Origin of the sequence: Streptomyces sp. NRRL S-455, from assembly GCF_000717875.1 — a bacterium.
In the GTDB taxonomy this organism is placed as follows: Bacteria; Actinomycetota; Actinomycetes; order Streptomycetales; family Streptomycetaceae; genus Streptomyces.
Window position 1 is genome coordinate 170,583 of sequence record NZ_JOCT01000001.1, and the last position, 114,214, is coordinate 284,796.

97 protein-coding genes and 4 pseudogenes (2 of these 101 only partly in view) are annotated in these 114,214 nt (G+C 70.7%); 53 read left to right on the top strand and 48 right to left on the bottom strand.

The window, feature by feature from the left end; all coding sequences use genetic code 11:
- The 5 genes from IE97_RS0100750 to IE97_RS0100770 all read right to left on the bottom strand — a co-directional run.
- Positions 1-137, bottom strand: partial view of a hypothetical protein gene (locus tag IE97_RS0100750; RefSeq protein WP_030147183.1) — the beginning only. It extends 139 nt beyond the left edge of the window; only the first 137 of its 276 coding nucleotides appear in the window; the start codon lies at positions 135-137; the stop codon falls past the left edge of the window.
- Between the two features lie 166 nt (positions 138-303).
- A complete protein-coding gene (locus tag IE97_RS0100755) occupies positions 304-2,697 on the bottom strand; it encodes an ATP-binding cassette domain-containing protein (protein ID WP_030147184.1) in 2,394 nt (797 codons plus the stop codon).
- A 162-nt stretch (positions 2,698-2,859) separates the two neighbouring features.
- Positions 2,860-3,276: a VOC family protein gene (locus tag IE97_RS0100760; RefSeq protein ID WP_030147185.1), complete on the bottom strand. Its 417-nt coding sequence runs from the start codon at positions 3,274-3,276 to the stop codon at positions 2,860-2,862.
- Between the two features lie 10 nt (positions 3,277-3,286).
- Entirely contained in the window at positions 3,287-3,760 is a 474-nt protein-coding gene (locus IE97_RS0100765; protein ID WP_420706030.1) for a helix-turn-helix transcriptional regulator, read from the bottom strand.
- 121 nt (positions 3,761-3,881) lie between these two features.
- Positions 3,882-4,838 (bottom strand): ROK family protein, encoded by a 957-nt coding sequence (locus IE97_RS0100770; RefSeq protein ID WP_030147187.1) that lies wholly within the window; start codon positions 4,836-4,838, stop codon positions 3,882-3,884.
- A gap of 237 nt (positions 4,839-5,075) precedes the next feature.
- Here IE97_RS0100770 and IE97_RS0100775 point away from each other — a divergent pair, with 237 nt between their 5' ends.
- Positions 5,076-6,062 (top strand): LacI family DNA-binding transcriptional regulator, encoded by a 987-nt coding sequence (locus IE97_RS0100775; protein WP_420706036.1) that lies wholly within the window; start codon positions 5,076-5,078, stop codon positions 6,060-6,062.
- Positions 6,063-6,069: 7 nt separating this feature from the next.
- The gene (locus tag IE97_RS0100780; protein WP_051704781.1) at positions 6,070-6,927 is read left to right on the top strand and encodes a hypothetical protein; all 858 of its coding nucleotides are present in this window, start codon (positions 6,070-6,072) and stop codon (positions 6,925-6,927) included.
- Positions 6,928-6,943: 16 nt separating this feature from the next.
- On the opposite strand, the gene IE97_RS0100785 is transcribed toward IE97_RS0100780, so the two are convergent.
- Positions 6,944-8,245, bottom strand: a complete 1,302-nt coding sequence (locus IE97_RS0100785; protein WP_030147190.1) for a DUF6986 family protein — start codon at positions 8,243-8,245, stop codon at positions 6,944-6,946.
- Between the two features lie 190 nt (positions 8,246-8,435).
- On the opposite strand from IE97_RS0100785, the gene IE97_RS0100790 reads away from it, so the two are divergent.
- The gene (locus IE97_RS0100790; RefSeq protein WP_030147191.1) at positions 8,436-9,341 is read left to right on the top strand and encodes an endonuclease/exonuclease/phosphatase family protein; all 906 of its coding nucleotides are present in this window, start codon (positions 8,436-8,438) and stop codon (positions 9,339-9,341) included.
- A gap of 69 nt (positions 9,342-9,410) precedes the next feature.
- On the opposite strand, the gene IE97_RS0100795 is transcribed toward IE97_RS0100790, so the two are convergent.
- The 4 genes from IE97_RS0100795 to IE97_RS0100810 all read right to left on the bottom strand — a co-directional run bounded on the left by IE97_RS0100795 (position 9,411) and on the right by IE97_RS0100810 (position 12,423).
- Positions 9,411-10,373 (bottom strand): electron transfer flavoprotein subunit alpha/FixB family protein, encoded by a 963-nt coding sequence (locus IE97_RS0100795; RefSeq protein WP_030147192.1) that lies wholly within the window; start codon positions 10,371-10,373, stop codon positions 9,411-9,413.
- A gap of 55 nt (positions 10,374-10,428) precedes the next feature.
- Complete coding sequence (locus IE97_RS0100800; RefSeq protein WP_010037573.1) at positions 10,429-11,217, bottom strand: electron transfer flavoprotein subunit beta/FixA family protein; 789 nt, start codon at positions 11,215-11,217, stop codon at positions 10,429-10,431.
- A gap of 217 nt (positions 11,218-11,434) precedes the next feature.
- Positions 11,435-11,926: a flavin reductase family protein gene (locus IE97_RS0100805; RefSeq protein ID WP_030147193.1), complete on the bottom strand. Its 492-nt coding sequence runs from the start codon at positions 11,924-11,926 to the stop codon at positions 11,435-11,437.
- A gap of 83 nt (positions 11,927-12,009) precedes the next feature.
- Positions 12,010-12,423, bottom strand: coding sequence for a TlpA family protein disulfide reductase (locus tag IE97_RS0100810; RefSeq protein ID WP_030147194.1), 414 nt, complete (start codon positions 12,421-12,423; stop codon positions 12,010-12,012).
- Between the two features lie 77 nt (positions 12,424-12,500).
- On the opposite strand from IE97_RS0100810, the gene IE97_RS0100815 reads away from it, so the two are divergent.
- A complete protein-coding gene (locus IE97_RS0100815) occupies positions 12,501-12,917 on the top strand; it encodes a DUF4395 domain-containing protein (protein ID WP_030147195.1) in 417 nt (138 codons plus the stop codon).
- Between the two features lie 189 nt (positions 12,918-13,106).
- Positions 13,107-13,835 carry a lysophospholipid acyltransferase family protein gene (locus tag IE97_RS0100820; protein WP_030147196.1) on the top strand — a complete coding sequence of 243 codons (729 nt, stop codon included), beginning with the start codon at positions 13,107-13,109 and terminating at the stop codon, positions 13,833-13,835.
- An 18-nt stretch (positions 13,836-13,853) separates the two neighbouring features.
- Here the strand turns inward: IE97_RS0100820 and IE97_RS0100825 are convergent, their stop codons facing one another.
- The 4 genes from IE97_RS0100825 to IE97_RS0100840 form a co-directional block, all read right to left on the bottom strand.
- On the bottom strand, positions 13,854-14,426 hold the full coding sequence (locus tag IE97_RS0100825; RefSeq protein ID WP_030147197.1) for a transglutaminase-like domain-containing protein: 573 nt from the start codon (positions 14,424-14,426) through the stop codon (positions 13,854-13,856).
- A gap of 151 nt (positions 14,427-14,577) precedes the next feature.
- Complete coding sequence (locus IE97_RS0100830; RefSeq protein ID WP_030147198.1) at positions 14,578-15,648, bottom strand: threonine aldolase family protein; 1,071 nt, start codon at positions 15,646-15,648, stop codon at positions 14,578-14,580.
- Positions 15,645-16,394, bottom strand: coding sequence for an SDR family NAD(P)-dependent oxidoreductase (locus tag IE97_RS0100835; RefSeq protein ID WP_030147199.1), 750 nt, complete (start codon positions 16,392-16,394; stop codon positions 15,645-15,647). The genes IE97_RS0100830 and IE97_RS0100835 overlap by 4 nt, the downstream gene beginning before the upstream one ends.
- A gap of 50 nt (positions 16,395-16,444) precedes the next feature.
- Entirely contained in the window at positions 16,445-17,842 is a 1,398-nt protein-coding gene (locus IE97_RS0100840) for a DUF6421 family protein (protein WP_030147200.1), read from the bottom strand.
- Between the two features lie 250 nt (positions 17,843-18,092).
- Between IE97_RS0100840 and IE97_RS0100845 the strand changes: the two genes are divergently transcribed.
- Positions 18,093-18,776 carry a glycerophosphodiester phosphodiesterase gene (locus tag IE97_RS0100845; protein WP_030147201.1) on the top strand — a complete coding sequence of 228 codons (684 nt, stop codon included), beginning with the start codon at positions 18,093-18,095 and terminating at the stop codon, positions 18,774-18,776.
- A 3-nt stretch (positions 18,777-18,779) separates the two neighbouring features.
- On the opposite strand, the gene IE97_RS0100850 is transcribed toward IE97_RS0100845, so the two are convergent.
- On the bottom strand, positions 18,780-19,319 hold the full coding sequence (locus IE97_RS0100850) for a GNAT family N-acetyltransferase (RefSeq protein WP_030147202.1): 540 nt from the start codon (positions 19,317-19,319) through the stop codon (positions 18,780-18,782).
- A gap of 68 nt (positions 19,320-19,387) precedes the next feature.
- On the opposite strand from IE97_RS0100850, the gene IE97_RS0100855 reads away from it, so the two are divergent.
- A complete protein-coding gene (locus tag IE97_RS0100855; RefSeq protein ID WP_030147203.1) occupies positions 19,388-19,780 on the top strand; it encodes a VOC family protein in 393 nt (130 codons plus the stop codon).
- 2 nt (positions 19,781-19,782) lie between these two features.
- Here IE97_RS0100855 and IE97_RS0100860 read toward each other — a convergent pair whose 3' ends face one another.
- Positions 19,783-20,697: a GNAT family N-acetyltransferase gene (locus IE97_RS0100860; RefSeq protein ID WP_030147204.1), complete on the bottom strand. Its 915-nt coding sequence runs from the start codon at positions 20,695-20,697 to the stop codon at positions 19,783-19,785.
- 209 nt (positions 20,698-20,906) lie between these two features.
- Between IE97_RS0100860 and IE97_RS0100865 the strand changes: the two genes are divergently transcribed.
- Positions 20,907-21,668, top strand: a complete 762-nt coding sequence (locus IE97_RS0100865) for a VOC family protein (RefSeq protein ID WP_030147205.1) — start codon at positions 20,907-20,909, stop codon at positions 21,666-21,668.
- A 34-nt stretch (positions 21,669-21,702) separates the two neighbouring features.
- Here the strand turns inward: IE97_RS0100865 and IE97_RS0100870 are convergent, their stop codons facing one another.
- Together IE97_RS0100870 and IE97_RS0100875 are read right to left on the bottom strand one after the other, a co-directional pair.
- Positions 21,703-22,290, bottom strand: coding sequence for a MarR family winged helix-turn-helix transcriptional regulator (locus IE97_RS0100870; RefSeq protein WP_030147206.1), 588 nt, complete (start codon positions 22,288-22,290; stop codon positions 21,703-21,705).
- Positions 22,287-23,963: an FUSC family protein gene (locus IE97_RS0100875; RefSeq protein ID WP_030147207.1), complete on the bottom strand. Its 1,677-nt coding sequence runs from the start codon at positions 23,961-23,963 to the stop codon at positions 22,287-22,289. Before IE97_RS0100875 ends, IE97_RS0100870 begins: the two co-directional genes overlap by 4 nt.
- A 150-nt stretch (positions 23,964-24,113) precedes the next feature.
- Between IE97_RS0100875 and IE97_RS0100880 the strand changes: the two genes are divergently transcribed.
- From IE97_RS0100880 to IE97_RS0100900, 5 genes are all read left to right on the top strand, one after another.
- On the top strand, positions 24,114-24,671 hold the full coding sequence (locus IE97_RS0100880) for a DUF5134 domain-containing protein (RefSeq protein WP_030147208.1): 558 nt from the start codon (positions 24,114-24,116) through the stop codon (positions 24,669-24,671).
- A gap of 99 nt (positions 24,672-24,770) precedes the next feature.
- Positions 24,771-25,706, top strand: a complete 936-nt coding sequence (locus IE97_RS0100885; RefSeq protein ID WP_030147209.1) for a M56 family metallopeptidase — start codon at positions 24,771-24,773, stop codon at positions 25,704-25,706.
- 129 nt (positions 25,707-25,835) lie between these two features.
- Positions 25,836-26,531: a phosphatase PAP2 family protein gene (locus IE97_RS0100890; RefSeq protein ID WP_030147210.1), complete on the top strand. Its 696-nt coding sequence runs from the start codon at positions 25,836-25,838 to the stop codon at positions 26,529-26,531.
- Positions 26,532-26,540: 9 nt separating this feature from the next.
- On the top strand, positions 26,541-27,230 hold the full coding sequence (locus IE97_RS0100895) for an HAD family hydrolase (RefSeq protein WP_030147211.1): 690 nt from the start codon (positions 26,541-26,543) through the stop codon (positions 27,228-27,230).
- 159 nt (positions 27,231-27,389) lie between these two features.
- Complete coding sequence (locus tag IE97_RS0100900) at positions 27,390-28,076, top strand: TetR/AcrR family transcriptional regulator (RefSeq protein ID WP_030147212.1); 687 nt, start codon at positions 27,390-27,392, stop codon at positions 28,074-28,076.
- On the opposite strand, the pseudogene IE97_RS39695 reads toward IE97_RS0100900, so the two are convergent.
- Together IE97_RS39695 and IE97_RS0100910 are read right to left on the bottom strand one after the other, a co-directional pair.
- Positions 28,067-28,297, bottom strand: a pseudogene (locus IE97_RS39695) (hypothetical protein); the annotation flags it as partial. The gene IE97_RS0100900 and the pseudogene IE97_RS39695 sit on opposite strands and share 10 nt — an antisense overlap.
- Positions 28,298-28,469: 172 nt before the next feature.
- The gene (locus IE97_RS0100910) at positions 28,470-28,928 is read right to left on the bottom strand and encodes a DUF6214 family protein (RefSeq protein ID WP_030147213.1); all 459 of its coding nucleotides are present in this window, start codon (positions 28,926-28,928) and stop codon (positions 28,470-28,472) included.
- Between the two features lie 210 nt (positions 28,929-29,138).
- Here IE97_RS0100910 and IE97_RS0100915 point away from each other — a divergent pair, with 210 nt between their 5' ends.
- Positions 29,139-30,482, top strand: coding sequence for an FAD-dependent oxidoreductase (locus IE97_RS0100915; RefSeq protein ID WP_030147214.1), 1,344 nt, complete (start codon positions 29,139-29,141; stop codon positions 30,480-30,482).
- Positions 30,483-30,533: 51 nt separating this feature from the next.
- Here IE97_RS0100915 and IE97_RS0100920 read toward each other — a convergent pair whose 3' ends face one another.
- Positions 30,534-30,884 carry an ArsR/SmtB family transcription factor gene (locus IE97_RS0100920; RefSeq protein ID WP_030147215.1) on the bottom strand — a complete coding sequence of 117 codons (351 nt, stop codon included), beginning with the start codon at positions 30,882-30,884 and terminating at the stop codon, positions 30,534-30,536.
- 121 nt (positions 30,885-31,005) lie between these two features.
- Here IE97_RS0100920 and IE97_RS0100925 point away from each other — a divergent pair, with 121 nt between their 5' ends.
- Positions 31,006-32,085 (top strand): NADH:flavin oxidoreductase/NADH oxidase, encoded by a 1,080-nt coding sequence (locus tag IE97_RS0100925; RefSeq protein WP_030147216.1) that lies wholly within the window; start codon positions 31,006-31,008, stop codon positions 32,083-32,085.
- Positions 32,086-32,104: 19 nt separating this feature from the next.
- On the opposite strand, the gene IE97_RS0100930 is transcribed toward IE97_RS0100925, so the two are convergent.
- Entirely contained in the window at positions 32,105-33,433 is a 1,329-nt protein-coding gene (locus IE97_RS0100930) for a PHB depolymerase family esterase (RefSeq protein WP_234323996.1), read from the bottom strand.
- Between the two features lie 395 nt (positions 33,434-33,828).
- Between IE97_RS0100930 and IE97_RS0100935 the strand changes: the two genes are divergently transcribed.
- From IE97_RS0100935 to IE97_RS0100945, 3 genes are all read left to right on the top strand, one after another.
- Positions 33,829-34,809: a pectate lyase family protein gene (locus IE97_RS0100935; RefSeq protein ID WP_030147218.1), complete on the top strand. Its 981-nt coding sequence runs from the start codon at positions 33,829-33,831 to the stop codon at positions 34,807-34,809.
- A gap of 55 nt (positions 34,810-34,864) precedes the next feature.
- Positions 34,865-35,653 carry a pectate lyase gene (locus IE97_RS0100940; RefSeq protein ID WP_030147219.1) on the top strand — a complete coding sequence of 263 codons (789 nt, stop codon included), beginning with the start codon at positions 34,865-34,867 and terminating at the stop codon, positions 35,651-35,653.
- Between the two features lie 411 nt (positions 35,654-36,064).
- Complete coding sequence (locus tag IE97_RS0100945; protein ID WP_030147220.1) at positions 36,065-38,092, top strand: hypothetical protein; 2,028 nt, start codon at positions 36,065-36,067, stop codon at positions 38,090-38,092.
- 432 nt (positions 38,093-38,524) lie between these two features.
- On the opposite strand, the gene IE97_RS0100950 is transcribed toward IE97_RS0100945, so the two are convergent.
- A complete protein-coding gene (locus IE97_RS0100950) occupies positions 38,525-39,109 on the bottom strand; it encodes a hypothetical protein (RefSeq protein WP_030147221.1) in 585 nt (194 codons plus the stop codon).
- A 272-nt stretch (positions 39,110-39,381) separates the two neighbouring features.
- Between IE97_RS0100950 and IE97_RS0100955 the strand changes: the two genes are divergently transcribed.
- The 4 genes from IE97_RS0100955 to IE97_RS0100970 all read left to right on the top strand — a co-directional run bounded on the left by IE97_RS0100955 (position 39,382) and on the right by IE97_RS0100970 (position 44,732).
- A complete protein-coding gene (locus IE97_RS0100955; RefSeq protein WP_106975260.1) occupies positions 39,382-40,479 on the top strand; it encodes a WD40/YVTN/BNR-like repeat-containing protein in 1,098 nt (365 codons plus the stop codon).
- 129 nt (positions 40,480-40,608) lie between these two features.
- On the top strand, positions 40,609-43,008 hold the full coding sequence (locus IE97_RS0100960) for a glycosyltransferase (protein WP_051704783.1): 2,400 nt from the start codon (positions 40,609-40,611) through the stop codon (positions 43,006-43,008).
- 145 nt (positions 43,009-43,153) lie between these two features.
- Entirely contained in the window at positions 43,154-43,582 is a 429-nt protein-coding gene (locus tag IE97_RS0100965; protein WP_030147224.1) for a hypothetical protein, read from the top strand.
- A gap of 181 nt (positions 43,583-43,763) precedes the next feature.
- A complete protein-coding gene (locus IE97_RS0100970) occupies positions 43,764-44,732 on the top strand; it encodes a glycosyltransferase family 2 protein (protein ID WP_234331769.1) in 969 nt (322 codons plus the stop codon).
- A gap of 45 nt (positions 44,733-44,777) precedes the next feature.
- Here the strand turns inward: IE97_RS0100970 and IE97_RS0100975 are convergent, their stop codons facing one another.
- Positions 44,778-45,455 (bottom strand): uracil-DNA glycosylase, encoded by a 678-nt coding sequence (locus IE97_RS0100975; RefSeq protein WP_030147226.1) that lies wholly within the window; start codon positions 45,453-45,455, stop codon positions 44,778-44,780.
- A 233-nt stretch (positions 45,456-45,688) separates the two neighbouring features.
- Here IE97_RS0100975 and IE97_RS0100980 point away from each other — a divergent pair, with 233 nt between their 5' ends.
- From IE97_RS0100980 to IE97_RS0100995, 4 genes are all read left to right on the top strand, one after another.
- Positions 45,689-46,675: an N-acetylglucosamine kinase gene (locus tag IE97_RS0100980; protein WP_030147227.1), complete on the top strand. Its 987-nt coding sequence runs from the start codon at positions 45,689-45,691 to the stop codon at positions 46,673-46,675.
- Positions 46,676-46,785: 110 nt separating this feature from the next.
- Positions 46,786-47,709: a sirohydrochlorin chelatase gene (locus IE97_RS0100985; protein ID WP_030147228.1), complete on the top strand. Its 924-nt coding sequence runs from the start codon at positions 46,786-46,788 to the stop codon at positions 47,707-47,709.
- Between the two features lie 152 nt (positions 47,710-47,861).
- Positions 47,862-48,479, top strand: a complete 618-nt coding sequence (locus tag IE97_RS0100990; protein WP_030147229.1) for a ScbR family autoregulator-binding transcription factor — start codon at positions 47,862-47,864, stop codon at positions 48,477-48,479.
- Between the two features lie 263 nt (positions 48,480-48,742).
- Positions 48,743-49,948 (top strand): transposase, encoded by a 1,206-nt coding sequence (locus tag IE97_RS0100995; RefSeq protein WP_030147230.1) that lies wholly within the window; start codon positions 48,743-48,745, stop codon positions 49,946-49,948.
- 124 nt (positions 49,949-50,072) lie between these two features.
- Here the strand turns inward: IE97_RS0100995 and IE97_RS0101000 are convergent, their stop codons facing one another.
- From IE97_RS0101000 to IE97_RS0101010, 3 genes are all read right to left on the bottom strand, one after another.
- The gene (locus IE97_RS0101000; protein WP_030147231.1) at positions 50,073-50,897 is read right to left on the bottom strand and encodes an alpha/beta fold hydrolase; all 825 of its coding nucleotides are present in this window, start codon (positions 50,895-50,897) and stop codon (positions 50,073-50,075) included.
- 21 nt (positions 50,898-50,918) lie between these two features.
- Positions 50,919-51,206: a DUF4287 domain-containing protein gene (locus tag IE97_RS0101005; protein WP_030147232.1), complete on the bottom strand. Its 288-nt coding sequence runs from the start codon at positions 51,204-51,206 to the stop codon at positions 50,919-50,921.
- Positions 51,207-51,374: 168 nt separating this feature from the next.
- The gene (locus IE97_RS0101010; protein WP_030147233.1) at positions 51,375-52,886 is read right to left on the bottom strand and encodes an FUSC family protein; all 1,512 of its coding nucleotides are present in this window, start codon (positions 52,884-52,886) and stop codon (positions 51,375-51,377) included.
- 197 nt (positions 52,887-53,083) lie between these two features.
- Here IE97_RS0101010 and IE97_RS0101015 point away from each other — a divergent pair, with 197 nt between their 5' ends.
- From IE97_RS0101015 to IE97_RS0101030, 4 genes are all read left to right on the top strand, one after another.
- Positions 53,084-53,560, top strand: a complete 477-nt coding sequence (locus IE97_RS0101015) for an Lrp/AsnC family transcriptional regulator (protein ID WP_030147234.1) — start codon at positions 53,084-53,086, stop codon at positions 53,558-53,560.
- 43 nt (positions 53,561-53,603) lie between these two features.
- Entirely contained in the window at positions 53,604-54,299 is a 696-nt protein-coding gene (locus IE97_RS0101020; protein WP_030147235.1) for an HAD family hydrolase, read from the top strand.
- A 108-nt stretch (positions 54,300-54,407) separates the two neighbouring features.
- Entirely contained in the window at positions 54,408-57,230 is a 2,823-nt protein-coding gene (locus IE97_RS0101025) for a beta-L-arabinofuranosidase domain-containing protein (protein WP_030147236.1), read from the top strand.
- A 137-nt stretch (positions 57,231-57,367) separates the two neighbouring features.
- On the top strand, positions 57,368-58,132 hold the full coding sequence (locus IE97_RS0101030; protein WP_030147237.1) for a DUF4142 domain-containing protein: 765 nt from the start codon (positions 57,368-57,370) through the stop codon (positions 58,130-58,132).
- A 134-nt stretch (positions 58,133-58,266) separates the two neighbouring features.
- Here IE97_RS0101030 and IE97_RS0101035 read toward each other — a convergent pair whose 3' ends face one another.
- Positions 58,267-59,037, bottom strand: coding sequence for a LysR family substrate-binding domain-containing protein (locus IE97_RS0101035; RefSeq protein ID WP_030147238.1), 771 nt, complete (start codon positions 59,035-59,037; stop codon positions 58,267-58,269).
- Positions 59,038-59,095: 58 nt separating this feature from the next.
- Between IE97_RS0101035 and IE97_RS0101040 the strand changes: the two genes are divergently transcribed.
- From IE97_RS0101040 to IE97_RS0101060, 5 genes are all read left to right on the top strand, one after another.
- The gene (locus IE97_RS0101040; RefSeq protein ID WP_030147239.1) at positions 59,096-59,479 is read left to right on the top strand and encodes a DUF5997 family protein; all 384 of its coding nucleotides are present in this window, start codon (positions 59,096-59,098) and stop codon (positions 59,477-59,479) included.
- A gap of 197 nt (positions 59,480-59,676) precedes the next feature.
- The gene (locus IE97_RS0101045; RefSeq protein WP_030147240.1) at positions 59,677-59,970 is read left to right on the top strand and encodes a hypothetical protein; all 294 of its coding nucleotides are present in this window, start codon (positions 59,677-59,679) and stop codon (positions 59,968-59,970) included.
- A 28-nt stretch (positions 59,971-59,998) separates the two neighbouring features.
- Positions 59,999-60,907, top strand: a complete 909-nt coding sequence (locus IE97_RS0101050; RefSeq protein ID WP_030147241.1) for a 5-dehydro-4-deoxyglucarate dehydratase — start codon at positions 59,999-60,001, stop codon at positions 60,905-60,907.
- A complete protein-coding gene (locus tag IE97_RS0101055) occupies positions 60,904-62,154 on the top strand; it encodes a glucarate dehydratase family protein (RefSeq protein ID WP_030147242.1) in 1,251 nt (416 codons plus the stop codon). Before IE97_RS0101050 ends, IE97_RS0101055 begins: the two co-directional genes overlap by 4 nt.
- A 163-nt stretch (positions 62,155-62,317) precedes the next feature.
- A complete protein-coding gene (locus IE97_RS0101060; RefSeq protein WP_030147243.1) occupies positions 62,318-62,806 on the top strand; it encodes a hypothetical protein in 489 nt (162 codons plus the stop codon).
- On the opposite strand, the gene IE97_RS39140 is transcribed toward IE97_RS0101060, so the two are convergent.
- On the bottom strand, positions 62,772-63,074 hold the full coding sequence (locus tag IE97_RS39140) for a hypothetical protein (protein ID WP_051704791.1): 303 nt from the start codon (positions 63,072-63,074) through the stop codon (positions 62,772-62,774). The genes IE97_RS0101060 and IE97_RS39140 overlap by 35 nt on opposite strands.
- Before the next feature lie 343 nt (positions 63,075-63,417).
- Here IE97_RS39140 and IE97_RS0101070 point away from each other — a divergent pair, with 343 nt between their 5' ends.
- A complete protein-coding gene (locus IE97_RS0101070; protein WP_030147245.1) occupies positions 63,418-64,635 on the top strand; it encodes a helix-turn-helix domain-containing protein in 1,218 nt (405 codons plus the stop codon).
- Positions 64,636-64,759: 124 nt separating this feature from the next.
- Entirely contained in the window at positions 64,760-66,277 is a 1,518-nt protein-coding gene (gene adh / locus IE97_RS0101075) for an aldehyde dehydrogenase (RefSeq protein ID WP_030147246.1), read from the top strand.
- Between the two features lie 66 nt (positions 66,278-66,343).
- On the opposite strand, the gene IE97_RS0101080 is transcribed toward adh, so the two are convergent.
- Positions 66,344-67,645: an RICIN domain-containing protein gene (locus IE97_RS0101080; RefSeq protein WP_030147247.1), complete on the bottom strand. Its 1,302-nt coding sequence runs from the start codon at positions 67,643-67,645 to the stop codon at positions 66,344-66,346.
- A gap of 100 nt (positions 67,646-67,745) precedes the next feature.
- Complete coding sequence (locus tag IE97_RS0101085) at positions 67,746-69,173, bottom strand: endo-1,4-beta-xylanase (protein ID WP_030147248.1); 1,428 nt, start codon at positions 69,171-69,173, stop codon at positions 67,746-67,748.
- Positions 69,174-69,952: 779 nt separating this feature from the next.
- On the opposite strand from IE97_RS0101085, the gene IE97_RS0101090 reads away from it, so the two are divergent.
- Complete coding sequence (locus tag IE97_RS0101090; RefSeq protein ID WP_030147249.1) at positions 69,953-71,419, top strand: non-reducing end alpha-L-arabinofuranosidase family hydrolase; 1,467 nt, start codon at positions 69,953-69,955, stop codon at positions 71,417-71,419.
- Between the two features lie 107 nt (positions 71,420-71,526).
- Here IE97_RS0101090 and IE97_RS0101095 read toward each other — a convergent pair whose 3' ends face one another.
- Together IE97_RS0101095 and IE97_RS0101100 are read right to left on the bottom strand one after the other, a co-directional pair.
- Entirely contained in the window at positions 71,527-72,858 is a 1,332-nt protein-coding gene (locus IE97_RS0101095) for a Gfo/Idh/MocA family protein (RefSeq protein ID WP_030147250.1), read from the bottom strand.
- Positions 72,859-73,119: 261 nt separating this feature from the next.
- The gene (locus IE97_RS0101100; protein ID WP_030147251.1) at positions 73,120-75,552 is read right to left on the bottom strand and encodes a SpoIIE family protein phosphatase; all 2,433 of its coding nucleotides are present in this window, start codon (positions 75,550-75,552) and stop codon (positions 73,120-73,122) included.
- Between the two features lie 242 nt (positions 75,553-75,794).
- Here IE97_RS0101100 and IE97_RS0101105 point away from each other — a divergent pair, with 242 nt between their 5' ends.
- A complete protein-coding gene (locus IE97_RS0101105; protein WP_030147252.1) occupies positions 75,795-76,928 on the top strand; it encodes a GH12 family glycosyl hydrolase domain-containing protein in 1,134 nt (377 codons plus the stop codon).
- Between the two features lie 219 nt (positions 76,929-77,147).
- On the opposite strand, the gene IE97_RS0101110 is transcribed toward IE97_RS0101105, so the two are convergent.
- Complete coding sequence (locus IE97_RS0101110; protein WP_030147253.1) at positions 77,148-78,794, bottom strand: glycoside hydrolase family 27 protein; 1,647 nt, start codon at positions 78,792-78,794, stop codon at positions 77,148-77,150.
- A gap of 448 nt (positions 78,795-79,242) precedes the next feature.
- Here IE97_RS0101110 and IE97_RS0101115 point away from each other — a divergent pair, with 448 nt between their 5' ends.
- Complete coding sequence (locus IE97_RS0101115) at positions 79,243-81,696, top strand: SpoIIE family protein phosphatase (RefSeq protein ID WP_030147254.1); 2,454 nt, start codon at positions 79,243-79,245, stop codon at positions 81,694-81,696.
- Between the two features lie 119 nt (positions 81,697-81,815).
- On the opposite strand, the pseudogene IE97_RS0101120 reads toward IE97_RS0101115, so the two are convergent.
- Together IE97_RS0101120 and IE97_RS0101125 are read right to left on the bottom strand one after the other, a co-directional pair.
- Positions 81,816-82,253 (bottom strand): annotated as a pseudogene (locus IE97_RS0101120) (TetR family transcriptional regulator C-terminal domain-containing protein); the annotation flags it as partial.
- A 276-nt stretch (positions 82,254-82,529) separates the two neighbouring features.
- Positions 82,530-83,627: a LacI family DNA-binding transcriptional regulator gene (locus IE97_RS0101125; protein ID WP_051704795.1), complete on the bottom strand. Its 1,098-nt coding sequence runs from the start codon at positions 83,625-83,627 to the stop codon at positions 82,530-82,532.
- 245 nt (positions 83,628-83,872) lie between these two features.
- On the opposite strand from IE97_RS0101125, the gene IE97_RS0101130 reads away from it, so the two are divergent.
- From IE97_RS0101130 to IE97_RS0101150, 5 genes are all read left to right on the top strand, one after another.
- On the top strand, positions 83,873-84,790 hold the full coding sequence (locus IE97_RS0101130; RefSeq protein ID WP_030147257.1) for a carbohydrate ABC transporter permease: 918 nt from the start codon (positions 83,873-83,875) through the stop codon (positions 84,788-84,790).
- 2 nt (positions 84,791-84,792) lie between these two features.
- Positions 84,793-85,740 (top strand): carbohydrate ABC transporter permease, encoded by a 948-nt coding sequence (locus IE97_RS0101135; protein ID WP_030147258.1) that lies wholly within the window; start codon positions 84,793-84,795, stop codon positions 85,738-85,740.
- A gap of 56 nt (positions 85,741-85,796) precedes the next feature.
- Entirely contained in the window at positions 85,797-87,140 is a 1,344-nt protein-coding gene (locus tag IE97_RS0101140) for an ABC transporter substrate-binding protein (RefSeq protein ID WP_030147259.1), read from the top strand.
- 675 nt (positions 87,141-87,815) lie between these two features.
- Positions 87,816-89,336 carry a ricin-type beta-trefoil lectin domain protein gene (locus IE97_RS0101145; protein ID WP_030147260.1) on the top strand — a complete coding sequence of 507 codons (1,521 nt, stop codon included), beginning with the start codon at positions 87,816-87,818 and terminating at the stop codon, positions 89,334-89,336.
- A 164-nt stretch (positions 89,337-89,500) separates the two neighbouring features.
- The gene (locus IE97_RS0101150; RefSeq protein ID WP_063752179.1) at positions 89,501-90,916 is read left to right on the top strand and encodes a GH1 family beta-glucosidase; all 1,416 of its coding nucleotides are present in this window, start codon (positions 89,501-89,503) and stop codon (positions 90,914-90,916) included.
- A gap of 675 nt (positions 90,917-91,591) precedes the next feature.
- On the opposite strand, the gene IE97_RS0101155 is transcribed toward IE97_RS0101150, so the two are convergent.
- Entirely contained in the window at positions 91,592-92,017 is a 426-nt protein-coding gene (locus IE97_RS0101155; RefSeq protein ID WP_030147262.1) for a DUF6003 family protein, read from the bottom strand.
- Positions 92,018-92,273: 256 nt separating this feature from the next.
- Here IE97_RS0101155 and IE97_RS0101160 point away from each other — a divergent pair, with 256 nt between their 5' ends.
- Together IE97_RS0101160 and IE97_RS0101165 are read left to right on the top strand one after the other, a co-directional pair.
- Positions 92,274-96,545 carry a HAMP domain-containing protein gene (locus IE97_RS0101160; protein ID WP_030147263.1) on the top strand — a complete coding sequence of 1,424 codons (4,272 nt, stop codon included), beginning with the start codon at positions 92,274-92,276 and terminating at the stop codon, positions 96,543-96,545.
- A gap of 403 nt (positions 96,546-96,948) precedes the next feature.
- Positions 96,949-99,339, top strand: coding sequence for a SpoIIE family protein phosphatase (locus IE97_RS0101165; RefSeq protein ID WP_078603033.1), 2,391 nt, complete (start codon positions 96,949-96,951; stop codon positions 99,337-99,339).
- A gap of 350 nt (positions 99,340-99,689) precedes the next feature.
- Here the strand turns inward: IE97_RS0101165 and IE97_RS0101170 are convergent, their stop codons facing one another.
- Genes IE97_RS0101170 through IE97_RS0101180 form a run of 3 tightly spaced genes read right to left on the bottom strand, consistent with a single transcriptional unit; the run spans position 99,690 to position 102,276 of the window.
- Complete coding sequence (locus IE97_RS0101170) at positions 99,690-100,382, bottom strand: 3-oxoacid CoA-transferase subunit B (RefSeq protein WP_030147265.1); 693 nt, start codon at positions 100,380-100,382, stop codon at positions 99,690-99,692.
- The gene (locus IE97_RS0101175) at positions 100,379-101,074 is read right to left on the bottom strand and encodes a 3-oxoacid CoA-transferase subunit A (RefSeq protein ID WP_030147266.1); all 696 of its coding nucleotides are present in this window, start codon (positions 101,072-101,074) and stop codon (positions 100,379-100,381) included. Before IE97_RS0101175 ends, IE97_RS0101170 begins: the two co-directional genes overlap by 4 nt.
- Positions 101,071-102,276 carry a thiolase family protein gene (locus IE97_RS0101180; RefSeq protein ID WP_030147267.1) on the bottom strand — a complete coding sequence of 402 codons (1,206 nt, stop codon included), beginning with the start codon at positions 102,274-102,276 and terminating at the stop codon, positions 101,071-101,073. The genes IE97_RS0101175 and IE97_RS0101180 overlap by 4 nt, the downstream gene beginning before the upstream one ends.
- 71 nt (positions 102,277-102,347) lie before the next feature.
- Here IE97_RS0101180 and IE97_RS0101185 point away from each other — a divergent pair, with 71 nt between their 5' ends.
- Positions 102,348-103,229, top strand: coding sequence for a LysR family transcriptional regulator (locus IE97_RS0101185; protein ID WP_030147268.1), 882 nt, complete (start codon positions 102,348-102,350; stop codon positions 103,227-103,229).
- Positions 103,230-103,358: 129 nt separating this feature from the next.
- Here IE97_RS0101185 and IE97_RS38080 read toward each other — a convergent pair whose 3' ends face one another.
- Positions 103,359-103,670, bottom strand: coding sequence for a hypothetical protein (locus IE97_RS38080; RefSeq protein ID WP_234331770.1), 312 nt, complete (start codon positions 103,668-103,670; stop codon positions 103,359-103,361).
- Positions 103,648-103,704 (bottom strand): annotated as a pseudogene (locus IE97_RS43675) (hypothetical protein); the annotation flags it as partial. The gene IE97_RS38080 and the pseudogene IE97_RS43675, both read right to left, overlap by 23 nt.
- Positions 103,705-103,845: 141 nt before the next feature.
- On the opposite strand from IE97_RS43675, the gene IE97_RS0101195 reads away from it, so the two are divergent.
- Positions 103,846-104,343 carry a hemerythrin domain-containing protein gene (locus IE97_RS0101195; protein ID WP_030147269.1) on the top strand — a complete coding sequence of 166 codons (498 nt, stop codon included), beginning with the start codon at positions 103,846-103,848 and terminating at the stop codon, positions 104,341-104,343.
- Between the two features lie 39 nt (positions 104,344-104,382).
- Positions 104,383-105,600, top strand: a complete 1,218-nt coding sequence (locus tag IE97_RS0101200; protein ID WP_030147270.1) for a phospholipase D-like domain-containing protein — start codon at positions 104,383-104,385, stop codon at positions 105,598-105,600.
- A 77-nt stretch (positions 105,601-105,677) separates the two neighbouring features.
- On the opposite strand, the gene IE97_RS0101205 is transcribed toward IE97_RS0101200, so the two are convergent.
- Genes IE97_RS0101205 through IE97_RS0101220 form a run of 4 tightly spaced genes read right to left on the bottom strand, consistent with a single transcriptional unit; the run spans position 105,678 to position 111,414 of the window.
- On the bottom strand, positions 105,678-108,242 hold the full coding sequence (locus tag IE97_RS0101205; RefSeq protein ID WP_030147271.1) for a beta-galactosidase: 2,565 nt from the start codon (positions 108,240-108,242) through the stop codon (positions 105,678-105,680).
- Positions 108,239-109,174, bottom strand: coding sequence for a carbohydrate ABC transporter permease (locus IE97_RS0101210; protein ID WP_030147272.1), 936 nt, complete (start codon positions 109,172-109,174; stop codon positions 108,239-108,241). Before IE97_RS0101210 ends, IE97_RS0101205 begins: the two co-directional genes overlap by 4 nt.
- Positions 109,174-110,124 (bottom strand): carbohydrate ABC transporter permease, encoded by a 951-nt coding sequence (locus tag IE97_RS0101215; protein WP_078603034.1) that lies wholly within the window; start codon positions 110,122-110,124, stop codon positions 109,174-109,176. The genes IE97_RS0101210 and IE97_RS0101215 overlap by 1 nt, the downstream gene beginning before the upstream one ends.
- A 6-nt stretch (positions 110,125-110,130) precedes the next feature.
- Complete coding sequence (locus IE97_RS0101220; protein WP_030147274.1) at positions 110,131-111,414, bottom strand: ABC transporter substrate-binding protein; 1,284 nt, start codon at positions 111,412-111,414, stop codon at positions 110,131-110,133.
- A 175-nt stretch (positions 111,415-111,589) separates the two neighbouring features.
- Between IE97_RS0101220 and IE97_RS0101225 the strand changes: the two genes are divergently transcribed.
- Complete coding sequence (locus IE97_RS0101225; RefSeq protein WP_030147275.1) at positions 111,590-111,922, top strand: DUF952 domain-containing protein; 333 nt, start codon at positions 111,590-111,592, stop codon at positions 111,920-111,922.
- A 29-nt stretch (positions 111,923-111,951) separates the two neighbouring features.
- Complete coding sequence (locus IE97_RS0101230) at positions 111,952-112,146, top strand: hypothetical protein (protein WP_030953482.1); 195 nt, start codon at positions 111,952-111,954, stop codon at positions 112,144-112,146.
- A gap of 76 nt (positions 112,147-112,222) precedes the next feature.
- Here the strand turns inward: IE97_RS0101230 and IE97_RS0101235 are convergent.
- Both IE97_RS0101235 and IE97_RS0101240 read right to left on the bottom strand, forming a co-directional pair.
- Positions 112,223-112,588: pseudogene (locus IE97_RS0101235) on the bottom strand (TraR/DksA family transcriptional regulator); the annotation flags it as partial.
- A gap of 46 nt (positions 112,589-112,634) precedes the next feature.
- Entirely contained in the window at positions 112,635-112,946 is a 312-nt protein-coding gene (locus tag IE97_RS0101240; protein WP_030147278.1) for a TraR/DksA family transcriptional regulator, read from the bottom strand.
- 348 nt (positions 112,947-113,294) lie between these two features.
- On the opposite strand from IE97_RS0101240, the gene IE97_RS0101245 reads away from it, so the two are divergent.
- Positions 113,295-114,214 carry the 5' portion of a sensor histidine kinase gene (locus tag IE97_RS0101245; RefSeq protein ID WP_030147279.1) on the top strand. The gene runs 43 nt beyond the window's last position, so 920 of the gene's 963 nt are visible here — the first part of the coding sequence; it begins with the start codon at positions 113,295-113,297; its stop codon lies off the right edge, out of view.

Sequence of the window (114,214 nt, forward strand, 5' to 3'; positions counted from 1 at the left end):
GCCCGGGCGAGGCCGGTGCCGTGCTCGATCTTCAACGAGCCCACCCAGGCGACGACGCTGAGGCCGACGGAGGCCATGGCGGCCATGTAGGCGTGCTCGCTGCGGACGCCCATGTCGTGCATCTTCTTGATGATCATCAGCAGCTCCGTTCTCTGTGGGGTTCCAGGGGACGGAGTGCCCCTCGAGGCGTCCCGCTATTCACCGCTTTGGTGTGCTATGTCCTAAATTGACTGTTCGGCGGGCGGCCGTGAGGCGAGTGCCGAGTGCCGCCGCACATGCCCCACGGCCGCCCCGAGGTCCCGGTCAGGCGCCGACGTAGGCCGCGAGGTGCTCCCCGGTCAGGGTCGAGCGGGCCTTGACCAGGTCGGCCGGTGTGCCCTCGAAGACGACCCGGCCGCCATCGTGTCCGGCGCCGGGGCCGAGATCGATGATCCAGTCGGCGTGCGCCATGACCGCCTGGTGGTGCTCGATGACGATGACCGACTTGCCCGAGGCGACGAGCCGGTCGAGCAGCCCGAGCAGTTGCTCCACGTCCGCCAGGTGGAGGCCGGTGGTGGGCTCGTCGAGGATGTAGACGCCGCCCTTGTCGGCCATGTGCGTGGCCAGCTTGAGCCGCTGCCGCTCGCCGCCGGACAGCGTGGTGAGCGGCTGGCCGAGAGTGAGGTAGCCGAGCCCCACGTCGGCGAGCCGCTCCAGGATCCGGTGTGCGGCCGGGGTGCGGGCCTCGCCGCCGCCGAAGAAGTCCTCGGCCTCGGTCACCGACATCCCGAGCACCTCGCTGATGTCGCGGCCGCCGAGGCGGTACTCCAGCACCGATGCCTGGAACCGCTTGCCCTCGCAGTCCTCACAGGGGGTGTCGACGCCGGCCATCATGCCCAGGTCGACGTAGACGACGCCGGCGCCGTTGCACGTCGGGCAGGCGCCCTCGGAGTTCGCGCTGAACAGGGCCGGCTTCACGCCGTTGGCCTTCGCGAACGCCTTGCGGATCGGTTCGAGCAGCCCGGTGTACGTCGCGGGGTTGCTCCGCCGCGAGCCCTTGATCGGGCTCTGGTCCACCGAGACCACCCCCGCGTCCGTCGGGAGGGAGCCGTGCAGGAGAGAGCTCTTGCCGGAGCCGGCGACACCCGTGACGACGGTGAGCACCCCGAGAGGGATGTCCACGTCGACGTTTCGGAGGTTGTTCGCCGACGCGCCGCGGATCCGCAGCGCACCGTCCGGAACGCGGACCGCCTCCTTGAGGGCGGCCCGGTCGTCGAGATGACGGCCGGTGACGGTGTCCGCCGCCCGCAGCCCCTCGACCGTGCCCTCGAAGCAGACGGTGCCGCCGTCCGTACCGGCGCCGGGACCGAGGTCGACGACGTGGTCGGCGACCGCGATCGCCTCCGGCTTGTGCTCCACGACGAGCACGGTGTTGCCCTTGTCCCGCAGGCGCAGCAGCAGGTTGTTCATCCGCTGGACGTCGTGCGGGTGCAGTCCGATGGTGGGCTCGTCGAAGACGTAGGTGACGTCCGTGAGCGAGGAGCCGAGGTGGCGGATCATCTTGACGCGCTGTGCCTCGCCGCCCGACAGCGTGCCGGCCGACCGGTCGAGCGAGAGGTAGCCGAGGCCGATCTCCACGAACGAGTCCAGCGTCCCCTGCAAGGCGGTGAGCAGGGGCGCCACCGAAGGCTCGTCGAGGCCACGGACCCATTCGGCCAGGTCCCGGATCTCCATCGCGCACGCGTCGGCGATGGAGATCTTCTTGATCTTGGAGGATCTGGCGCCCTCGCTCAGCCGGGTGCCGTCACACTCGGGGCAGACGGTGAAGGTGACCGCTCGCTCCACGAACGCCCGGATGTGCGGCTGCATCGCCTCCTTGTCCTTGGACAGGAACGACTTCTGGATCTTGGGGATCAGCCCCTCGTAGGTGAGGTTGACGCCGTTGACCTTGACCTTGGTCGGCTCGCGGTAGAGGAAGTCGTGCATCTCCTTCTTGGTGAAACTGCGGATCGGCTTGTTCGGGTCGAGGAAGCCCGACTCGGCGTAGAGCCCCACGGTCCACACGTTGTCCGACTTCCAGCCGGGGATGGTGAACGCGCCCTCGGCGATCGACTTGGAGTCGTCGTAGAGCTGGGTGAGGTCGATGTCGGAGACCTTGCCGCGGCCCTCGCAGCGGGTGCACATCCCGCCGGTGCGCTCGAAGGTCGCCTTCTGGGCCTTGGTCTTGTCGCCGCGTTCGACGGTGATCGCGCCGCTCGCCCGGACCGAGGCGGTGTTGAAGGAGTACGCGCTGGGCGGGCCGATGTGCGGCGTGCCGAGGCGGCTGAAGAGGATGCGCAGCATCGCGTTGGCGTCGGTGGCGGTGCCGACCGTGGAGCGCGGGTCGCCACCCATCCGCTGCTGGTCGACGGCGATCGCGGTCGTCAGCCCGTCGAGGACGTCGACCTCGGGCCGGGCCCGGTTCGGCATGAAGCCCTGAAGGAAGGCGGGGTAGGTCTCGTTGATCAGCCGCTGCGACTCCGCGGCGATCGTGTCGAACACGAGCGAGCTCTTGCCCGAGCCGGAGACGCCGGTGAACACCGTCAGCCGCCGCTTGGGGATCTCGATGCTGACGTCCTTGAGGTTGTTCTCGCGCGCGCCGTGTACGCGGATCACGTCGTGGCTGTCGGCGACGTGCGGCCCAGACGACTTGGTGTTCGTCCTCGTGGCCATGCTCATCGGTCTCCATCTCTCGGGCGGGACTGTGCCGCGGTCGGACGATTCGTGCGCCCCGCGCCGACTCCTGGGGGGCGGCGCGGGGGGAGGGCGGGGTCCCGGCGGTGCTGCGTGGCCGTACGTACGAGGTCCCGCCGGGGCGGTGCGTCGGTCAGTGGGCCGCTGCTAAGCGGGCTTGCGCTCCTGGATGCGGATCATGTTGCCCGCGGGATCGCGGAAGGCGCAGTCGCGCACACCGTAGGGCTGGTCCATGGGCTCCTGGACCACCTCGGCGTCGCCCGCCTGCACCCGTTCGAAGGTGCCGTCGACGTCGGGCGTGGCGAGGACGAGGCTGGCGTAGGTGCCCTTGGCCATCATCTCGGCGATGGTCTTGCGCTCGTCCTCGGTGACACCGGGGTCGGCGGCCGGTGGATGCAGGACGATGCTGGTCTCCGGCTGGCCGACGGGGCCGACGGTGATCCAGCGCATTCCCTTGAACCCGACATCGTTTCGGACTTCGAAGCCGAGGGTGTCGCGGTAGAACGCCAGGGCGGCGTCCGGGTCGTCGTGCGGAAGGAAACTGGCGTGAATGGTGAGGTCCATGGCCATCACGCTAGTTTCGGCCCGGGACCGGCGCTTCTCGATTCCTGACCGGTCTCGTCACCTGCTTCGACACGCACGACGGGATCCCCGCCGTGGCCTCGTTCGCCGCGCGCCGGTAGGCACTGGGCGGCATACCGACCAGCTCGGTGAAATGCGTGCTGAACGTGCCCAGGGAAGAGCAGCCGACCTCGAAGCACACCTCGGTGACGCTGAGGTCACCACGGCGCAGCAGCGCCATCGCGCGCTCGATGCGCCGGGTCATGAGATAGCTGTAGGGCGACTCCCCGTAGGCGAGCTTGAACTCGCGGCTGAGATGCCCGGCCGACATGTGCGCCCCCCGGGCCAGCGCCTCCACGTCCAGGGGCTGCGCGTACTCCCGGTCGATCCGGTCCTTGACCCGGCGCAGGCGGGCGAGATCGTGCAGGCGCTGCGCCGGAGCGGCTCTGCTGCTCACATGCGCGATCGTGCCACATCGCACGGACATTCGGCCGGTTTCCGAGGGGAAACCCGGTATCTCGGACCTGCGTCGCCTGGGAACGGTTCGTTCCGCCTCAGGAGGTGGGAGCGAGCCACGGCGCCCACCGCCTGAACGTTCCTGCCCGGCTTCAGACCCCCGCCGCGGCCGCGTCCGTCCGTCGTCGGTCCATCGCGGCCGCCGCCGCGCCCACCAGACCCGCGTCGGTGCCCATCTGGGCCGGTGCCACCGTCAGGTGCCGGACGAAGGACAGGGTCGCGTAGGCGCTCAGGGCCTTGCGCAGGGGTGCGAAGAGGACGTCGCCCGCTTTGCCCACTCCCCCGCCGATCACGGCGATGTCGATCTCCACCAGCGTGGCGGTCGCGGCGATCCCGGCGGCCAGGGCCTGGGCGGCCCGCTCGAAGGAGGCCACGGCGACCGGGTCGCCGGCCCGGGCGGCGGCGGCCACCGCCGCGGCGGACGTGTCGCCGTCGGGGCCGGGCCGCCAGCCGTTCTCCAGCGCCCGCCGGGCGATGTTGGGGCCGCTGGCGATGCGCTCCACGCAGCCGCGCGAGCCGCACGGGCACGGATCGCCGTCGAGGTCCACGCTGATGTGGCCGATGTGACCGGCGTTGCCGGTGGGTCCTGCGTGCAGCCGGCCGCCGAGCACCAGGCCGCCACCGACGCCCGTGGAGACGACCATGCACAGCGCGTTGTCGTGGCCCCGGGCGGCGCCCTGCCAGTGTTCGGCCGCCGTGATCGCCACCCCGTCCCCGATCAGCTCGACGGGCAGTCCCCCGGCCGCGGCCCGGACGCGTCCGACGAGGGGGTAGTCACGCCAGCCGGGCACGTTCACCGGGCTCACCGTGCCCGCCGGCCGGTCCACCGGCCCGGCGCTGCCTATGCCCACGGCGGTGGCGCGCTGCCACAACGGCGACACGGTGAGCTCGCCGAGCACCTCCTCGACGGCCCGCATCACGGTGTCGCCGTCCTCCTGGGCGGGCGTCGGCCGCTGGGCACGGACCAGGATCCGGCCGTGGCCGTCCACCAGAGCGCCGGCGATCTTGGTGCCGCCTATGTCCAGCGCGGCCACGAGGTCGGTGTGCATCGGTGCGGATCTCCCCGTCGACGGTGAAAAGGACTGGCCGGCCGGCGGTGGGGCGCGGTCCGGAGATGGTGGCGGTCAGTCTCCCCGAGCCTGACAACGTTGTCCAGGCTCTATGCTCGACGCCACATCCTCATACGAACCCGGGACCGACGCACCCCCGTGGACGACAGGACAGGACAGCGCACCGTGCCCCAGACCCACCTCCGCTCCGCAGCGCGCTACGGCACCCGGCCGACCATGAAGGACGTCGCGGCACGCGCCGGGGTCGGGCTCAAGACGGTCTCCCGGGTCGTGAACGGGGAGCCGGGCGTCACCCCGGAGACGGAGCGCCGGGTCCAGGAGGCGATCGACGCCCTGGGGTTCCGCCGCAACGACAGCGCGCGGGTGCTGCGCAAGGGCCGCACCGCGAGCATCGGGCTGGTCCTGGAGGATCTCGCGGACCCGTTCTACGGGCCGCTGAGCCGGTCGGTCGAGGAGGTGGCCCGCGCGCACGGCGCCCTGCTGATCAACGGCTCCAGCGCGGAGGACCCGGACCGTGAGCAGGAGCTGGTGCTTGCGTTGTGCGCACGGCGGGTGGACGGGCTGGTGGTGATCCCGGCCGGTGACGACCACCGGTACCTGGAGCCGGAGCTCAAGGCGGGTGTCGCCACGGTGTTCGTGGACCGCCCGGCCGGGCACATCGACGCCGACGTGGTCCTGTCGGACAACTTCGGCGGTGCCCGGGACGGCGTCGCCCACCTCATCGCGCACGGGCACCGCCGGATCGGCTTCATCGGGGACATGCCCCGGATCCACACCGCCGCGGAGCGGCTGCGCGGCTACCGGGCCGCGATGGAGGACGCGGGCATACCCGTGGCGGACTCCTGGATGTCCCTCGGCGTCACCGACCCCGAGCGAGTGCGCGGGGCCGCCGTGGAGATGCTGTCCGGCCCGGAGCCGGTCACCGCGGTCTTCGCAGGCAACAACCGGGTGACCGTCACCGTGATCCGGGTGCTCGCCGAGCAGACCCGCCGTGTCGCCCTGGTCGGCTTCGACGACATAGAGCTCGCCGACCTGCTCCAGCCGGGCGTCACGGTCGTCACCCAGGACGCGGCGGCCATCGGCCGTACCGCCGCGGAGCGCCTCTTCCGGCAGCTGGACGGCACACTGGTCACACCGGAGCGCATCGAGCTGCCCACCCGGTTGATCACTCGCGGCTCGGGCGAGCTTCCCCCGGTGGACTGAGCGGCCCATGGAGCACCACGTCGATCGCACGCTGCGGGCACTCGGCCTGGCCGAGGCGCCGCGCGAGCATCCCCTGCTCTATCCGGGCGCGTGGCCCGCCGGCTCCGGGCTGCTCGACGGGGACCGCTTCCTGCCGCTGGACCGGACGTCGTACGCGGACCGCACACCGGTGCTCGCCATCGGCTCGAACGCCTGCCCGGCCCAGTTGCGGCACAAGATGCTGGAGTTCGGGATCATGTCGCCGGTCCCGATGGTGAGGGCCCTGGTGACCGGCGTCGACGCCGGTGTCTCGGCGCATGTGAGCCGCATGGGATACGTGTCGGCCTCGCCGGTCAGCGCCCCGGAGACCGTGCGGGAGCTGTTCGTCATCTGGCTCGACGACGAGCAGCTCGCGGTGATCGACGCCAGCGAGGGCGCGCCGGTGCCGGGCGGGAACTTCGACCGGGCCTGGCTGCCCTCGCCCGACATACGGATCGACCTCGCGGACGGCACCCGCCTGCCGGGCGCGTACGCCTACGTGAACCGGCACGGTGTCCTGCACGACGGCACCGGCAGGCCGCGCACTCACCCGGGGCAGCGGGAGATCCTCAGCGAACTGCTCGTCGGCCTGCCGCGCTTCCGGGAGCTCTTCGGCGTCGTGCCCGAGGAGTTCTGTGAGCGGGCGCGCGCCGACCGCCGGTTGTGCGAGCGCGGCACCCGGCTTTTCATCGAGGAGAAGCTGGTGACGGCCTCCGGGCTGGAACGGTACGTGGCCGCCTCGGCGCGGGCTCGGCACAACGGGAGCCACGGGACGGCCGCGCCGTTGGCGCCGCCCTTGACGGAGACACCGCTGCGGCGGCCCGGCCCGGGTTCTGCCCGCGAGTGAAGTGGGCGGCGGCGTGTCAGGCGGAAGCCGTCAGATCACCCCGCCGGGGCACCGCGAAGCTCTCCAGGTCGGCCCGGGTCAGGCCGGCGAGCCGAGCGACCTCGCCGATGTCGAGGGCGCCGCAGTCCAGGCCGCGCAGCAGGTAACCGCTGAGTGCCTTGGCGGTGGCGGGTTCGTCCATGACGTCACCGGCGGTGCGGTGGGCGTAGCGGGCCAGGCGGGCGGCGGCCTGCTCGAAGCCCTCCCGGTAGAAGGCGAACACGGCCGCGTAGCGGGTGGGGATGTGGCCGGGATGCATGTCCCAGCCCTGGTAGTAGGCGCGGGCCAGGGCGCGCCGGGTGAGGCCGTAGTGCAGCCGCCAGGCCGCGTGCACCTTCTCGGTGGGGCCGACCGGGAGGACGTTCGTCGAGCCGTCCGAGACACGGACGCCCGTACCGGCCGCTGCGACCTGCATGACCGCCTTGGCGTGGTCGGCGGCGGGGTGGTCGGAGGCCTGGTGGGCGGCGGAGACGCCCAGGCAGGCGCTGTAGTCGAAGGTGCCGTAGTGCAGGCCGGTGGCACGGCCCTCGGCGGCCTGGATCATGCGGGCGACGGTGGCGGTGCCGTCGGCGGCGAGGATGGACTGGCTGGTCTCGATCTGGATCTCGAAGCCGATCCGGCCGGGCTCGAGGCCGTGTGTCTTCTCGAAGGCGTCCAGCAGCCGTGCCATGGCGGTGACCTGCTCGGGGTACGTCACCTTCGGCAGGGTGAGCACCAGTCCGGCGGGCAGGCCGCCGGCCTCCATCAGGCCGGTGAGGAAGATGTCGAGGGTGCGGATGCCCCGGTCGCGGACGGGCGCCTCCATGCACTTCATCCGGATCCCCATGTACGGGGCCGCGGTGCCGTCCTCGTACGCCTCGGCGATGATCCGGGCGGTGCGCGCGGCTGCCTCGTCCTCCTCGGCGTCGGGGCGAACGCCGTAGCCGTCCTCGAAGTCCACGCGCAGGTCCTCGATCGGTTCGCGTTCCAGCTTGGCGCGGACCCGGTCGTACACGGGCGCCGCCAGCTCGTCCGCCAGGCCCAGGACGGCGGCGAAGGACTCGGCGTCGGGAGCGTGCTCGTCGAGGGTGGCCAGGGCCCGGTCGCCCCAGGTGCGGACGGTGTCGGCGGCGAAGACGTCTCCGGGGACGTAGACGGTGTGCACGGGCTGACGGGTGCCGGGGTCTCCCGGGTAGCGGCGCTCCAGTTCCGCGTCGACGGGGGCGAGGGAGGCGCTGATCTCCTCGCTGATGGCACCCGCGAGACTCGTCGCCACGTTCTCCTGTCGGCCCTGCCCCATCCCAGACCCTCCATTTTCCGTAAAGCGGAATCAACACTCCGCAAAACGAAGCTAACGGCCGATCTTCACCCTGGTCAACACCGGCTTGAGTGCGATTCCCCATGCTTCACCATCAGCCACTGCAGACCCGCCGTCTTCTTCCGTATTCAGTAGGCAAGCTTCATCCTGACTGCAAGGGGAGGGAGATCACGTGCCGAACGAGGTCGGAGTGACGCGCCGTCACGGGCTCAAGGCAGCGGCGGCCGCCGCCGTCGCGGGACCGCTGCTCACCACCGCGGGTCCCACACGGCCCGCTTCCGCCGGCGAGCACCCGGGCGCCCTGAACGTCATGACGTTCAACGTGCGCTTCGCGACCGTCGTCGACAAGACACCGCGCTGGACCGTGCGCCGACCGGTGATGCGAGAACTGCTGCGCCGCGAGCGACCTCACGTCATCGGCACGCAGGAAGGGCTCTACCGGCAAGTGCGCATGATCGAGAAGGATCTCGGCGAGCACTACGACTGGATCGGCACCGGACGCGGGGGCGGCAGCAAGGACGAGTTCATGGCGGTCTTCTACGACACGCGCAGACTCGAGCCGGTCGAGTTCGACCACTTCTGGCTGTCCGACACCCCGTACACGATCGCCTCGAACACCTGGGACGCGGACTGGCTGCGCATGGTGACGTGGGTCCGTTTCGCCGACCTCGCCGACCGGGGACGGGAGTTCTACGTCCTGAACACCCATCTGGACAGCGTCAGCCAGTACGCCCGGGAACGCTCGGCGGGGCTCATCGGCGAGACGATCGCCGGGTGGGACCGGTCGTTACCGGTCATCGTCACCGGCGACTTCAACGCGGCCGCCCACGACAACCGGGTGTACGAGCTCATGCTGGACATCGGACTGGTGGACACCTGGGACGCGGCGGCCTCGCGGAGTCCGGCGTACGGGACGTACCACCGCTACCAGGTGCCCAGACCCGGCGGGCGGCGCATCGACTGGATCCTCACCACGCCCGGGGTGACCACGCACTGGGCCGGGATGAACACCTTCAGCGTGGACGGGACGTACCCGAGCGACCACCTGCCGGTGCAGGCCACGATGACCCTGGGATGAGAAGAGGCCCCCGTGACCGTTCGCCAGAACTCAAGGCGCGGTCACGGGGGCCTTCCACATCCCGGTCGATCAGCCCTTGCGGGTCTTGATCTCCTCGGTCAGGGCCGGGACGACGTCGAAGAGGTCGCCGACGACGCCGTAGTCGACCAGGTCGAAGATCGGGGCCTCGGCGTCCTTGTTGATCGCCACGATCGTCTTCGAGGTCTGCATACCGGCACGGTGCTGGATCGCACCCGAGATGCCGGAGGCGATGTACAGCTGCGGCGAGACCGACTTGCCCGTCTGGCCGACCTGGTTGGTGTGCGGGTACCAGCCGGCGTCCACCGCGGCACGCGAGGCACCGACGGCCGCGCCGAGGGAGTCGGCGAGCGCCTCGATGATCGCGAAGTTCTCCGCGCCGTTGACGCCACGGCCACCGGAGACCACGATCGCGGCCTCGGTCAGCTCCGGGCGGCCCGTCGACTCACGCGGCGTACGGCCGGTGACCTTCGTGCCGGTGGCCTGAGCGGAGAAGGTCACGGACAGGGCCTCCACCGCACCGGCGGCCGGGGCCGGCTCGACGGCGGCGCTGTTGGGCTTGACCGTGATGACCGGGGTGCCCTTGGAGACGCGGGACTTGGTGGTGAAGGAGGCGGCGAACACCGACTGGGTGGCCACCGGGCCCTCGTCGCCGGCCTCCAGGTCGACGGCGTCGGTGATGATGCCGGAGCCCAGACGCAGCGCCAGACGGGCGGCGATCTCCTTGCCCTCGGCGGAGGACGGCACCAGCACGGCGGCCGGGGATACGGCCTCGTGCGCGGCCTGGAGGGCGTCCACCTTGGGTACGACCAGGTAGTCGGCGTACTCGGCGGCCTCGTGGGTGAGGACCTTGACCGCGCCGTGCTCGGCGAGCGTGGCGGCGGTGTCACCGGCGCCGTTGCCCAGTGCGACGGCGACCGGCTCGCCGATGCGGCGGGCCAGGGTCAGCAGCTCCAGAGTGGGCTTGCGGACGGCACCGTCCACGTGGTCGACGTAGACGAGAACTTCAGCCATGGGACTTCTTCTCTCCTGCTTGCGAAAGATGAGGGGCGGTCAGCGAATGCCGGGCTCAGATGAACTTCTGGCCCGCGAGGAACTCAGCGAGCTGCTTGCCGCCCTCGCCCTCGTCCTTGACGATCGTGCCCGCCGTACGGGCTGGGCGCTCGGCCGCGTTGTCGACCGTGGTGTAGGCGCCCTCCAGGCCGACCTCCTCGGCCTCGATGTCGAGGTCGGACAGGTCCCAGGACTCCACCGGCTTCTTCTTGGCCGCCATGATGCCCTTGAAGGACGGGTAGCGCGCCTCGCCGGACTGGTCGGTCACCGACACGACCGCCGGCAGGGACGCCTCGAGGTTCTCGGAGGCGGCGTCGCCGTCGCGACGGCCCTTGACCGTGCCGTCCTCGACCGACACCTCGGACAGCAGCGTCACCTGCGGCACGCCCAGGCGCTCGGCCAGCAGGGCCGGGACGACGCCCATGGTGCCGTCGGTGGAGGCCATGCCGGAGATCACCAGGTCGTAACCGGCCTTCTCGATCGCCTTGGCCAGGACCAGGGAGGTGCCGATGGCGTCGGTGCCGTGGATGTCGTCGTCCTCGACGTGGATGGCCTTGTCGGCACCCATGGACAGCGCCTTGCGCAGCGCGTCCTTGGCGTCCTCCGGGCCCACCGTCAGGACGGTGATCTCCACGTCGTCGTCCGAGTTCTCCGAGATCTGCAGCGCCTGCTCGACCGCGTACTCGTCGAGCTCGGAGAGCAGACCGTCCACGTCGTCCCGGTCGACGGTCAGGTCATCGGCGAAGTGCCGGTCGCCAGTGGCGTCGGGCACGTACTTCACAGTGACAACGATCCTCAAGCTCACGCCGGCTCTCCTACTGCATCGTCATTTCTCGGTGCCTGCTTGCAGGCAGCATAGGCGCCTCAAGCGGCCGATCCCGGTCGGGGCGGCCCACGCTCCGAGCGAAATATTACTCGTCAGTACATCCAGTTCATGCCCGCTAAGCAAGCGCTTTGAACTGTGACCTTCGCAACGCAGCGTAACCGGAACTCGACGGCCCCGCAGCCGGGGGGGGACCAGGTCAGTCGCGCAGGCGGCCGAAACGTCCCTGGTGGTAGAGGAGCGGCCGGCCGGTGCCCGTGGGGTCGCCGTGCACGACCTCCGCGATCACGATCCGGTGGTCTCCCGCCGGCACGCGGGCCACGACCCGGGCCACCAGCCAGGCGAGCACGCCGTCGAGCACGGGGACCCCCTCGGGACCCTCGCGCCACTGGGTGGGCGCCGCGAAGCGGTCGGCTCCGCTGCGGGCGAAGGTCGCGGCCAGCTCCTGCTGGTGCTCTCCGAGAATGTGCACACCGACATGGCCGGTGACGGCGATGGCGGGCCAGCTGGAGGAGCCGGTGCCGACCCCGAACGACAGCAGGGGCGGCTCGGCGGAGACGGAGCTCAGGGACGTCGCGGTGAAGCCCACCGGACCGGCGTCGCCACGCGCGGTGATCACGGCGACTCCGGCCGCGTGCCGCCGGAAGACCGAGCGCAGGAGGTCGGGTGTGGCGAGGAGGTCCGGAGGCATGGGGTCAGGCTGACGATAAATGGTCCGCGCAGTCAAGTTCGTTCCGTGAAGTGGGAGATGACTCACCGGCCGCGTCGCCCGGCTCACACCGCCTCCCCCAGCGCGGCGATCACGTCGGCCTTGCGCGGCTGGCCTGTGGCCCGCCGCACCACCCGGCCGTCGGCGTCGAGGACCAGCACGGTCGGGGTCTTGAGGATGCCCAGCCGTCGCACGAGGTCCAGGTGGGCCTCGGCGTCGATCTCGACGTGGGCCACGCCCTGGACCATGCCGGCGACCTCGCCGAGCACCCGCCGGGTCGCCCGGCAGGGCGCGCAGAACGCGCTGGAGAACTGCACGAGCGTGGCCCGCTCACCGAGCTCCGCGCCCAGCTCCGACGCATCGAGCAGCTTGCCGTCGTCCCGTCCGCGCACCCGTACTCTCCCGCTCCGCCGCCGTCGCAGCACTCCGTAGGCGCTCGCCGCCGCGAGCACCAGCACGCACACCACCAGTCCGGTCATCTCCGAGTGCAAGCGTTCACGAGACCGCAAAGATTCCCGCCCCTCACCAGGGCCGCGATACGGAATGCTTGGCTCCTATGGATATCGACGCAAGAGGGCCGCGTGTCGGTGCCGCCGTGACCACCGTCGTCCTGGCGCTCGTTCTGGTCACGGGGAGCGTGTGGCTGCTGGCCTGGCAGACGCTGGCGTTCCTGCTGGGCGCCGCGGGCGGAGTGAGCCGGTCGCCGTACGGCTGGCTGTTCCGCGTGGCCGTAAGGCCACGACTCGGGCCGCCGACCGAGTTCGAGGCGCCCGAACCGCCCCGTTTCGCCCAGGCGGTTGGGCTGGTCTTCGCCGGGCTCGGGCTCGTCGGCTACACGCTGGGGCCCGGCTGGCTGGGACTCGCGGCGACGGGGGCGGCCCTCGCGGCCGCCTTCCTCAATGCCGCGTTCGGGTACTGCCTGGGATGCGAGTTGTACCTGCTCGTGCGGCGAGTGACGGTACGGGCGGAGTAATGGGGCCGCAAAAGCCCGAGGTGGGGTCCGTGGGGGCGACGTGACGAGAATCTCCTCGCATGGGGGCACGGGGGCTGGCTACCCGGCCGTTCTTGGGGCACGATCTGCGACAAGCCGTAAACCTACGGCTGCGTAACTTCTTCACTGGGAATCCCTTCCCAGGCAGAGCAGGAAGGGTCCGACCCGCCCATGGCAGAGTTCGTCTACCGTCCCGTCGTCGGTTTCGCCCGCACGCTGTTCAAGGTGTGGGACCTCAAGATCGACTGCCAGGGTTCGGAGAACATCCCGCGCTCGGGCGGCGCCGTGCTGGTGAGCAATCACATCAGCTACCTGGACTTCGTCTTCAACGGCCTGGCGGCGCTGCCACAGAAGCGTCTCGTGCGGTTCATGGCGAAGGAGTCCGTCTTCCGCCACAAGATCTCGGGCCCGCTGATGCGCGGGATGAAGCACATCCCGGTGGACCGCGAGCAGGGCGAGGCGGCCTACGCGCACGCCCTGGACTCGCTGCGGTCGGGTGAGATCGTCGGGGTCTTCCCGGAGGCGACCATCTCGCAGTCGTTCACGCTGAAGAGCTTCAAGTCGGGCGCCGCGCGCCTGGCGCAGGAGGCCGGTGTGCCGCTGGTCCCGATGGCGGTGTGGGGCACGCAGCGCCTGTGGACCAAGGGCCACCCCCGCAACTTCAAGCGCAGCCACATCCCCATCACGATCCGGGTGGGCGAGGCGATCGAGGCCTCCCGCGACAAGTACGCGGGCGCCATCACCCGCCAGCTGCGCGAGCGCGTCCAGGAACTCCTCGAGGCCGCCCAGCGCGCCTATCCGGTGCGCCCGAAGGGCCCGGACGACACCTGGTGGATGCCGGCGCACCTCGGCGGCACGGCGCCGACGCCGGAGCAGGTGAAGGCGGCCGAGGCGCACTGACCTCGAGGCCCGCACGCCTCAGAGTGCCGTAGGGAGCGTCCGCCACAGATGCGGCCGGTCGGCGGCCGCTTTGAGGACGTCGAGCACGGCCGGGTGCGGTGCGGCGTGCAGCACTGGACAGTCCGACTCGCCCGACGCGTGATCGGGCGTGAAGGCGAGCCGCTCGCCGTCCAGGGAGAACTGCGCGTCCACGCCCGGCTTGTTGCCCCGGGGGTCCTGTCGGTGCCATCCACCGTTGAACCGCACGGCGACCAGGCCGTGCACCACCCCCAACTCCTGGTAACAAAACGCCGTCGGGATGTCCTCGGCCCGGAGCAGCGCGGCCAGTGCGTGGGCTTTGGCGTAGCAGATGCCGGTGCGCTGCTCCAGGACATCGGAGGCACGCCAGGTGACCCGGAGATCACCGGAGTCCTGGGAGTGCGGAATGGTGTCACGCACGAAGTCGAACGCCGCCCGCGCATACTCATACGAATTCGCCACGCCCTCGGTGAGCCTGGCAGCCGTCTCGCGCACGAGCGGATGATGATGATCGATCGCCTCGTCAGCGACCAAGTAGGCGGAGAGGTCGGCGGTTTCCTGAATCAGCTGCATGCAGGCAGAGCATAGGGAGAGACCCGCGAGCGAGGCAATTGATTTCCAGCTTTCCGCATACCTATGCAGCAGGCGTGGTCGTCAGGGCGCCGGAGCCGAGCCGGACCCCGCGCGCGGGGTCCGGCTCGTCAACCGCTGAACCGCACCGGAGTCAGCGGGCCATCTCCTCCTTGAGCGCCGCGACGAACGCGTCCACGTCGTCCTCGGTCGTGTCGAATGCGCACATCCAGCGGACGTCGCCCGCGGCCTCGTCCCAGAAATAGAAGCGGAACCGCTTCTGGAGGCGTTCGCTCACGTCGTGCGGCAGGCGGGCGAACACGGCGTTGGCCTGCACGGGGTGGAGGATCTCCACCCCGTGCACGGCGCGCACGCCCTCGGCGAGGCGCTGGGCCATCTCGTTGGAGTGGCGGGCGTTGCGCAGCCACAGGTCCCGGGCGAGCAGGGCCTCCAACTGCACCGACACGAAGCGCATCTTGGAGGCGAGCTGCATGGACAGCTTGCGCAGGTGCTTCATGTGACGGACGGCGTCCTGGTTGATCACCACCACCGCCTCGCCGAACAGGGCGCCGTTCTTCGTGCCGCCCAGGGAGAGGATGTCGACGCCCGCCGCGTTGGTGAGCGTCCGCATCGGGACGTTCAGGGTGGCGGCCGCGTTGGCCAGCCGGGAGCCGTCCAGGTGCACCTTCATGCCGTGCGCGTGGGCATGCTCGCACAGGGCGTGTATCTCCTCCGGCGTGTAGACCGTGCCGAGTTCGGTGGCCTGGGCGATGGAGACGACCTGCGGCATGGCGCGGTGCTCGTCGTCCCAGCCGTACGCCTGGCGGTCGATCAGCTCGGGGGTGAGCTTGCCGTCCGGTGTCGGCACGGTCAGCAGCTTCAGGCCGCCGACCCGCTCGGGCGCCCCGCACTCGTCGACGTTGATGTGCGCGCTCTCGGCGCAGATCACCGCGCCCCAGCGGTCGGTGACGGCCTGGAGGGCGACGACGTTGGCGCCGGTCCCGTTGAACACCGGGAACGCCTCGGCGGTGGGGCCGAAGTGGCTGCGCACGACGTTCTGGAGGTTGTCCGTGTAGGCGTCCTCGCCATAGGCGACCTGGTGTCCGCCGTTGGCCAGGGCCAGGGCGGCGAGTACCTCCGGGTGGGCCCCGGCGTAGTTGTCGCTGGCGAAACCGCGGACGTCGGGGTCGTGATGGCGACGGGCGTCGGTCTTCGGCGGGTTCACGGCTTCTCGGTGAGCCACAGACGGTTTCCGTTCACTTCGGCGGCAGGCTTGTCCCAGACCTCGGCGATGGCGTCGGCCAGGTCATTGACGTCGGTGAAGCCCGCGAACTTCGCGTTGGGGCGGTCGGCGCGCATCGCGTCGTGCACCAGCGCCTTCACCACCAGGATGGCAGCCGCCGAGGTCGGCCCCTCGGCACCCCCGGCCTTGCGGAAGGCGTCGGCCAGGGCGAGCGTCCAGGCCTCGGCCGCGGCCTTGGCGGCGGCGTACGAGGCGTTGCCCGCGGTGGGCTTCGTGGCACCGGCCGCGCTGATCAGCACATACCGGCCGCGGTCGCTGCGCTGGAGGCTCTCGAAGAAGGCCAGGGAGGTGTGCTGCACGGTGCGGATCAGCAGCAGCTCCAGGAAGTCCCAGTCGTCGAGGCTCGTCTTGATGAAGGTCTCGCTGCCGCGCCAGCCGCCGACGAGATGGACCAGGCCGTCGACGCGGCCGAAGTCCTTCTCGATGTGACTCGCCCAGTCACGGGTGGACTGCAGGTCCAGCAGGTCGACCGGTTCGCCGGTGACGGTCGCACCGCCCGAGGCGTAGCGCGCCGCGTCCACGGCCTCCGCGAGCCGCTCGGGATCGTTGTCCGCCGCCGCCACGGTCGCCCCCGCCTCGGCCAGCCTGAGCAGCGCCGCACGGCCGGCGGGGCCGCCCGCGCCGGCCACCGCGATCACCGCACCGCTGAGAGCTCCGTTCCCCGCCATCTTCTTCGCCTCCTGAGCAGTGTTCCCGGTCTCGCGGACGGTACCGCCGCTCACGCGGCGATCCGCTCGGCGCCGTCCGCCGTGATGCCCTTGGTGGAGGCGATCACGTTCTTGAGCTTCTTGGACAGTGCCTCATAGAACATGCTCAGCGGAAACTCGTCCGGAAGCACGTCATCGACGAGTTTCCGGGGCGGCTGTGTCACGTCGAGCGCGTCGGGGCCCTTTGCCCACTTGGAGCCCGGGTGCGGGGCGAGGTAGGTGGAGACGAGCTCGTAGCCGGCGAACCAGTGGACGAGCTTGGGGCGGTCGATGCCGTCGCGGTACAGCTGCTCGATCTCGGCGCACAGCTGGTTGGTGACCTGCGGGGCGCGCTCCCAGTCGATGGACAGCTTGTTGTCCGTCCAGCGGACGACGTCGTGCTTGTGCAGGTAGGCGAAGAGGAGCTGGCCGCCGAGGCCGTCGTAGTTGCGGACCCGCTCGCCGGTGACCGGGAAGCGGAACATGCGGTCGAAGAGGACCGCCACCTGCACGTCACGGGCCTGCGGGACGCCGTCCTGGGCGAGCTTCACGGCCTCCTTGAAGGCGGTGAGGTCGCAGCGCAGCTCCTCCAGGCCGTACATCCAGAACGGCTGACGCTGCTTGATCATGAACGGGTCGAACGGCAGGTCACCGTGGCTGTGGGTGCGGTCGTGGACCATGTCCCACAGGACGAAGGCCTCCTCGCAGCGCTTCTGGTCGTGCACCATCGCGGCGACGTCCTCCGGCAGCTCCAGGCCCAGGATGTCGACGGCGGCGGCCGTGACGCGACGGAAGCGGGCGGCCTCGCGGTCGCAGAAGATGCCGCCCCAGGAGAACCGTTCCGGCGCCTCGCGCACGGCGATGGTCTCGGGGAAGAGGACGGCCGAGTTGGTGTCGTAGCCGGACGTGAAGTCCTCGAACTTGATGCCGCAGAACAGCGGGTTGTCGTAGCGCGTGCGCTCGAGTTCCGCCAGCCACTCCGGCCAGACCATGCGCAGCACGACCGCTTCCAGGTTGCGGTCCGGGTTGCCGTTCTGCGTGTACATCGGGAAGACGACCAGGTGCTGCAGACCGTCGGCGCGGTGGGCGGCCGGCTGGAAGGCCAGCAGCGAGTCGAGGAAGTCGGGCACCTGGAAGCCGCCGTCGGCCCACCGGCCGAGGTCCTTCACCAGGGCCTCGTGGTAGTCGCGGTCGTGCGGGAGCAGCGGGGAGAGCTCCCGGACCGCGTCGGTGACCGCCCGCACGGCGAGCTCGGCGTCGGCGGGATCGGGCGCGCTCTCGGCGTCGAAGTCGATCGACCCGTCCTTGGACTGCCATGGCCGGATCCGCTCCACGGCATCCTTGAGCACGGGCCATGCCGGGTGCTCCACCACCCTGGCCACGGGAGGAACCTGTTCCTCCGAACCCACCTGCACAAGAATTTCCGTCATGTCCCATCCTCCACGGGAGAATCTCTCGTGTGCAGACCGTATACACACGAGGTTCCTTCCAGCAAGGGCGGCCTCAGGAAATTATCCTGCCTCACAGGGGCCTTCACCGCACGTTTTCCTGTCGGCCATGCTTGTGCCCGTATGCGCGTCGGCCATGCCCTCTCCCTCTGCAGGGGGTGGCCGCAGGCGATACGGTCCAGGTGGGCCGTAAGGCCCCCAGTGCCGCCTGTCGACGGAAGAGAGTCCCGTCTTGAACTTCCTCACCATCGGTCACCGCGGAGTCATGGGTGTGGAGCCCGAGAACACCCTCCGGTCCTTCGTCGCCGCCCAGGAGGCAGGCCTCGACGCCATCGAACTCGATCTGCATCTCAGCAAGGACGGCGCCCTCGTCGTCATGCACGACACGGACGTGGACCGCACGACCGACGGCACCGGTCCGATCGCCGAGAAGACCCTTGCGGAGCTGCGGGCCCTGGACGCCGGCCTGGGCGAGCGGGTGCCGGTCTTCGAGGAGGTCCTGGAGGCCGTACAGGCGCCGATCCAGGCGGAGATCAAGGATGTGCAGGCGGCCAGGGCCCTGGCCGAGGTGATGAACGCGCGAGGGCTGGCCGGCCGGGTGGAGGTGTCCTCGTTCCACGACGAGGCGATCGCGGAGATCAAGCCCCTGGTGCCGGGGGTGCGCACGGCGCTGATCGCCAGCCGCTACGGCACCGACATCGTGGAACGCGCCGTCGCAGCCGGCGCCGCGACCGTCTGCCTGAACATCCGCCGTCTGACCCTGGAGATCGTGGAGCACGCGCGCAAGGCCGACCTGAAGATCATCGGCTGGGTGGTGAACACGCAGGACCACCTGCGTCTCGTCCGGGCCTTCGGGCTGGACGGCGCGACCACCGACCACCCGGACATCAAGCGTACGGGCCGCTTCACGGCATAGGGACTACGCGAACTCCTTGACCAGCAGCTCGAACTGCAGGTCGTCGCGCTGGGGGATGCCGAAGCGCTCGTCGCCGTACGGGAACGGGGTCATCCGTCCCGTACGGCGGTAGCCGCGCCGCTCGTACCAGGCGATGAGGTCGTCGCGTACGGAGATCACGGTCATGTGCATCTCCGTCACGCCCCACGTCTCGCGGGCCTGTCGCTCCGCCTCCGCGATGATCACCTTGCCGAAACCCGCGCCCTGCAGGCGGGGACTGACCGCGAACATCCCGAAGTAGGCGTGGTCACCGCGGTGCTCGAGCTGGCAGCACGCGACGATCCGCCCCTCCCGTTCCACCGTCAGCAGCCGGCTGTCCGGCGACTTGATGACGGCCAGCACAGCCTCCGGGTCGGTCCGCTGCCCCTGGAGAATGTCCGCCTCGGTGGTCCACCCGGCCCGGCTGGCGTCACCCCGGTACGCCGACTCGATCAGCGCGACCAGCTCGTCCACGTCGGCGTCGGAGGCGTCGCGGAACATCAGTCCGGTGGCGGCGGTGTCCATGGGTTCGTCTCTCTTCCTGGCGCGGCTCGAGCACGGATGAGAGTAACGCCCCCACTAGGCTCCCGTGCATGGTGCATGTACTCAGCAGCCGGATTCTGCTTCGCCCCACCGACCCCGAGCGTTCCCGGGCCTTCTACGGCGAACAGCTGGGGCTCTCCGTCTACCGGGAGTTCGGCACGGGACCGGAACGCGGCACGGTCTACTTCCTCGGCGGCGGCTTCCTCGAAGTCTCGGGGCGATCCACCACTCCCCCCGCGCCGGCTACGCGGCTGTGGCTCCAGGTCGACGACGTGGCCGCGGCCCGGGAAGAGCTCCGTGCGAAGGGGGTGGAGATCGCGCGGCCGCCGGTGAAGGAGCCGTGGGGGCTGGTCGAGATGTGGGTCGAGGACCCGGACGGCACGCCGATCGTGCTGGTGGAGGTCCCGGCGGACCACCCGATGCGCTACCGGCCGGGCATCTGAGGTCACCCCGGGCGGTGCTCCCAGCCCCGGTCGGTACGCGTCAGCTCGCGGAAACCCGCGCCCGTCAGGAGGTCGAGCCTGGTGTCGTCGCCGGCGGTTTCGTAGGCGACGAGCCGGTCGACGCCACACAGGCGGAGCCAGTCGGCCGCCTGGGCGAGCAGCCAGTGCTCAAGGCCGGTGCCGTACTGCGCGGGCTCGACGTGCAGATTCCCGATGTCGGCCAGGCCGGCCGCGCGGGAGTGGCGTTCCGGGCGGGCGAGGCCCGTGTCGATCTCGACGAAGCCGAGGGCGCGCGTGCCGGTACGGGCCGTGAAACGGGTGCCGCACTCCCCCAGCGTGCGCTCGACCGTGACGCCCGGCCGGGGCGCGGGCTCCGGCAGGTCGGCCACGCGGGTGATCAGGATGACCTCGGTGTCACCGACGTGCCGGAAGCCCGCGCGTTCGTAGACGGCCCGGATGTGCGGCCAGTTGCGGGGCAGGCCGTAGACGAGGGGGGCCGGCAGCGCGCCGTCGGCGTACCGGACGCGGCAGTCCCAGCGGGCGAACCGGGCGAGGCACGCCCGCATCAGCAGGTCGGCGGCCTGGTCGGCGTCCGGCCAGAAGGACGCCGTCGGACGGCACACGAACCAGTCGATCCCGGCGGCGTCCCGGTAGGCCTCGCCGACCTCGCCGTCGGCGCGGTAGCGCAGCAGATGGGCGGCGGCGACGACGTGGCCGCGCTGCTCGGCGACGAGCGTCGTCCGCTCGGCCACCCACGGGTCGGTGATGAACTCGCCGGGCTGCCGCTCCAGGTAGCTGAGGACGGTGTTCACGGAGACGGAGACGCCGGGGACGACGGCCGCCACGTGCGTGTTGACCAGGTCGGTGAGCTGGTCGCGGTCGGCTCGGCGAAAGGGCCGCACCTCGAGCGCGGGCATGGGAAACCTCCGGACAGGGTGAAGGAGCCGGCGGCCGCCACACGGTGCGGTACGGGGTGAGGGTACGACGGGCCGGAGCGGCACACCAGTGGGTTTTCCCGGATGGCAGGGGGGACGGGCGGCGGCTTAGCGTGCAGGAGAACCTCTTGCCTGGGGACCTCATGCCTGGGGACCTCATGCCTGGGGGCTCCCCCTGCGGAAGGAACGCCATGAAGCTCGACGCACCGGTGACCGGCGGGCCTTGCTGGACCGAGCTGGGGACCACGGACCTCGAGGCGGCCCAGCGGTTCTACACGAGACTGTTCGGCTGGCGGCCCGAGAGCGACCCGCGTCAGGAGGCGGGCGGGTACACCGTCGCGCACCTGGGGGACGCGGCCGTCGCCGCGCTCGCCCCGCTGTACCAGCCGTCGCAGCCGGTCGCGTGGAACGTGTCGTTCGCGGTCACGGACACGGACGGCACCGCCCGTGCGGTGACCGAGGCGGGCGGGGCGGTGCTGCTGGGACCGATGGACGTGTTCGACATGGGCCGGTTCGCGGTGGCCGCGGACCCGGCCGGTGCCGTGTTCCAGCTGTGGCAGGCCGGGACCTTCCCGGGCGCCGGGCTGTTCAACGCGCCCGGTTCGCTGGGCTGGGTGGAGCTGTACACCCGCGATCCGGACCGGGCCGTGGCCTTCTACACCCGGGTGTTCGGCTGGACCGTCGCGCCCTCGGACCGCTACACCCAGTGGGGTGTCGGCGGCGCTGACTTCGGCGGCATGGTGACGATGGACGACAAGTTCCCGCCCGAGGTCCCGGCGCACTGGCTGCCGTACTTCGCCGTGGCGGACGTGGACGCCACGACCGCCGTCGTCCAGCAGCTCGGCGACGTCCTGATGGTGCCCACGTCCGTGCCCGACGGGCCGCGTATCGCGGTGCTGCGGGACCCGCAGGGGGCGATGTTCGGCGTGTACCGGGCCGGCGAGGAGGGCTGACCGACGGCGTCCCACCGGCGGCCCGGTCCGTGCCTCAGGTCCGCAGTCCGCCCAGCCGGCCCTCCAACTGACCGAGCAACTCCCCGAGAAGAGCCGCGAGTTCGCCCTGCTCGGGTGCGTCCATGCCGGACAGGGCCGCGGCCTCGTAGGCGAGCTGGGCGGGCAGGATGCCGTCGACGAGGTCGCGTCCGGCGTCCGTGAGGCGGAGATGGGCGACCCGGCGGTCGCGGGCGTCGCCGCGCCGTTCGACCAAGCCGCGTTCGGTGAGCTGCTTGACGCGTTTGGTGACGGCGGCCCCGGAGGAGAAGGTCTCCCGGGCCAGCTCCCCGGGCGTCAGCTCGTGCCCGGTGCGACGCAGCGCGCCGAGCAGATCGAACTCGGGCCGGCTGAGCCCCGCCCGGCGCAGGGGGGCGTCCTCGGCCTGCTGGAGCAGGGCGGCGCAGCGGTTGATCCGCCCGATGACTTCCATCGGCGCGGTGTCGAGCCCGGGGTGAACGGCCCGCCACTGCCGTACGACAGCGGCGACGGTGTCACCCCCTCGGCTGCCGGCCGGGCCCTCCCGGTCCTCGGGGGGCTCGCCGGCCTGGTCCCGCTCGGACGATGGTCCCTCCGTCGCCGTCATGGCCGTACGTCCTCCGTCTCGTTCTCCGTGTCCGCGCCCGCACCCCGGTCCGGGAGCAGCCCCTGGCGTCGTACCGTCGCGGCGAGCGTACGGTGTCCGGACTGTTCGGCGAGCACGACCCGCTCCTCGGGCAGGGCTCGCTGCCACCATTCGCCGGCCGCGGCGTCGGCGGTGGCCCGCAGGTCGGCCAGGGCTACGGCGAGTGCGCGGCGGGCGGACTCCAGAGCGGCGGGGCCGGGGTCCGGCGCGGCCAGGAGACGGACGGCGCGCTCGCGGGCCCGGTCGGCGGCGGTCAGGGCGTGTTCGACGCGGTCGCCCGCGCGCCGGTTGGTGACGGCCACGGCGGCCGCGAAGCCGACCAGGGCACCGACGACGGTGTCCACGACCCGCTCCGTCATCAGCTCGCCCGGGTTCCGGTATCCGGCGAACTCGGTGATGAGCAGGGCCATCGGGGTCACGCAGACGCTGCCCAGCCAGTAGTTGCGGCTGATCAGGAGCTCCGCGCCGAAGCTGAACGCGAGGCAGCACAGGACGAGGGCCGCCTGGCCCAGGTGCGCGAGCGGCGCGACCGCCGCGAAGACGAGCACCCCGACGACGTTGCCCACGACACGCTGGACGGCCCGGCTCCAGGTCAGGGCGAGGTTGGCCTGATAGATCGAGGCGGCGGTGACCAGAGCCCAGTAGGGGCGTCCGATGCCGAGCGCGAGGGAGGCGTAACCGGCGAGCGCGCAGCCGAGCGCGGTACGCAGGGCGAGTGGGGTCAGCGGACCCAGCCGGCTCCAGAGGGGCCGGGCCGTGTGCACCCCGAGCAGTTCGTCGGTGGCGGCCCGCGAAAGGCCGGCCTCCGGAACGGGCCCGTTGCCGCGCAGCGAGCCTGCCCAGGACACGAGGCGTTCGGCGTCGGCCTCCGCCGGCGCCGCGAGGGCGATCTCGGCCCGGACCACGAGCCGTTCGAGGCGGTACCGGGTCGGGGAACGTGTGTCGGTGGCGAGCAGTGACTGCCAGGCCGCGTGCACGGCGGCGTAACCGGCGGCCCGGACTCGGGCGTGCCCCTCGCCTGCGCCGCCCGCACCGGCGTACGCGGCGGCGGCCTTCAGGGCGTGGGCGGTGGCGCGGCGCTCCGGCCCGTGGGGGCGCACGAGCACGGGAGCCATGCAGACCAGCCAGGCCCAGGCCCCCGTTGCGGCGGCGAGGGCCAGGTGGCCGGGGACCTGGGCGAAGGTCTGCGGCGCGAACAGGGAGGCGGAGCTGACGAAGGTGAGGACGACGTGGCCCGGCGGGCCGATCCTGGTGGCGTCGCACAGCACCTTCTGCGCGGCGGCCAGCAGCGCACCGACGGCGACCAGCACCACGGCACTGCCGGTCAGTGAGGCCGCGACCAGGGCTACGGCGAGCCCGCCGAGCATGCCGAGCACCACCCACACCAGGGCCCCGGCCCGGGCGGCGTACGGGCGGTTGTGCGCGTACAGCGCGCACAGGGATCCGGCCATCGTGTACATCGCCAGATCGAGCCGGCCGAGCGCCAGCAGGGTGAGGTTGGGCGGAGCGATCGCCGCGACCACGCTCAGCGCGGGCTTGAACCAGATGTCCGAGGGACGTCCGGCGCGCAGCACGCCCGCCAGCGGAAGACGCCGGACGGGCGGGGAGGGAGGGGTGGGGATCGCACAGCTCATGGGAGGAAACGTTAGCAGGTGTTTTACTTGTGAAAGGTACTGTTTCACCTCGGGCGCTCCGCCGAATGCTCCCCGTGTACACCCTTGCGCTCGCGTACGCGCCGCATGGTCCGGGCATCGAATGACCGACCGTCGAGCGGGGAGGTGGGGGTGCACGGACCGGCTTCGTCCGGCTGGCTGCTGGTGGCGCTGTGTGCGGTGACCGGCGTCTACTGCCTGCTGCGGATGCGCAGCAGCGCCGAGGAGCAGCGCAGCTCAGCGGGCGGCGAGGCACTGATGGGTTTCGGGATGGCCGCGATGGCGGTGCCGGCAGCCGTCTTCACTCCGCCTTCGTGGACCTGGCCCGCCTACGCCACCGTGTTCGGTGCGGCTGCGCTCCGCGCGCTGTGGGCGGCACGGTCGGGTGCACACCACCTCCATCACCTGGTGGGAGCCGGGGCCATGGTCTACATGTCCGTCGCCATGGCCGGGGCGCCCGCCCACCTGCACGGAGAGGGCCGATCGGGGATCCCGCTCCTGACCGGGGCACTGCTCCTCTACTTCGCCGCGTACGTGCTGCTGACCGGCGTACGGCTGGTACCGGTCGCCGCCGTGCCCGGCAACGGCTGTGGTGGCGGGCCCGCCGGTTGGGGTGACCGGCCGGAGCTGGCGCGGGCCTGCCGGCTGTCCATGGGGATCTCCATGGTGGCGATGCTGCTGACGCTGTGAGCAGGAGGGCCTCCGCCCGCCGTACGGCCCCGTTGTCTGCGTCACTTTGACGCCACAAGCCGTACCCGTGGGCAGCGCCGCGCTCATAGGCTGCCCTCCATGACCCTCCCCGCGGCACTGTTGCTGCTCGGCGCCCTGACCGCCGTGGTCGCTCCCCGGCTGCTCGCCCGGGCGGACTGGCCCGACCGTGAGCCGGTGGTGGCGCTGTGGGTGTGGCAGTGCGTGGTGGCGGCCGTGATCGTGTGCTGTGCGCTGTCGATGACGCTCAGTGCGGCGGCGGCCTGGCACGCGGTCGGCGGGCATGTCTTCGCGACGGCACCGGGTCCGGTCGTCGAGGCCTACGCCCTCGGTACGGCGGGCCCCTGGGCGGCGACCACCGCGGTCGCGCTCGCCTGCGGCGGGCTGTGGAGCGTGGCGATGCTGGTCCGCGAGGTCGGGCGGGCCCGCGCCCGGCGCCGTCGCCGGCGGGCCGATCTGCTGGTCCGGGCCCCGCTGTTGCCGGGCGAGGTGGCGGTGTCCGGGCGGCTGGTCGTCCTCGAGAGCGAGCAGCCCGACGCCTGGTGGCTGCCCGGCACTCCGCCGCAACTGGTCGTCACGACAGCTGCGTTGCGCCGCCTGAAGGGGCGGAAACTGGACGCCGTGCTCGCCCACGAGCAGGGGCACGCACGGGCCCGGCACGACTGGCTGCTGAACTGCTCCTCCGCCCTGGCGGGCGGCTTCCCGCAGGTGCCGGTGTTCGCCGCGTTCCGCGACGAGATGCACCGCCTGGTCGAACTCGCCGCCGACGACACGGCGTCCCGCCGCTTCGGCCGCCTGACCACAGCCCTGGCCCTGGTCGAACTCAACGAGCACCGCGGTGTGTTCGGCCCTTGCCCGGCGCCGCAGGCCCATGTTCCGGCGCGGGTGCACCGGTTGCTCACTCCCCCGGACCGGTTGCCCGCCGCACGGCGCCTGCGGCTGACGGCGGCGGCCGCGCTGGTGCCCGTGGTGCCGGTGCTGGTGGCGTTCGTCCCGGGGCTGCGGGCCCTGGGGTAGACGCGTGTGCGACGCGGGGCTCCCCGGGGCCTTCCGCGACCGGGCCGGGGTGGCCGAAGCGCGCTGCCCCGGGCCCGAAGATCGTCCGCGTACTGGATCCGGACGCCCCGCTTCGGCGAGGATCGCATCATGCACACCTCGTCCGTCGAGTCCCCACCCCGTCCGGAGCACCGCACCGCCGCCCGATCGGCCGGCGTCCTGGCGCTGTGCTCGGTTCTGCTGCTGACCCTCGTCGCGTCCAGATGGACCCCGCTGATGAGCGTGGACGGAGACATCTCGGCCACCGCGCACCGCTGGGCGGTCGAGGAGTCCGCCCTCACTCAGGCGTGCCGCATTCTGACGGACTGGGTGTGGGATCCGTGGACGATGCGTCTGCTGTGCGCCGTTGTCGTGGTGTGGCTCGTGGTGAAGCTCGCGGCGCGCTGGACGGCGGTGTGGCTGGCGCTGGCCGTCACACTGGGCTCGTTGCTCCAGCAGGGTCTCAAGACGGCGGTGGACCGCCCCCGTCCGGTCTGGCCGGACCCCGTCGACTCGGCCCATTACTCGGCCTTCCCGTCGGGGCACGCCATGACCGCCACGGTCGTGTGCGGCCTGCTCCTGTGGCTCCTGCGGGGTCACGGCGTCGGCCGTGCGGTGTGGCGCGCGGCCCTGGCCGTGGCCGTCGTCTCCGTGGTCGGCGTCGGGCTGACCCGCGTCTGGCTGGGCGTCCACTGGCCGTCGGACGTGGTGGGAGGCTGGCTGCTGGGGGCCCTGGTGGTCGCCGTGGCCGTGTGGACGCACGAACTCCGGCGGCCGCGGCCCCGGCCGGACGGCGCGGCTTCATAGGATCACTCCATGACGGCTGTGCTGTTCGACTTCTCGGGAACCCTTTTCCGTGTCGAGTCCACCGACTCCTGGCTGCGCGGCACCCTGACCGGGGCCGGACTCCGGCTCGCCGAAGCGGATTTCACCGCCACGGCGCGAGCGCTGGAGGCGGCCGGGGCGCTGCCGGGCGGCGGTGATCCCGCGCGCGTGCCCGAGGAACTCGCCGACGCCTGGCGGACCCGCGACCGGAGCGCCGCACTGCACCGGGCCGCCTACACGGGCCTCTCCCGTCAGGTCACGCTGCCGGACCCGGCGTTGCACGACGCGCTGTACGACCGCCACATGACTCCCGCCGCGTGGGCCCCGTACCCGGACGCCGCGGAGGTGCTCCGCGCCCTGCGGGAGCGGGACATCCCCGTCGGGGTGGTCAGCAACATCGGCTGGGACCTGCGCCCGGTCTTCCGGGAGCACGGCCTGGATCGCTACGTGGCCGCGTACGTCCTGTCGTACGAGCACGGCATCCAGAAGCCCGACCCGCGACTGTTCGCCGCCGCCTGCGAGGCGCTCGGCGCCGATCCGCGCCGGACGCTCATGGTCGGCGACGACCGCAGGGCGGACGGCGGTGCCGCCGCCCTGGGGTGCGAGGTGCACTTCGTGGACCATCTGCCGGTGACCGACCGGCCGGACGGGCTTCGGCCGGTCCTGGAGCTGGTGGGCTGAAGCAGTAGCCCGAGGCCACCACCTGGTCGTCTGCCTGCCCGCCTCGGACGATCCCCCGCGTCGCCCGAGGCAGGCGGCACCGTCGGCCTGGACAGCACGGTCCCGGCCGGACGACCCCGAGTATAGTTGGCTGGCAGCCAGTCAACGAGGAGTTACAGCATGTCCCCGCGCAGCGCCTCGGTCAATGAAGAGTTGCGGAGGCGTTCGAAGGAGCGGCTTCTGCAGGCGGCGGTCGAACTGGTGAGTGAGCACGGCTTCGAGGCCACGACGCTCGGCGACATCGCCGACCGGGCGGGCTCGGCGCGCGGTCTGGTCTCGTACTACTTCCCGGGCAAGCGCCAGCTCGTGCAGTCCGCGGTGCACCGGCTGATGCACCGCACTCTGGAGGAGGCGCTGGAGCGCGAGCCGCGCACCGAGGACGGCCGGGAGCGGATGGCCCGGGCCATCGACGCGATCCTGGGCCTGGCGAGGGACCGGCCGGTACTGATGCGCCAGCACATGGCCGGGCTGCTGCAGGCCGAGGGTTTCGTTCCCTGCCCGGAACAACGCCGCCTGGCCGAACTGCTGCGGGACACCGTCGCCCGGCACGGTTCGCGGGACGTCGACAGCGACTACCCGATGCTGCGCGCTCTGCTGATGGGCGCGGTGTACGCCGCTCTGGTGCCGGGGGTGCCGATGCCGGTTCCGGTGCTGAGGGCCGAGTTGTTCAAGCGCTACCGGCTCGACTGGGAGCTGGGTGTCCCGCCGGAGGCCGGGGCCTCCGGCGGGAGCGGTGAGAGGGACCTGTCCCGGTTCTTCGCCACGGGGACCGTACCGGAGTGCGATCCGTTGGGTCGGTCGAAGTAGTCCGGCCGCGTCTGCACGTCGAGCTCGCGCATGTGGACCCAGCGGGCCGGGGCCGTGCGCCGGTCGTCGATCTTCAGGACGTCGAAGCCCCGGGCGTACTCGTTCGAGTAGAGGTAGCCGTCGTAGTAGTACGCCGACATAGAGCCGCCCGACTTGATCGTGTCGGTGGTCAGCGGGCCGCGGTCGAAGTAGGCCATCTCCCAGTCGAAGACCTTCACGCCCTCCCACGAGGACTTCCAGGTCGTCGGCCGGGTGGTGCTGGAGCAACTGCTGTCGCTGCGCGAGGAGTCGGTGGACAGGAACAGCGGGTTGCCGGAGACGGCGGCCGACGAGGTGATCGCCCAGCAGACGAGCGAGATCACGCGGATGCGGGGGATGCTCTGAGCCGCGAGCTCAGCGCCGGGCGCGGCGCGGCGCCAGGAGGCCCGCGTCCCGGGCCTGGCCGATCAGCCTGAGCGACTTGCGGCGGCTGTGTCCGGTCGCGCACATCACGGCCAGGACCGGGTCGGCACCGTTGCGCTGGGCCGCGCGGTACTCCTGCGCCACCAGCCACCGCCCCTCCACACCACGTGGCCAGGCCGGACGGGCCCGCCGCCCCTGGCCCGCGCCGCCGTCCGGAGCCGGACCGGCACCGCACGCCTCGCCCAGCGAGTCCTCGATCCAGTCCGCCAGCACCGCCAGGTCGTCGAGGGACAGCGCGGGCTGGGCGCGTACGTCCTCGATGCCGACGCTCCCCCCGGCCACGACGGCCAGCGCGTCGACGCGGGCGCCGTCCGTGAAGGCCAGGCAGACGTCGAACCACCGTGTCGCGTCCTCGTTCTCCCGCACTTCCCATGCGGGCCGCACGGACACCGCTCCGTCCGCCGGAGAGCGATCAGAAAGATTAAGAAAGGATGCTTCCAGCACACACGGAACGTAACCGAATGATCACCTTCCCAGTAGATCGGACACGCCCCCCGAGCGGAGCACAGCACCCTGTCAGCGGAGCCCGGCCGGTGCGATGCTGGAGGCGTCAGCGCTCTCGTGCGATCCGCCGGGGTCCCTCGGGTAAGGAGTTCCGCCGTGCTGCGAGTCGCCGTCGTAGGGTCCGGGCCGAGCGGGTGCTACACCGCCCAGAGTCTCGTCCAGCTGGACTCCGAGGTGCGCGTCGACGTCCTGGACCGGCTGCCGTGCCCGTACGGCCTGGTCCGCTACGGCGTGGCTCCGGACCACGAGAAGATCAAGTCGCTGCAGAACAACCTGCGCGCGGTCCTGGAGCACGACCGGGTCCGCTTCCTCGGGGGCGTCCAGGCCGGTCCCGGTGGAGTGCCGGTCGCCCGGCTGCGGGAGCTCTACCACGCGGTGGTGTACTGCGTGGGCGCCGCCACGGACCGGCGTCTGGGCATCCCCGGGGAGGACCTGCCGGGGAGCTGGTCGGCCACTCAGTTCGTCGCCTGGTACAGCGCCCACCCGGACGCCGTGGACGGCGGGTTCCTGCGGGACGCCCGGTCGGCCGTGGTGATCGGCGTGGGGAACGTCGCCGTGGACGTCACCCGGATGCTGGCGCGCGGCCTGGCCGAGCTGAGCCCGACCGACATGCCGCAGGCGGCCCTGAGCGCGCTGGCGGCGAGCCGGGTGAGCGAGATCCACATGGTGGGCCGGCGCGGTCCGTCCCAGGCCCGCTTCACCACGAAGGAACTGCGCGAACTGGGCACCCTTCCAGGGACGGAGGTCACCGTCGATCCGGCGGAGCTGACGCCGGACCCCGGTTACGGCGACCCGTCCGCACTGCCCGCCCCTCAGCGCCGCAACGTGGAAGCGCTGCGCGGCTGGGCCGAGGCGCCGCCGAGAGACGCGCAGCGCCGTATCAGGCTGCGTTTCTTCCTCCGCCCGGTCGAACTGCTCGCCGAGCAGGGCCACGTGGGCGCGGTCCGTTTCGAGCGCACGACACCGGACGGGCAAGGCGGCGTGACGGGCACGGGGCGGTATGAGGACATCGAGGCGCAACTGGTCCTGCGCTCGGTGGGCTACCGCGGAGTGCCGCTCGAGGGCCTGCCGTTCGACGCGCGTACCGGCACGGTGCCCAACCTGGCCGGTCGCGTCCTGCGCGAGGGCGTCGTCTCTCCGGGCGAGTACGTGGCCGGCTGGATCAAGAGGGGCCCGACCGGCGTCATCGGCACCAACAGGCCGTGCGCGAAGGAGACGGCGACGTCCCTCCTTGAGGACGCTCCGGCCCTCGACCGGAAGGCCGTCCCGGAGGACCCGGTCACGGCCTTGCGCGCGGCGGGAGCCGACCCGGTCGAGTGGACGGGCTGGCAGTCGATCGAACGGGCGGAGGCGGAGCTGGGAGCGTCACTCGGCAGGGATGTGGTGAAGCTGCCCGACTGGCAGTCCCTGAGGGAAGCGGCGCACCATCACGCCCCCTGAGGGGCGCGGGAACCGCGCGACCAGCCACCGCACACCGCCGGCCACGGGCGGTCATCCCCCCGAACGCCCGGCCTGCCGGCCCGCCGCGTCCAGAAGAACATCCAAGAGGCCCGGAAAGAGCCCCTCCAGATCTTCCCGCCGCAGCCCGTTCATCTTGGCCGTCCCCCGGTAGACCTGCCGGATCACACCACTCTCCCGCAGCACCCGGAAATGGTGCGTCGTGGTCGACTTGGTGACCGGCAGGTCGAAGTGCGAGCAGGACAACTCCCCGGTCACGGCGGCGAGTTCCCGCACGATCCGCAACCGCACCGGATCGGAGAGCGCGTGCAGCACACCTTCCAGGCGGATCTCGTCGCGCCCGGGATGCGGCAGGTCGCGGCTGCTGACGGCGGGGGAGGTCACGGTGACTCCACTTCTTCGGGGGACCTCATAGTACGAGAACCCTCGTAGTTTGACATCCACCGTACTACGATGCCTATCGTACGAGTCGCCGCTCTCGCCCCCGTGACGAATGGAGTCCGCCGTGACCGCGCTCTTCGAGCCCTGCACCCTGCGCGACCTGACGATCCCCAACCGTGTGTGGATGCCCCCGATGTGCCAGTACTCGGCGGCACCGGAGGGCCCGGAGACCGGCGCTCCCACCGACTGGCACTTCGCGCACTACGCCGCCCGCGCGACCGGCGGCACGGGTTTGATCATCGTCGAGGCCACCGCGGTGTCGCCGGAGGGCCGCATCTCCCCGTACGACCTCGGCATCTGGAACGACACGCAGGTCACGGCGTTCCGCCGGATCACCCGCTTCCTCACCTCGCAGGGCACGGTGCCGGCGGTCCAGCTGGCTCACGCCGGCCGCAAGGCGTCGACGGACCGCCCCTGGAAGGGTGGCGCCCCGGTCGGCCCGGACGCGTACGGATGGGACTCCGTGGCGCCGAGCCCGGTCGCCTTCGACGACCGGCACCCGGCCCCGGCGGAGCTGACCGTCGACCAGATCAAGGACGTGATCGGGCAGTTCGCCGCCGCGGCCCGCCGCGCGCTGGAGGCCGGTTTCGAGATCGCCGAGATCCACGGCGCCCACGGCTACCTGATCAACGAGTTCCTCTCCCCGCACTCCAACCACCGCACCGACACCTACGGCGGCTCGTACGAGAACCGCACCCGCTTCGCGCTCGAGGTCGTCGACGCGGTACGCGCGGTGTGGCCGCAGGACAAGCCGCTGTTCTTCCGCGTCTCGGCGACCGACTGGCTCGACGAGGGTGGCTGGACCCCGGACGACACCGTCCGGTTCGCCACCGATCTGCAGGCCCACGGCGTCGATCTGCTGGACGTCTCCACGGGAGGCAACGCCTCCGGTGTCCGCATTCCCACCGGCCCCGGCTACCAGGTGCCTTTCGCCGCCCGGGTGAAGAAGGAGACCACGCTGCCGGTCGCGGCGGTGGGACTGATCACCGAGGTCGAGCAGGCCGAGAAGATCCTGGCCAACGGCGAGGCGGACGCGGTGCTGCTGGGCCGCGAACTGCTGCGCAACCCCTCATGGGCCCGGCTCGCGGCGCGTGAGCTCGGCGGTGAGGTGCGGGTGCCGGACCAGTACCACCGGTCGGTCTGATCCGGCACCCCGGAGGACGTCAACCGGTCGCGCACGCCGTCCCGTTGAGCGTGAACGCGGACGGGGCCGCGCTGTTGCCGCCGTGACTGGCCTGGTAGCCGATGCTCACGCTCGCGCCCGGCGCGATGGTGCCGTTGTACGACACGTTGACCGCGGTCACCGACCCGGACGTGGGTGCGTACGTGGCGCCCCAGCCGCCGGTGACCGTCTGGCCCGCGGGCAGCGTGAAACCGAGCTTCCAGCCGCTGACCGTCGTCGTGCCGGTGTTGGTGATGGTCACGGAGGTGGTCAGGCCGGTGTTCCAGGCGTTCACGGAGGCCGTCACCTTGCAGGCGCCGGGCTGGGGCTGGGGAGCCGGGCCCGACCTGTCGAGGCCGAAGAAGGTGAGCACACGGGACGCCATGCCGTGGGCGTACAGGTTGTGGCCGACGCCCTGGAGGCTGACGGCCTCCACGGGGGCCTGGTCGCCCGTTCCGCCGTAGCGGGTGCGGACCCAGCCGGACTGGGGCGTGTCGGTGGCGGCCGGGGCCTGGCTCACGCCCTGGACGTTCGTCCACTGCTTGACCTGCTCCCCGAAGTTGGGATAGCGCAGCACGTCGTCCTGGGTGCCGTGCCAGATCTGCATCCGCGGCCGGGGCCCGGTGTAGCCGGGGTACGCGTTCCGGACCAGGTCGCCCCACTCCTTCGGGGTGTGGGTGACCGTGCCCCCCGAGCAGGCGCTGTTCCACTCGGAGCCGTCGGTGGTGGCGAAGCAGCCGAACGGGACGCCCGAGAAGGCGGCACCCGCCGCGAACACGTCGGGGTAGTCCCCGAGCAGGACGTTGGTCATCATCGCGCCGGAGGAGATGCCCGTGGCGAAGACCCGCTCGGTGTCGGCGTCATAGGTGCGGGTCACCCAGTCGATCATCGACTTGATGCCGACCGGGTCGCTGCCGCCGCCACGGCGCAGGGACTGGGGCGAGGAGACGTCGAAGCACTTGCTGCTGCGGGTGACGGACGGGTAGAGCACGATGAACCCGTACTGGTCCGCCAGCGTGTCGTACTCGGTGCCGTTGTACATGTCCGGGCCCGAGCCGGTGCACCAGTGCACGGCGACCACGACCGCCGGGTCCGGGGTGACGCTCTCCGGCACGTACAGGTACATCCGCAGGTTGCTGGGGTTCGCACCGAAGTTCGCGACCTCGGTGAGGGTCGCGGCGGGTACGGCCCTCTCGCCGGCGGACTCGCCGGCGGCGGCCGCGGGTGCGGTGACCAGGGTGGCCGCGAGCGGCAGCAGGGCGGCGAGGAGCGCGAGGAGCACCGACCGCAGCGGTCTCCTCGCCGTGGGGTGGTGGGAGGTGGCAGACACGTCCGTGTCCCTTCCGTTGTGAGGCGCGGATCGAGGACGTCGTACGGCGGTTCAGCAGGCCGGGTTCGCCTGGCTGAGCAAGGCCGGGCGCCCGGGCAGTCGGCAGTACTCGCACGGCCGACGGTGAGATCTGTGCGTCCGACCGGCATGGTGGCATGGACATGGCTTCCATGGAAGCGCTCCCACATCTGTCGTCGCCGCCACCAGGACCGGCCGAATGCGTTTCGCGCGAGGCGTTGACTAGAAAGCGCTTGCCCTCTACCTTCCGTTCAGAAGTGTGACCCACCAGTGCCCCCTCACCCAGCGGGAGGAGGCATGGTGAACACCTATGCGAACGCCATTCATGAAGCTGACCGACCAGGCACCATGAGGCACCTGAAGGGACGCACCCCCACATGCGTACTCACCCCCCACGCACCCGCTTACCCGGAGCCACCCTGGCGGTCGCCGCAGCGTCCGCGCTGGCGACCGTGGCGGTCCTGGCCGTTCCCCAGCCGGCCGGGGCCGCCGAGGCTTCGCCGATCGGGTTCGGCGCGGGCACGACCGGCGGCGGCAGCGCCCCGGCGGTCACCGTCTCCACGCTGAGCGCCTTCAAGTCGGCCGTGACCGGCAACTCGGCCAAGGTCGTCCGGGTCAACGGCCTGATCGCGCTGAGCGGTCAGGTCGACGTCGGGTCCAACACCACCGTCCTGGGCGTGGGTTCGTCGTCCGGGTTCACCGGCGGTGGGCTGCGGCTGAAGAAGGTCTCCAACGTCGTCGTCCGCAACCTGAACATCAGCAAGCCGGTCGCGCCCGCCGACGGCATCACCGTCGAGGCGTCCGACAAGGTCTGGATCGACCACAACTCCTTCTCGGCCGACCGCGACCACGACAAGGACCACTACGACGGCCTGCTGGACATCAACCACGGCGCGGACAACGTCACCGTGTCGTGGAACACCTTCAAGAACCACTTCAAGGGCTCGCTCGTAGGCCACAGCGACAACAACGCGAGCGAGGACACCGGTCACCTGAAGGTGACGTACCACCACAACCACTTCGCGAACGTGTACTCGCGCATCCCCAGCCTGCGCTTCGGCACCGGGCACTTCTACAACAACTACGTCGAGGGCGCCGACACCGCCTGCCACTCGCGCATGGGCGCCCAGATGCTGGTCGAGAACAACGTCTTCCGCTCGACGAAGATCGCGGTGACCACGAACCGCAGCAGCGACGTCGACGGACACGCCAACCTGCGCGGCAACGATCTCGGTGGAGCCGCGACCGAGATCTCGCGGGTCGGCACCTTCACCAATCCGCCCTACAGCTACTCGGCGGAGCCGGCCTCGTCCGTCGTCACCTCGGTGACCTCGGGTGCGGGCGCCGGAAAGCTCTGACAGCCCGTCCGCTCGGACACCCCACATCCGCTCAGACGACAGAAGGAATCGGGACATGACTTCTGCGACACGTCCGCGCGCCCGCAGGCGCGCACTGACCGGCGTGCTGGCCACGCTCGGCCTCTCTGCTGGCATGATCATGACCATCAACGCGCCCACGGCGAGCGCCGCCACCTGGCCGACACCGAACGGCAGCCAGGGCACCTCCTCCACCATCTCGGTGTCCGGAACCAAGGACTACGGGATGAAGCGGTACTACGGCACCGGGAGCCTGGCCGGTGACGGCCAGGAAGAGGGCCAGGACCCGATCTTCAAGCTGGCGGACGGCGCCGTGCTGAAGAACGTCATCCTCGGCGCCCCGGCGGCCGACGGCATCCACTGCGAGGGCAGCTGCACGCTGCAGAACGTCTGGTGGGAGGACGTCGGCGAGGACGCCGCCACCTTCCGCGGCGGCAACGGGGCCACCTACCAGGTGATCGGCGGCGGAGCGAAGAAGGCGGCGGACAAGGTCTTCCAGCACAACGGCGGCGGGACGCTGACCATCTCCAACTTCGCGGTGCAGGAGTTCAAGACGCTCTACCGCTCCTGCGGTGACTGCTCCACGCAGTACACCCGCAAGGTCAACCTCAACACCATCGACGTGACCGGCACCGGCTCCACCGCGCGGCTCGTGGGGATCAACGTCAACCGCAACGACGTGGCGACGCTGCGGGGCATCACGATCCGCAACGACTCCGGCCGCAAGGTCGTCCCCTGCCAGAAGTACAACAACAACACCGCTGTCGGGTCCGGCCCCGACAGCACGAACTGCCTCTACTCCACCTCGGACATCACCTACAGGTAGTCCGGAAGCAGCACTCCCCCCACGGTGAAGGCGGTCGTGCGCGACGTCCCGGCGGGCGCTGCGCAGGGCCGCCCGCGTCATGCGCCACGCACCCGCGCGGGATCGGCCGGCAGATGCCGTACTACGGCCGCGAAGGCGGTCGGCCGGCCTGCCGGCACGCCCCGCCGGCGATCGGCCGACGCGTTCTGCGCGACCCGGCCGGCTCGGGGGCGACTGGGGGCACACGTGGGGGACGCTGCCGGAAGCGGCGGGCATCGGCTCCGTCCTGTGGCGTGCGCCGCCCGGCCCGGACCGAGTCACCGTCGGCCAACGGGCGCACAGTTCGCGCACAGTCACTCTCCGGTTCCGCTTCGTTGTCAGTGCCGTGGTGCAGACTCCCCGTCAGTTGGCACTTCGCCTGGGGAGGACAACGTGTTCAGGGGGATCGACGAGGTCGACTGGGCCTCGCTGCGGCATGCGTACGGCAGCGCGGAGGACGTACCCGGATTACTGCGGGGACTGGCCTCCGCCGACCCGGCCGAGCGGGAGACCGCGCTCGACGGGATGTACGGCGCCGTGCACCACCGGGGAGACGTGTACGACTCGACGCTCGCCTGTGTTCCGTTTCTCCTCGCGCTCGCCGTCCGCGAGGAGGAGCGGGGCCGGGCGGAGGTCGTGGAACTCCTCGTCAGCATCGGCGGCGCCGACGGGTCCGGCGATGCCGCGGACGACCTGGCCGCGCGGGCCCGTGCCGCGCTGCGGGCGGGTGCGGAGGTCTTCGTCCGGCTCGCGGGGGACGCGGACGCCGGGGTTCGCCGGGCCGCCGTGGAAGCGCTCGTACGGTTCCTGGACCAACCGGCGCGCGTCCTCGCCCTGGTGCGGGAGCGGCTCACGGTGGAGCGGGACGAGGGGGTCCTGCTCGCCCTGATCGAGGGTCTCGGCCTGTTCGCACGGCGGCACCGGTCGGCCGGAGAGGCCCGAGCCACCGAGGCGGTGCGCCTGCTGGCGACCCTGAGCGGGCCCCCGCACGGACCCGGGCCGCGGCTGGCCGCGCTCGGCCAGCTCGCGGGCTGCGCCCCGGAGTCGCTGCCCGCCGATCTCATACCGACCGTCGTCCAGCTGCTCCGCGACAGATCCGGGCAGCGCGCCTGCACGCGGCACCCGCCGGACCGCCCGGGTGCGGACACGCTGGCGGACCGGCTGCGGCGCCTGCGTCCCTCGGACGAGGAGGGCTCCCAGCTGCTGCGGACCCTGCACCGCGCGCTCGGCGGCCGGGTGGCCGACCGGGTCGCCCTGCTGTGCGGGCAGTTGACCAGCCCGGACCCCCTCGACCGGTGCAACGCCGTGTGGATGTCGGCCGGGCTGTTCCGCGAGTGGCGTACCGGCACCGAGGCGCCGGTCGCCCTCATAGGCGCCCAGCTGGGCGCCGAGGAGAGCTGGTTGCACGATGCGGCGGTCGCGGTCCTGGTGGAACTCTTCGACCTGGCGGCGCCCGCCGCCGACCACCTGCACGCGCTGGTGGCCTGCCGTCCCGAGCTTCGTATACGGCACGGGGAGCGGGGCACGCCGACACTGGGCGGACCGCTCAAGGCACTGGCCCGGGCGGGGGACGCACGGGCCGTGCCGCTGCTGGCCGAGGTGCTGGCGGGTCCCGTCGTCCCCGACGACCTGGGGCTGGTGATACCTCACCTGGGCCGAGCGGCCGCGCCGCTCGCTCCCGCGCTACGGCGCCGGCTCGCGCGTGTTCCGCTCGACGGGCCCGGCAGGCAGGAGCGGGCCGTTCCCCTGCTGTTAGCACTCGCGGCACTGGGCGACACCGAGTCCGTACCTTCAGTGGGGCGCCTGCTGCGCGGTATGCCGGACGGGCCGGGGTTGTGCGACGCCGTCACGGAAGCGGCCGCCCATGCCCTCGGTGCGTTCGGCAGCGCCGCACACGAGACCGTACGGGACTTGCACGGGCTGCTGGACACCGACTGCGCCGTCACGGCGGCCCGGGCACTGTGGTCGGTCACGGGTGCGGCGGATACCGTGCTGCCTGTACTGGTAAGGGAGTTGGCGGAGACGGAGCGTGGCCGGCGTCGCCGGGCGGCGGCGGGCCTACTCGGGCGACTGGGGCCGGCGGCCCGTCCCGCGCTGCCCGGGCTGCGCCGGATGACCGGCTCCGGGGACGCCTTGGAGCGAGCCGTGGCCGCCTGTGCGGTGTGGCGCATCACCGGGGAGCCGGAGAAGCAGGTCCTTCCGGTCCTTCGCTCGGCATGGGCGGAGCATCCGCACACGCGAACGACGATCGCCGGGTGCGTGAAGGCGCTGGGGCCCACGGGGGCGCCCCTGCACGACTTGCTGCGAGCGGAACTCAGGTCCCCGCGGCGGCATCGTGCGGACGCCGAGGGCCACGGCCCTCAGGACATCCATGCGGACGAGGTGCTGTTGCGGACGTGTCGGGCGGCGCTGGCCGAATAGGGCGCGACGTGCTCCAGGGCCGGCCTTGGAGCGCCGCCATCACCGGGGAAGCCACGGCCGGGGAGCCCCCGCCGGAGGGGCAGGCCCCGGTGGTGGGCCCGCGCAGGGGAAGTCGCCGTCGAGGTCGCGCCGTGGGTGGCGCGCCTTGTTGGGGTCCACCTCGTTGGGGCCTGCCTGTAGGGAGCCGCCGGTGGGGGCGCCCTATAGAGGCCCGGCTGTAGTGGCCCCCCTGTAGGGGCCCGCGTAAGTGGGAGCACCGGGCCGCAGGCACCCGCGCCGCAGGGCGTCCGCCCGCGACAAGCCCCGCAGGGAGCCACCTTGCGGGAGGCCCGCCCTGCTGGAAACCCGCCCGGCCGGGAGCCCACACAGCAGGGAGTTCACACGGCAGGTGGCCCACCCCACCGGAACCTCGCCCCACAGGGAGCTCCACCTTCACCCCGTCGTACGCCCCCACAGCGGCCCGAAGCGGGACCACTCGGCGTCCCACTGGTCGATGCGGCGGCGCTCCAGGCGGCGGCGTACCGCACGGCCGCCCGCGAGTGGCACGGCCGCGGCGAGGAAGCCCGCCACGCCGCCGATCAGCAGAGCCCGCACACGGGCCTGGGTCTCGGTGACGGGGCGGGTCACCTGGCGGCCCTCGCGGTCCGTCCACACGGTGATCGGTGTCCCCGCGGCGCTGCCCGCCAGAGCCCGTACCTGGCCGGAGTGGGAGGAGCCGTTCGCGGCGGTCCACCGTGCCTCAGCCCACACGTGCTCGGCACGGGACACGTGGCCGCTCTCGGAGGCCCTTCCGGGAGCCTTCTCGGCGAGCCGGGCCACGACGGGGCGCCACTCGACGCGCTCCCGGGCCAGCCCGCCCTCGACGGAGCGGCTCACCGTCGTGCCGGCCAGCAACGCGACGATCAAAGTGAGCGACCACACGCCCAGCACGACCCAGGCCTCCACCCTGTCGGCCCGGCGCTTGAGCGGATTGCGCCGCCAGCGCCACAGCCACACCTTCGGGCCACGTAACGTCATCGAAGGCATCCTCCTCATGAGCGCATGACCATCCCGCCGCCCTCCCCATACGGAACAGGGCCCCTGGATGCTCACTGCACGTACCTCGGGACGGCCTCGCAGACGTCACCGCGCCGGGGTCCGCCCGCCGTGTGCGGATGCGCCGGCAGGCCGGGCCTCTTCGCCGACACGGCCCTGACCTGCGCCGGAGCCCGTCCCGGAGGTGACTGTCAGTGGTGGGGTGCAGACTGGCCGGTGTCTGAGACGAGGGCGTCAATGACGACGCCGCGGAGGTGATCGGCATGACCGAGGTACTGCTCGCCGTGGGCACGCGCAAGGGCCTGTTCATCGGGCGCCGGCGGGGCGGTGGCGCCTGGGAGTTCGACGAGAGTCCCTACTTCAACGCACAGGCCGTGTACTCGGTCGCCATCGACACCCGGGGGGAGAACCCGCGGCTGCTGGCCGGCGGTGACAGCTCGCACTGGGGTCCGTCCGTGTTCCACTCCGACGACCTGGGCCGGACCTGGACCGAACCGGCCCGGCCGGCCGTCAGGTTCCCCAAGGACACGGGTGCGTCCCTGGAGCGGGTGTGGCAGCTGCACCCGGCCGCCGCCGAGTCGGACGTGGTGTACGCGGGCACGGAACCGGCCGCGCTGTACCGCTCGGCGGACCGCGGGGAGACGTTCGAGCTCGTCCGGCCCCTGTGGGAGCACCCCACGCGGTCGAAGTGGATGCCGGGCGGCGGCGGTGAGGGCCTGCACACCGTGCTCACCGACACGCGCGACCCGAAGGCGGTGACGGTCGCCGTCTCGACCGCGGGCGTGTTCCGCACCCTGGACGGCGGCGCGAGCTGGGCGCCCTCCAACTCGGGGGTCTCCGCGGTGTTCCTGCCCGATCCGAACCCGGAGTTCGGCCAGTGCGTGCACAAGATCGCGCGGGACGCGGCGGCCCCGGACCGGCTCTACCTGCAGAACCACTGGGGTGTGTACCGCAGCGACGACGCGGGGGCGCACTGGACGGACATCGGCGAGGGCCTGCCGTCCACCTTCGGTTTCGCGGTGGCCGCACATCCGCACCGAGGGGACACGGCTTACGTGTTCCCGATCAACGCCGACGCCGACCGGGTCCCCGCCGACCACCGGTGCCGGGTCTACCGGACGGCGGACGCGGGCAAGAGCTGGGAGCCGCTCTCGGCGGGACTGCCCCAGGAGAAGCACTACGGCACGGTGCTGCGCGACGCGATGTGCACGGACGACGCCGAACCCGCCGGCATCTACTTCGGCAACCGCAACGGCGAGGTGTTCGCCTCGGCGGACGCAGGCGACAGCTGGCGGCAGCTCGCCTCGCATCTGCCGGACGTGCTGTGCGTGCGGGCCGCGGTCGTCGGATGAGGTGAGGGCCGGGCGGAGGAACGTGCTTGCGTGAACCTTCGGATGTCCCCGGGGGCTGCACGGGTGAACGTTCCGCCGACCGGTCCTACTGGAAACCCTCCCGGCATAGCGGACGGGCATACTACATGAATGCGGACACAGCGCAAGATTCCCACCTTGATTCACCAGACTTGGAAAGACGCCGATGTACCCGCCCACTGGAGTAAATGGGTTGACTCATGGCGCCTGCATCACCCCGGCTGGGCATACCGTTTGTGGACCGACTCCGACAATCGCGCATTTCTTCAGGAGCACTATCCATGGTTCCTGCCGGTCTACGACGGCTACGCGGAACCCATCATGCGCGCCGACGCAATTCGCTATTTCCTGCTCGACCATTTCGGCGGGCTCTACGTGGACTTGGACTTCGAGTGCCTGAGACCGGTCGACGGAATCCTTGACGGGCACGAACTCGTCCTCGGCTGTGAGCCCCAGGCGCACACACAGCTGCTGCTGGCCCGCCAGCGCGGATTCAGCCGCATCGTCGGCAACGCGTTCATCGCGTCACGGCCGGGCCACCCCTTCTGGGCCCATGTGCACCGACAGTTGGTCGGCGCCCACAGAATGCCTGGCGCCCTGGACGCCACGGGACCCTTCTTCCTCAGCAGAGCGATCGACAGCGCCCCGGAGCCCGACTCGATCACCATCCTCGGCCCGGAGGTCCTGTACCCCGAGGTGAGCCCCTATGCGGCAGAACTGTTCGGCCCTCAGAAAGCCGACTACGAGCGTGCGCACGCCGTGCACCACTGGTCCGGCAGCTGGACACGCGACGTCCCCGGCACTCCGCGGACGTCGGCCGGAAAACGGTTCCCGTTCTGGGTGAGCCAGGAGCTGCAGCCCCTCGCCGACGGCCTTCTCAATCTGGACCCGCACCGCCGTCGCTGGGCCTCGGGCGCGCCGGCGCCGACGGTGTCATGCCTGATGGTGACGAAGGATCGTTCGTCGACGGCCCGCCGCGCGATCACGTGCTTCCGCACGCAGACCTACCCCGGTCTGGAACTGGTCGTCGTGGAGGACGGCACGGACGACGCCCTCGAGCGGTACATTCGCGAGCTGGGCGACCCGCGAATCCGCCATCACCGGCTCCCCCCGGAAGGGCGGACGCTGGGCGAACTGCGCAACGAGGCGGTGGACCGGGCCACCGGGCCCTACGTGTGCCAGTGGGACGACGACGACCTGTACGACCCGGAGCGGGTCGAGACCCAGATGGCGGCCATTCTCTCGCTCGGCGCCGAGGCATGCTTCCTGGCACGCGAACGGCTGTGGTGGCCCGCCCGCCACAAGCTCGCGATCTCCTGCGCACGCGTATGGGAGGGGTCCATGGTGTGCGCCAAGGACCGCCTCCCTCGCTATCCCGCACTACGCCGGGGCGAGGACACCCCGGTGGCGGAGGAGATGGTCCGCACCTGCCGGGTGGTGTCGGTCGACGCACCCGAGCTGTACACGTACGTGTGTCACGGCGGCAATACGTTCAACGAAGCCCATTTCGCGGAGCACTTCGACGTGGCGACCGAGGTCTGGGCCGAACCCGGCGCATATGCCGAGCGGTTGCTCGCGATGGCCACGCGGCTGCCGATCGGGCCGGAGGACATCGCTCACGCCGAGACCGGCCCCGCCGCGCGAGCCTCCGAGCGAAGAGCGCAGACGGCCCTCGAGCCCGCCCCCGGCCCGGCGAGTGAGCGCCCGCCGGTCCTGGTGCTCACCCCTCTCAAGGACGCGGCGGCGTTCCTGCCGGGCTACCTGGAGCACCTCCGCGCCCTTGACTACCCTCACGAGGCGATCTCGCTGGGCCTGCTGGAGGGCGACAGCACGGACATGACGCCGGATCTGCTCCAAGAGGCCCTGCCCGGCCTTGAGGCGGAGTACCGGCGGGTCACCCTCGTCCACCGTGACTTCGGCCTCCAGTTGGCCGGCCCCCGTTGGGAACCGGGCGTGCAGCGCCGTCGCCGATCGGTGCTGGCCAAGGTACGCAACCATCTGCTCTCCCGAGCTCTCGTCGACGAGGAGTGGGTGCTGTGGCTCGACGTGGATGTCACGGCCTACCCGGCCGACCTCGTCCAGCGCCTGCTCGGGGCGCGCAAGGACATCGTCGTCCCGCACTGCGCCACGACGACCGGCGGACCCACCTACGACCTCAACACCTTCGTCCTGCATCCCAGGGCCGACAGCCTCAACTGGTCCCAGTGGCTGCGCGACGGCATTTTGCAGCCACCCAGGGGGTTCGGCCGCACCTACCTCGACGAACTGCGCGGTCAGGGGCTCGTCCGGGTCGACTCGGTCGGCGGTACCGCGCTCCTGGTACGCGCCGACCTCCACCGGGACGGCCTGATCTTTCCCACCTTCCCGTACCGGCAGCTCATCGAGACCGAGGGTCTGGCGGCGATGGCCCGGGACATGGGCACTGCCTGCTGGGCGCTGCCCGACCTGGAGGTGCTGCACCCGCACCACGCCACGGACGTGGCGGACCTCGGGGCCATGGCCCCGTCCTGACCGATAGGGGCCACCCGTACACCACATGGAGTAATCGCATTAGTGCGTTGAGTAATAGGAACCTACGGTGGTGCTGCTGCCCCTGCCCCTCGGTGTTCACCAGCGGTAGCGGGCGACTCCCAGTCTCCGAAGGAAAGGCCCCATCGTGAAAGCCCGTGTCATGTCCTCACTGGCCCTGCCTGCCGCTCTGGCGACCGCCGGACTTCTCAACACCGCGGAGGCGGCCTACGCGGCCGCCCTCGGTTCGGACACGCTGACGACGTCGGCGCCATACACGCACCAAGGGCAGCAGATAGGCGGCGACGTCACCCTCACCTCCGGGGACGGGCGCCCCTGCACGCCCATCGGCAACATCACCGTCACCGACTACGGCCACTGCTGCACGCCCGTCGGCAACATCACCGTCACCGACTACGGGCACTGCTGCACGCCGGTCGGCAACATCACCGTCACCGACTACGGGCACTGCTGCACGCCGGTGGGCAACGTGACCATCTGCGACTACGGGCACCATCAGGAGCACGGCCACGACCGCCCCGACCACGTCCCCGGGCGTCAACCGCTCTTCAGCTAGCAGCACGCGATCCGGCCGGTCCGCCGCGACGTGGTCCTGGAACGGGGCCAGGGGGGGCGTCGGCGCCCGACGCCACGGATACCCACCTCCCGCACCCGCGGAGCCCCTCCCTCCCCTCCATACCGTTCCGTTCTGTTCCGTTCTATTCCATTCTGTTCCGTTCCGAAGCGAAAGATGGCGCATGCCCCTTAGATCCGACCCTGTGGTCTCGGTGGTCATCCCCTGCCACAACTACGCCCGCTATCTGCCCGAGGCGGTGTCCAGCGTCCTCGCCCAGACGTTCCGCGCCTGGGAACTCGTCATCGTCGACGACGGCAGCACCGACAACACGGTGGGCGTGGCGCAAGACCTGGTCGCCCGCCACCCCGACCGGCACATCAGGCTGCTCCGGCAGGCCAATGCCGGAGTCTCCGCCGCGCGCAACACCGGAATCGAGGCCAGTGCCGGTCGTTACGTCCTCCCGCTGGACGCCGACGACATCATCGCGCCCACGATGCTGGAGAAGACCGTCGAGGTACTGGACAGAGACACCGGCATCGCCATCGCGTCAACCGATGTGTTCACCTTCACCGACGACGATCTACCGCCGCAGGCGATGCCCCTCCCCGCCTTCAGCAGAGAGCTGCTTCTCCAGCGACTGATCATGTTCTACTGCTCGCTGTACCGCCGGGAAGCGTGGCAGGCCGTGGGCGGGTACGACGAGACCATGCGAGCGGGAGAGGACTGGGACTTCTGGATCGGTTGCGTAGAGCACGGCTTCGACGCCCACCACATCCATGAGCCGCTGTTCGGGGCTCGCAACAAGGACACCGGGCTGCACCTGGAAGCCGCCGAGAACGACCTGGCCATCCGGGCCCGGATCGTGGCCAACCACCCGGACCTGTTCAAGCCGATCACCCGTGGCTGGGCACACGCCGTGCTCACCCAGGACGCGGAAGCCTGCCTGTCGGACGAGCACGTGCCCGACGACATCCTCACCCGGGCCGCCGAGATGGACCAGTTCCTCGCCGCTGTCATGGCCCTGCAGCGCACCACGCGCGTGCAGTACTACCACATCCGGCGACTGGAGAAGGCGCTGGCCGCGCAGAGCGGCATCGCCGCCCCGTCCGTCCCTGAGAGAGAGCCCACTCCGACGGCTTCCTCCGCCTGACACGGCGCCCCGGGCCGGCCGGGCGCGGGCCACCGCACGTGGGTTCTACGGCAGTCGCCAGTCCACGGGCCGCTCGCCCTGCCGCACGAGCAGGTCGTTGGCCCGGCTGAACGGGCGCGAGCCGAAGAAGCCCCGGTCCGCCGACATCGGCGAGGGATGAGCGGACTCGATCGCGGGGAGATCCCCCAGCAGCGGTCGCAGATTGCGTGCGTCACGCCCCCACAGGATCGACACCATCGGCTTACCCCGGTCCGCCAGCGCCCGGATCGCCTGCTCGGTGACCTCCTCCCAGCCCTTGCCACGGTGCGCGCCGGGACTGCGCGGGGCCGTGGTGAGCGCCCTGTTGAGCAGCAGCACGCCCTGCCGGGTCCACGGCGTCAGGTCCCCGTTGGACGGCCTGGGCAGTCCCAGGTCGGAGTGCATCTCCCGGAAGATGTTCTCCAGACTGCCGGGCAGAGAGCGCACCTCGGGCGCCACCGCGAAGCTCAACCCGATCGCCATGCCCGGCGTGGGATAGGGGTCCTGACCGACGATCAGGACGCGGACGTCGTCGAACGGCTGCTGGAAGGCCCGCAGGACGTTCGCCCCAGCCGGAAGGTACGTGCGGCCGGCCGCTATCTCGGCCCGGAGGAAGTCCCCCATCGCCGCGATGCGTTCGGCCACGGGTTCGAGGGCCTTCGCCCAGCCCGCTTCGACAAGTTCATGCAAGGGTCGTGGTGCCACAGCGCGTCACTCTACTGGCCCGCCAGGGTCCCCTTCGGCGCTACTCTTCCTCCTCGTCGAGGACCTCGAGTCGGTCGAGCACATCGCGTCACCGGTCACCGGAAAGGGGGGGGGGGGAGCAGCGTGTTGCGTCCAGTGGTCGAGCCACCCGCGCCCGAGGTGCGGACGCCGTTCGGCGACCCGCCCTCCCCGCTGAGCCGCCGGGGCGGCCAACCGCTGGACCGGCGTCTGCCGTGACCGGGGCGTCGGAAGGCTCGGGCTTCCTCGCCGTGGACTCCGGCGGATCCGGACTCCGGGCGGTGGTGGGGACCACCGGGCGCGGGCCGCTGGCCCGCGGGGGGACCGCCGAGCCGGTACGCACGGGTGATCGGGGTATCGACCCCGAGCACTTCATGGCGCTGCTCGTGCCCTTGGCGCGTGCCCTGACCGTCGAGGCAGGGCTGGTAGGGCTGACGGCCGCCGTCGTCGGTGCGGCGGGGCTGGCCACCCTCGGTGACGCGCTGCGCGCCGAACTGCCGGGTGCCCTGGCCCGTGAGTTCGGGGTGCGGAGGGTCGCGCTGGCCGCCGATGCCGTGACCGCTTACGCGGGCGCCCTCGGGCCCCGCCCTGGTGCCGTGATCGCCGGCGGTACTGGTCTGATCGCGATCGGCACCGACCTGGCCGGCTGGCGGCGGGCCGACGGGTGGGGGCATCTGCTCGGCGACTGCGGGGGCGGTGCCTGGATCGGGCGGGCAGGGCTGGAGGCCGCGTTGCGGGCCCACGACGGGCGGGAGGGCGGTTCGGCCCGGCTGCTGGCGTGCGCCGAGGAGGCGTTCGGACCCGTGGCGGGGCTGCCCGGCGCACTGTATCCGCGGCCGGACCGGCCCGCCGTCCTCGCGTCCTTCGCACCCCGGGTGGCCGCGTGCTCGGACGGAGACCCGGTCGCCGCGGGCATCCTCCGCGCGGCGGCCCGGCACATGGCCGGCTCCGCGGCGGCCGTGTGCCCCGCCGAAGGTGAGCCGCGCGTCGCCGTCACCGGTGGCCTGTTCAAGATGGGCGACCCGATCCTCGTGCCCCTGGACGAGGAACTGGCCGAGCGGCTCCCGCGGGCGCGGCGGGTGCCGGCCGAGGGCGATCCGCTGCACGGCTCGGTGCGGCTGGCGGCCGAACTGAGCACCGGCCCTCTCACACTGCCGGGTGACGACACGATGCTGTGTGTGACCACCGTGTCGGGCGATTGATTCGAACGCGCCCGAACTGTGCGCAACTCATCAGACAAAACCGGACGGATACCGCTCACCTGCCCCCTCCCCGAACAGGGGAGCCCAATGAGCCAGTAACATGCGGCGCCATGAGTTCCCCCACTGGACCCGAGTCCGGCCTCCCAGTACGAATGCCGCGACCCCGCCAGCCGGGACGGCACCGCCGTCCCGAGCCGCTGGTGGCTCCCGAGGGCGCGCCCGCGCTCGTCCTCGCCGTGCCGGGCACGCCCAGTAGCGCCACGCGCAGCCTCGCCGAAGAGGTCGTGAGCATCGCCCGCTCCGAGCTGCCCGGCCTCGACGCCCGCATCGGGTACCTCGACGGGGACAACGCGGAGTTCCCCACGCTGCGGGCCGTGCTCGCGCACGCCGCCGAGGAGCGCTCCGCCCGCTTCGAGCAGGCGCGCGCCGCCGGCATGGACGTCAGGGAGCCCGACGGGCCAGTCGCCGTCGTCGTGCCGCTGCTCGCCGGTCCGGACAGCGCGCTGTTGCGCCGGGTCCGCCAGGCCGTCATGGAGAGCCGGATCGCGGCCGAGCTGACCGACGTCCTCGGCCCGCACCCGCTGCTCGCCGAGGCGCTGCACGTGCGGCTTTCCGAGGCCGGTCTGGCCCGCGCGGACCGTGCCCGGCTGTTCACCGTGGCCACCGCCGCAGACGGCATCATCCTGGCGTCCGTCGGCGGTGACGAGGCCGTGCAGGCGGCCGGGATCACCGGCATGCTGCTCGCCGCGCGCCTCGCGGTGCCGGTGATGGCGGCGGCCCTGGACCAGGAGGGCTCCATCGCGTCCGTGGCCGAGCAACTGCGTTCCTCGGGCTCGCAGCAGCTGGCTCTCGCGCCGTACCTGATCGGTCCGGAGATCGAGCCGGGGCTGGTCGAGGAGGCGGCGAAGGAGGCGGAGTGCTCGGCTGCCGAGTCGCTCGGGCCGTACCCCGCTGTCGGGAAGCTGGCGTTGGCCAAGTACACGACCGCGTTGGGGATCACGCCGCAGCAGGTACAGGGTGCGCCCGTTCGCTGACGTCCGCCCGCCGCGACTGAGGCCCGTTCCCGTTCGGGGGCGGGCCTTCGCCGTTGGGTGAGGCAGTCGGCTGGACGCGGGTCGGTGGCGAACCAGGTCGCCATAAAATAGTGGTTACTCGTTTTGTTTCGTCGGGAGGAAGCCCACCGCTCATGGTGAAGCTGCAGCAGGACCGAGCCGTCAGGACGCGGGAAACCATCATCAGGGGTGCCGCCGAGGTCTTCGATGAATACGGGTTCAACGGCGCCAGCATCAGCAGGATCATGCAGCGGGCCGGTGTCTCCCAGGGAGCGATGTACTTCCACTTCAAGTCCAAGGAGGACCTCGCGCGCGCCGTCATGAACGCGCAGGCCGACACGATCGTCCCGCAGTTGGACTCACACGGACTGCAGCGCATTGTGGACATGACGTTCGTCTGGGCGTGGCAGATCCAGCGTGATGTCCTGCTGCGCGCGGGCGTCCGGCTCACCAACGAGCAGGAAGGCACCGGCGTTCGCGACGCCACGCCGTACCTGGAGTGGGCCCGGATCCTCGAAACCGCTCTGCGGCAGGCCCAGGAGGAGGGCGACATCGTCGAATCGGTCGACGTCCTCAAGGTTTCCGAATTCCTGGTCAGCGCGTGCACGGGGCTGCAGATGTACGCGAACGCCGTCAGCGGCCGGCAGGACCTGCCCGAGCGGGTGGTGTCGATGTGGCAGATCCTCCTGCCGGGCCTCGCGACCGCGGGAGCCGGCGCTTCGATCGACCTGAACGTGCGCCGTTTCGCCTGACCGCCGTCGCGGCGTCGTCTCCGGGCACGACCTCGCCACCGGAGTCCTCCGTACCCGGAGGACTCCGGCGACGCGCCCCGACGCGTTCGACATCCCGTGGTGCTGCTGAACGACGCGTTCCGTCCGGTCATCCACCGCTTCGGCGAACCGACTTGGCGAAGTGCGTGCGGCGACTCTTCCGAGTCGCCAAAAAAAAGAGGGCGTTCGCTATTCTTTCAGCCTGGTCGGCAACCGCGGACCGAGACCAGGGAGGAGAATCAGCCATGGGCGCACAGGCTCTGACGAGTGATCACACCTCGGTGCCCGCCTTCGCCGAGCGACTCTTCGAGTGCCTGCCGCGTGCGGACCAGCGACGCTGGGCCCATGCCTACGTGCAAGGGCTGCTCACCGCACCCGGCAAGAAGTCGGTACGCCGGCTCGCCGCGGCGGTCTCCGCCTTACCGGCCGCGTCGCAGTCGCTGCACCAGTTCGTCAACGCCAGTCCGTGGGACTGGATGCCGGTCCGCGCGGAGCTGGCCCGGTGGGCCGGGCAGCGCCTGGCCCCGCGCGCCTGCGTGATCGGCCAGGCCGTGCTGCGCAAGCGCGGTGCCCACTCCTGCGGCGTGCATCGCCGCTTCCTGGCCTCCAGTGGCCGTTCGGTGACCTGCCAGGTGGGCATCGGCATGTTCCTGTCCTCCTACGAGCGGGCCGTGCCGGCCGACTGGCGCCTGCTGCTCCCCGGTTCCTGGGCCAAGGACCCCGAACGGCGCACCCGCGCCCGGATCCCCGCGGAGGTGACCCCCCGCTCCGTCGAGCAGCACATCCTCGACCTCGCGGACACGCTCTTCGACGACAGCCGGACCACTCCCCTGCCGGTCGTCGCCGACCTCCAAGCCCTTGGCGTGACCAACTCGGCACTCTTGACGCACGGTCTCGCGCTGCGCGGACGCACCTTCGTGGTCGCCGTCCCCGACCGGCTACAGGTCACCGTAGGCCGGCGTCTGTGCCTGAAGCCGGGGCGAGGAGAGGACGGACAGGGCCCGGCGCTGGCGGCGAGCAGTCTGTTCGAGTCCGACAGCGGTCCCTTGACCCGCCTGGAGCGTGTGGCTCCCTCGGACGGGCACGGCCGGCACGTCACGGTCATGTCCGGCTTCGTGCGGCTGCCGGGGGTGGGGCAGGCCGGAAAGCGCGTCGACCGCACCTTCCGGCTCTTCACCGTCCGCCCCGAAGCGGGGCGGCGCCCCGGACAGCTGTGGCTGACCAGCCTCACGCACACCCGCATGGAGACGGTGCTCGCCCTGACCCGGACACTCGCGCGGGCCGACGAGTCCCTGGGCGAGATGGCGGACGGCTTCGGTCTGCTCGACTTCGAGGGGCGTTCCTTCCCCGGCTGGCACCATCACATGACGCTGGTGTCGGCCGCGTACGCGTATGACCGCCTCGAACGGCGCCCCACGGGTGGCGCGGGGCGGATGCTCGTCGCCGCCTGAACGGCCCGTGACGCGGTGCCCCGTCGGCGTTGACGCCGGCCGCGATCAGAGCGTCGGCGCGCGCTCTGCAGGGCGGAGGCCGGACGCCGCCGCGGGGGCTGGCGCATTCCCCAGGCTGCCGGAATCAGGTCCGCCCGTGGACAGACTGGCCGGCGACCCGGCGGAGGAATTCACGGAACACCTGCTGCAGGACCTCGGGCCGTTCCAGGTGCACGTCGTGCCCCGCCTCGGGGACGCTCAAGGCCACCGCTCCGGGTCGCTGCTGGAGCATGGCCTCCGTCTCGTGCGCGGGGATGATGCCCGATTGGCCCAGGACGACCAGCGTCGGGCAGGTGATGCTCGTCCACTCGTCCCAGAAGGAACGCCGGGCGTTCTCAGTCAGCGCGTCGACCATCACGTCACGGTCGAAACGTGGCCACCAGCCGTCGCCGCGCTCCTCCAGTCCGGCCGCCCAGCCTTCACCGACCGCGCCGCCTCCGAAGAACTCGACGGCGGCGCGGAGCGAGGGGAACGGCGTCGGCCAGGCGTCCAGCGCTGCGCCGATCTCGGCCTGCACGTTCGGGTCGGCGCGGCCGGGGCCCGCCTCGATGAGGACGAGCCCGCGCAGCAGTTCGGGGTGTGCTGAGGCCGTGAGTATGGCGGTGTGGCCGCCCAGCGACTGCCCCGCCAGTACCGGCCGACGCAGGGCGAGTTGTTCGATGACCGCGACGGCATCGGCGACGTACGCGGCGCGGGAGACATCACGCGGCCGGCGTTCGCTCGCGCCGTGGCCACGCTGGTCGACGGCTACGACTCGGTAGTGGCGGCTCAGGTCCCGGGCGAGGGTGTCCCATTCGCCCGCGTGGCCGGCCAGTCCGTGCAGCAGGACGACCGGAGGTCCTGATCCACCCCAGTCACGGCAGGAGATGCGGACGCCCTCGCGTACCACCTCACTCTCGGTCCAGGTCATGTCGGATTCCCCAGGGGTGCCTCAAGGCCGGTTGTTCTTCCCGTTCAGCCAGAGTGTGTCGGACTCGTCACGGTGCGAGCCGTTCGAGCCGACGTGCTTGTCGGAGATCTGCGCGCCGTTCCTGAAGACGTGCACCAGAGCCATCCCGTGCCCCCGGCCCAGGCCGTGTTCCTGCTTGAGCCACTCCAGGACCGGGCCCGCCTTCAGATCCGGTCCCTCGAAACCGCGCTCCTTGGCCAGCTCCATGAACTGTCGGGGTGTCAGGCCCGTGTTGTCCTCGATCTTGTCCAGATACGCCTGAAAGGACATGTTCCCTCCGCTTTCCGAATCGTCCGCGCCGACCACGGGCCGACTCCCTCAGCGTGCACTCCCACTCGGCACCCGCACGGCTCCCGCCCGCCCCTCGGCTCGACTTCGCCAGGTCGCCCGACGTGCACCCCGGCGAGCAGGACAGCCGCGCCCCTCGCCGTGCGGTGTTCAGGCCCCGACCAGCGGTGACCCCGACGGAGTGCGCAACGGCCGGGCCAGTTCCGCAAGGGCCCGTTCCAGGCCATGCAGATGGGCCAGTGCCGGGTCCGTGGCCGACGGGGCATCGGTCAGGGGCGAGGCGTCCGCGGCCTCGGCCAGGGCCTCTCCCCCCTCGGTGAGAGCCTCGACCGCGGCCTGGACACGCCAGCAGGCGGCGGCCAGGCGGGCGTCGTGGGAGGCCTCCGGGTCGGCGGCGACGGTGACCAGGCCGCGGATCTCCCGGGCGCAGTCGTCCAGGAGGGCGAGAACGTGCCGGGCCCGCCGCTTGCGGCCCCGCATCGGGTTCAGCGGGTGCACCAGCGGGGCGACCGAGAGCCGTACCCGGGAGAGCAGCTGCTCCAGCTCCGCGACCCGTGGGGCCGGGTCGGCGTCGGCCGCGCCCGCAAGGCGCCGGGCGGTTTCGGCGGTGCAGGCGTGGACGCAGCGCAGGGCCCGCTGGATCCAGGCGTCGGTGACGCTGTGGGTGGTGACGGGCAGGAGGATCGTCACGGCCAGCGCGGCACCGAGCGCCCCGACGCCGGTCTCGGCGAGGCGCAGGGCGAGCAGGCCGGGGCCGAGCACGCCGAGGAGGCCGTAGAGCAACCCGGCGAGGAGGGTGACCCAGAGCATCATCCAGGTGTAGGACACGGCGGCCGTGTAGAAGATGCCGAAGACGCATGAGGCGGCGAGGAGAGCCGTGACGACCGGGTCGCCGTGCACGGGCACGGCGACGAGCAGGCCGAGGGCGATGCCGATCACCGTGCCCAGCAGCCGGCGGAAGCCGCGGACCAGGGTTTCGCCGCGCGAGGTGGTGTTGACGAAGATCCACCAGGTGGCGCCGACGGCCCAGTACCAGCGCTGGCCGGACACCAGCTGCCCGACGACGAGGGCGAAACCGGCGCCGGCGGTCGCCTGGACCGCCTGGCGGGTGGTCACCCGGGCCAGGCCGGTGCCACCCGGCGGGGCGGGCACAGCGGGCGGGGGCAGGCGGCGCTCGTAGCACCACAGCCCGAAGCGCACCACGGCGGCGGCGAGGACGGACAGCAGGACCGCCGTGTACAGCTCGGGAAGCTGGTCCGTGGTCGCCTGCAGGAACTGCGTCACGAAGAAGGTCATGAACGCGAACACGCCGAGGCTGTGTCCGCGCGGGCCCCAGCGGCGGGCGTACACGCCCGCGCCGACCACGGCGAGGAAGGTCAGGTCCCGGGCCACGGGGTGGCCGTGCAGTCCTGCCGCGGCGGTGAGCACGGGCAGGCCGACGGCCGGCAGCAGCGCGGTGGTGACCGCCTGGCCGCGGACCGTGGCGTCGGTGACGGTGAACAGGGCGAGCAGTGCGGCGAGGCCGCCGGTGACGGCGCCCGTGAGGGAGTGCCCGGCCCACCCGCACACGGCCACGGCGAGCGCGATGCCTATCACGGCACGCGTGGCGAACCGCAACCGCGTCCGCCCCGGATCCGGAGCCACGAACACCCTCTTCAGCACCGCTTACCGCCCCTTTCGAAACGCCGGCAGGAGAAAACATGAAAAAGGCGCCGCGGGGTCCGCAGCGCCATCGACGCACCTATATCAGCATCCCGGGCGCCACTGGCTCAACACGCTCGTTTCAGACTGGTCCATTGGTACAGTCGAAGCGGCCGCAGTGCGGCCGCGGCAGGGCCAACGGACGAGGAGGGCACGGCATGTCCGTGGACGAGCTCGACACCCGCATCCTGCGGCTGCTGCTGGAGCAGCCGCGCACGAGCGTGCGTGAGTACGCCCGCATCCTCGGTGTCGCACGGGGCACGCTCCAGGCCCGGCTCGACCGCCTGGAGCGCGACGGCGTGATCACCGGCACGGCACCGGCGCTCTCCCCCGCCGCGCTCGGGCACCCGGTGCTCGCGTTCGTGCACATCGAGGTCACCCAGGGCCATCTCGACGAGGTGGGCGACGCGCTGGCCGCGGTGCCCGAGATCGTCGAGGCGTTCTCCATCACGGGCGGCGGGGACCTGCTCGCCCGGGTCGTGGCCCGGGACAACGCGCACCTGGAGGACGTCGTCCAGAAGCTGATCAGCATGCCCGGGGTCGTCCGCACCCGCACCGAGGTCGCGCTGCGCGAACGGGTCACCCACCGCATGCTGCCGCTGGTGGAGTCCATCGGGCGCGCGGTGCGGACCTGACCCTCCCCGGCCTGCGGATCATGGCCTTTGACATGCTGGAGCCATGAGCAATCTCGGCGGCATATCGGTCATCTTCGATCTCGATGGAACGCTCGTGGACAGCGAGCCGAACTATTACGAGGCAGGCCGGCAGACCCTCGCCGAGCACGGCATCACCGACTTCAGCTGGGCGGACCACGAGCGGTACGTCGGCATCTCCACGCAGGAGACGGTCGCGGACTGGAAGGAGCGGTACGGCCTGCGGGCCTCCGTCGAGGAGTTGCTCGCCGCCAAGAACCGCCGCTATCTCGAACTCGCCCGCAGCTCCACCCGCGCCTACCCCGAGATGCGCGACTTCGTCGGGTTGCTGGCGGCCGAGGACGTGCCCATGGCCGTCGCCTCCGGGTCGTCACCCGAGGCCATCGAGGCGGTGCTGGCGGGCACGGGCCTGGACGCCGGCCTGCGGACCGTCGTCTCGGCCGACGAGGTCGCACACGGCAAGCCGGCTCCCGACGTCTTCCTGGAAGCGGCCCGGCGGCTGGGGGCACGCCCCGAGGACTGCGTGGTACTGGAGGACGCCGCCCCGGGCGCCGCCGCCGCGCACGCGGCCGGCATGCGGTGCATCGCGATCCCGTACGTCGCGACCCAGGCCGACGCCCCGGAGTTCGCCACGACGAGCCTGCTTCTCCGGGGTGGCCAGAAGGAGTTCACGGCTCGGTCCGCATACGACTGGCTCGTGCGCTCGGCAGGAGCTTCCTGAACTCACCTCTCCGCACCCGTTGACGCTCCCCCACCCCCTGCCTAGGGTCTGGTCGATCACTCGCACAAGGTTCGTCATTTCGAACACGATGACCATGGAGGAGCACACATGGCACGGCCCCTCTCCAGACGAGCCCTTCTCCAGGCCGCGGCCGTCGCCACGGCCGCGCCGGCGATCTCCCAGACGAGGGCAGGCCGCGCGGCGGCGGCGACCGCCGTCACCGCTGCCGCCGCCGGCACCCCGTCCGCCTGGACCGTACGGCCCTTCCACCTCGAGGACGTGAGTCTCCGCCAGGGCCTCTTCGCCGACAAGCGGCAGCTGATGCTGGACCACGCCCGCGGCTACGACGTGAACCGGCTGCTCCAGGTGTTCCGCGCCAACGCCGGTCTCGCCACCGGCGGTGCGGTCGCCCCGGGCGGCTGGGAGGGCCTGGACGGAGAGGCCAACGGCAACCTGCGCGGCCACTACACCGGCCACTTCCTGACCATGCTGGCGCAGGCGTACCGCAGTACGAAGGAGGAGGTGTTCGCCGACCGGATCGGCACCATGGTCGGGGCACTGACCGAGGTGCGCGCGGCGCTGCGGCGTGATCCCGCGGTCCACAGCATCGCCGGGAGGTTCGGGACCGCCGCCGACCAGGTACGCGGCTCCTACCAGTACGTCGATCTGCCGGACCCGGTGCTCGGCGGGGCGTCGACGATCACCCTCTCCGTCTGGGTACGGCCCACGCACGACGCCGCCTGGGCCCGGGTCCTCGACTTCGGCGACGACACCACCCGGTACCTGTATCTGGCCGCCCGCAACCAGGCCGGAGTGCCGCGCTTCGCCATCACCACGTCAGGAGCCGGCGGTGAGCAGGGACTCGACGGCACCGCCCCGCTGCCGCTGGACCAGTGGAGCCACCTGGCGGTCACGATCGCGGGCGGCACCGGCACCCTCTACGTCAACGGAACAGCCGTCGCGCGGAACACCGCGATGAGTCTCACCCCGGCGGCCCTCGGCACGCCGAAGAACAACTGGCTCGGCCGCTCGAACTACTCCGCCGACCCGGTCTTCGCGGGCGCCTACGAGGAGTTCAACGTCTTCTCGCGGGCGCTGACCGCCGAGGAGATCGCCGAGTTGCAGAACCGCCGGGCCGCCGAGGCCTCGACAGGCCGGGGCGACCTCGCGTCGTACGCCTTCGACGAGACGTCGGGCGGAACGTTCGCGGACGCCTCCGGCCGGGAATTGACCGCCACCCTGCGCCGCACCTGGGGCGGGCCCAGCCATCCCGGGTTCCTCGCGGCCTACCCGGAGACGCAGTTCATCGACCTGGAGTCGCGGACGACGCCCGACTACACGAAGGTGTGGGCGCCGTACTACACCGCGCACAAGATCCTGCGGGGCCTGCTCGACGCGTACTCCGCCACGGGCGACGACCGGGCCCTGGACCTCGCGTCCGGCATGTGCGAGTGGATGTACTCCCGGCTGTCGAAGCTGCCGGAGTCCACACTCCAGCGCATGTGGGGGATCTTCTCCAGCGGCGAGTTCGGCGGCATCGTCGAGGCGATCTGCGATCTCCACACCCTCACCGGCAAAGCCGAACACCTCGCGCTGGCCAAGCTGTTCGACCTGGACCGGCTGATCGACGCGTGCGCCGCGAACACCGACATCCTCGACGGACTGCACGCCAACCAGCACATCCCGATCTTCACCGGCTATGTACGGCTGTACGACGAGACGGGCGAGGAGCGTTACCTCACGTCGGCGAAGAACTTCTGGGACATGGTCGTACCGCACCGGATGTACGGCATCGGCGGTACCAGCACCCAGGAGTTCTGGAAGGCCCGGGACGTGATCGCGGGCACGATCGGTGCGACGACCGCCGAGACCTGCTGCGCGTACAACATGCTCAAGCTGAGCCGGGCCCTGTTCTTCCACGAGCAGGACCCGAAGTACATGGAGTACTACGAGCGGGCCCTCTACAACCAGGTGCTCGGCTCGAAGCAGGACAGGCCGGACGCGGAGAAGCCCCTCGTCACGTACTTCATCGGGCTGACGCCCGGTCACGTCCGGGACTACACGCCCAAGCAGGGCACGACCTGCTGCGAGGGCACCGGCATGGAGAGCGCCACCAAGTACCAGGACTCCGTGTACTTCGCCGGCTCCGACGGCAGCGCCCTGTACGTCAACCTGTACAGCCCGACCACGCTGACCTGGGCCGGGAAGGGCGTCACGGTCACGCAGACCACCGACTTCCCCAGGGAGCAGGGCAGCACGCTCACCTTCGGCGGCGGCCGGGCCTCGTTCACGCTGCGGCTGCGGGTCCCGTCATGGGCGACCGCCGGGTTCCGGGTCACCGTCAACGGCGGCAGGGTGCCGGGCACTCCGAGGCCGGGGAGTTACTTCGACGTGTCCCGGACCTGGCGGGCCGGCGACACCGTCCGCATCGCCATGCCGTTCCGGACCAGGGTGGAGAAGGCCCTGGACGAGCCGTCCCTGCAGACGCTGTTCCACGGCCCGGTCAACCTGGTCGCCCGTGACTCGACGACGGAGTACCTGAAGGTCGGGCTGTACCGCGACGCCGGGCTGTCCGGGGACCTGCGGCACTCCCTCACACCGGTACCGGGCAAGCCGCTGCACTTCACGTTGGGCGGGGTCGAGTGGGCCCCCTTCCTCGAGGGGACGGAGGATCCGACGCACGCCTACTTCCGGCGCTCGGAGCCGAAGGTCGTGTTCGGCGGCCGGGACTCCGGTGTCGCCAACCCGGCGAAAGCCGACGGCACCACGCTCCTGGACGAGATCTGGGCCGGGGCGCCGTTCCGCAACAAGGGAGCGCTGGTGGCCCGGGTGCGGTCCACGGTGGACGACTGGGTGACGGCCGGGCTGCTGAGCAGGGCGGACGGCGACAGGGTGGTGAGCACGGCGGGCGCGGCCTCATACCACGCCTGAACCGCCCGTACACGGCAGGCCGTTCAGAATCTTGAACGGCCTGCGCGACTTACGAACTTTTTTGCGGCAGCGGTGATTGTTTCGCTCACGGCATCCGTACTTCCTGGCGTTGGGCCGTTCATATCCCAGGAGGCACGATGCGCATCTCGCGCAGCACGGCAGGAACCGCGTTCGTGGGCGGTGCGATGATCCTGACACTCACCGCACTCGCCTACCCGAGCATGCTGGGCGTGCAGAACACGGCTTCCGGCCAGGACCGCATCATCGCCAACACCCAGTGGGGCCCGCTCACCGAGGCGGACCGCGACTTCGTGGTCCGCGTGCGCGCGGCCGGGCTGTGGGAGTACCCGATGGCGCAACTCATCCAGGAGCGGAGCCAGTCGCCGGAGATGAAGGAAGTCGCTGAGCACCTGCTCGTGGGTCACGGCAGGCTCGACGCGGGCTGCCGCAAGATCGCCACGGACATGGGCATCACCCTGCCGAACGAGGCGTCGCCGCAGCAGCAGCAGTTCGTGGCGACGGCGGAAGGGGCCAGCGGCAAGGAGTTCGAGTCCACGGCCGTGACCACCATGCGCGTCGCGCACGGGGGTATCTTCCCGACGATCGCCAAGATCCGGGCCACCACCCGCAACAGCCTGGTGCGGGAGCTCGCCGACATGACCAACGACACCGTTCTCGACCACATCACGGTCCTGGAGAAGACCGGCCTGATCAACCAGGAGCAGGTCAGCTTCCAGATCACCGCCCCGGCCAAGCTGCCCCAGGACCAGACGACACCGCCGCCGCCCCAGCAGGGTGCGCCGATCAAGGTGCTGCCGGTCCCCGAAGAGCTGAAGGATCTGCAGACGGTCGCTCCCAATCCGTCCTTCGGGCAGCCGCAGCCGACTCCGTCGGCGGGATGAGCGAAAGCGGCCGGTCCCGGCCGGAGTCGGGGCCGGCCCGGGTGTGAGGAAGTCGGCGCACGCCCGGACCGGGTGAGCGCCCCCGCCGTCGGCCTGCGGGCTCGCGCCGCGGCGAGCCCGGCGCCCTTCGAGAGCTACGACCGTCGGCGGGGCTTGCCCTTCTTGCCACCCTTGGACGTTCCGCCGGTTCCGCCCCCGCGTCGGTTCGCGCCCGGCCGCCCGGCTGCCGCCGGCTTCCGCCGGGCTCCGTCCTTGTCCGTGGGCCTGGGCTTCTTGTCCTGTGCCTGAGGCGGTGTGCGGCCCCGGGTGCTGTTGACCGTGCGGCCGCGGACGATGCCGATGAAGTCCTCCACCCGGTCCGTCGTGGCGTCCTCGGGCCAGGCCAGGGCCACGCCCGACGACGGGGCGCCCCTGAGGGGACGGTGGGTGAGGTCCTTGCGGTGGTGGAGGCGGGCGAGTGACAGGGGGACGATCAGGACGCCGATGCCGGCCGCGACCAGTTCGACGGCGTCGGCCGTGGTGGCGGGGCGTTCGAAGGCGGGCCGCCCGGGCGGGGCCTCCCAGTCGAGGACGTCGTCCAGGGGGTGCAGCACGATCTCGTCGGCCAGGTCCTCCGGTGCCACCTCGTCGGCCGCCGTGAACAGGTGGTCCTTGGGAACGACGACGACCGTCTGCTCGGTGTAGAGGGGGATGGCGCTGAAGACCGTCCGGTCCACGGGCAGCCGCACGAGGCCCGCGTCCGCCTCCCCGCCGCGCAGCCGTCCGGCCGCCGCTCCGGCGGGCACCTGCGCGAGGGTCAGCGGAACGTCGGGGTACCGCTCGTTCCAGATGCGCACCCACTTGTCGGGCATCACCCCGGGGACGTACACGAGGCGGAACGAGGGGGAAACTTCCGAGCCTGTCACCTCGCCAGGTTACCGGCCGTGGTCAGAGGTCGTGCACGTGCTCGATACCCTGGACCGCATGACGTCGCACCAGAGCACCCAGACCATGAAGCCCGCGACCGCGGCGAAGAAGCTGGGTGTGTACCTCGAGGCCACCCCCGCGGAGTTCCAGGAGGGTGTCGTCTCGCGCGCCGAGCTCAACGAGCTGCAGGCGAACCCGCCGCAGTGGCTCCAGGACCTGCGGCGCAACGGCCCGCACCCCCGCCCGGTGGTCGCCGCGAAGCTGGGCGTCTCCATCGCGGGTCTCGCCCGCGGCGGTGTCACCGAGCCCCTCACCACCGAGCAGATCGAGACACTCAAGCAGGAGAGCCCCGAGTGGCTGGTGCGCGAGCGCGCCACCCAGGCGGAGGTACGCAAGGAGGCGGCTCGTATCAAGAAGAAGAACGCCGAGCGCAACGGCTGACCTCGAAGCCCCCTCTCAGACGGCCCTCACCGGTCCTTCCGGTGGGGGCCGTCGTCGTTCCCCGGCCTCCGGCCGGCCGCGTATGGCGTCGGTGAATTCTTTCAGCCATGTATTGACATGGCGAGTCATCGATCCGTAACTTGGCCGATCATTTAGATTCGTGAAGAGAGTTCACGGATATGAACGGAGAGCCATCCATGCGGGATCGCCGACGCATCGACATGCGGCTCCGCCGCGTGCTCCACCCGGCTGGCGCGCTCGCCGTCTCAGGACTCCTGTTCGGAACGGCCGCCTGCGGGGGCGGTTCCGGCAGCACCCGGGCGGACGATCCGAACACGCTGGAGGTGTGGACCCGGAGCGATCCGGAGTCCGCCGAGACCTACGAACGGGTGCTCGCCGCCTTCACCGAGAAGACCGGCATCAAGATCGACTACCAGCCGGTCGTGAACTTCGACCAGACCGGCATCGCCGCCGGGGCCACGAAGGGCTGACCCCCACCCCCCCACGTTTGAGGGAGACATGAAGTTCCGCGGAGTGCTGTTCTTCCCGGTCACGCCATTCGCGGCGGACGGTTCACTGGACGAGCGGCGGCTTGCCCAGCACATCGAGTCGGGTGTCGCCGCGGGTGCGGGAGGTGTGTTCGTCGCCTGCGGCACCGGCGAGTTCCACGCGCTGTCCGCGGAGGAGATCGAGCGGGCCACGCGGGTCGCCGTCGAGACCACGGCCGGACGCGTGCCGGTCCTGGCGGCGGCCGGCGGTCCGCCACCGGTCGCCCGGGACCACGCGGCCCGGGTCGAACGGGCCGGTGCCGACGGCATCCTGCTGCTGCCGCCCTACCTGGTCAGCGCACCACAGCAGGGCCTGGTGCGGTACGTCCGGGAGGTCACCGCCGCCACCTCGCTGCCGGTCGCCTTCTACCAGCGCGGCACCGCACGGCTCACCGAGGACACCGCCGCCGAAATCGCCGCCCTGCCCGGGGTCGTCGGCCTCAAGGACGGCCTCGGGGACATCGAGCGGATGCACCGCATCGTCCGCGCGGTGCGTGCCGTGCCGGGCACGGAGGACTTCCAGTTCTTCAACGGCCTGCCCACCGCCGAGATGACCGCGCCCGCCTACAAGGGCGTCGGCGTCGAGCTGTACTCCTCGGCGGTGTTCGCCTTCGCCCCGGAGATCGCCCTGGCCTTCCACCGGGCGCTCGCCGAGGACGACGAACCGCTTCTCTCGCGGCTCCTCGACGAGTTCTACGGTCCGCTGGTCGCGCTGCGGGACGAGGTCCCCGGGTACGCCGTGTCGCTCGTCAAGGCCGGGGTGACGCTGCGCGGCCTGGACGTCGGCGGGGTGCGGGCGCCGCTGCTCGATCCGACGCCCGAGCACATCGCCCGGCTGTCCAAGCTCCTCGACCACGGACTGGAGGTGGTCGCCGCATGAGCGCCACGCGCATCCGCGAGCTGATCGTCACCCCGATCGCCTTCGGTGACCCGCCGCTGCTCAACTCCAACGGCGTGCACGAGCCGCTCGCCCTGCGGATCATCCTCCAACTCGTCCTGGACGACGGAACGGTGGGCCTCGGCGAGTCCCCGGGCGGCACCGCGCGGCTGGAGCGGCTTCAGGCCGCCGCGAAGACCGTGGCCGGCATGGACGTCTTCGACACCACCGCCGTCGCCGCCGCGATCGACGCGGCCCTGCTGCCGACCGTGCCCAGCTCCCACGAGCGCGGCTGGACCACGTCCGCGGTGGAGGTGGCCTGCCTCGACGCGCAGGGCAAACTGCTCGGACGCCCGGTCAGCGACCTGCTGGGCGGCACGGTCCGCGACGCGGTGCCGTTCGCCGCGTACCTCTTCTACAAGTGGGCCGAGCACCCCGCCCTCGACGGCCGGGCGGCCATCGGTGACGACTGGGGGGAGGCCCTCGACCCGGCCGGGATCGTGGAGCAGGCCCGGCTGATGCAGGAGCGGTACGGCTTCGAGTCGTTCAAGCTCAAGGGCGGTGTCTTCCAGCCCGACGAGGAGATCGCCGCGGTCCGGGCCCTCGCGGAGGCCTTCCCCGGGCAGCCGCTTCGGCTGGACCCGAACGGGGCGTGGGCCGTCGAGACGTCCCGGTACGTCGCCCGCGAACTCGACGGCGTGCTCGAGTACCTGGAGGACCCGACCAAGGGCATCGAGGGCATGGCGGAGGTGGCGAAGGACTCGCCCCTGCCGCTCGCGACGAACATGTGCGTGATCGCCTGGGAGCATCTGAAACCGGCCGTCGAGCAGGACGCCGTCCAGGTCCTGCTCACCGACCACCACTACTGGGGCGGACTGCGGCGCACCCGTGAACTCGCGGCGGTGTGCGAGGCGTTCGGGATCGCCCTGTCCATGCACTCCAACTCGCACCTCGGCATCAGCCTCGCCGCGATGACCCATGTCGCCGCGGCCATCCCCAACCTCGACCACTCCTGCGACACGCACTACCCCTGGAACTCGGCGGACGACGTGATCGTCCCCGGCGTGCTGGAACTGCGCGACGGGGAGGTCAAGGTGCCCACCGGCCCGGGGCTGGGTGTCGAGCTCGACCACGACAAGCTCGAGCAGCTGCACCGGCGTTACCTCGACTCAGGGATGCGCAGCCGGGACGACACCGGCTACATGCGGCGGTTCCGGCCGGAGTACGAGCTGAGGCTCCCCCGCTGGTGACAGCCGACGTAAACGCCAGGCCGCGCCACCCTTTCCAGTGTGTAGAAATATCTACGAGCATGGGTGTTGCCGGACCGGCACGCGGGGCGCGCAGCTCCACGGGTCACCGGCCCGTGTCCAGCGTGCGCCCGTCGTGGCGCGGCCGACTGTGCCTGGGGTGGCCATGCAGAGCGTCAAGTGGAAGCAAGCCGTCGAGTGGCTCGCCGCGGCCGCCACGGACCCTCAGGAGTGCAAACGCGAGTGGGACCACGGCATGGGCACGGTGCTCGTCGAGGCCGGGCGGTACTGGGACGTGCTCAGTGTTCCCGACCGGCTCGGCCTGCTCGCCCTGGACATCCTGTGGCGAGACCCGCTGAAGGCACCCGGCCCCACCCTGGTGGACGGCGTCGCGCGCCGAGTGGGGTTCTTCCTGCCGCCGGATCCGGCGAGCGAGTGGGTCGGGTTCGGCGTCCGGCACGTCGGCCGGGGTTCCTGGGTCGCCGTGCCGCCGCCGTACCGGCCCGCCGGACGCCTGGAGTGGCTCGTCCCGCCGGACGGAACCGGCACCCTGCACACCCCCGGCACGCTCGAGTCGGCCCTGCGGGAGGCCACCGGCACGCTCGCCGTGCTGGCACCGGTCAGCGCGGAGCACGCGGTGGCCGACTGCTGGTGAGGCGGAGGCCGTCGGGAGTGGCCGTTCCCGGGTGCCGGCCGGCGGTCCAGGTGGTGAGGGCGGCCCAGGTCTCGCTCGCGGACGGGGCGGCGAAGGAGACCCACTGACCGTCACGGTGTTCCGGGACGGCGTGCCCCCGGGCCTGCCCTTCGGCGACGAGCGCCGCGGAGACGGGCGGATTCCCACGGTATCCGCTGGTGAGTTCGGCGTACGACCGGGGCGCGGCGTCGGTCCCGAGAGGGCGCCGCGGCGTCTCACTGCTGTCCATGCCCGGGCAACGCGGCGCCGCCCGACGCTGGTACGCGTGCCCGGCTCCGTCCGTCGGGTCGAGTGAACCCGTCACCCGTACGGCGGCACGCGGACACCGGACAAACATCCAGTCGGGCGACCGCCCGTTCAGAGCAGGGCCGCTGTCCACCAGTCCCAGCCCCCCATGCGTCTCGATCCGGCCACGGGGGCACTCCCCGGCCGTCCCTGCGGAAGGACGGCTTCCGGCTCTGACGGTTTTCTCGACCCCGGCCGTGTTGGTCCGGTAACACTGACCTCAGGCCGAGGACCGGCCCGGCCCGTGCCCGGGACCGGTCCTCCCGGGACGACGGCAGGGAGAGGCCATGTCACCTGACCTCCGGCAGCGCAGGGCCGTACTGGAGCACGAGTGGTCGCGCTGGGTGCCGCGGCTGAGCGTCGCGGGCGCGCGGCCGGGCGGCAGCGCGGCGTTGCGTCACGAGGTGACCGAGTCCTGGGCGCGTTCGCTGAGCAGCGTGGACCCCGGTCGGGACAGCGCCCCGGTCATCGACGGCGGCCCGGTGCACCAGCGCTGGACGTCCTCACCGCTGTACCGGCCGGTCTCCGGTCTGGCCGGGGAACTGCGCAGCATCGCCGAGGACGCCGGGTTCGTCACGGCGGTCACCGACGAGTCCGGCACCATCCTGTGGACCTGCGGCGGCCCGGCCATGCGCCGCCTGGCCGAGCGCGTCAACTTCGCGCCGGGCGGCCGGTGGGACGAGCAGGCCATGGGCACCAACGCGCTGTCCCTCGCCCTGCGCACCGGCCGGCCCAGCTCGGTGTTCTCGGCCGAGCACCTGGTGTCGGCCCTGCACGGCTGGGTCTGCTACTGCGCCCCCGTGCACGGTCCGGACGGCCGTGTCCTCGGCGTCCTCGACCTGTCGACCACCTGGGACCGCTCGCACCCGCTGGCCATGTCCACCGTGCGCACGCTGGTGTCCACGATCGAGGCCCGACTGGCCACGGAACAGCCTCGCCCGGGCCCGGTACGGCTGACCTGCCTGGGCGCCGAACAGGCTGAGCGGGAGGGACGTCGACTGCCCCTGCGCCCGCGCCAGTTGGAGATCCTCACCCTGCTCGCGCTCGCACCCGACGGCTTCCCGCCGGAGCGGCTGCGCGCCGCCCTGTACGGCGACCGGCCGGTCACCGCGTCCACCTTCAAGGCGGAGATCTCCCACCTGCGCCGCGCCCTGGACGGCGGCATCGCCGCCCGCCGCTACGCGTTGACGCTCCCGGTCTCCTGCGACGCGGCCGACGTCCTGCGCGCGCTGGAGCAGGGCGACACCGACACCGCCCTGCGCCTCTACGGCGGCCCCCTGCTTCCCCGCTCCGAGGCGCCCGGCATCGAGGAGTGGCGCACCCGTCTCGAAGTGGCCGTCCGGGAGGCCGTACTGGCGAGCACCCGCCCGGAACACGCCCTGCGCTACGGCGAACGGGCCCCGTACGACGCGGAGATCCACGAGCACGCCCTGCGTCTGCTCGGTCCGGACGACACCCGCCGGGCGATCGCGGCGGGCCGGCTGACCACGGCCTGGCGCGACTGACGGCCGTGTGCGGCTGACGGCCCGTGTCCGGCACCAACCTCGCGCCAACCTCGCGGCAGCAGAGTGAGGGTGTCACGACGGAGTGAACCGTCACTCGCCCGTCATCTCACCGAGGAGAGCCGCCATGGTGTACGCGCAGCCCGGAACGGACGGCAGCATCGTCACCTTCGCCCGCCGCTACGACAACTTCATCGACGGGGACTGGGCCGCCCCCGTCGAGGGCCGCTACTTCGAGAACCCGAGCCCCGTGACCGGCAAGTCCTTCTGCGAGGTCGCCCGCTCGTCCGCGGCCGACATCGACCTCGCCCTGGACGCCGCGCACCGGGCGGCCGACCGCTGGGGCCGCACGTCCACCGCGGAACGCGCGGGCGTCCTCAACAAGATCGCCGATCGCATCGAACAGCACCTGGAGAAGATCGCGGTCGCCGAGACGTGGGAGAACGGCAAGCCGGTCCGCGAGACCCTGGCCGCCGACATCCCACTCGCCGTGGACCACTTCCGGTACTTCGCCGGAGTCGTCCGCGCCCAGGAGGGCAGCATCGCGGAGATCGACGCCGACACCGTCGCGTACCACTTCCACGAACCACTGGGCGTGGTCGGGCAGATCATCCCGTGGAACTTCCCGATCCTCATGGCCGCCTGGAAGCTGGCACCCGCGCTGGCGGCCGGCAACTGCGTGGTGATCAAGCCGGCCGAACAGACGCCCGTCAGCCTTCTCTACGTCATCGACCTGATCGCCGACCTGCTGCCGCCGGGCGTACTCAACGTCGTCAACGGCTTCGGCGTGGAAGCGGGCAAGCCCCTGGCCTCCAGTCCACGCGTGGCGAAGGTGGCGTTCACCGGCGAGACGACGACCGGACGCCTGATCATGCAGTACGCGAGCGAGAACCTCATCCCCGTCACGCTGGAGCTGGGCGGCAAGAGCCCGAACATCTTCCTGCCCGACGTCATGGCGGCCGACGACGACTTCCTGGACAAGGCCGTCGAGGGTTTCGTGATGTTCGCCCTCAACCAGGGCGAGGTGTGCACATGCCCGTCCCGGGCCCTGGTCCACTCCTCCATCTACGACGAGTTCATGGCCCGGTGCGTCGAACGCACCCAGGCCATCGTCGGCGGTGACCCGCTGGACCCTGCCACCATGATCGGCGCGCAGGCCAGCAACGACCAGTACGAGAAGATCCTGTCCTACCTCGACATCGGCAAGCAGGAGGGCGCCGAACTGGTCACGGGCGGCAACCCGCGCGCGGTGCCGGGCCTCGAGGGCGGCTACTACATCGAGCCGACCATCTTCCGCGGCACCAACGACATGCGCGTCTTCCAGGAGGAGATCTTCGGCCCGGTGGTGTCGGTGACGACCTTCGACTCGGTCGACGAGGCCCTGAAGATCGCCAACGACACGCTCTACGGCCTCGGCGCCGGCGTCTGGACCCGCGACGCCAACACGGCCTACCGCCTGGGTCGCGGGATCAAGGCGGGCCGGGTGTGGACCAACTGCTACCACGCGTATCCGGCGCACGCGGCGTTCGGCGGCTACAAGAAGTCGGGCGTCGGGCGCGAGACGCACAAGATGATGCTGGACCACTACCAGCAGACGAAGAACCTCCTGGTGTCGTACTCGCCGAAGAAGCTGGGCTTCTTCTAGGGCCCCGGGCAGCGTCCACGGAGTGGAGGCAGGCTGATCCTGGCTCCACTCCGTGGTGCGTGCGTGTCACTGGAACTGTGCGAAGAACCTCCAGATCTCTGCCTTGGTCCAGGTGGTGACACCGCTTTCGTTCGGGGAGCCCTCGACCGGACCGGGCATGTGGCCGCCGTCGAACGCCGCCCATTGGACCGGATACCCGGCACGGCAGCCCGAGTAGGTGGTGGTGATGTGCGTTCGGCTGCCGGGCGCGGGCTCGCGCGGGCTCTGCGGGGTGCAGCCGTTGTTGCTGACGAATTTGTCGCGCAGGGACCGTCCTTGCCCGATGTTGAGGACGGAGTCGCTGATGCCGTGAATGCCGAAGTAGGCGATGGGCTGGGTGCCGCCGCTGCACCCGCTGATCTGGGCGCCGGAGATGACCGCGACGGCCCTGAAGACGTTCGCCCGGCTGCATGCGAGGGCGTAGCTCATGCCGCCGCCCCAGCTGAATCCCGTGGCGAAACGCTGTGCCGGGTTGACGCAGAGGCCGCTCTCGATGCGCCGGATCATGTCGTCGACGAAGGTGACGTCCTCACCGCCCGAATTGGCCCAGCCGTTGCCGAGGCCCTGGGGGGCGACGAGAATCGCGCTGTTGTTCGACTGTTCCTGTTGGCCGTAGTAGGACCAGGCGTTCCCGCTCGTGCCGCCCGAGGCGACGTCGCCGGCGGTTCCGCCCCGCCAGTGGAACGCGAAGATCAACCGGTAGGGGCGGCTGTTGTCGTAGTTGGCGGGGACCCTGAGGATGAAGCTGCGGCTCTTACCGCCGCTCTGGATCGTGTGCGTACCGCTCGCCAGAGTCGGTGCGCTGCCGCATCCGCCGCCACCACCGGACGACAGCTTGATCATCTGCCATTGCTGGTTGGCGCCGCCCCAGTCGCTGTACTGGACGACGTTGCCTCCGTCGGCGGTGGAGGCGCCCTGCACCTCCACCGCCTTGCCGCTGGTGCGGTTGATCAGCCGGACGTGGCCCGCGTCGGAGTCGGCCAGGCGGAACTGCTGGTTGGCCCCGTTGTGGTCGGCCCACTGCTGGATCGCGGCACCGTCCGCGGCCGAGGCGCCGGCCACGTCGAGAACCTTGCCCGAATGCCGGGCCTTGAGCCGGTAGAAGCCGCCGCCGGAGTCCACGAACTGCCACTGCTGGTTGGCTCCGTCGTTGCGTGTCCACTGGTTGACCCGCGCGCCGTCGGCGGTGGACGTGCCGGAGACGTCCAGCGCCTTGCCGCTGTTGCGGTTGACCAGGGTGTACCACGCATTGGTGTCCACCGTCGCCGCCTCGGCCGGCGCCGGGTTCACCGCGGCGAGCGTGCCGATCGCGAGCGTCGCCGCCACCACGGCGGCGACCCGGGACCACCAGCGCTGTCTTGGTGGAGGGGCGGGAGAAACCGCACCGTAGGTCTTCATCGATTCACCCCTTCGTTCGTGACAGGTCCCATCAGGTGCGGGTCCAGCGTTGGTTGCTGCCGTTCGAGCAGGAGTAGAGCTGGATCAGGGTGCCGTTGGCGGTACCGCCCGCGACGGCGTCGAGGCAGAGGCCGGACTGGACGCCGACGATGGATCCGTCGGAGTTGAGGCGCCATTTCTGGTTGTCGCCACCCCAGCAGCCGTAGATCTGGACTTTGCTGCCGTTGCCCGTGCCGGCGGCGTCCAGGCACTTGTTGCCGTAGACCCTGAGCTCACCGGCGGCGGTGTACGTCCACTGCTGGTTGGTGCCGTTGTGGCAGTCCCACAGGTTGAGCTGGGTGCCGTCGGTGGTGCTGGTGCCGGGCACGTCCAGGCAGCGGCCCGAACCGACGCCCCTGATCGGTCCGCCGTCCGCAGGGGGCGTGGTGGAGCCGCCGTTGAGTGCGTTGAGGACGGCGGTGTAGGCGGGCTTCTTGCTGCCGTTGCCGTTGAACAGCAGAGGCGAGTGCTCCGGACGCCAGGAGTCGGTGTCGCGCACACCCCAGACGGTGATGCCGAGGCAGCGCGGGACCGCCAGGCAGTCGTTGGTCACGTTGGCGTAGGTCGTGGCCGGGGCGCCCTGGATGTCGAGTTCGGTGATGGCCACGTCGACACCGAGGGCGGCGAAGTTCTGCAGAGTGGTGCGGAAGTTGCTGTTGTAGGGGCTGCCGCTGTTGAAGTGCGACTGGAAACCGACGCAGTCGATCGGCACGCCGCGCTGCTTGAAGTCCCGGACCATGGCGTACATGGCCTGAGTCTTGGCCCAGGTCCAGTTCTCGACGTTGTAGTCGTTGTAGCAGAGCTTGGCGGCCGGGTCGGCGGCGCGCGCGGTGCGGAAGGCGACCTCGATCCAGTCGTTGCCGGTGCGCTGCAGGTTGGAGTCGCGCCGGGCTCCCGAACTGCCGTCGGCGAAGGCCTCGTTCACGACGTCCCACTGGACGATCTTGCCCTTGTAGTGGGCCATCACGCCCTTGATGTGGTCGATCATCGCCTGGCGCAGCGAGCTGCCGCTGAGGCTCTGCATCCAGCCGGGCTGCTGGGAGTGCCAGGCCAGGGTGTGGCCGCGCACCTGCTTGCCGTTCTGCACCGCCCAGTTGTAGACGCGGTCGGCGGCGGTGAAGTTGAACTGGCCCCGCTGCGGTTCGGTGGCGTCGATCTTCATCTCGTTCTCGGCCGTCACCGAGTTGAACTCACGGCCCGCGATCGTCGTGTACGCCGAGTCGCCCAGCCTGCCCGAGGCGATGGCGGTGCCGAAGTAGCGGCCACTCTGCGCCGCCGCGGCGCCGAGTGTGTTCTCGGCGGCGTGTGCGGCCGGCGGCGCGACCAGTGCGGCGACCACACCGAGGACGCCGGCCAGTACCAGCAGCAGGCCGCGGATCTTCCTGCGGATGACGGGTCTGGGAAGGGCATATGAGCCCATGGCTGTGCCTCCAGGGTAGAAATCACGGAAGGGATGAAGCTGAGGGAACGCGTCGTCCGTTCCCCTCGGCAGACGGACGGGCGGGCCGGAACCCGGGCAGCACGGACTCACCGGACACCGCGGTCGTGGGACCGGGGCGGTCTCAACCGGCAGGGGCGGCACCCGGTCGGTCGGCGGGTGACGTACGGCGTGCGGCGGCGGTGTTTCGGCACAGGCATGGGGGGACTCCATCGCGGCTCAGCCGGGGGATCGCCACGCGGCGTCGCGTACCTCTCCAACTGCGCGAATGGCCAGGATGCGCAGGTGCGAACCTCACCGGAACGTGACGGGGTGGCGCAGGCTTTGGTGCGCGGATCTGTCGTGCAGCTATGCGTGGATCTGCCGTGCAGCACAGACGTGGTTCGACGTTTCGAACTGCGTCCGGTTCCTCAGGCACGGATGATTGAGGTATTGACGATGCATCGTCAATACTCGCCGCAGAAAAAGTTTCCGTTCCTCGCTCGAAACTTCCGGACCCAGCCGGACGCAGAACGCCCGGCGCCGCCGTCGGCGGATGCCGCAGGCCGTCGGCGCGACAACTCGCCGAGCCGGAAGGGCAGGCGCTGTTTGTGGACAGATCGGTGACAAGCCTTGACCCGAGGGCCCCACATTCCTAGCTTGTGGGCGTCCGAGCTTCCGGGAATTCTTCGAAATATTTCGAGATTGTCCCTGCCTCACGGCACGTCCGCTCCGCGGTTCATCGGGGTCACCTCACCCCCACACCCAAAGGAGGCCCTCTGATGTGGTTTCGCCACCCCTCCCCCGTCCGCCTGAGACGCTTACTCGCCGTCCTCGCGCCCTTGCTGCTCGTGGCCACCTTCCTCGGTGCCCAGCCCGCCGGCGCGGCGACCGTAGACCCCAACGCTTCGTATGTGCTGGTCAACCGCAACAGCGGCAAGGCCCTGGATGTGTACAACATGGCGACCGCCGATGGCGCCCGCATCACCCAGTGGACCAGGAACGATCAGAACCAGCAGCAGTGGCAGTTCGTCGATTCCGGGGACGGCTACTACCGCATCAAGTCCCGCCACTCGGGCAAGGTGCTGGACGTCCACAACCGGTCCACCGCGAACGGAGGCTCGATCGTCCAGTGGGCCGACCTGAACGGTGCCAACCAGCAGTGGCGGCTGGCCGACAGCCCGGATGGCTACGTGAGGCTCATTTCGCGACACAGCAACAAGGCCCTCGAAGTGCAAGGCGCCTCCACCGCCGACAACGCGAACGTCGTCCAGTACGACGACTGGGGCGGCGCCAACCAGCAATGGCAGCTCGTCAAGGTCGGCGGCGGCAGCACCGGCCCGTGCGATCTTCCGCCGACCTACCGCTGGACATCGACGGGCGCGCTGGCGCAGCCCAAGCCGGGGTGGGTCTCGCTCAAGGACTTCACCGTGGTCCCCTACAACGGCAGGCAGCTCGTCTATGCGACGACGCACGACACGGGGACGCGATGGGGTTCGATGAACTTCGGCCTGTTCACCAACTGGCCGGAGATGGCCTCGGCCAGCCAGAACACGATGTCGGCCTCCACCGTCGCGCCCACGCTCTTCTACTTCGCGCCGAAGAACATCTGGGTGCTCGCCTACCAGTGGGGTAGGACCGCCTTCTCCTACCGGACGTCGAGCGACCCCACCAACCCGAATGGCTGGTCATCCGAGCAGGTGCTCTTCTCCGGAAGCATCTCCGGCTCCGGAACCGGACCCATCGACCAGACGCTCATCGCTGACGGGACGAACATGTACCTGTTCTTCGCCGGCGACAACGGCAAGATCTACCGGGCCAGTATGCCGATCGGGAACTTCCCGGGCAGCTTCGGCACGAACTCGACCGTGGTCATGAGCGATACGACGAACAACCTGTTCGAAGCCCCGCAGGTCTACAAGCTCCAGGGCCAGAACCGCTACCTCATGATCGTCGAGGCGATCGGCTCGCAGGGCCGCTACTTCCGCTCGTTCACGGCCACCAGTCTGAACGGCTCATGGACGCCCCAGGCCGCGACCGAGAGCAATCCCTTCGCCGGCAAGGCCAACAGTGGCGCCACCTGGACCAACGACATCAGCCATGGCGAACTGATCCGCACCAACCCTGATCAGACCATGACCGTCGATCCCTGCAATCTGCAGCTGCTCTACCAGGGGCGCAGCCCCAACTCAGGCGGCGACTACGGCCTCCTGCCCTACCGTCCGGGTCTGCTGACACTGCGGCGCTGACGGCATGACACGGGTCCGGCTCCGGTATGGAGCCGGCGTGGCGGGCTCGGCTCAAGGCCGAGCCCGCTCGTGTCGGGCGTGAGCACCTCTGTGGCAACAGGCACGCCTCAGAGATTCAGCAGGTCTCGTGTCCGCACCGGCATGCCCGTTTCGAAGGAGCGGTTCGCGGCGAGTCCGGTGACCAGCGAAAGGGCCCCGTCGCCGGCGTCGGCCGCGCGGTGCAAGGGGTCGGGCGCCGGGGTGCCGAACAGGTCCTCAAGCATGCGCACGTCACCGCCGCCGTGGCCGCCTTCGCCGGTCGCGACCTCGATCTCACGGGGCCGCTCCCAGAAGGGGCGAAGCAGCAGTTCGGTACGTCCGGCGGTGTCGGCCGTCTCCGCGCCGTGCAGGACGGGGTCGGAGATGTGCGTCCGCATCCGGGACGGGGTCCAGGTGGACTCCTCCACCAACAGTTCCAGGCGTCCCTGGCTGCCGTTGAAGGCGATGCGGTAGCCCTCCCACGGGGCGTAGGCGTTGAGGTGGTACGTGAGGGTGGCGCCGGTGGCATACCTGACCAGTACCGCCATGTCGTCCTCGATCGTGACCCCGGGGGCGAACACGTTCTGGTCACGGTGGTAGCCGTCTTCTGCCTCCGCGTTCAGGTACAGCGCGCTGAGCAGGGGCGAGTCGGCCAGGTGTATCGCGAACGGGTCGGTCTGGGCTGCGGTGGAGCCGTGGGCCCGGGCGTAGTCGCGGGCGAGGTTCCGGCGCCGGCCGGCCTCGTCGCCGTAGAAGAACAGGCCGCCCTGTGCGTAGACCGTCTCGGGCCGGGTGCCGAGCCACCAGTTGACCAGGTCGAAGTGGTGGGTGGACTTGTGGACCATCAAGCCGCCGGAATTGGCCTTGTCCCGGTGCCAGCGGCGGAAGTAGTCGGCGCCGTGGCGCAGGTCGAGGAGCCACTCGAAGTGCACGGAGCCGACCTCGCCGATCTCCCCGGCGGAGATGAGTTCCCGCACGGCGGAGTGCACCGGGTTGTAGCGGTAGTTGAAGGCGACGCGGACCTCGCGTCCGGTGCGCCGCTGGGCTTCCAGGATGCGGCGGGCCTTGTCGGCGTCGGTGGTCATGGGCTTCTCGGTGACCACGTCGCAGCCTGCTTCGAGGGCGCGCACGATGTAGTGGTCGTGGGTGTGATCCACCGTGCACACCACGACCAGGTCGATCCGTTCGCGGCGCAGCATCTCGTCGAAGTCCTCGGCCGGGTACGCCGGTACGGGCGACCGGCCCGGGTGGATGTCCGCGATCCAGGTGTTGTGGACCGCCATCCGGTGCGAGTTGACATCGCAGAAGCCGGCCAGCTCGAACCGGTCCGCGTACGGACCGGCCAGCGCTTGGGTGAACAGCCGGGCGCGAGCGCCCAGGCCGACCACGGCGGCTCGGCGGCGTGCGGTGCCGGACGACATGGAGGATCTCCGTTCATGGATGAGGAGGGGGTGCTTGATGGTGTCACGCGCAAGCTCAGCGCAGCACGGGCAACCACGAGTCCGCGGCCGTGGCGGCGAGGGTCGGCGGACCCAGGACTACCGAAGGAGCAGGACCCGAGCCATGGTCGGCAGTACGGCGGCGGCAAGGGAGGCACACCCCGCAGCCCCACCGCCAGGAGGCACACCCCGCGACCACTGGACGACGAGGAAGACGAAGAACGCGATCCGCCGCCGGTACGGTCAATCCGGCAGGGGCTGTTCGGCCCAGATCGTCTTGCCCACCGGCGTATGACGGCTGCCCCAGCGCTCGGCGACCTGGGCGACGAGCAGCAGTCCGCGGCCGCCCTCGTCGAAGACCCGGGCCCGCCGCAAGTGCGGGGCGGCGCTGCTGCCGTCGGAGACCTCGCAGACGAGTACGTCGGCGCGGATGAGCCGCAGCTCGATGGGTGCGTGGCCGTACCGGATGGCGTTGGTGACCAGCTCGCTGACGATCAGCTCGGTGGTGAACTCGAGCTCGGTCAGCCCCCAGGCGGCCAGTTGTTCGCTCGCCATCCGGCGGGCCCGCGCGACGGCCGCGGGTTGCAGGGGCAGCTGCCAGACGCGTACCTGGTCGGCGCCGAACGCACGGGTGCGGGCCAGGAGCAGGACGATGTCGTCGGCGGCGGGGTCGGCCCGCACCTTGCGCAGCACCTCCTCACAGGCTTCCTCGAGGTCGGCGGCCGGGCGCCGCAGCGCCTCGCTCAGCAGCTCCAGTCCGGCGTCGATGTCACGACCAGGCGGCTCGACCAGGCCGTCGGTGTAGAAGGCGAGCAGGCTGCCTTCGCCCACGTCGACCCGGGCCGCCTCGAAGGGCAGTCCGCCCACGCCGAGCGGTGGCCCGGCGGGCAGATCCAGGACCTGCGCGGTCCCGTCGGACTTCACCAGGATGGGCGGTGGGTGCCCGGCCCGGGCCATGTCGCACCGGCCGGCGACGGGGTCGTAGACGGCGTAGAGGCAGGTGGCCCCGACCTCCCCAGAGGTCTCCTCCCCCTGCCCTCGTGTGTCCGGGCCCTCCTCCCGGTCGAGACGGATCACCAGGTCGTCCAGCCGGGTGAGCAGTTCGTCGGGCGCGAAGTCGGCGTCGGCGAGGGTGCGTACCGCGGTGCGCAGGCGGCCCATCGTGGCCGAGGCGTGTACCCCTTGGCCCACGACGTCGCCCACCACCAGCGCGACCCGTCCGCCGGACAGGGCGATGACGTCGAACCAGTCGCCGCCGATCTCGTTCCCGGAACCGGCGGGGAAGTACCTGTGGGCGAGGTCCAGCGCCGGCGCCCGGGGCGGCCCCGCCGGCAGGAGGCTGCGCTGGAGAGTGATCGCGGTGTTGCGTTCGCGGGTGTAGCGGCGGGCGTTGTCGATGCTCACCGTCGCCCGTGCGGCGATCTCCTCGGCGAGCACCAGATCGTCCTCACGGAAGGCGTCCGCGGTGCGGTGACGGAGCAGGTGCATCACGCCCAGGGTGACGCCGCGGGCACGCAGCGGCACCATCATCACCGTATGGATCCCGAATCTCCTCACGCTCCCGGCGCGGGCCGGGTGGGCCGTCGACCACTCGCGCAGCAGCGGGTCGCCCACTCGGTAGTAGGCGCCTCGGCCTGTGATCAGTACTTGAGCGGGCGGTGAGCCGGGAGGGTAGACGTCGGTGTCGCCGTCCGGGACCACGGATTCCGGGCACCCCCGCAACACCGACCGTTGCGCGGTGCGGCGGAAGACGACCTGCGTGCCGGGTGGTATCGGTTGCGGCTCATGTCCCTGGACGACCGACTCCAGCAGGTCGACGGTGACGAAGTCGGCGAACCCGTCCACCGCCACCTCGGCCAGTTCCTCGGCCGTTCGGGTCACGTCCAGGGTGCTGCCGATACGCGTACTGGCGTCGTTGAGCACCGCCAGGCGGCGCCGGGCCCAGTACTGCTCGGTGATGTCGATCACCAGCGCCGACATTCCCAGCACCTCCCCTGCCCGGTTCTTCAGCGGGGAGAGGAAGACCGACCACGCGTGATCGCGGATCTCACCGGAGGCCCGGAAGGGCTGTTCCTCGCGAACGATCATCTCCCCGGTGCGCACCACCTGCCGCTGAAGGCGGTCGATCTCGTCCAGGGGCGGCTCGGGGTAGATCTCCCACAGGGTCTTGCCTCTCATCTCCTCCTGTGTGAGCCCCATGGCACGGCTCATCACCTGGTTGCAGGTCACGAACCGCGCCTCACGGTCGTAGACGGCCACCGGAAGCGGGAGCTGCGCGAGCGTGAGGTCCCACAGCTCCGTGGTCTCCGTGTCCGTCGGCCCGGCGGGATACGTCACGGCCGCCGGGGTGACGACCCAAGCGGTCCTGCCGTCAGCGTCCGCCAGCGGCGTGCCCCGGAGCTGCACCTTGACGCGGTCTCCGTCCCGCTTCCGCAGCCCCACATCACTCGTCCACGGTTCACCGGCGGCCAGGTGGCGCCGCATCGCGAGGGGCAGCCGCGCGGAGAGCAGGCGGACGGCCGGCAGGCCCACCACCTCCTCGGGCTGGTATCCGAGCAGCCGCCCGGCCCCCGCGCTCCACACCATCACCGCACCGCGTGCGTCGATGACGACGGCGAAGTCCTCGGGCGCTGCCGCGCCCCCTGCTCCTGTGGTCGTGTCGGGTTGGTTGTCCATGGAGGCTTCCCGACTTCGTTCCCGCCGCGCCCTGCACGGCCTGCGGCACCCATGGCGGGCGCTGCCTTCAGCATCCCGCCGCAGCCCACCTCGCTCAACCGCCACGGCCACCCAGAGGCTTGTCAGGGACATGCGGGCGCCCTTACAGTCCGCGGTAGACAACCTGTGGGAGCGCTCCCAGAGTGGGGAGACGGGGGCGCCCCACGACACCCCCCTCGCCGTACCTCCGAGAGAGGTCCCACATGCGACCTTTACAGCATCTTCCCCGTACCGCACTCTGCGCGTGGGGCGCGCTCGTCACCGTGCTCGCCACTGTCGCGGCGCTCTTCGCCGCGGCGCCGCCGGCCCAGGCCGACACCACGGTCTGCGAACAGTTCGGCTCGACCGTCGTCCAGGGGCGATACGTCGTCCAGAACAACCGCTGGGGCACCAACGAGCCCCAGTGCGTCACCGCCACCGACACCGGCTTCCGGCTCACCCGGGCCGACGGCTCCGTGCCCACCACCGGCGCGCCGAAGTCGTACCCGTCCCTCTTCAACGGCTGCCACTACACCAACTGCTCTCCGGGGACCAACCTCCCCGCACAGCTCGCTCGCATCTCCAGCGCGCCGAGCAGCATCTCGTACGGCTACGTCGATGACGCCGTGTACAACGCCTCGTACGACATCTGGCTGGACCCGACGCCCCGCACGGACGGCGTGAACCGGACCGAGATCATGATCTGGTTCAACAAGGTGGGGCCGATCCAGCCCATCGGCTCCCAGGTCGGTACGGCCACCGTCGGCGGACGCACCTGGCAGGTGTGGTCGGGCAGCAACGGCTCCAACGACGTGCTGTCCTTCGTCGCCCCGTCGGCGATCGGCAGCTGGAGCTTCGACGTGATGGACTTCGTCCGGCAGGCCGTGGCCCGCGGACTGGCACAGAACAGCTGGTACCTGACCAGCATTCAGGCAGGCTTCGAACCCTGGCGGAACGGCACGGGGCTGGCCGTGCACTCGTTCTCGTCGACCGTCAACACGGGTGGTGGGCCGGGTGGACCGGGCGGTCCGGGCGGTGCCACGACGTGCGAGGTGTCGTACGCCACCAACGTGTGGCAGGGGGGCTTCACCGCGAACGTCACCGTCGCCAACACCGGTTCGGCCCCCGTCGACGGCTGGCGCCTCGCCTTCACCCTGCCCTCCGGTCAGCACATCACCAGCGCCTGGAACGCCTCCGTCTCCCCGTCCTCGGGGTCCGTCACGGCCGGCGGCCTGGCGCACAACGCCAGCATCGCGCCCGGCGGCAGCCTGACGTTCGGCTTCCAGGGCACCTACAGCGGCGCCTTCACCGCGCCGGGCGGGTTCAGCCTCAACGGTTCCGCGTGCACAAAGACGTGACATGAACGGGCGCCGGACTGCCGGGTGCCGCCGGCGTCACCGACAGCCGTCCGCGGCGAAGAAGCCGCCGCGGACGGCGACAGGCACACCTGTCACTCGGGTGCGCTCCCCGTGACGGCACACGCGGTGCCGTTGAGCGTGCAGGAACTCGGTGGGGCGGCGCTGCCGGCGTGGCAGGCCTGGAAGCCGATGTTCACGCGCCGGGGTCCGGGCGGGGTGTCACACGCGGGTCCACCTCTGGCCGGCCTGTCCGCTACAGGTCGACAGGACCAGCGGGGTGCCGTTGGCGGTGCCCGCCCGGTCGGTGTCGAGGCACAGCCCGGCGTGGACGTTGCGGATCGACCCGTCGGCGCCGACGGTCCACTTCTGGTTGTTCTGGCCGTTGCAGGGCCAGGTGATGACCCGGGTGCCCGGGGTGGTGCCCTGGTTGTAGGCGTCCAGGCACTTGTCGCCGAAGACGCGGATCTCGCCCCCGGTCCACGTGGTCCACAGCTGGTTGGCGGCCGTGTGGCAGTCCCAGATCAGGACCGTGGCCCCGGCCGCGGTGGAGGAGTTGTCCACGTCCAGACAGCGTGCGGACGCGTTGCCGCGGAACCGCGAGGTGGTGGCGGTCAGTGGGCTGCCACCGTGCACCCGGAACACGGCCACGCCGTGCGCGGGGACGCTCGCCGAGATCTGCCCGGACGTGCTGGACGTACCTCCGGTCCACAGGTCCGTCAGGGTGAACGACCCGCCGGACAGGCCGACTTGCGCGGCTGTGGTGGTGATCGTCGCGGTGCTCCCTCCCCGGTTGAACAGGCCCACCGCGACCGAGCCGTCCGACAGGGGCTTGGCGAACACCTCGGTGCCGCCGTCATCGCGCACCCTGCGCCCGCCCGCGCCCAGCGGGTCCTGGTTCACCGCCAGCAGACGCGGGTTGCGCAGGATCGCACTCACGTCGGCTGACATGGTGCGGATGTCGTTGCCGGCCATGAGCGGGGCACTCAGCAGCGCCCACAGGGCGAAGTGGGAGCGGGACTCGGTCAGGGACAGGCCGGGACGGCCGACGACCAGCATGTCCGGGTCGTTCCAGTGCCCCGGGCCCGACTGCGCCGCCAGCGGCGCGGTGACGTCCAGGACGTTGCCGACGCCCATCGGATAGCTGTTGGTGTTGCCGTTCTGCCAGATGTCGAGCAGGTCCTCGGTCGTCCGCCACAGGTCGGCGACCTCGCCCCAGTTGTACGTGTCGCCGGTGATGGCGTGGAAACTGTTGGGGTTGATGCTGTAGACGATCGGCCGTCCGGTGGCGCGCAGCGCGTCGCGCATCAGGGTGAACCGCGCGACCTGCTCGTCGCGGGTGCCGCTGGAGGAGCACCAGTCGTACTTGAGGTAGTCGACGCCCCACGAGGCGAACGTCGCGGCGTCCTGGGCCTCGTGCCCCCTGCTGCCCGTCGCCCCCGGGTAGGCGCCGGTGGTCTGCGCGCAGGTGCGTTCGCCCGGCACCTGGTAGATCCCGAACTTCAGGCCCTTGCTGTGGATGTAGTCCCCGAGCGCCTTCATCCCGCTGGGGAACTTGGTCGGGTTGGCGCGCAGGTTCCCTGCCGCGTCGCGCTGCGGGTCGAACCAGCAGTCGTCGACCACCACGTACCGGTAGCCGGCGTCGCGCATGCCCGAGGACACCATCGCGTCGGCGGCCTGGCGCACCTGGGCCTCGGTGATCTGGCACCCGAAGCTGTTCCAGCTGTTCCAGCCGAGCGGCGGGGTGAGCGCCGGGCTGCCCGGCGCGGCCGAGGCGGTGGAGTGCGAGGAGGCCGTCACGGACGCGGTGACCGTCAGCGCGGCGGCGGCGAGGAGGCGGAGCAGTCGTCTGGCTGATCGTCGGGGCAATCGGGGGCTCCTTTGCCGAAGGGGTGCCGTGGGCGGGTGACGTGACGCCTCGGCGGATGTCAGGTGCATGTCAGGTACACGGTGCGGTATGCGCTCGCAGTTTCGAACACCATTCGGAAAGCCAGGCGTCTCGGATACTAGGGAGGCGCCCGAACATGTCAACACCGTCGCCTCAGGGAAATTCGCGGCACCACCGCGGACGGCCGGAAGCGCCACCGCGGACCTGCGGGATCCGGACTCCCCGTCCGGCGGTCTCGGTCGGCTCCGCAGGTCCGAATGTTTCGATTCGTGCCACGAATGATGCGGCTGGGATGACTACGATCGGTTTACCGGCCCGTGCACGCACGGGCCGGAGCGCCATGCGGTGCAGGCGGATCTAGGCTGGAAGCAGCCGCTGGAAACCAGCCTCACGGGTACGGCTGTCCGGACGGAGGCGTGGCGCGTGGAGATGGCCGGCAAGCAGGACGCGTCCATTGCCGTTGTCGTGGTGGGCCAGGACGGCAAGGTGAGTGGCTGGAGCGAGGGAGGCCGGCTGCTCCTGGGCTGGACCGCGGAGGACGTCATCGGCCGCCCCGTGGCCGACCTGCTGGCCGATCCCCCGCCCCCCGGCTTCCCCGAGGGCTACGGCACCGGCCCCGACCCCACCGGGTTCGTCCCCCTGCGTCACCGTGACGGTTCCACGGTGGACGCCGTGGTGGCGGCTCAGCCGCTGTCCGGCCCCGACGGCCGGGCCACGGGCCACGTGATGACCGTCCAGCGCTGGGGACGCCGCCCGGTGATCGCCGACCGGGCCTTCGAGCAGTGCCCCTTCGCCCTGGGCGTCTACGACCCTGAGCTGCGATTCTCGTGGATCAACGCCTCCTCCGGCCGGGTGATAGCGCACACCGAGGAGCAAGTGCTCGGCAGGAAGTACCGCGAGGTGCTTCCCGAGTTCGACCGCACGCTCTTTCCCGAACGGGACGACAAGCCCTACACCGACAAGCTCGCCGAAGTGGCGAGGACGGGCGAGCCCGCGCGTCTCATCACCGTCTTCCGCGCTCGCGGCAGCGACTACGCCAACGCCTGGGCCACCAGCATATGGCCCGTCCGGGACGGCGAGGGCAGGGTCCGGGCGGTCGCCAACTGGGGATTCGACATGAGCGCCGAGTACTGGGCCCGGCAGCGCCTGCTCATCCTCAACGAGGCCAGCGGCGGCATCGGCCGGACACTCGACGTGATCGGCACCGCTCAGGAGCTGGCCAGGACCCCGGTGCCCGGGTTCGCCGACCTGGTCACCGTCGATCTCTTCGACGAGGTGCTGCGCGGAGAGGAACCGCCCCCGGCGTCCGCGTTCACCTCCGGCGACACCATCACGCTCAGCCGCGCCGCCCAGCACAGCGCGAGAGAGGACACCGACCGGCCGCCCGGAACCACGGCGCCGGTCAGCCACGCTCCCGGTTCCGTCGCCGCCCGCTGCATGGCCACCGGCAGGTCCACGGTCCAGCTCGCGGCAGAACCCGGCCAGGGCGGTGAATGGGCCTTCGGGCCCGGGCTCGCCGCCGACCCGGCCCACTGGCCGCCGGGCAACCCGTTGATCGACGAGTCCATCGCCGCGGAGGGGTTGACCGGCCGGATCACCGTGCCGCTCCGGGCACGCGGCGCGCTGCTCGGGGTCGTCGCCTTCTCCCGCCGCGACCGGCCCGAGGCCTTCACCGCCGACGACCTGATCCTCGCCGAGGAGCTGACCGCCAAGGCAGCCGTCGCCATCGACAACGCCCGCCGGTTCTCGCGCGAGCGGACGACCGCGCTGACCCTGCAACGCAGCCTGCTGCCGCAAGGGCTGCCGAACCAGGAGGCGGTCGAGGCGGCATCCCGCTACCTGCCCGGCGGGACCGGCACGGAAGTGGGCGGTGACTGGTTCGACGTCATCCCCCTGTCCGGCGCCCGGGTCGCTCTGGTCGTCGGAGATGTCGTCGGCCATGGCCTGCACGCCTCGGCGAGCATGGGCCGGCTGCGCACGGCGGTCCGTACTCTCGCCGACGTGGATCTGCCGCCGGACGAGCTGCTGACCCATCTGGACGACCTGGTCCTCCACCTCGCCGACGACCTCCAGCCGGCCGGCCGTCTCCAGCCTGTCGGCGAGGCCGGGGCGACCTGCCTGTACACCGTCTACGACCCGGTCTCCCGGCACCTCACGTTGGCGAGCGCGGGCCACCCCCTGCCGCTGATCGTCTCCCCGGACGGCACCACGACCCCGGTGGCCGCCCATCCCGGGCCACCGCTCGGCATCGGTGGGCTGCCTTTCGAGGCCACCGAGCTCGAGCTGCCCGAGGGCAGCCTGCTCGCCCTCTGCACCGACGGACTGCTGGGAAGCCGCGAACGCGACGTCGATGAGGGGTTCGCCGAACTGCGGCGGGTCCTGAGCCACTCGGCCGGCTCGCTGGAATCCCTGTGCGACGCGGTGATGGACGCCATGCTCCCCGATCGCCGCACCGACGACGCCGCTCTGCTGCTCGCTCGCACTCACGCGCTGGCTCGCCACCACGTCGCCGACTGGGACGTCGAGCCCGACACCGCACAGGTGCCGAACGCCAGGAAGTTCGCCGTCGACCAAGTGGACGCCTGGGGTCTGGCGGAGGCGGCCTTCATCACCGAACTGGTCGTCAGCGAGCTGGTCACCAACGCCATCAGATACGGCGAGCCGCCGATCAGGCTGCGGCTGATTCGCGACACCTCCTTGATCTGCGAGGTCTCCGACGCCAGCAACACCGCTCCGCACCTGCGCCGGGCCCGTGCCTTCGACGAGGGCGGCCGGGGCCTGCTGTTGGTCGCCCAGCTCACCCAAGGGTGGGGCACCCGGCACACCACCGACGGCAAGACGATCTGGTGCGCGCAGGCCCTCCCCCGGCCTGGGCCGCGCTGAGATCCCCCTGTCCCGCCAGTCGGACAGCCGGTCGTCAGTGAGCGCCTTGACTTCTCGTGGGAGGCGGGGGGGTTGGATCCTGCTTTCATCGATGAAGGCGCCTGAGTCCGGCCCGGCCGTCAGCGGGAAGGGCCGAGTGCCCCGGCGATCAGCCCTTCGAGCTGCTGCGCGACCTGGTCGAGAGGTTCCGCGCTGCGCTTGGCGCGGCACATGGCGGTCGCGCCCTCGACGGCGGCCACGACCAGGGCCGCCAGCCCCGGCGCCTGCTCCGGGGCGACCCCGTGCTCGCGGAGCGAGTCGGCGAGCAGTCGTTCCCACTCCTCGAATGCCTCGGCGGCGGCGAGGAGGGGCGGGGCCTCGTCGGTCGGCGGTTCCTCGACGGCGACGGCCAGTACGGGGCAGCCGGCGCGGAAGTCGCTGTCGACGACGATGCCGCGCCACAGGGCGAGGAAGGCGCGCAGGCCGGTGACCGGGCCCGCATCGAGTTCCTCCCGCAGGACGTGGGCGACCGCCCCACCCGCGTACCGCACCGCTTCAGTGGCCCGCCGTCCGGAGCCAGCACCGTGCTGACCCGCCTGCGGGCGATCGCCCACTCCTGCCATTCCAGCTCGGCCGCGGCCAGCTCGGCCTGGATACGGCAGCCTCCTCACGCAGCCGTCGACTCGACGGCGAGCGGCGAACTCGTACTCTTCCAGTAGCCCGACCCCGACGGCATTCGAGGCCTCCCGGCGAGCGACAACACAACAGGCCACAGCTCCCACGGAATCACCGACCCCAAGCTTGACCAGCTGAAACGCCGTCCTCGAGTTCGGCAAGCCAACAGCCACCCACCCTTACCGCTTCAGGGGCGGCGGCGCCGTGCTGCTTCTGACCACCAGGCGGGTGGGAACGATGTCCGTGCCGGATCGGGGGACGTCGTGTTCGTGGATCTGTCGCAAGACCTCCTGGGCACTTTTCCGGCCCACCTCGGCGAAGTCCTGGTGGACGGTGGTCAGGGGCGGGGCGAAGTGGGCGGCATCGGGGAGGTCGTCGAAGCCGACCACGCTGATGTCGCCGGGGACAGCCTTGCCTCGTTCTTGGAAGGCGTGCAGGAGACCGAGTGCCATCTGGTCGTTGGAGGCAAACACCGCGGTGCAGTCCGGCTCTTGTGCGAGTTCGAGGCCGGCCGCGTAACCCGATTCGGCGGTCCAGTCGCCGTGCAGGGGCGGTGGCACAGGCCGTCCGGCTTCCTCGAGCACGGTCTGCCATGTCTGGGCTCGGCGCTGGCTTGCGTACGACGTCTCCGGACCGGTCACGTGCCAGACGGTCTCATGTCCGAGTTCCAGCAGGTGGCTGATGGCCTCTCGGGTGCCGCCGGCCTGGTCGGTATCGACCACGCGATAGCGGTCTCCGGCGTCGGAGTCCACGACGACCACGCGCACGCCGGGCGGCAGCTTCACGGTTCCCGCGTCAAGCAGGTGGACCTCGATGAAGACGATGACTGCGTCGACGGCCAGTTCACCCATCCGGGTGAAGGCGCCCAGCACACTGTCCTGGGTCGGAATATCGACGGGGATCACCGTGATCGCGTATCCCTCGGCCGCGGCCTGGGCCGCGATCGCTTGCACGGTGTCGCTGTGGCCGGTGGCGGAGAGGCTGTGGAGGATCACGCCGATGGTCTTGAACTGCCCGTACCTGAGGGCGCGCGCGGCACTGTTGGGCCGGTAGCCCAGTTCCCGCATCGCGGCCTGCACCCGCTCCCGGGTCGAACCGATCACGCTGGGATGGCCGTTGGCCACCCTGGACACGGTCTGACGTGAAACGCCGGCAAGCGCGGCGACGTCGGCCCTCGTGACGTGCTGCCTGTGGCGCCCGCCCGGTGCGGCCGAACCGACTTGCTGTGCGCCCACCGCAGGACCAGGATCCTGCTGTCCCGGCTCACTCAGGTCCATCGAGCCTTCGCTCCTGTCTGTCCACTCGTCGCCGTCCGCTGATGGCTCGGGCGGAAGTTTTAACGTGCGAGAAACCTTGACCTCTCACTGTGACGGGTGCCACGCTACCGCATCATGTTCACGTGACCAACCGTCTGCGGGCTGAATGGTCACGTGAACAAGGTTCGGATCGGTGCGCTGAGCCGGACTCGATGTTCACGTGACCACGCAGTGTGGTCAGCGTTCGCGCAGCAAGGAGTGAAGCGGTGGTCGCAGCACCACAGGCAGGGGTTCCAGGTGCCAGGAGGCCATCGGCCTCGAGACGGCGGTCATGGGTCGGCTGGCGGTTCGTCGGGCCGTTCGTGGCGGTGTTTGCGCTGGTCTTCCTCGCGCCGATCGGCTACTCGATCTACCTGAGCCTGTTCCGTACCCGGCTGATCGGCGGAACGGCCTTCGTCGGTGCCGACAACTACACCGAGGTGCTGGGGGACGCGCAGTTCTGGTCCGCCTTCGGGCGGGTGGCGGTCTTCCTGGCCGTGCAGGTCCCGATCATGTTGCTCCTCGCGCTTCTGCTGGCCCTGGCGATCGACAGCGGCCGCCTGTACGGGGCGGGCTTCTTCCGGATCTCGGTGTTCCTGCCTTACGCGGTGCCGGCCGTCGTCGCAACGCTGATGTGGGGCTTCATGTACGGAACCCGGTTCGGCCTGGTCGGCAACATCAATGAGGCGTTCGGGATCTCGCTTCCCGACCCGCTGTCGCCCGATCTGGTCCTCGCGTCGATCGGCAACATCGTGACCTGGCAGTTCGTGGGCTACAACATGCTGATCCTCTACTCGGCGCTGAGGGTGGTCGATCCGGCGCTGTACGAGGCCGCGGAGATGGACGGGGCCGGGCAGCTGCGGATCATCTGGGCGATCAAGCTCCCGGCGCTGCGCGGGGCTCTGTCGATCGCGACGATCTTCTCGATCATCGGCAGTTTCCAGCTGTTCAACGAGCCGAGCGTCCTCAAGAGCCTGGCGCCGAATGCGATCACGTCCTACTTCACGCCAAACCTCTACGCCTACTCGCTGTCGTTTGCCGGACAGAAGTTCAACTACTCGGCCACGGTCGCCATCGTCATGGGCGTGATCACGATGATCATCGCCTACGCCGTCCAGCTGCGCGGCCTGCGGAAGGAATCCTGATCATGGCGACCACGACTCCCCGCGTCGGGCACAAGCCGCGCACGGCACGGCACGCGGGTGCCTCTTCGGGCCCGCTGGTGGTCCGCCCCGCCCGGCGCGCCTCCCGCCGGAAGAGGCGCAGCGCCACGCTGACCGCCCTGACGGTGATCATGCTGGTGTACACGTTGCTGCCGCTGGCGTGGCTGGCGATCAACGCGACCAAGACGCAGAAGGGGCTGTTCGACTCCTTCGGCCTGTGGCTGGATGGCGACTTCGCCCTGTTCGGCAATATCGCCGACACCTTCAGCTACAACGACGGGATCTTCACCCGCTGGCTGCTCAACACCGTGCTGTATGTGGTGGTCGGGGCGGGCGGCGCTACGTTCCTCGCGACGCTCGCCGGATACGGGCTGGCCAAGTTCGACTTCCCCGGCAAGAAGGCCGTGTTCGCGACTGTCATCGGAGCGGTCGCGGTGCCCGGTACCGCACTGGCGGTTCCCACCTTCCTGATGTTCTCCGAGATGGGGCTGACCAACACCCCGTGGGCGATCATCATCCCGTCGCTGGTCTCGCCGTTCGGCCTCTACCTGATGTGGACCTTCGCCACCGACGCCGTCCCGAAAGAGATCCTGGAGTCAGCGCGCGTCGATGGCGCCGGCGAGTTCCGCACGTTCTTCCGGATCAGCCTGCCGATGCTGGCGCCGGGAATCGTCACCGTTCTTCTCTTCAACGTGGTCGCGACCTGGAACAACTACTTCCTGCCGCTGATCATGCTGAAGGATCCCGACTGGTACCCGCTGACCCTCGGCCTGAACAGCTGGAACGCCCAGGCTTCCACCGTGGGTGGCGAAGCGGTCTTCAATCTCGTGATCACTGGATCACTGCTCACCATCGTCCCGCTGATCGTGGCGTTCCTGCTGCTCCAGCGGTACTGGCAGTCCGGCCTGTCCGCCGGGAGCGTCAAGGGCTGATCTGCGCCCGCCGACTGCAACCCCTCCCAGATACACCGCACGAAAGGGAACACCCCATGACGAGAACCCGTCGTCACGCCCTGCTGCTGGGCGCCGCGGCCCTGTCGGTGGCACTCACCGCCACTGCCTGCAGCTCCTCCGGCACCGAGGACTCGGGCAGCGGCAAGCCTGCGTCCAACGCCGACATCCAGGCCGCCCTGAACGCCGGGGGCGAGATCACGGTCTGGGCCTGGGACCCGACGCTGAAGAAGGTCGTCAGCGATTTCGAGGCCAAGTACCCCAAGGTCAAGGTCAACCTGGTCAATGCCGGTACCAACAACGAGCAGTACACCGCGCTGCAGAACGCGGTCAAGGCCGGATCGGGTGTCCCCGACGTCGCCATGATCGAGTACTACGCCCTGCCGCAGTTCTCGCTCGCCAAGTCCGTCACCGACCTCAGCGCCCTGGGTGCGGACAAGCTCAAGGGCACCTTCACTCCTGGCCCGTGGAGCGCCGTCCACGCCGGCACCGAGGGTATCTACGCCCTGCCGATGGACTCCGGCCCGATGGCCCTGTTCTACAACAAGGAGGTCTTCGACAAGCACAAGATCAAGGTGCCGGCCACCTGGGAGGAGTACATCGCCGCGGCCAAGAAGCTGCACAAGGCGGACCCCAAGGCGTATCTCACCGCCGACACCGGCGACGCCGGCTTCACCACCAGCATGATCTGGCAGGCCGGCGGCAAGCCGTACACCGTCGACGGCACCGACGTCGGTGTGAACTTCGACGACGCCGGGACCAAGAAGTTCACCACCGCCTGGCAGCAGCTCATCAGCGACAAGCTGCTCGCGCCGGTCCCCGCCTGGAGCGATGCGTGGTACAAGGGCCTCGGCGACGGCACGATCGCCTCCCTCGTCACCGGCGCGTGGATGCCCGCCCCTCTCGCATCGGGCGTCAAGGCCGGCGCCGGGAAGTGGCGTGTGGCGCCCATGCCGCAGTGGAACAGCGGGGAGGCCGTCACCGCCGAGAACGGCGGCAGCTCGCTGGCCGTCATGGAGGCCAGCACCAAGAAGAAGCTCGCCTACGCCTTCCTCAAGTACGCCACCGTCGACGAGGGCGCGCAGACCCGTATCGACGCCGGGACGTTCCCCTCCACCACCAAGCAGCTGAACTCCGTGAAGTTCCTGAACAAGAAGGACCCGTACTTCGGCGGCCAGAGGATCAACGAGGTGCTCGCCAAGTCGGCCGACGACGTCCTCGTCGGATGGTCCTACCTGCCTTTCCAGGTCTACGCCAACAGCATCTTCAACGACAACGTCGGCAAGGCCTACGTCAGCGGCACCACCCTGCAGGAGGGCCTGAAGTCCTGGCAGGACGCCTCCCGCAAGTACGGCCAGGAACAAGGCTTCACCGTCAAGTAACACGCCCCCGGCCCGTGTCCCGCCCGCCTGTTGGCGGGACAGCAGGACCGTCCAACGGCACTTTGTCGCACCTCCACCCTGAGGGCACGAGGTCGCACGACCGGCCGCCAACGGCCGCCGCTGACGACGACCTCAGCGACCCGCCCCCACCATCGCCCCGCCGGCCACCTGACAGGCCGGCGGGGTCCCACCCCGGGCTCACCGAGCCACACGCGGCCTCCCTCCCCCCATGCTCGGAGCCGCCCTTACCCGAAGGAGCAACCCGGATGCACGGACGCTCGCCCAGCATCCTGCCCAGGCCACCGCCCGCGCGGATTCGGGCACCGGTGGTCGCGATCACCGCGGTCGGCCGCGCAGCCGCCAACAGCATCCCGTGCCCGCCGCCCCGAGCAAGGACACGCAGCGGGCGGTGACAACGCCGCAGCGGGCCCCACCCGCAGTGGCCCCTTCTCCACAACAAAGGCCGTGCCCGCCAGCCCAAGCGAGCACGTCAACTCAGCCGACCCCACGTGCCCCGGCTGCCCGGCGCCCATCACCACCTCGCGCCGTGCCCTCTCCGGAACACACCCGGGCGCCACCACCGCATCACAACCGCCCACCGCGGCAGATCGCTTCGTGGCGCCCAAGGCGGCAACGACCGCCTGCACAGAGCCGCATGCAGAAAAGGAACACGACATGCCCAACTCCCAACACACCCGACCCAGTCCTCACTCAGCCGTACTCCCCCCCGCCCGTACCCGCTTCCTCCGCCGCGCGCTGGCCTGCCTGGCGGCCGCGCTGATCGCCGCGCCGATCACCGTGCTGTCCACGGGGTCGCCGGCGGCTGCGGAAACCAACCCGACGGACGCCAGCAAGTTCCAGGGCGTGAACTGGGCCCGCATCCATGACAACTTCGTCAACGGCCCCCTCTACCTCGAGGGGCTGGCCGAAACCGACGACTACGACACCGTCAAGGCCAAGGCCAACGCCATCCTCGGCGGGTTCCAGAGCACGCTCGGCGCCAACACCGTCCGGCTGCCGATCAACAGATACTCCGTCCCCGGCACGACGTGGGGCGACAAGTACACCGGCGCCATCGACGCCGCGACCGCCAAGGGCTTCAAGGTCATCCTGAGTTACTGGGACGGCGACGGGGTCGGCAGTAACGGCCACATCGTCGACGCGGCCGCGTTCACGTCGATGTGGAAGGCCGTGACCGACAAGTACGGGTCCAATGGCCTGGTCTACTTCGAGCCCTACAACGAGCCCAAGGGGTACACCGCCACCGAATGGGCCAACGTCGCCGCTAACTGGATCGCCAGCAACCCAACGATCCCCAAGAACCGGATCATCGTGAGCGGCCACGGCGACAACCAATGGGTCACGAGCGTGTGCGCCGACTCCCGCCTCGACGGAACCTACCTCTCGCTCCACCACTACACCTTCTATTCGGGGCCGAAGACCTACGACGGGTGGGTCAGCGACTTCAAGTCCAAGGTCGGCACCTGCGGCACGCGCACCATCCTGGACGAGTTCGGCGCGCCGATGGACAAGGGCACGATGGACTCGGTGGTCCATGAGGCTGGCAAGGACTACAACGACGCCGCCAGCACCGACAACTTCGTCCAGTACCTGCGCGCCGACACCGACAGCGTGCGCTCTCTCGGCATGGGCGCGGTCTACTGGCCGGCCCTCGGCGGCAAACGCGTCAACCACAAGGACTACGACTGGTACTCCCTGTTCGACCTCAAGGGCAGCGGCACCAACCTGGCGCTGGGCGTTCGCAACATCAGCGGCATCGACCGCCTGAAGTACGCCTGGGGCCGCGACCCCGGCTCGCACACGAGCATGCTGCGCAACGTCGGCAGCAACGGCTGCCTCGACCACCCCCTCGGCCAAAGCAACGTCCAAGTCCAGGTCTACGCCCAGTGCTGGGGCGGCGACAATCAGCAGTGGACCCGGACGCCCTCCGGGCAGCTCACCGTCTACAGCGGTACGAACAAGAAGTGCCTGGACGCCTGGGGAACCATCAAGAACGGCACCGTGGTCGGCACCTATAACTGCAACGGCCAAGACAACCAGAAGTGGAGGTTCTACTCCGACGGCACTATCCGTCCGATAGTGAACCTCGATTTCTGCCTGGACAGGAACGGGGACTCCAAGGTCCAGCTCTGGTCCTGCTGGGGCGGCAACAACCAGAAGTGGCAGACGAGCTGAGAGGCCACCCCCCGCCTGACACACCCGCAGGCCGGTCGCGGACGTCAAGAGCCGCGACCGGCCTCATCCCCGGGGCGCTCCCCTCCGGGCCCGAGCAGCGCCCCGGTCCATCCACGGTCCCATCCGTACCCCGAACACCTCCCGACCACGAAGCGAGGAAAGCTGTGCCCCTTGACGACCTGACCGCATTCCACTCCGGCTTTGCCTGGGGAGCGGCCACCTCCGCCTACCAGATCGAAGGCGCGGTCGCCGAGGACGGCCGAGCACCATCCATCTGGGACACCTTCTGCAAGCAGCCCGGCACCATCGCCGGCGGGGACACCGGCGACATCGCCTGCGACCACTACCGCCGGTGGCCCGACGACGTGGCGTTGATGAAGGCCCTCGGCCTCAACGCCTACCGATTCTCCATCGCCTGGCCCCGCGTCATGCCGGACGGGGACAGCCGCGTGAACCCGGCAGCGCTGGCCTTCTACGACCAACTGGTCGACGCACTGCTGGAAGCGGGCCTTGCTCCTCATGCCACCCTCTACCACTGGGACCTGCCGCAGGCCCTCGAGGACCGCGGCGGCTGGCCCGCCCGCGACACCGCCCTGCGATTCGCCGAATATGCCACCGTCGTGGCCGACCGGCTCGGTGACCGGGTCACCAACTGGGCGACGCTGAACGAGCCGTACTGCTCCGCATGGCTCGGCCACCTCCAGGGGGTCATGGCGCCGGGCCGCACCGACCTGACCGCCGCCGTGCGCGCCTCACACCACCTGCTGCTCGCCCACGGGCTCGGCGTCGAGGCCCTCCGGTCCACCGCCTCACAAGCGCGGGTCGGCATCGTCAACATCCTCACGCAGTCCGAGCCCGCGAGCGACCGGCCCGAGGACATCGCCGCCGCCCGCCGCGACGACGGGCACAACAACCGCTGGTGGCTCGATCCCATCCACGGCCGCGGTTACCCGGCCGACATGGTCGAGGTGTACGGGACCGAACCACCCATCGAGGCCGGGGATCTGCAGAAGATCGCGGCGCCGCTGGACTGGCTCGGCGTCAACTACTACAAGCGGTCAGTCACCGTCGATGATCCGCAGGGGCCCGCACCGTTCGCCCGTCCCGTCACACCGCCGGGCACACCGCGTACCGGGATGGACTGGGAGGTCCACCCGGACCGGCTGGAACACCTGCTCGTCCGGGTCACCGAGGACTACGCGCCGCGATCGGTCCTCGTCACCGAGAACGGCTCCGCTTTCCCCGACCGTGTAGCGCCCGACGGTAGCGTGCACGACGTCGAGCGCATCGCCTTCCTGGAGTCCCACCTGGCAGCCTGCGCGCGGGCTGCCCGCCGCGGCGTCCCGCTCGACGGCTACTTCGCCTGGTCCCTGCTGGACAACTTCGAATGGGCCTACGGCTACTCCCAGCGGTTCGGCATCGTCCACGTCGACTACGAGACCCAGACACGCACCATCAAGGACAGCGGCCACCGCTACGCCGAGATCATCCGCGCACACGGGCGCACCACACAACACGCAGCTTCCGTCGCGATTCCCACCCCCGAGAAGAGAACCCCGGAGGAGCGGCGCAGTAACTGAAGACCCTCGTCACCAGGGGACTGTCTGACGCTCACATGTCCCGGGCCGACAGGACGCGGCGAAGCGGTGCATGGATGCCGCCGAGGCCGAGGCTCTTGGTAGCTGTTGTTTTTCGATCTTGAGAGAGGCCCGTCGGGCGGGAGTCCCGATTGGGTGGTCGCGGGATGCTTGGCGCATACGGGTGGGGCCTCCTGAACAGCTCGTTGGTATCGAATCACCGAGCAGCAGGAGGCCCTGACGCCGCAGCCCTCTCCTGGCAGGTCAGCGGCCCTTGACGGAGCATCCGCATCCCGCGGATCCGGGATGACCTCCGTCCCGGCGGTGTCGCCGCGGTCCGGAGCCAGCACCATATCGACCCGCCTGCGGGCGATCGCCCACTCCTGCCATTCCAGCTCGGCCACGGCCGACTCGGCCTGGATCCGGTCGGCCTCCTCCCGCAGCCCGTCGACCCGACGGCGAGCGGCGAGCTCGTGCTGTTCCAGCAGTCCAACGACCGACGGCATCCGCGACCTCCCGGCAAGCGACGACCCGACAGGCCACGACTCCCACCGAATCACCGACCCTATGCCCGACCAGCGGAAACGCGGCGATCACGTCCGGAAAACAACAGCTTCTCAGGGTGCTCTTCCCCGGCATCGCGTGTGCCGTCCGGCTGGAAACGGCCGGCCGACATGGTCAGCCGTTCGCCGCGGCCGCGACCGTCGCGGGAGCCACCCCGGTCAGTTCGACGATGCGGTGCGGTGGCACACCGGCGGCCAGGGCGCGTCCGATCAGGCCGTCCCGGCCCTCCGCGGAGTCCCGGTAGGCAAGGAGCTCCTCCTCGAGCCGAGCGAGCGGCTCCGGCACCATCCGGTGGCGAACCTGGCTCAGCTCCTCATCACTCAGCGGTACGGGCAGCCGTTCCGCCTCCTCGGGGATCGCCGCCGTCTCCTCCGGCGGCAGCAGGCGCAGGTGCGGGGAGGTCGGTGTGCTTCCGTGAGCGTCCAGCCATGCGCGTACCGCCGGAGTCTCCATGCACGCGAGATCACCGACGGCGACGGGGGCCACACCGAGCGGCGCGGACGCGTCGTCGAGCAGGATCAGATAGGCATCGTCGGTCATCATCGTCTCCTTCTCACCCGGGGCTGATGACGCCCCATTACCCCGTCGCTCCCGGATTAGCTCAGGCATACCTCCAGGCGGTTCGGGCGGTGCTTTGTGGGGGACTCGAAACCTGGGTTAACCTGCGTCGTATTTCTCATCGCGCAGATCCGTTACCGCGGAAATGCACGCAGGAGGGCCGGGCCGGCTCATCGGCCCGGGGGGTGTTCCGGGTCCTCGGTCGGGAGGACTCCTGGGGAGCGGAACGAGGGTGCGCATGACCAGCGACAGCAGTGGGGTCGTCGATGCGGTGCCGGGCGATCAGGAGCTGAGAAGGCTCCTGGCCGGTCTGACGGCCGTACGGGACGGGGACTTCGGTACCCGGCTGCCGGACGACGCCGACGGCCTCATGGGTGATATCGCCAAGGTCTTCAACGGCATGGTGGACCAGCTGTCGGTCTTCACGTCCGAGGTCACCCGGGTGGCCCGGGAAGTCGGTACCGAGGGGACGCTCGGCGGGCAGGCGGAGGTGCCGGGCGTGTCGGGCACCTGGGCCGATCTGACCGACTCGGTCAACGCCATGGCGGGCAATCTGACCACCCAGGTCCGCGACATCGCCCAGGTGGCGACGGCGGTGGCCAAGGGTGACCTCTCACAGAAGATCGACGTGCCCGCCCGGGGCGAGATCCTGCAGCTGAAGGAGACCGTCAACACGATGGTCGACCAGCTGTCCGCGTTCGCCGACGAGGTCACCCGCGTCGCCCGCGAGGTCGGCAGCGAGGGCCGGCTCGGCGGGCAGGCGCAGGTGCCCGGAGTGGCCGGGGTGTGGCGGGACCTGACCGACTCCGTGAACCACATGGCGGGCAATCTCACCAGCCAGGTCCGCTCCATCGCCCAGGTCACCACGGCGGTGGCGGAGGGGGACCTGTCCCAGAAGATCACCGTCGACGCGCGCGGCGAGATCCTGGAACTCAAGAGCACCATCAACACGATGGTCGACCAGCTCTCCGCCTTCGCCGACGAGGTCACCCGCGTCGCCCGCGAGGTCGGCACCGAAGGCCGCCTCGGCGGCCAGGCGGACGTCAAGGGCGTCAAGGGCACCTGGCGCGACCTCACCGACTCCGTGAACTTCATGGCGGGCAACCTCACCGGCCAGGTCCGCAACATCGCGCTGGTGGCGACCGCCGTCGCCAAGGGCGACCTGTCCCAGAAGATCACCGTCGACGCGCGCGGCGAGATCCTCGAGCTCAAGAGCACCATCAACACGATGGTCGACCAGCTCTCCGCCTTCGCCGACGAGGTCACCCGCGTCGCCCGCGAGGTCGGCACCGAGGGCCGCCTCGGCGGCCAGGCGCAGGTGCGCGGGGTGTCGGGCACCTGGAAGGACCTCACCGACAACGTCAATGTGATGGCCTCCAACCTGACCGGCCAGGTCCGCTCCATCGCTCAGGTCGCCACCGCCGTGGCGCGCGGTGACCTGTCGCAGCGGATCACCGTGGAGGCCGCGGGCGAGGTCGCGGCGCTGGCGGAGGTCATCAACACGATGGTCGACACGCTGTCGGCCTTCGCGGACGAGGTCACCCGGGTGGCCCGCGAGGTCGGCACCGAGGGCCGGCTCGGGGGGCAGGCGCACGTGCCGAACGTCGCCGGCACCTGGAAGGACCTCACCGACAACGTCAACTCGATGGCCAACAACCTCACCGGCCAGGTCCGCAACATCGCCCTGGTGACGACCGCGGTGGCCAAGGGCGATCTGTCGAAGAAGATCGACGTCGACGCCCGGGGCGAGATCCTCGAACTGAAGACGACCATCAACACGATGGTCGACCAGCTGTCCGCCTTCGCCGACGAGGTCACCCGCGTCGCCCGCGAGGTCGGCACCGAGGGCCGCCTCGGCGGCCAGGCCGAGGTCGAGGGCGTCTCCGGCACCTGGAAGCGCCTGACGGAGAACGTCAACGAGCTGGCGGGCAACCTGACCCGGCAGGTCCGCGCGATCGCCGAGGTCACGAGCGCCGTCGCCGAGGGTGACCTGACCCGCTCGATCAACGTCGAGGCGTCCGGGGAGGTCGCCGAGCTCAAGGACAACATCAACTCCATGGTGGAGTCCCTGCGCGAGACCACCCGGGCCAACCAGGAACAGGACTGGCTCAAGACGAACCTCGCCCGGATCTCGGGCCTGATGCAGGGCCACCGCGACCTGCCCGTGGTCGCCGAGCTCATCATGGACGAGCTGGTTCCCCTGGTGTCGGCCCAGTACGGCGCCTTCTACCTCGCCGAGGACGGTGACGACGGGCCCGAACTGCGGCTCGTCGGCTCCTACGGTTACCCGGAGGAGAGCAGCCGTCCCACCCGCATCGCCTTCGGCCGCACCCTGGTCGGCCAGGCCGCGCGCAGCCGGCGCACCATCCTGGTGGACGAGGTGCCGCCCGGCTACGTGACCATCTCCTCCGGGCTCGGCGAGGTCGTGCCGACCGCGCTGGTGCTGCTGCCCATCGTGGTCGAGGGCCAGGTCCTCGGCGTCATCGAGCTGGCGTCGGTCACCCCCTTCACCCAGATCCACCGGGACTTCCTCGCACAGCTGATGGAGACCCTCGGGGTCAACCTCAACACCATCGTGGCCAACGCCCGCACCGACGAGCTGCTCGTCGAGTCGCAGCGCCTCACGGCCGAACTCCAGGCCCGTTCCACCGAGTTGCAGGTACAGCAGGAGGAACTCCAGCGCTCGAACGCGGAACTGGAGGAGAAGGCCTCGCTGCTGGCGGCGCAGAACCGGGACATCGAGGCGAAGAACCTGCAGATCGAGCAGGCGCGGCAGGAGTTGGAAACACGCGCCCAGCAGCTGTCGCTGGCCTCGAAGTACAAGTCGGAGTTCCTGGCCAACATGAGTCATGAGCTGCGCACCCCGCTCAACAGCCTGCTCATCCTCGCCCAGTTGCTGGCCCAGAACCCGTCCCGCAACCTCACGCCCAAGCAGGTCGAGTACGCGCAGATCATCCACTCGGCCGGTTCGGACCTGCTCCAGCTGATCAACGACATCCTCGACCTGTCGAAGGTCGAGGCCGGCAAGATGGACGTCACGCCCGAACGGGTGGCGCTGCGCCAGCTCATCGAGTACGTCGAGGTCACCTTCCGGCCGATGACGACGCAGAAGGGCCTGGAGTTCACGGTGTCGACCGCGCCCGGCGCCCCGGCGGACCTGCTCACGGACGACTCCCGGCTGCGGCAGGTGCTGCGCAACCTCCTGTCGAACGCGGTGAAGTTCACCGAGCAGGGCGAAGTGGAGCTGAGCATCGAGCCCGCGGCGGACGACGAGGTGCCCGAGGGTGTGCTCCGCGGAGGCGCCGTGGTGGCCTTCCGTGTGAAGGACACCGGCATCGGCATCCCGGAGCAGAACCTGGAGACGATCTTCGGCGCCTTCCAGCAGGCGGACGGCACGACGAGCCGCAAGTACGGCGGCACCGGTCTGGGCCTGTCCATCACGCGGGAGATCGCCCAGTTGCTCGGCGGTGCCGTGACGGTGCACAGCACGCCCGGCCAGGGCAGCACGTTCACGCTCTTCCTGCCCGTGGCCCGGCCCGACTTCGAGGAACTGCTCCGCCACGGCAGGGCGCTGGAGCGAGGCTCGGCCGAGCCCCTGCCCGAGGGGTCGCCCTCGCCTGCGCCGACGCCCCAGACCGGGCCCGGACCGCGGCCCCGGCGGCTGCTGGTCGTGGAGGAGCGGTCGCGCGGTCTGCTGACCCTGGTCGCGGAGAGCGTGGTCGCCGACCTGACGCACGGCCGCTCCGACGGCGGGCAGCGGCCCGAGGTCGACATCATCACCGCCGTCGGTGCGCAGGAGGCGGCCGGTGCCCTGGCCGCCGAGCCGTGTCACTGCGTCGTCCTGGAACTCGGCATGCGGGACGACGAGGCGTCCCGCTTCCTCCAGGCACTGGAGGGCGACTCGGCGCTGACGAGCGTTCCGGTGCTGGTGCACAGCAGCCACCCCACGGACGCCGCCCTGGAGGAGACGCTGCGGTCCCGCTCGGCGGGCGGGGCACTGGAGTTGCTGTCCAGCCTCGACGAACTGCGCGAGCGCATCGCCCTGCACCTGTCCGCCGAGGAACCGGGGGACGTGCTGTCCCTGGTCCGGCCCGAGGGACCGCAGCAGCTGGCGCCGCCCTCCGTCGACGACACCACGGCGGGCCGTACCGTCCTCGTCGTCGACGACGACGCGCGGAACCTCTTCGCCCTCAGCGGGATCCTGGAGCTGCACGGCTTCCGGGTGCTGCACGCCGAGAACGGACGCAGAGGCATCGAGACGCTGGTGAACAACCCGGACGTGGCGATCGTCCTGATGGACGTGATGATGCCCGAGATGGACGGCTACACCGCGACGGCCGAGATCCGCAGGATGCCGCAGTACGCGGAGCTGCCCATCATCGCCGTCACGGCGAAGGCGATGCCCGGCGACCGGGACAAGAGCCTGGCCTCGGGTGCCAGCGACTACGTCACGAAGCCCGTCGACACGCGCGACCTCATCGCCTGCGTACGCCGCTGGCTGCCCGCATGAGGCCCCCGGCGCCCGTCCCGCACACCGGCAGGCCGGCCGCCCCGCAGCGCCCGTCGTTCCGCGCCCCAGGGCGCTCCAGCCGAGGAGCATCCACACCGTGAGCATGTCCGAGCAGCCGCGTGAGCCGGGTCGGGGCGGCGAGCCCGAGCCCGGCTTCACCGCCGGGCCGGGGTCTTCTCCGTTGCCGTCGGGGCCGTCAGTGGAGTCGGTGCCGTCCGGCGGGGTGTCCACGACGCCCGACGGGATTTCGCTGCCGCCTCGCGGGTCCTCGATGTCCGCCGATGGGAGGCCAGGGCCTTTCGGCGGGCAGCCGAAGCCTTCCGGCGGGGAGTCGGCCACGTCCGACGGAGAGCCCGAGGCCACTGACGGGCGGTCCGCCACGTCCGACCTGCGGGGGGCGGGGATGTCCGACGGGCAGTCGGTGACGGGGGACGGGCCTCCCGCGGGCCTGGAGGGCCTCTCGCCCGCGTCCCCCGTGGGCAGGCTCGCGGCCACCGTCGAACGGCTCAGCCGTGAGGTGCGGGTCGCGCAGGCGGAGGCCGAGGGGCGGGCCCTGATCGAGCTCGCCAAGGGAGTCCTGGTCGAGCGGTTGAAGTGCGGCCCGGCCCAGGCCGCCCGGCAGCTCGCCGAGTTGGCCGAGCAGGCCCAGGTCAGCCCCCTGGAACTCGCCGTCGACGTCATCAACCAGGCTGCCCGGGACCGGATGTCCGAGGTGACGGACGCGTTCCTGGCCGCCACCCGGGCCGCCGACGAGGCGGAGGCCGAGTCGGCCGCCGTGCGCCTGCGCGCGGCCGAGAGCGGCGTGCTGGCGGCGGACGACACCCAGGCCGTCGCGGACGCCCTGCTGGAGCAGGCGCTGCGTCCGCTCGGCGCGGTGGCGGTGGCCATATGGGCCGCGGGCGCCGACGGTTCGCTCACCCTGGCGGGGAGCGCCGGTTTCTCACCGGCCGAGGCCACACGCTGGCGTTACGTCCCGCCGGACGTGGTGACGGTGGCGCGGCGGGGTCTCATGGAGCGCGAGGGGCAGTGGATCACCGCTCTCGGGGAGACCGGCCTGCCCACCATCGGCCTGCACCATCATCCGGACGGCGGCAGGGTCGCTCTGCCCGCGGGCACGGGTGGACGTGTCCACGGAGTGCTGGAGATCGCCTGGCCCGCTCCCCTGCAGCCGCAGCCGCCGCAGATCGTCCGTCAGGTGGAGGCGCTGGCCGAGCTGTGCGCGCACACGCTGGAGGTGTACACGCCGCCGCAGGCAGGGGCCCAGGAACCACGGGTCCTGCCGGACGCGGCGGAGTTGATGGACCTGGCCGACGGGCTGCACGACCCCGCGCTGGTTCTGGTGCCGCACCTGGACGGTGACGGGCATCTGGTGGACTTCCGTATCCAGCACGTCAACAGCCGTTTCCTGGACCCGGCGGGCCGGCCGCGGGCGGTCGTGAACGGCGCGCTGCTGCTGGAGGCCTACCCGATGGCCGCCGGGGACAGTGAGCTGTTCCAGCGTGTCGAGCGGGTCTACGCCACCGGTGAGCCGTTCCGGGCGCGCCGGATGAACCTCACCGCTCTGGTCGACCAGGTTCCGCTCTCGGCGGTCGCGGACATCAGCGTCAGCAGGCACGGCAGTTCCGTACTGCTGATCTGGCGCATCGAGGACGAGACGGCGCGCCTCGCGAGCCTGCTGCAGCACGCCCAGCGTCTCGGCCGGATCGGCGGCTTCGAGGAGAACGTGCTGACCGGTGAGATCACCTGGAACGGGCAGCTCTTCGACCTCTACGGACGTCCGCAGTCGAGCACCCCGGTGCCGCTGGAGGAGCTGCCGTCCCACGCGCACCCGGACGACGGCGTCTCCATCCGCCGTTTCCTGCGCACGTTGCTGCACCACCGGCGGCCGGCGGCCGCGGCGTTCCGGTTGCAGCGGCCGGACGGGGTGACCCGTCACATCCGGATCGTCGCCGAGCCCGTGCTCGACACGGACGACAGGCTGCTGCTGCTCCGGGGCGCCTGCCAGGACATCTCGGCCCAGCACTGGACGGAGGTGGCGCTCGCCGCCACGCGCGACCAGCTGGCGCACACCGAGCAGCAGGCCACCGAACGCAACCGGCTGACCCTGCAGTTGCAGCATGCGATCATGCCGCCGACGCAGGCGCCGTTGCAGGTGGCCGGTCTTCAGGTGGCCGTCCGCTACCGGCCGGCCGAGACGGAGCAGTTGGTGGGCGGCGACTGGTACGACGCCGTCGTGCTGCCGTCCGGGCTGGTGCTGCTGTGCGTGGGGGACGTGGCGGGGCACGGCATCGAGGCCGCCACCAGCATGGTCGTACTTCGCAACGCCCTGCGCGGTCTGGCGGTGACCGGCGCCGGGCCGGGCCAGCTGCTGTCCTGGCTCAACATCGTGGCGCACCATCTGACGGGTGCCGTCACCGCGACGGCGGTCTGCGGACTCTACGACCCTGTACGGCGCACGCTGCGCTGGGCCCGGGCCGGCCACCTGCCGCCCGTACTGGTCCGGGACTCCGAGGCGGCTCCGCTGCCCCTGGTCAAGGGGTTGCTGCTGGGAGCGGTGCCCGAGGCCACGTACGAGGAGGAGGAGATCGAACTGGCCCCGGAGGACACCCTGTTGATGTACACGGACGGTCTGATCGAACGTCGCGACCGGCCCGTGGAGGAGTCCCTGACCCACCTGCTGACCACCGCGCGCACGGCGCCCGCCAGTCTCGACCAGCAGCTGGACCGCCTGCTGACCTACAGCAAGTCGGACACGGACGACGACACCTGCATCGTCGGCATCCGGGTGGGGTGAGACGCGCCGTCGGTGAGCCCGCTCCGGGCGGCTGCCATGACGGCGAGAACGTCCTGCGCGGCGGAGTTCCTGGACGACAGGCAGTCCGTTCGGCGTGATGGCGAGCGCGCCGAGGACTTCGCTGTCACCGGCGTGTACGGCCCGGGTGACCGGGTCGCGGGTCTGCTGCAGGAACACCTGCTGGGCAGGGCGGCGGACGGGTCCTGCTCGTTCCCGCCAACCGCTTCGGCCACATCGCACACAGCACTTGATCCGGGCCGCCTCCACCCCGGTCGGCGCCAAGCTCGGCAAAGCACTGATGGGCTGACGCCTGACCGGCCAGGCGGCTCGGCCCTGGGATTCAAGGCCTTCTACGGCAGCGTGATTCCGAGTCGCTCCGCCAGCTCACGGGCGCTGACGCCGTACGTCTCGCGGATCCGTACGCCGTCGGGGCCGACATCGAAGACGCCGCAGTCCGTGTAGACGCGGCTGACGCAGCCGACGCCGGTGAGCGGGTAGGTGCACCGCGGCACGAGCTTCGGCTCACCGGAGCGAGTGAAGAGCGTCATCATCACGTAGACCTCCTTCGCGCCGATGGCGAGGTCCATGGCGCCGCCCACGGCGGGGATGTCGTCGGGCTTACCGGTGTGCCAGTTGGCGAGGTCGCCGTCGAAGGCGACCTGGTACGCCCCGAGGACGCAGACATCGAGGTGCCCGCCGCGCATCATCGCGAAGGAGTCGGCGTGGTGGAAGTACGCCGCCCCCGGCAGCTCGGTCACCGGGACCTTGCCGGCGTTGGTCAGATCGGGGTCGACCGCCTGGCCCTCGGCCTTCGGCCCCATGTTGAGCATGCCGTTCTCGGTGTGCAGCACCACCCCGGAATCGGCCGGCAGGTGGTCGGCGATCCTGGTGGGCTGCCCGATCCCGAGGTTGACGAAGGCGCCGGCCGGGATGTCGCGTGCGATGACGGCGGCCAGCTCGTCCATCGAGAGCCGGCGGTCGGCGTTCTGCGGCGCCCCGGTGGGCGCCTCGCCGCTCGGCGTGGTGGTGGGCGGGGTGGTCATCGAGCCCCCTGCACGGTGTAGTGGCGGGCGTCGACCCGGACGACCCGGTCGACGTAGATGGACGGGGTGACGATCGCCTCGGGGTCGAGCATTCCGGGCTCGACGACCTTGCCCACCTGGACGATGGTCGTGGTCGCGGCGGTCGCCATGACCGGACCGAAGTTGCGGGCGGTCTTGCGGTAGACGAGATTGCCCAGCGTGTCCGCTACGTGCGCGCCGATCAGCGCGTAGTCGCCCTTGATGGGGTACTCGAGCAGGTACGTGCGGCCGTCGATCTCACGCTGCTCCTTGCCCTCGGCCAGCGGCGTGCCGACCGCGGTCGGGCAGTAGAACGCGCCGATGCCGGCACCGGCCGCACGCATCCGCTCGGCGAGATTTCCCTGGGGCACCACCTCGAGTTCGATCTTCCCCGCGCGGTAGAGGCCGTCGAAGACCCAGGAATCGGCCTGGCGCGGAAAGGAGCACAGCACCTTGCGCACCCGGCCGGCGGCCAGCAGCGCGGCCAGCCCGACATCGCCGTTGCCCGCGTTGTTGGACACGATCGTGAGGTCTTTCGCCCCCTGCCGGATGAGCGCGTCGATCAGATCGAACGGCATTCCGGCCAGACCGAAGCCGCCGACGAGCACGGTGGACCCGTCCTCGATCCCGGCGACCGCCGCGTCGGCGCTTTCGAGTATCTCCGCCCTGCTCACCGGGCCACCCCCGTGACGTCGCAGTTCTCGAGCACGACCGCCAGCCCCTGACCGACCCCGATGCAGATCGCGGCGACGCCGTAGCGCTGCCCTGTCTCGCGCAGCACCTTGGCAAGCGTGGCGAGGATGCGACCGCCGGAGGCGCCCAGCGGGTGCCCGATCGCGATGGCACCGCCCTTCTGGTTGACGATGCCGGGGTCCACCTTCCACGCGTCGAGGCAGGCGAGCGACTGCACGGCGAAGGCCTCGTTGAGCTCGATCGCGCCCACCTGGTCCCAGCCGATCCCGGCCCGCGCCAGCGCGCGACGCGCGGCCTCGACCGGGGCGTAGCCGAAGTCCTGCGGCTCCAGCGCCATCACCCCGCGGCCGGCGATGCGGGCGATCGGCTCGGACCCGATCGTGGCCGCTGCCTTCTCGCTGCCCAGCAGCACCGCGGACGCGCCGTCGCTGAGCGGGCTGGCGTTGCCCGCGGTGATGGTGCCGCCGCGCTCCGGTTGCCGGAAGACCGGCTTGAGCCCGGCCAGCACCTCCGGCGTGGATCCGGCCCGGATGCCCTCGTCGCGGGTCAGGCCGACGCCCTCGACCGGCACCACGAGGTCGTCGTAGAAGCCCGACTCCCACGCCTGGTCGGCGAGTTGGTGGGAGCGTGCCGCGAACTCGTCCTGCCGTTCACGGGAGATGCCGAAACGCTCCCGCAGCTGCTCGTTGGCCTCGCCGAGGCTGACGGTCCACTCCTTCGGCATCCGCGGGTTGACCAGCCGCCAGCCGAGGGTGGTGGAGGCCGCGGTGACGTCACCGGCCGGGAACGGTTTCGCCGACTTGGGCAGCACCCAGGGGGCGCGCGTCATCGACTCCACGCCGCCGGTCAGCACCACCTCGGCATCGCCGGACTCGATCGCCCGGCTGGCGGCCATCGCCGCGTCGAGACTCGAGCCGCACAGCCGGTTGACCGTGGTGCCGGGCACGCTCACCGGAAGCCCGGCGAGCAGCGCCGCCATACGACCGACATTGCGGTTCTCCTCGCCGGCACCGTTGGCGTTGCCCCACACCACGTCGTCGATCGCGGCGTGGTCGAGGCCCGGCACCTTGTCGAGCGTCGAGGTGATCGCGGCAGCGGCGAGATCGTCGGGGCGGACACCGGCCAGGGCGCCGCCGAAGCGGCCGAACGGCGTCCGCGTCGCGGCGTACAGGAAAGCACTCATGGCAGCGACGCTAGTCCCGGGCCGCGATATTCTGAAGTACGTATATCCGAACCGATTGATATGGATCACATATGGATCTGCGCCACCTGCGGTACTTCGTGGCGGTGGCCGAGGAGCGTCACTTCGGTCGCGCCGCCGAGCGGCTCCACATGGCCCAGCCGCCGCTCTCCCAGCAGATCCGCCAGTTGGAAGCCGAGCTCGGCGTCGAGTTGCTCCACCGCACCACCCGCCGCGTCGACCTCACCGAGGCCGGCCGGGCCTACCTGGAACGGGCACGCACGATCCTCGCCGACGTCGACGAGGCCGCCCACCACGCACGGCGCGTCGCGGCCGGCTCGGTGGGACACCTCGCGATCGGGTGCGTGGGCTCGGCGACGTACAGCCTCCTGCCCGCACTCTCGCGGCGGCTCTCGGAGGAGCTTCCGGGCGTCGACTTCTCCTTCCGCGGCGAGATGCTCGCGCCCGACCAGGTCGAGGCGCTGCGCACCGGGGCGATCGACGTCGCGCTGCTGCGCCCTCCGGCGGCCGACCTCTCCCTCGCCGTGCACACCCTGCGACAGGACCGGCTCGTCGTCGCCGCCCCCGCCGACCATCCCCTCGCCCGTCGGTCACGGCTGCGTGCCGCGGACCTCGCCGGGGCCGACCTGATCGTGCACTCCGCCGACCGCCGGTCGGTGATGTACGACGTCGTACTGGGCCTCCTGCGCGACGCCGGCGTCGAGCCGCACATCCGTCACGAGGTCGCCGAGACCTCGACCCTGATCACGCTCGTGGCCGGCGGCCTCGGCATCGCCGTCGTGCCCGAGCCCGTGACCGCCTTGGCGCTCAACGGCGTCGTCTACCTGCCGCTGGCCGGGGCCGACGCACGCGTGGAGCTGGCCGTCGCCCACCGCGCCGACCGCTCCGAGCCGCATCTGGAGCGCACCGTGGGGATCATCCGGGCGACCCTCTGAGACACCCACCGTCACCGACCAGCGAGGCCGCAGGCGGACCGCACCCGCGACCACTCGATCCCGGCGTCCGTCAGCGCGGCGACCCTTGGTGCGGGCGCGCTTCGACCGGACGAACAAGGGTCCTTCCGCTCAGCGCGCGCCAGCCAGCCGCAGGGCGAAGTCGCCGTACTCGTATACGACCTGATCTTCCGTCAGGTTACCGTCCTCGCGGTACCAGAGGGGCACGCCCATCCCGAGATCCAGGATCGTGTACGAGGTGAGCTTCACCGTGGTGACGCTGAAGCGCCCGGCCCGCACGCCGTCGCTGAGCAGCGTCCGGATGGCCTGCTCGTAGGCGGCACGCCGCCGCAGGACCTCCGTACGGGCGGGGCTCCTCCAGGCTGCGGATCTCCCGGGTCCCCACGAACGCTTCCAGGCGGTGCCGGGCGTGGTAACGGACATGAGCCTCGGCGGCCCGGCGCAGCCGCTGCACCACGTCCTCACATCCCGCGACCGCAGCGCGGTGGTCCTCCCGGGAGCGGCCGGCTCGCGGACATGACGCGCGCCTGTATCACCTGCGCGAACGGGGGTATCGGGTGAAGCGGGCCGTATAGCCGTTCGAAGAAGAGGAGTCACTGTGTCGTCCGCTGACGTCGTCGAGCTCATCCTGCAGGACCACCGTCGTATGGAAGAGCTCTTCCGCACCCTGCGCAACGTCGAAGCCGACCGTGCCGCCGCGCTGGAGGAGTTCGCGGACCTGCTCATCGCGCATGCCTCGGCCGAGGAGGACAAGGTCTACCCCGCCCTGCGCCGCTACAAGAACGTGGACGGCGAGGACGTCGACCACGGTGTCCACGAGCATCACGAGGCCAACGCGGCGCTGCTCGCCCTGCTGGAGGTGGACGACACCGCCTCCGAGGAGTGGGAGGACAAGCTGGAAGAGCTGGTCACGGCCGTCAACCACCACGCGGACGAGGAGGAGCGGACCCTCCTCAACGACGCCCGGCAGAACGTCAGCGACGACCGCCGGGCCGAGCTGGGCCGGATGTTCCGCCAGTCGCGCGCCGAGTACCTGGACGCCGGCTGCGGCAGGGTCGAGAACGTGCGGAAGCTGGTGACCTCCGCCAGCGATTGACCGGTTCGCCGCGCACACAGTTTTCGTGAAGGGGAAGGCATGACCAGCACCCAGGACGCGCCGTCGTCCACCGTCCGCGCGGTGGACGACGAAGCGTCCCCCGCCGAGCGGGCGGTACGGATACGGCGCCGGCTGGAGCGTCTGATCGGCATCGCCGCCACCGAGGGGAACACGCTGGTCGCCTTGCGCAACGGGGACGAGATCTTCCCGGCGATGCTCGACGCCATCCGCTCCGCGGAGCACACCGTGGACATGATGACGTTCGTCTACTGGAAGGGCGCCATCGCCCGGGACTTCGCACACGCGTTGGCCGACCGCGCCCGGGCCGGGGTACGGGTGCGGCTGCTGCTGGACGGCTTCGGCAGCCGGCTGATCGACAAGGACCTGCTGGCGGAGATGGGCCGGGCGGGCGTCCAGGTGTCCTGGTTCCGCAAACCGCTGTACCTGTCACCGCTCAAGCAGAACCACCGCTGCCACCGCAAGGTGCTGGTCGTGGACGAGGAGGTGGCCTTCACCGGCGGTGTCGGGATCGCCGAGGAGTGGTGCGGCGACGCCCGCAACCCGCACGAGTGGCGGGACACACACGTCAAGGTGCGCGGGCCGGCCGTGGACGGCATCGCGGCGGCGTTCGCGCAGAACTGGGCCGAGTGCCACGACGAACTCTTCGACGAACGCGACCGGTTCACCGGCCATGACCGTGAGGGCGACGCGGTGGTGCAGGTGGTGCGCGGTTCGGCGGGCTTCGGCTGGCAGGACATGCAGACCCTGATCCGGGTCGTGATCGAGTCCGCCGAGGAGCGGCTCCGGCTGGCCACCGCCTACTTCTCCCCGGACGCCTACTTCGTCGACCTGCTGTGCGACGCCGCACGGCGCGGGGTGCAGGTGGAGATCCTGCTGCCCGGGCCGCACACCGACAAGCGGGTCTGCCAACTGGCCGGACACCACTTCTACGAGGAGCTGCTCGCCTGCGGAGTGAGGATCCACCAGTACCAGCCGACCATGTTGCACACCAAGGTCATCACCGTGGACCGCGCGGTGGCCCTCGTCGGGTCGACCAACTTCAACCGGCGCTCCCTGGACCACGATGAGGAAGTCATGCTCGCCGTCCTGGACGAGGAGTTCACCGCGACCCTGGACGCGCACTTCGACACCGACACGGAGGCCGCGGAGCTCATCCGGTCAGGCCGCTGGAAGAGGCGCGCCACGCTCCAGCGTGCCCGCGAAGCCGTTGTCCAGCCCATCCGGCGCTTCCTGTGACACGAGGCTGCCCGTCTCCCTGCTTCTCCCCTCTCAGCGCTTCCCCCCTCGCCAAGGTCGGCTGGGCCCGTGATGCCTCAGTCGGCCGGTCCCCCCAGCCACAGCGTACGGACCTCCGGCGTGCCACGCCCCTCGATGCCCTGAGCGAGCAGGGTCAGGCCCGACCAGTTCGGCGGTACCCAGAAGGCGTCGGGGTCACCGCCCGAGAAGTCGGGCCGTTCGCCGGACCAGACACGCCCCAGGCACTCCCCGCCGGCCCATCCGGTCACCCGGACCTGCGTGGCGTCCAGCCGGACCAGATATCCGTCCGGCGAGGCGGGCAGATCGACGTCGAGCCATGCCTCCTCCCCCGGTTTCAGCACCAGCGGGAGCCGTACCTCCTCCGTGTGGCCGGAGCCGGCGGCAGCGAACGCGGTCAGCAGCTCGTCGTCCTGCACCGCGCACGACCAGTCCCGTACGGCGTCGAGCGCGAGCAGCTCCGCGCGCAGGCCGGGGCCACTCGGGTGGTGCGGCAGCGTGACCGAGACCTGGTGGGTGCCGGCGGTCAGCAGCACCCAGGGGTTCTCGGTGTGGACGGTCTCCGGCTCCCCGTCGTCGACGCACACCCGCAGCGGTTCGACGATGCCGCGCAGATACAGCGCCGACGGGGTGCGCGCGTGAACCGTGCGGGTGTAGGTGAGCGGCGCCGCGACGCGGGTGCTGCTCCAGCCCCCGAGCACCCGGGTGGGCGCGGGATCCCCGGCCCAGTGTCCGTGCACCGTCCACAGGGCCGACACATCCGTGGTGTCCAGGACCTTCCAGAGGGAACCGAGGCCGCGCAGCGCGCCGAGGCGGAGCGCGGGCAGGCGGGCGTCGTCGAAGTTCGCGTGGCCCCAGATCTCCACGACGGCCTCGATCGCCACACGGCCCGTCACGTTCCGCACGTCGATGCGCCGTGCCGCGCCGAACGCCGCGATCGGCGGGTGCGTCCGGCCCGCCACCGTCAGGTCGACGATGTCGGCCGCGCCGGTGAGCAGCAGCGCGTCGACGTCCGTCAGATCCGTGGTGGTGCGGTAGGCGCCACGGCCCCGGTACACCCCGAGCGACTCCAGTGCGGGCGGCAACACGTGCAGCCCGGCCCGCTCCTCGGGTGCGGCGTCGGACCGCCGCCGCACCGCGCGTACGGCGGTCCGCTCAGCCTTGTCGGGCTGCTGCGGCGCGTCGGCGAGGTGCACCGCGCCGTCGGAGTCGAGCGACCGCAGCCGGGCGGCGTCCGCCGACGACAGCACGACGAGCGTGACTCCCGCCACGGTCCCGCTGCCGGACACGGGGATCTCGGTCCGCGTCCCGTCCAGCACGACGGTGACCGGCACGTCGGAGGAGAACACCAGCACCTCGTCCGCCGCCGCCACGAGATCCGCCGAGGCCAGCGTCAGAGTCGCCGCCGAGCCCCAGGGCCGCAACGGTACGTCCACAGCCATCAGGGGGCAGGATCCCGGCGCGACCGCGACCCGCACGCCCCGGACATCCGCCGTGCCCGGGTCCGCTCCGAGATGCGGCACCGCCACCAGGCGGCCACCCCCCGGCAGGTCCAGGGCGGCCGGCTCCCAACTCGTCGGGAAGTCGCAGGACACTTCGGAGTCCGCCGCCCCCGGGACAGCGAGCGCCAGCCGGGCGCCCCACACCTCGACGACCCGTGCCAGAACCTGCGCCTCGGCATACTCGGGCCGCGCCACGCCGGTGGATGTGACGTATCCGCCGAAGTCGTAGCCATGGCTCATGAAGTTGCCGGGGCGCCCCCAGTTGCCGCTCGACGGGGTGTACCCGAAGTTCCAGCCGGACGACTGGAGATACGGCGCGATCAGCTTGGCGCCGCTCGCCAGCAGCCGCCGCAGCGTCCGGTGGCGCCGGTTCGTCTCGGTGACCAGCAACGGCACCCCGCGCTCGGCGACCAGAGCGGCATAGCGGCGCACCTCGGCCTCGATGTGCGGGGAGTCGTCGTCCGGGTAGAAGTTGCAGGCCGGCACGACTCCGTCCGCGTCCCCGGTGGCGCCGGCCAGGTCGCCCTGGCCGGAGCAGGCGATCAGCGGCACGGTGATCCCGTGCCGGAGTGCCGTGTCCCGCAGGTGGGTCAGGTACCCGGTCCGGTCGGCGCAGTCGAAGAAGTCCAGCTCGTTCTCCAGCTGCACCATGATCACCGAACCGCCCGCCGGGTGCTGACGCTCCGCCAGCAACGGAAGAACCCGGTCGAACCACGCGGTGACCTGCTCCAGATAGCGGGGCTCGTTCTGACGGACCCGCACCTGCGGGTCCAGGCCCAGCCAGGCGGGCAGCGCGCCGCCGTCCCACTCGGAGCAGATGTACGGCCCCGGGCGGGCGATGACGTACAAACCCTCCTCGCGCGCGAGGTCCAGGAAGGCGGCGACGTCGCGGCGGCCCTCGAACGAGAAGCGGCCGGGGGCCAACTCGTGGAAGTTCCAGGGGAGGTAGACGTCGACACAGGTGTATCCCGAGGCCCGTACCTGGGCGAGGCGCTCGCGCCACTGCTCCCGCGGGAGCCGGAAGTAGAACAGGGACGCGCACAGCAGGGTGCGGGGGCGGCCGTCGATCCATACCGCCTCGCCGTCGACGCGGACGGCTTCGTCGAGCTCCGTACGGTTCACTTGACTCCTGCGCTTCCGCCGCTGATGTCCATCTCGTACAGGTACTTCTGGCCAAGGTAGTAGACGATGATCATGGGCAGGGCGAGCAGGATCGAGCCGACCATCACCAGGTTCCACGACGGTGACTGGCCCGCTGCCGAGGTGCTGGTGATGTACTGGATGCCCAGCGACAGCGGCATCTTGGACTCGTCGTTCAGATAGATCAGCGGGCCCATGAAGTCGCCCCAGGTGTAGGTCAGGGTGAAGATGCCGATCGCGATGAGCACCGGCCACAGCATCGGCAGCATGATCCGGCGGTAGATGCCGAAGAAACCGAGGCCGTCGACCATGGCCGCCTCGTCGAGCTGGCTGGGCAGCCGGGAAACGAACTGCCGCACCAGGAAGACGTTGAAGGCGTTGGAGAAGAAGTTCGGCACGATCAGCGGCAGATAGGTGTTCACCCAGCCCAGGTCCCGGAAGAGGATGAACTGCGGAATCATCGTGATCTGCGTCGGGATCATCATGGTGGCGATGACGATCAGAAACAGTGTGTTCTTGCCGGGGGCCCGCAGGCGGGCGAAGGCGTAGCCGACCAGGCCGCTGGAGAGCATCTGCCCGGCGACCGAACAGAGCGAGATGATCACGGAGTTGATCAGGAAGCGGCCCATCGGCAGCTCGGAGCCGAAGACCCGGGTGAAGTTCTCCCAGTGGAACTCGGTCGGGAAGAGGGTGAAGGAGTTGGTGTTCACCGTCGCGTCGCTGGAGAGCGCGATGGAGCAGACGAACACCAGCGGCATGCTGAGGATCGCCGCCACGACGATCAGGGTCGCGTACGTGAACGGGGTGGCCCGGAACGCCCGTAGTGTGCCGGGTTTTCCTGCCCGACGGGGCTTGCTCGGCGGGGCCTTCTCCCGCGTTCGCTGCGGCGCCGGGGGAGTAAGGAGGCCGGCCATCACTTCACCTCGGTTTCGTAGAACACCCAGCGCCGGGCGGTGCGGAACGCGATCAGCGTGAAGACGAGGACCACGAGGAACAGCAGCCAGGAGATCGCCGACGCGTACCCCATGTGGTAATTGCCGAAGGCCTGGTCGAAGAGGTACGGCACCATCGTCTCGGCCCCGGCGTAGGCCGCGGGCAGCTTGCCCTTCGGCACCAGGATGTACACCTGGGCGAAGACCTGGAAGGCACCGATCATCCCCATGATCAGGTTGAAGAAGATGATCGGGGTCAGGTGCGGCAGCGTGATGCTCCAGAACTGCCGTACCGCGCTCGCGCCGTCGACCTCGGCCGCCTCGTACAGCTCCTTCGGGATGCCCTTCATCGCGGCCAGCAGCAGCACCGTCGCGCTGCCCGCGCTCCATGCCGACATCACGATCAGCGCGGGGATCGCCCAGTCCCCGTCGAGCAGCCAGGACGGGCCCGAGATGCCCAGAAAGCCGAGGGCGTCATTGAACGGACCGTTCGGGGCGAGCACCTGCCGGAAGATCATCGCCGTGGCGACGAGCGGCACCAGGGTGGGCAGATAGATCAGCGTGCGCAGCAGTTTCCTGGCGCGTACCTGCTTGTTGAGCAGATTCGCCAGCCACAGGCCGAGCACCAGGCCGAGCGGGACCGAGACCGCCGCGTAGTAGAAGGTGTGCCACAGCGCCTTCCAGAACCTGGGGTCGTCGGTGATCAGCCTGACGTAGTTCTGGAACCCGACCCAGACGGGCGCGGTGAGCGAGTCCCAGTCGGTCATCGAGTAGTAGACCGACGCGATCATCGGTCCGAACAGGAAGACCAGGAACCCGATCATCCACGGCGAGACGAACAGATAGAACCAGAGCGCCTCACGGCGCCGCAGCTTCGAGGACGTCCCGGTCTTCGGGACCGCCGACGAGACCGTCTTCGAGATGGTCGCCATCGCTGGTCATCCAGCGGACTTGATGATGGACTCAAGGTCCTTCTGCAGGGCGGTCAGCGCCTTCTTGGCGCTCTCCTTGCCGAGCCAGAAGTCGGCGAGGCCGGCGTCGATGGCCGACACCATCTCGTTCCACTCGGGGATGAACGGCGCGCGGAAGATGAAGTCGCTGGACTCCGCGAACGCGCCCATGTTGACGTCGGTCTTCATCCACGCGGGCTTGAGGAACGCGTCGCTCTGCTGCACCGCGAGGCTGGCCGGCACATCCTCGCCGTCGTCGATGATCTGCTTCTGCGCCGCGTCCGAGGTGAGGAAGTCGATCGCCTTGAAGGCGTTGTCGCGCTGCTTGCAGGTCCGGGAGATGGCCAGTCCGCTGCCGAACGCGGACACCGCCTGCTTCTTCCCGCGCCAGATCGGTGCGATGTCCCACGCGAACTTCGCGTCCGTCAGGCCCGCCGTGACCCAGAACCCGTTGGCGTGGGTGGCGCACTTCTGCATGGGGAAGGCCTGGTCGCCGCCGACCTCGGAGCCCATGTCGGCGTAGTCCGCCTTGCTCGGCGCGACCTTGTGCTTGTGGACGAGGTCGCCGGCCCACTGCAGCGCCTCGACGACCTCGTCGCTGTCGACCGCGGGGCGGCCGTTCGCGTCGATGATGGTGCCGCCGTTCTGGTACGCGAGGCTCCACCACTGCGGAAACCATTCGGCGCCGGTGTAACCCCACTGCTTGCCGGGGACGGTGAGCTCCTTGAAGGCGTCGAGCGCGTCGTCCCAGGTCCACTCGGCGGTGGGCGCCTTGATGCCCTTCCTCTCGTACAGATCCTTGTTGTAGTACACGGTGATCGCGCCGGAGCGGTCCGGGATCGCGTAGAGCTTGTCCTCGTACGTGTAGATGGAGCCGACCGGGCCGAACCGCTTCCCGGTGTCGAGACCGGCCTTCTTCGCGAGGTCGTCGAGGGGCAGGAGCTGGTTCTTGCTGGAGTACGTGTTGACGCTCTCGGCGACCTGCATGATGTCCGGGCCGCTGCCACCCGCGATCATCGTCTGCACCTTCTGCGGGTAGGACTCGCCGGGTATCAGCTGGAGCTTGACCTTCAGCTCCGGGTACTTCTTCACCAGCAGGTCGATGCGCTTCTGGTACGTCTTGCGGTCGGCGTCGCCGCCCCAGACGGTCATGACGAGCGGGCCGCTCGAACTCCCGCTGCCGGAACCGCACGCGGTGAGTGTCACGACCCCGGCCGCGACTCCGAGGCCGAGGAAACCCCGGCGCGACATCTGGGCCTTGTCTACTGGCATGGCACTCCTCGGTGGGAACGGGCGAACATGCAGGGAAAAGCCCTCGGGAGCCTGGACCGGCTTCGAGTGACGGTTAAATTAACCCTCGTTAAATCTCCCTACAAGCCCTTGCTTCCCATGAGTTTCGACCTGCACGAATCCGACACGAGCGAGCGCCGGGTCGTAGCGTGGCCCCATGGCCGAACAGACGTACATACTGCATATCACCGAGCGCTCCTTGTGGGACGCCGCCCGCGAGCACGGCGAGTACCGGATGTCCACGCACGGCCGCACCCTTGCGCAGGAGGGCTTCATCCACTGCTCGACGCGCGGCCAACTCCCTTCCGTGGCGGCCTTCCTGTACGACTCCTGCGAAGATCCCGACGAGTTGGTGGTGCTTGTCGTGGACCCCGGGCGGCTGGACGTGCCGGTGAAGTACGAAGCGCCGGAGCCCGGCGCCGAGAAGTTCCCGCATGTGTACGGCCCGATTCCGGTGGACGCGGTGGTGCGGGTGGAGCCGTGGCGGTGACCGGCCGCCGCAGGTTATGGAGGTGGGCCGTGGTGGCGTGGCTGATCCTCGTGGCCGCCGCGGGCGGGCTGACCCTGTGGTGGCAGGACTCGGTGGGGCCGCAGCGGTACGGCCGGGAACAGACCGGCCCGACGCCGTCGCTCCCGGAGGGGTGGGAGTCGGCGTGCGCGGGTGCCACGCCCGACGAGAAAGGCCGGGTGCTCTGCTTCGTCAGGACCCGTTGACCGCACCACCTCCCGTGGCACCCGTCCCCGGTGCGGAGCGCTGCTCGGGTCGCTCGGAACCCGTCGCCGGCGAGACCGCCTCCTTGACCTGCTGGCAGCGGGCGCAGTAGCGGGCCTGCGGCACGATCATCAGCCGGTCCCGGTCGATGGGGCGCCGGCACAGGTGGCAGGCGCCGTAGGAGCCGTCGTCCATGCGGGCGAGGGCTGCCGCGACGTCGGCGAGGACCATACGGGCGCAGGCGGCGAGCTTGACGTGAACCTCGATCTGGGAGGCGGCCTGCTGCTGAAGCCGGTCCTCGGTGCGGGAGGTGACCGGTCCGTCGAGCCGGCGCAGCTGCTCCTTGCGGAACAGGCGCTGCTCGTGCAGGTTCTCGCGCAGGGCGGCAAGGTCGTCGGCCGACAGCTGTGCCGTGCTCTGACTGATGGTCCGGTGATTCACCACTTCACCCCTCTGAGGGCATGGCGCAGGAGATCGGAACGGGCGGTGGTCAGGTGGCGCGGCGTTGGCAGGCGACGCAGAAGCGGGTGTACGGGAGGATCTCCAGCCGTTCCGCCGGGACGGGCCTGTCGCAGCCCAGGCAGGTTCCGTAGGTGCCGTTCTCGATGCGGGTGAAGGCTTCCTCGATCTCTTTCAGGGCCCGCTCCGTCGCGGCCTTCTGCTCGGACATCAGGTGGTCGTCCGAGGTCTGTCCGGTCTCGTTGAGGGCCTGCAGCTGTGCCAGCCGGGAGCTGCGGGCGTGTTCCAGGCGCTGTCGTGCCTCATGGAGGTGAGGTTCTGCGCGGGTGACATCGAGCGACATCGTCAATCCCTTTCTCGAGGACCGCACGCGCGGCGTCGCGCGGGTGGGCGCCGGACGGTGGGCTGACCGGCGGCGATGCACGGGCAGCCCGCCGTCCGGCCTGCTGCTTCCCACCCTGGCCGGGCCGGCGGCGGATACCTATCGGGCGCGGGCCCCATTTACGCCGGGCCACGGGATCCATGGGGCGACGCCGTGGGTGGTGCGTGTCCCGGGAAATGGGGTCCGGGTCCCATCGACGGGGCACTCGGAACAGGGCAGGCTGGCCACAGGATCACTTCGGGCGTCCGGCATCGTGCAGGTGGCGGGCCGCACAGTGGAGGTGAGGCGAGAAGGGGAGGCGCAGGGCCGGTGTCCTTGTTCTGGCGGATCTTCGCCCTCAATGCCGTGGTGCTGGGTACGGCCACGGCGCTGCTGCTGTGGGCGCCGGTGACGGTGTCCGTGCCGGTGCTGCTCACCGAGGCGATCATCCTGGTCGGCGGTCTGGCCGTGATGCTGGTGGCCAACGCCGCGCTGCTGCGGCTCGGCCTGTCCCCGCTGGCCCGGCTCACGAGGCTGATGACGACCGTGGACCTGCTGCGCCCCGGCCAGCGTCTGCCCGCCTCCGGTGGCGGTGAGGTCGCCGAGGTGATCCGCACGTTCAACGCCATGCTGGAGCGGCTGGAGCAGGAGCGGGCCACCAGCAGCGCCCGGGCCCTGCTGGCCCAGGAGGCCGAACGCCGCCGCATCGCGCAGGAGCTGCACGACGAGGTCGGACAGAGCATGACCGCGGTCCTGCTCGGTCTCAAACGCGCGGCGGACGACGCCCCGTCGCCGCTGCGCGCGGAGCTGCACGAGGCGCAGGAGATCACCCGGGAGAGCCTGGACGAGGTCCGCCGCCTGGTGCGCCGGCTACGCCCCGGCGTGCTCGACGATCTCGGACTGGTCAGTGCGCTGACCTCGCTCACCGAGGACTTCGCCACCCACACCGGGCTGCACGTCACCCGCCGCTTCGACACCGACCTGCCCGCCCTTTCGCCGGAGGCGGAACTGGTGCTGTACCGCGTCGCCCAGGAGTCGCTGACCAACGTCGCCCGCCATGCGGACGCCCGGCGGGTCACCGTCGCCCTGCGGCCCGCCGACGAGAGTGTGGTGCTGACGGTCACCGACGACGGCTCCGGCATCAGAACTCCACGCGAAGGCGCCGGCATCCGGGGCATGCGAGAGCGGGCCCTGCTCATCGGCGGCAGTCTCGAGATCAGCCCGGCATCCCGCACCGGCACCCGTGTTCA

Excerpts from the sequence above, each read along its gene's own strand:
- IE97_RS0100755 (WP_030147184.1), bottom strand. The coding sequence starts at position 2,697 with ATGAGCATGGCCACGAGGACGAACACCAAGTCGTCTGGGCCGCACGTC.
- IE97_RS0100760 (WP_030147185.1), bottom strand. The coding sequence starts at position 3,276 with ATGGACCTCACCATTCACGCCAGTTTCCTTCCGCACGACGACCCGGAC.
- IE97_RS0100765 (WP_420706030.1), bottom strand. The coding sequence starts at position 3,760 with ATGTCCGTGCGATGTGGCACGATCGCGCATGTGAGCAGCAGAGCCGCT.
- IE97_RS0100770 (WP_030147187.1), bottom strand. The coding sequence starts at position 4,838 with ATGCACACCGACCTCGTGGCCGCGCTGGACATAGGCGGCACCAAGATC.
- IE97_RS0100775 (WP_420706036.1), top strand. The coding sequence starts at position 5,076 with ATGAAGGACGTCGCGGCACGCGCCGGGGTCGGGCTCAAGACGGTCTCC.
- IE97_RS0100780 (WP_051704781.1), top strand. The coding sequence starts at position 6,070 with ATGGAGCACCACGTCGATCGCACGCTGCGGGCACTCGGCCTGGCCGAG.
- IE97_RS0100785 (WP_030147190.1), bottom strand. The coding sequence starts at position 8,245 with ATGGGGCAGGGCCGACAGGAGAACGTGGCGACGAGTCTCGCGGGTGCC.
- IE97_RS0100795 (WP_030147192.1), bottom strand. The coding sequence starts at position 10,373 with ATGGCTGAAGTTCTCGTCTACGTCGACCACGTGGACGGTGCCGTCCGC.
- IE97_RS0100805 (WP_030147193.1), bottom strand. The coding sequence starts at position 11,926 with ATGCCTCCGGACCTCCTCGCCACACCCGACCTCCTGCGCTCGGTCTTC.
- IE97_RS0100810 (WP_030147194.1), bottom strand. The coding sequence starts at position 12,423 with ATGACCGGACTGGTGGTGTGCGTGCTGGTGCTCGCGGCGGCGAGCGCC.
- IE97_RS0100815 (WP_030147195.1), top strand. The coding sequence starts at position 12,501 with ATGGATATCGACGCAAGAGGGCCGCGTGTCGGTGCCGCCGTGACCACC.
- IE97_RS0100820 (WP_030147196.1), top strand. The coding sequence starts at position 13,107 with ATGGCAGAGTTCGTCTACCGTCCCGTCGTCGGTTTCGCCCGCACGCTG.
- IE97_RS0100825 (WP_030147197.1), bottom strand. The coding sequence starts at position 14,426 with ATGCAGCTGATTCAGGAAACCGCCGACCTCTCCGCCTACTTGGTCGCT.
- IE97_RS0100835 (WP_030147199.1), bottom strand. The coding sequence starts at position 16,394 with ATGGCGGGGAACGGAGCTCTCAGCGGTGCGGTGATCGCGGTGGCCGGC.
- IE97_RS0100840 (WP_030147200.1), bottom strand. The coding sequence starts at position 17,842 with ATGACGGAAATTCTTGTGCAGGTGGGTTCGGAGGAACAGGTTCCTCCC.
- IE97_RS0100850 (WP_030147202.1), bottom strand. The coding sequence starts at position 19,319 with ATGGACACCGCCGCCACCGGACTGATGTTCCGCGACGCCTCCGACGCC.
- IE97_RS0100855 (WP_030147203.1), top strand. The coding sequence starts at position 19,388 with ATGGTGCATGTACTCAGCAGCCGGATTCTGCTTCGCCCCACCGACCCC.
- IE97_RS0100860 (WP_030147204.1), bottom strand. The coding sequence starts at position 20,697 with ATGCCCGCGCTCGAGGTGCGGCCCTTTCGCCGAGCCGACCGCGACCAG.
- IE97_RS0100865 (WP_030147205.1), top strand. The coding sequence starts at position 20,907 with ATGAAGCTCGACGCACCGGTGACCGGCGGGCCTTGCTGGACCGAGCTG.
- IE97_RS0100870 (WP_030147206.1), bottom strand. The coding sequence starts at position 22,290 with ATGACGGCGACGGAGGGACCATCGTCCGAGCGGGACCAGGCCGGCGAG.
- IE97_RS0100875 (WP_030147207.1), bottom strand. The coding sequence starts at position 23,963 with ATGAGCTGTGCGATCCCCACCCCTCCCTCCCCGCCCGTCCGGCGTCTT.
- IE97_RS0100885 (WP_030147209.1), top strand. The coding sequence starts at position 24,771 with ATGACCCTCCCCGCGGCACTGTTGCTGCTCGGCGCCCTGACCGCCGTG.
- IE97_RS0100890 (WP_030147210.1), top strand. The coding sequence starts at position 25,836 with ATGCACACCTCGTCCGTCGAGTCCCCACCCCGTCCGGAGCACCGCACC.
- IE97_RS0100895 (WP_030147211.1), top strand. The coding sequence starts at position 26,541 with ATGACGGCTGTGCTGTTCGACTTCTCGGGAACCCTTTTCCGTGTCGAG.
- IE97_RS0100900 (WP_030147212.1), top strand. The coding sequence starts at position 27,390 with ATGTCCCCGCGCAGCGCCTCGGTCAATGAAGAGTTGCGGAGGCGTTCG.
- IE97_RS0100935 (WP_030147218.1), top strand. The coding sequence starts at position 33,829 with ATGCGTACTCACCCCCCACGCACCCGCTTACCCGGAGCCACCCTGGCG.
- IE97_RS0100940 (WP_030147219.1), top strand. The coding sequence starts at position 34,865 with ATGACTTCTGCGACACGTCCGCGCGCCCGCAGGCGCGCACTGACCGGC.
- IE97_RS0100950 (WP_030147221.1), bottom strand. The coding sequence starts at position 39,109 with ATGACGTTACGTGGCCCGAAGGTGTGGCTGTGGCGCTGGCGGCGCAAT.
- IE97_RS0100960 (WP_051704783.1), top strand. The coding sequence starts at position 40,609 with ATGCGGACACAGCGCAAGATTCCCACCTTGATTCACCAGACTTGGAAA.
- IE97_RS0100970 (WP_234331769.1), top strand. The coding sequence starts at position 43,764 with ATGCCCCTTAGATCCGACCCTGTGGTCTCGGTGGTCATCCCCTGCCAC.
- IE97_RS0100985 (WP_030147228.1), top strand. The coding sequence starts at position 46,786 with ATGAGTTCCCCCACTGGACCCGAGTCCGGCCTCCCAGTACGAATGCCG.
- IE97_RS0100990 (WP_030147229.1), top strand. The coding sequence starts at position 47,862 with ATGGTGAAGCTGCAGCAGGACCGAGCCGTCAGGACGCGGGAAACCATC.
- IE97_RS0100995 (WP_030147230.1), top strand. The coding sequence starts at position 48,743 with ATGGGCGCACAGGCTCTGACGAGTGATCACACCTCGGTGCCCGCCTTC.
- IE97_RS0101000 (WP_030147231.1), bottom strand. The coding sequence starts at position 50,897 with ATGACCTGGACCGAGAGTGAGGTGGTACGCGAGGGCGTCCGCATCTCC.
- IE97_RS0101005 (WP_030147232.1), bottom strand. The coding sequence starts at position 51,206 with ATGTCCTTTCAGGCGTATCTGGACAAGATCGAGGACAACACGGGCCTG.
- IE97_RS0101015 (WP_030147234.1), top strand. The coding sequence starts at position 53,084 with ATGTCCGTGGACGAGCTCGACACCCGCATCCTGCGGCTGCTGCTGGAG.
- IE97_RS0101020 (WP_030147235.1), top strand. The coding sequence starts at position 53,604 with ATGAGCAATCTCGGCGGCATATCGGTCATCTTCGATCTCGATGGAACG.
- IE97_RS0101025 (WP_030147236.1), top strand. The coding sequence starts at position 54,408 with ATGGCACGGCCCCTCTCCAGACGAGCCCTTCTCCAGGCCGCGGCCGTC.
- IE97_RS0101030 (WP_030147237.1), top strand. The coding sequence starts at position 57,368 with ATGCGCATCTCGCGCAGCACGGCAGGAACCGCGTTCGTGGGCGGTGCG.
- IE97_RS0101040 (WP_030147239.1), top strand. The coding sequence starts at position 59,096 with ATGACGTCGCACCAGAGCACCCAGACCATGAAGCCCGCGACCGCGGCG.
- IE97_RS0101045 (WP_030147240.1), top strand. The coding sequence starts at position 59,677 with ATGCGGGATCGCCGACGCATCGACATGCGGCTCCGCCGCGTGCTCCAC.
- IE97_RS0101050 (WP_030147241.1), top strand. The coding sequence starts at position 59,999 with ATGAAGTTCCGCGGAGTGCTGTTCTTCCCGGTCACGCCATTCGCGGCG.
- IE97_RS0101055 (WP_030147242.1), top strand. The coding sequence starts at position 60,904 with ATGAGCGCCACGCGCATCCGCGAGCTGATCGTCACCCCGATCGCCTTC.
- IE97_RS0101060 (WP_030147243.1), top strand. The coding sequence starts at position 62,318 with ATGCAGAGCGTCAAGTGGAAGCAAGCCGTCGAGTGGCTCGCCGCGGCC.
- IE97_RS39140 (WP_051704791.1), bottom strand. The coding sequence starts at position 63,074 with ATGGACAGCAGTGAGACGCCGCGGCGCCCTCTCGGGACCGACGCCGCG.
- IE97_RS0101070 (WP_030147245.1), top strand. The coding sequence starts at position 63,418 with ATGTCACCTGACCTCCGGCAGCGCAGGGCCGTACTGGAGCACGAGTGG.
- adh (WP_030147246.1), top strand. The coding sequence starts at position 64,760 with ATGGTGTACGCGCAGCCCGGAACGGACGGCAGCATCGTCACCTTCGCC.
- IE97_RS0101085 (WP_030147248.1), bottom strand. The coding sequence starts at position 69,173 with ATGGGCTCATATGCCCTTCCCAGACCCGTCATCCGCAGGAAGATCCGC.
- IE97_RS0101090 (WP_030147249.1), top strand. The coding sequence starts at position 69,953 with ATGTGGTTTCGCCACCCCTCCCCCGTCCGCCTGAGACGCTTACTCGCC.
- IE97_RS0101095 (WP_030147250.1), bottom strand. The coding sequence starts at position 72,858 with ATGTCGTCCGGCACCGCACGCCGCCGAGCCGCCGTGGTCGGCCTGGGC.
- IE97_RS0101100 (WP_030147251.1), bottom strand. The coding sequence starts at position 75,552 with ATGGACAACCAACCCGACACGACCACAGGAGCAGGGGGCGCGGCAGCG.
- IE97_RS0101105 (WP_030147252.1), top strand. The coding sequence starts at position 75,795 with ATGCGACCTTTACAGCATCTTCCCCGTACCGCACTCTGCGCGTGGGGC.
- IE97_RS0101115 (WP_030147254.1), top strand. The coding sequence starts at position 79,243 with ATGGCCGGCAAGCAGGACGCGTCCATTGCCGTTGTCGTGGTGGGCCAG.
- IE97_RS0101125 (WP_051704795.1), bottom strand. The coding sequence starts at position 83,627 with ATGGACCTGAGTGAGCCGGGACAGCAGGATCCTGGTCCTGCGGTGGGC.
- IE97_RS0101135 (WP_030147258.1), top strand. The coding sequence starts at position 84,793 with ATGGCGACCACGACTCCCCGCGTCGGGCACAAGCCGCGCACGGCACGG.
- IE97_RS0101140 (WP_030147259.1), top strand. The coding sequence starts at position 85,797 with ATGACGAGAACCCGTCGTCACGCCCTGCTGCTGGGCGCCGCGGCCCTG.
- IE97_RS0101145 (WP_030147260.1), top strand. The coding sequence starts at position 87,816 with ATGCCCAACTCCCAACACACCCGACCCAGTCCTCACTCAGCCGTACTC.
- IE97_RS0101155 (WP_030147262.1), bottom strand. The coding sequence starts at position 92,017 with ATGACCGACGATGCCTATCTGATCCTGCTCGACGACGCGTCCGCGCCG.
- IE97_RS0101160 (WP_030147263.1), top strand. The coding sequence starts at position 92,274 with ATGACCAGCGACAGCAGTGGGGTCGTCGATGCGGTGCCGGGCGATCAG.
- IE97_RS0101165 (WP_078603033.1), top strand. The coding sequence starts at position 96,949 with ATGTCCGACGGGCAGTCGGTGACGGGGGACGGGCCTCCCGCGGGCCTG.
- IE97_RS0101170 (WP_030147265.1), bottom strand. The coding sequence starts at position 100,382 with ATGACCACCCCGCCCACCACCACGCCGAGCGGCGAGGCGCCCACCGGG.
- IE97_RS0101180 (WP_030147267.1), bottom strand. The coding sequence starts at position 102,276 with ATGAGTGCTTTCCTGTACGCCGCGACGCGGACGCCGTTCGGCCGCTTC.
- IE97_RS0101185 (WP_030147268.1), top strand. The coding sequence starts at position 102,348 with ATGGATCTGCGCCACCTGCGGTACTTCGTGGCGGTGGCCGAGGAGCGT.
- IE97_RS38080 (WP_234331770.1), bottom strand. The coding sequence starts at position 103,670 with ATGTCCGTTACCACGCCCGGCACCGCCTGGAAGCGTTCGTGGGGACCC.
- IE97_RS0101200 (WP_030147270.1), top strand. The coding sequence starts at position 104,383 with ATGACCAGCACCCAGGACGCGCCGTCGTCCACCGTCCGCGCGGTGGAC.
- IE97_RS0101210 (WP_030147272.1), bottom strand. The coding sequence starts at position 109,174 with ATGGCCGGCCTCCTTACTCCCCCGGCGCCGCAGCGAACGCGGGAGAAG.
- IE97_RS0101215 (WP_078603034.1), bottom strand. The coding sequence starts at position 110,124 with ATGGCGACCATCTCGAAGACGGTCTCGTCGGCGGTCCCGAAGACCGGG.
- IE97_RS0101220 (WP_030147274.1), bottom strand. The coding sequence starts at position 111,414 with ATGCCAGTAGACAAGGCCCAGATGTCGCGCCGGGGTTTCCTCGGCCTC.
- IE97_RS0101225 (WP_030147275.1), top strand. The coding sequence starts at position 111,590 with ATGGCCGAACAGACGTACATACTGCATATCACCGAGCGCTCCTTGTGG.
- IE97_RS0101240 (WP_030147278.1), bottom strand. The coding sequence starts at position 112,946 with ATGTCGCTCGATGTCACCCGCGCAGAACCTCACCTCCATGAGGCACGA.